This window comes from Vibrio breoganii, assembly GCF_024346795.1.
Lineage (GTDB): Bacteria > Pseudomonadota > Gammaproteobacteria > Enterobacterales > Vibrionaceae > Vibrio > Vibrio breoganii.
In genome coordinates this window covers 576,712-692,054 of the sequence record NZ_AP024864.1, presented here as the reverse complement: position 1 = coordinate 692,054, position 115,343 = coordinate 576,712, and the positions used below count along the sequence as shown (strand labels likewise).

The following is a 115,343-nucleotide window of genomic DNA, read 5'->3' as shown; positions in this document are numbered from 1 at the left end:
ACGCAATTAAGCGGTCAAAACATATTTTAGGATAAAGACAGCAGACATAACCCAAACACTCATGGAAACGTCACGTCCCTTACCGCTCAACAATTTGATTGCAGCGTAAGAGATGAAGCCTAGAGAGATACCCTCTGCGATAGAGAACGTTAGAGGCATTAGCAGGCAAGTTACTACTACAGGAGCAGCTTCTGTAATGTCACTCCAGTCAATGTTCACTAGACCAGAAAGCATCAGGATAGCTACATAAAATAGCGCTCCTGCTGTCGCATAGGGCGGAATCATACCCGCTAATGGAGAAAACAGCAAAGCCAATAGGAAAAGTACACCTACGGTTACTGCAGTCAAACCAGTACGACCACCAGCCGCAACACCAGCGGTTGATTCTACGTATGATGTGGTGTTAGAAGTACCAAGCAAAGCACCCACAGAAGTGGCTGTTGAGTCAGCCAGTAGTGCTTTATTAAGGCGAGGTAGCTTGCCATCTTCTTTGATTAGGTTTGCTTTAGTTGCAACACCCACTAACGTGCCCGCTGTATCAAAAAGGTCAACAAACAAAAATGCGAAGATAACTGAGATCATGCCAACTTCAAATACACCAGCAAAATCCAATTGCATGAATGTTGGTGCAAGGCTCGGTGGAGCTGACATTAGGCCGTTGTATTGCACATCGCCAAAAATTAGACCGAAAACGGTAACGCAAAGGATAGCGATCATAACCGCACCACGAACGCCGCGGTGAACAAGAGCGATAGTAATAAAGAAGCCAACTGCTGCCAGAACCGCATTCAAACTCGTGATATCACCAAGAGAAACGAATGTTGCTGGGTTATCGACTACGATGCCTGCGTTCTTAAGGCCAATAAATGCAAGGAATAAACCAATACCCGCTGAGATACCGGTACGCAGAGACATAGGAATTGAATTAATAATCCACTCGCGAATACGGAACAAGCTAAGCAAGATGAACAAGATGCCCGATACAAATACCGCTGCCAGTGCAACCTGCCACTCATAACCCATGCCAAGAACAACGCCATAGGTAAAGAAGGCGTTAAGACCCATACCTGGGGCTTGAGCAATTGGGTAGTTAGCGTAGAGGCCCATGATGAAACAACCAATAGCCGCAGCTAAACAGGTTGCTACAAATACAGCACCGTGATCCATACCAGTTGCAGATAGCATCGATGGGTTAACAAAGATGATGTACGCCATTGTCAGGAAGGTAGTCATACCTGCAATGATTTCCGTGCGAACCGTAGTGCCGTGTTCACGTAGTTTGAATAGCTTCTCGAGCATAATCAATTCCTAAAAGTTTCTAAAAGTAATCGTTTGCGTATCTAAATTGGCGTGAATTATAGTGAGTAATATCACGAAATACCATACTGTTTTGGCTATAAATTCATTTGGATCACTTAATGCGCAGGTCACCAATGTAAGCGTATACATTAAGTCATTGATATTTATAAATATGAAAGACTTAATTCCCTCTGTAAAATGAGGTTAATATTTCATCTTGTCTTAAAGTTACAACTCAAAAACGACAGATAAGCACTTATGTAGCACATAGAAATAAGCCTCTTACCCAGTAATCATCAGAAGAGCACTCAAACTGACATCATCCCCCACTCTTTCATCACCATTGACTGCCTTCGAATGAGAAATTCAGGCGAAAAAAAAGCCGCTCCAAACTGGGCGGCTTATGAAATCAGTAATAAATTTCCAATATATCAGGGGTGAACCGAAGTTCAATCACATGCTTAAAAACCCTATAAATAGGGTTGAAACTCTATATGAAATACATCTTTAGCTGACAAGCTATTGATGTACCCATCTAAAATCCCAAGACTAATTAGTTTAAAATCAACAAATTAGCACTTTAATTCAGCATAGATACAGACAAAATGATGAGCGGGGTGGCTCACAGAAGGGTAGTCTGTATCGACAGGGTTAATATTACCGATCCTGTAATTTAATTACAAGTATTTTTCTTAAGTGGGGGCATGAAAATCCAAAACGGGCTATTTTACGACCTGATTTGGTAATTTAATTTCACACGTAAAATAAATAACTTAACCTCAATTGCTTCACTATCGCGTCACAAATGATAATAAAACTTACTCAATAGTTACGAGTTTGCCTGTCCAACCCTAGTTCACAGTGATATCCTGCCCACCATTCATCGGCCTACTCTAGGCCGAATTGAGTACTTAGTTGCTATCTGTATGCATGAAGGAGTATTACATGTCCCAATTTCTCAGCGAGATCACTCAACAAACTCAAAATCCAATCTGGCCATTCTTCGATAAGATCTGTTCTATCCCGCACCCATCTAAGCATGAACAAGCATTAGCCGATCACATTGTTGCTTGGGCTAAAGAACAAGGACTAGACGTTAAAGAAGATGCGGTAGGCAACCTTTTCATCAAAAAGCCTGCAACTCCTGGTATGGAAAATAAGAAAGGTGTTGTGCTACAAGCGCACATCGACATGGTTCCTCAGAAGAATGAAGATACCATTCATGACTTTACTACTGACCCTATTCTTCCCTATATCGATGGCGAATGGGTAACGGCGACGGGTACTACCTTAGGTGCTGATAATGGTATTGGTATGGCGTCATGCCTAGCTGTTCTTGCATCAAACGATATTGCCCATGGCCCAATTGAAGTACTGCTAACCATTGATGAAGAAGCGGGCATGACCGGTGCTTTTGGTTTGCAACAAGGCTGGCTTGAGGGGGACATCCTTCTTAATACCGATTCTGAGCAAGAAGGCGAAGTGTATATGGGTTGTGCCGGTGGCATTGACTCTAGCCTTGAATTCGCTATCGAGCGTGAAGATGCCCCGCAAGGCTCTGTGACTAAAAAACTGATCTTGAAAGGCTTGAAAGGCGGCCACTCTGGTTGTGATATTCACACTGGTCGTGGTAACGCGAACAAGTTGCTGGCACGTTTTCTTGCCGGCCACGCCGAAGAGCTAGAACTAAGACTGATTGATTTTACCGGTGGCAGCCTGCGCAATGCTATCCCTCGTGAAGGCTCTGTTACCCTTGCCCTGCCTCAAGCAAATGTAGCTAAGCTTGAAGAGCTGTACGCAGTTTACACTGACCTGCTTAAGGCCGAGCTAGGCGCTATTGAAACCAATCTGGTTACCTTTGTAGAAGATGCACCAGCTCAATTCGGTGTTTTCTCAACTCAAAGCCAGCAATCATTAGTTGCCGCGCTAAACGCATGTCCAAATGGCGTGATTCGCATGAGTGATGCCATTGAAGGCGTAGTGGAGACCTCTCTTAACCTTGGTGTGATCACCACAGAACAAGATAAGGTGACGGCGCTTTGCTTGATTCGCTCTCTTATCGACTCAGGTCGCAGCCAAGTGGAAAGCATGCTGACGTCTGTTGCGACACTGTCTGGTGCTAAGATCGCATTTTCTGGTGCGTATCCTGGTTGGAAGCCGGATGCAGATTCAGAAATCATGGCTATCTTCCGTGACATGTACCAAGAAGTGTATGGTCACAAACCCAACATTATGGTGATTCATGCCGGTCTTGAGTGTGGTCTGTTTAAGAAGCCTTATCCAAACATGGATATGGTGTCATTTGGCCCAACCATTAAATTCCCTCACTCTCCTGATGAGAAAGTGAAAATCGACACTGTTGATTTATTCTGGGAACAGATGGTGAACCTACTTAAGCATATCCCTGAAAAAGCATAAGTTTTCTCTGTTTCAGGCACTAGAAAGCCGAGCGTTTAGCTCGGCTTTCTTATATCTAGAGCAAAGCGTTATGCTTTAGTTGCTGCTAGTTCTTCAAGTTGAGAAAGCGTAGTTTCAGACATTAGCTCACCGTTGTAGTAGTAGCTAACTTTTTCGCCGTCACGTACACCCATGATCAATGCCTTGTCGCCATTGTTGTAGGTTACGTTCATTTGAATCGTATCTGCATCAATTGCTTCGAATGTAGATGATTCAACCTGACGCATAGAAATTGGGTCTAGAGGTGCTTCAGTCAGTGAAGGATCAAGGTCATCGTTCATGTTGTACATAGTCTTCACTTTCGAGTCGAAGATATGTGGCTTGCCATTGATTGGGTTTTTACCTGCCCAGAATTCGATGGAGTTAAAGATCAACGCATCCACCGCTACCGTTAGTGCGTATACAGGTGCAAGAAGCATGTTCACACCACCACGAGCGTAACGGTTATCAACCACTTCAAGGTTAAACTTCATTACGTAGCCAGTCACTGCGTTACTACCGATACAACCACTTAACGAAGCAGCAACAACTGCCAAACCTACTGCCTTTAAGCCAAATTTTTTCATGCTATGAATCCTTCAAATTTTTATAATGAAAAAGGTGATCTGCCTATCTAAAATAGCTGATTTTCAATTGTTTACAATAAAATAATTGAACTTGCTTGTAAGTTTAGTGTCAATTCCGTCTTCCCGACCTAGGAATCATATGTGAACCTAATAAATACACTCAACATCAAAAGGTTAGGTTAATAAATGCAAAGATTCAACAACTAAAGCTACAAATACCAAACACCAGCAACAAACCAGAAACTATTCGTAACTTATTAAATTTAGACACAAAAAAAAGCGACCTTTGCAGGTCGCTCTTGTATATAAATAAGACTATTAACGCTGTTTAGCCGATATTCTTACGAACGTTGCGGAACATGCGCATCCAAGCCGAATCTTCACCCCAAGACTCTGGAGCCCATGAGTTGGCTACGGTTCTAAATACACGCTCTGGGTGCGGCATCATAATAGTCACACGGCCATCTGCTGTAGTTAGACCTGTAATTGCGTTTGGTGAACCATTCGGGTTGTTCGGGTACTGCTGAGTCGCATTACCGTTATTGTCTACGTAACGCAGTGCAACCGTACCTGAGTTCTCAATCGCATTCAGATGAGCTGAATCTTTCACTTCAACTCGACCTTCACCATGAGATACAGCGATAGGCATACGAGAGCCCGCCATACCATCAAAGAACACAGAATCAGACTTCTGAACCTCAACCAAGCTAAAGCGAGCCTCAAAGCGCTCAGATTCATTACGTACGAATCGAGGCCAAAGGTCAGCACCAGGGATCAGCTCTTTAAGGTTAGACAGCATCTGACAGCCATTACATACACCTAGAGAGAAGGTATCTTCGCGGTTGAAGAAGCCTTCAAACTGGTCGCGAGCCGCTGAGTTAAACAGTACAGACTTAGCCCAGCCTTCACCAGCGCCTAGAACATCACCGTAAGAGAAGCCACCACAAGCCACAAGGCCTTGGTATTCTTCAAGTACCGCTTGGCCTGTTAGGATATCGCTCATATGGATATCAACAGAATCAAAGCCAGCACGGTCAAAGGCAGCAGCCATTTCTACATGAGAGTTGACACCTTGCTCACGCAAGATTGCCATCTTAGGCTTAACGCCTGTTGCAATGTATGGTGCCGCTACATCTTCACGGACATCGAAGGTTAGGTCTACGTTTAGGCCTGGGTCAGAATTATCTTTCTTCGCTGCAAACTCTTGGTCTGCACAAGCAGGGTTATCACGCAGTGCTTGCATCTTATGCGTCGTTTCAGCCCAGATAGTACGTAGTTCGATACGAGAGCGCTCTATGATTGCACTGCCGTTAGCAAAGATTTCAAAGCTGTCGCTTGCTTCAACACTGCCGATAACATGTGAACATGCTTCTAGGCCGTTTGCTGCCAATACTGCGCGCACTTGCTCAAGGTCTTCGTTCTTAACCTGAACAACCGCACCTAATTCTTCATTGAAGAGTGTCGCTAGCGTGTCTTCGCCTAGATCAGAGATGTCAGCTTTCATGCCACAGTGACCAGCAAACGCCATCTCAGCAAGGGTAACAAATAGACCGCCATCACCTTTATCGTGGTAAGCAACCAGCTTGTCGTCACGCACTAGGGTTTGCATCGCGTCAAAGAAGCCTTTTAGCTGCTCTGCATTATCCACATCAGCAGGCTTATCACCCAACTGCTTGTAAACCTGTGCCAGTGCTGTAGCACCCATGCGGTTCTTGCCATTGCCAAGGTCAACAAGGACTAGGCTAGACTCTCCTTTATCCGTGCGAAGCTGCGGAGTTACCGTCTTGCGCACATCTTCTACGCGACCAAATGCTGTGATAACCAGTGAAAGTGGAGAAGTCACTTCTTTGTCTTCACCATTCTCGTTCCACTTAGTCTTCATCGACATAGAGTCTTTACCCACAGGGATAGTCAGACCGAGTGCTGGACATAGCTCTTCACCCACAGCCTTCACTGCTTCATAAAGACCAGCATCTTCACCGGGGTGACCTGCTGGAGACATCCAGTTTGCTGAAAGCTTAATGCGTTTAATATCGCCAATGTCAGTACCCGCGATGTTAGTGAGAGACTCACCCACCGCTAAACGAGCTGAAGCGCCGAAGTCTAGCAGTGCCACTGGAGTACGCTCACCCATAGACATAGACTCGCCGTGGTAAGTGTCGTAGCTCGCTGCAGTCACAGCACAGTTCGCAACCGGTACCTGCCAAGGGCCAACCATTTGGTCGCGAGCGACTAGGCCCGTTACACTGCGGTCACCAATGGTGATTAGGAAGGTTTTCTCAGCAACGGTTGGTAGGCGAAGTACGCGATCAACCGCTTCGTTTAGCTCAATTCCATCGCGATTGATTGCCGGGCTTTCAACCTTCAGCGTTTGCGCGTCACGGTGCATCTTAGGTGTTTTACCTAACAAGATGTCCATTGGCATATCGATTGGTGTGTTATCGAAATGAGAATCTTCGAGTGTTAGCTGACGCTCTTCAGTTGCGATACCTACAACCGCGTACGGTGCACGTTCACGCTTACAGATAGCGTCAAACGCTGCCATGTTCTCATCCGCAACTGCCATTACATAGCGCTCTTGAGATTCGTTACACCAGATCTCTAGTGGGCTCATGCCCGGCTCATCGTTTGGCACATCACGCAGTTGGAATTTACCACCACGCTCGCCATCATCGACGAGTTCAGGTAGTGCGTTCGAGATACCGCCAGCACCCACATCGTGGATAAAGGCAATTGGGTTGTCATCGCCAAGCTGCCAACAACGGTCGATCACTTCTTGACAGCGACGCTCCATTTCAGGGTTTTCACGCTGAACAGAGGCAAAATCTAGGTCTTCTGCCGACTGACCAGACGCCATTGAAGAAGCAGCACCGCCACCAAGGCCGATGTTCATCGCAGGGCCGCCAAGTACGATTAGCTTAGCGCCTACAGGGATTTCTTTCTTCTGAACGTGCTCGTCACGAATATTACCCATACCACCAGCAATCATAATAGGCTTGTGGTAACCACGGATTTCTTCACCCGCGTGAGAGGTGACTTTTTCTTCGTAAGTACGGAAGTAACCCAATAGGTTTGGACGACCAAATTCGTTGTTGAATGCTGCGCCACCTAGGGGGCCTTCAGTCATGATGTCTAAAGCCGTAACGATACGGCCTGGCTTACCAAAGTCCGTTTCCCATGGCTGCTCAAAACCTGGAATACGTAGGTTTGATGTGGTGAAACCCACTAGACCCGCTTTTGGCTTACCACCAATACCGGTCGCGCCTTCATCACGAATCTCACCACCAGAACCGGTTGAAGCACCTGGCCAAGGAGAGATTGCTGTTGGGTGGTTATGGGTTTCAACCTTCATCAAGATGTGTGCATCTTCATGATTGTAAGAGTATTGACGAGTCTCTGGGTTCGGGAAGAAACGACCCACTTTAGAGCCTTCCATAACCGCTGCGTTGTCTTTGTATGCAGACAGAACGTGGTCAGGGGTAACTTCCATGGTGTTTTTGATCATCTTGAACAGTGACTTGTCTTGAACTACGCCGTCAATTGTCCAATCTGCGTTGAAGATCTTATGACGACAGTGCTCAGAGTTTGCTTGAGCAAACATCATCAATTCAATATCGTTAGGGTTACGACCTAGTGTATTAAAGCTATCAACTAGGTAATCAATTTCATCTTCCGCTAGCGCAAGACCCAAGTTTACATTGGCGTCTTCTAGGGCTTTGCGGCCACCGGCTAGTACATCGACAACAGTATGCGGCGCTGGCTCTGCAACAGTGAATAGTGCAGCAGCTTGTTCCATCTCACCAAAGACCACTTCCATCATGCGGTCATGTACCAATGCTTTTACAGCCTTGGTTTGTGCTTCATCCAAAGCAACAGATGTTTCAACATAGTATGCCGTACCACGCTCTAGACGCTTAACCTTGTCCAAGCCACAGTTATGAGCAATATCTGTAGACTTAGAAGACCAAGGAGAGATAGTGCCTGGGCGAGGAGTCACAAGCACTAAAGTGCCTTGTGGTTCATGCTCTTCGATCGTTGGACCATAAGTAAGCAGCTTTTCAAGCTTCTCTGCCTCTGACGCGTCAAGTTCTGCACTCACGTCTGCAAAATGCATAAACTCAGCATAAATACCTGTTACTGGCAGGTCTTGTTCACGGCAAAGTTCTAGTAGTTTTTGTACACGAAACTCAGAAAGAGCTGGGGAGCCACGCAAAATTCTCATGTGCTTAGGTCTCTTTGATGATGGATTAAAGATAATATTCAAATAAAAACAATAACTTAATTAAATTATCCATCTTTATTTCAATATTACCTGGGTTGTTTCGGGCGTATTATAAAGCAAATCTTTTTGTGAAGTAACACAAAAAGCAACCGTTTGCGCAAATTTTTGCGTCAAGGTATCTCTGATGGATACATCGTGAGGTCAAACCCTCAGATGCGAATACAGTTTGCTCATGATTCTAGTTTCACTTCCCCGGTGATAAGGGGTTTGATATAAAGGGCGAAGCGTTAAAAAAAATCCCCCTTATTATTCGGAGTTGTCCCGCACAATGCGCACGTCAGTGTTAACTAAATTCTCCCTGCTAATGGCCTCGTTCATAGCCTTACTTTCTGTCACTGGCTGTCAGTACGAAACCGACACTAAGAACGAATTGCAACAGATCAAAGACCGAGGTGTGCTGCGCGTTGGAACGCTAAACAATCAACTCTCCTATTATATCGGCCCTGATGGCCCCACCGGCTTAGAGTATGAGCTAGCGTCAGAGTTTGCGAAGCAACTTGGCGTTCGTTTGGAGATCAAACCTGCCTATCGCCTCTCTGAGCTATTCCCTGCATTAAGAAATGGCGAGGTCGACATTGTTGCGGCAGGCCTTACTCAGGCACCTAACCGAGTTAAAGCGTTTAGAGCGGGACCGGCTTATTACTACGTCAGCCAGCAAGTGGTCTACAAAAAAGGCACTTGGCGCCCTCGCAACCTAGACCAGCTCATTGAAAGCGGTGAATCCATTACTGTGGTTAAAGGATCGCATTTTGAGCAGACCCTCTTGGATCTTGCGAAGGAGCATCCTGATCTTAAATACGAGATCACCGATAGCTATGATATTAATGATTTGCTAAAACAAGTCTCGCAAGGCGAGCGTCTATTTACAGTCGCCGATTCTATTGAGCTTTCCATTACTCAACGTATCTACCCTAATATCGCACTCGCGTTTGAATTGACAGAAGACCAACCTACGTCTTGGTTCTTGCGCAGAGGCGCAGACGAGAGCCTTTATGCTCTGGTTTTAGAGTTCTTTGGCGACATTCAACAAAATGGTCAATTACAGCTAATAGAAGAGAAGTACTTTGGGCATATCGAAGACTTTGATTATGTCGATACTCGCGCGTTTGTGCGCGCCTTAGACAGCAAGCTGCCTAAATGGGAACCTCTCTTTCAAAAGTATGCCGGTGAGTTTGACTGGCGCTTAATCGCAGCCCTTGCGTATCAAGAGTCGCATTGGAACCCAGATGCAAAATCGCCGACAGGCGTGCGTGGCATGATGATGTTGACCCTACCCACTGCTAAAAGTGTGGGTGTCACCGATCGCCTTGACCCTGAACAGTCGATTCGAGGCGGTGCTGATTACTTGAGAAAGATCGTTAATCGCATTCCCGATAGTATCAATCAGCATGAAAAGATCTGGTTTGCTTTAGCCTCTTACAACGTTGGCTATGGGCACGTAATGGATGCAAGACGCATAACCAAAGCACAAGGTGCCGACCCTGATCTGTGGAGTGATGTGAAAACGCGCCTACCTTTGCTTCGTAAAAAGGGGTACTACGAGTACACACGCTACGGCTATGCCCGTGGTGATGAGGCTCTCAATTATGTGGAAAATATTCGTCGTTACTATCAAAGCATCATTGGACATATTGATCAGCGTGACAATGCCAATGTAGAAACCAACACCGATGGCCTGATGGTGATAGAAGCCCTAGAGTCTGCAAGGTCTGAGGCTTCTGAAACACTCAGCGATGAAAGTGAATCCGCCACCGAGGAATAGAGAGAGATAGCTCACAAATTAAATTCAACTGAACAATCGTTTGCGTTTATTTGCGATCTAGATCCTATGTTTAGATTCATATTATAGTAACAATCATGTTCTATATATGTGTAGTGCAAACATCGAAACGTCAGTGATTGTTTGCTTACATGAAGTTCATAGGAGATTGTTCGTTGAAACTAAAAAGAAAGCTATCTAAGAAATTATCAAATAGCACTGTTTCAGCTAACCGTCGTAAGCGTATGCTAGCCAATAACAAGAAGAAGCTTCTTTGGCGAAACCGTTCTTACGTAACGTTAGCGTTGTAGTAAAACTGAAAGCAAACATTTGGCGCAAAGAAGTTGAATGTTTGCCTAATCCCCCTTCTGCTCTGCCTCTCTTTTCAAACGCTTTAACTCTTTCTGCTCTTTCCTGCGCCTTTTAAAAAACGCCTGCAATTGTTCTCTGCATTCTACTTCCATCAAACCCGATTCAACCGTGGCATAGTGATAAGCCGCTTGGCTTTCAAATAGATCAAGCACCGTTCCTGCCGCCCCAGCCTTAAGATCCTGCGCACCAAACACAATACGTTTTACTCGGCTGTGTAATAAGGCACCTGCACACATAGGGCAAGGCTCAAGAGTGACGTATAAGGTGGTATCAAGCAGTCGATAATTTTGCAAAGCCTCACCGGCCTTTCGCAGTACCTGGATCTCAGCATGAGCGGTCGCATCGTGAGCGCCAATACAACGGTTCCAGCCTTCAGCAATGATTTCATTATCTCTTACCAGAACCGCGCCTACCGGCACCTCGCCTTCATCTTCTGCATTTTGCGCAAGCTCTATAGCACGCTGCATATAATGATGGTCTTGTTCAGAAAAGGATGGAGTGTTTATTTCGCTCATATCAAGGCCTACGAATTAATTTGAGGGCAATGTACCCTGAGCCAGTTTCGCGCTCAAGAATTCAATTGCCATTTTGACTTTAGGTGAAAGATGACGGTTTTGCGGATACAGCGCCCAGATAGGCTCTCGCTCACAGCGATAATCAGGGAGCAGCTCTACTAGGTTGTTCTTTTCTATATGCGACGCCACATAGAAGTCAGGAAGCTGAACTACACCTCGCCCTTGCAAGGCAGCTGCAGTAAGGACATTTCCGCTATTGCATCGAAAGCTCCCTCTCATCGTAAGGTTGAGCTTTTTGTTATTTTCCAGAAAACGCCAGGTAGAAGAGGAGCTCAACAGGCAATCATAGTCAGCCAACTGAGAAGGATGTGGTACTTCTCCATGCTCAGCAATATAGTCAGGGCTTGCGCACACATATTGCTGACGCTCTGAGAGCTTCTTTGCAATGAGAGTGGAGTCTGGAAGCTCGCCGATACGAATCGCAATATCGAATTTATCAGCGATGAGGTCTAGCCTATCGTTACTCAATTGCAAATCCAGCTCGAGCTGAGGGTAAAGTGCAACAAACTCCATTAGCAAGGGCGCTATCACCGATTCTCCATAGGTAGTGGGCGCCGTGATCCGTAAACGGCCGATAGGCAAAGAGTGCGATTCGGTAACCTCTCTTTCTGCTTCTGCCAGTCCATCAAGTAGCATACGGCAATGTTCAGCATACCCTAAGCCAATATCAGTCACCGACACTCTGCGCGTCGTTCTATGTACCAACTTGACGCCTAGTCGAGCTTCTAAAGCGGATAATCTACGACTGATCTGAGCAACAGAGGTATCGAGTGCGAGAGCAGCCTTAGTGAAACTTTCACTATCCGCCACAGCAACGAACTCTTCAATGCCTTCCCACTGACTCATTATTACACCTGCGTAAAAGTGATTTTCAAAAAGGCTAGTTTATCATCATAAAAGAAACAATATAATCGTTCTCATAGTCTAAAGTTTTAACTAACTCTTTCGCCAATAGGAAATCACTATGACCGACCAATTTATCAAATCACGCGCAGCTGTTGCTTGGGGACCAAACCAACCACTGAAGATGGAAGAAGTGGATGTTATGTTGCCAAGAAAAGGCGAGGTTCTGGTTAAGATCATCGCAACCGGCGTGTGTCATACCGATGCATTTACTCTATCGGGCGAAGATCCAGAGGGTATCTTCCCATCAATTCTGGGCCATGAAGGTGGCGGTGTTGTAGAGATGGTCGGCGAAGGCGTCACCAGTGTGTCTGTAGGTGATCATGTAATACCTCTTTACACCGCAGAGTGTGGCGAGTGTAAATTCTGTAAATCAGGTAAAACCAACCTATGCCAAGCGGTACGCGAAACCCAAGGTAAGGGCTTGATGCCAGATGGCACAACGCGCTTCTATAAAGATGGTCAGCCTATTTATCACTATATGGGCTGCTCTACCTTCTCTGAGTACACAGTACTACCAGAGATCTCTTTGGCAAAAGTGAACAAAGATGCCCCTCTTGAAGAGGTGTGTTTACTCGGTTGTGGTGTTACCACAGGTATGGGTGCGGTATTAAATACAGCCAAGGTAGAAAAAGGCGATAACGTGGCTATCTTTGGTCTTGGCGGTATCGGTCTGTCGGCGATCATCGGCGCAAAAATGGCAGGAGCTAATCGCATCATCGGCGTTGATATCAACGAGAGTAAGTTTGAACTTGCAAAACAGTTAGGCGCGACAGACTGCATCAACCCGAAAAATTACGACAAACCAATCCAAGAAGTGATCGTCGATATGACTGATGGCGGTGTTGAGTACTCATTTGAATGTATCGGGAATGTCGATGTGATGCGTTCGGCTCTTGAGTGTTGTCACAAGGGTTGGGGCGAATCCGTTATCATTGGTGTTGCCGGTGCAGGGCAAGAGATCTCTACTCGTCCATTTCAGTTAGTCACTGGGCGCGTATGGCGCGGCAGTGCATTTGGCGGGGTGAAAGGCCGCTCTGAACTGCCTGAGATTGTAAATCGCTATATGGCTGGCGAGTTTGGCCTGCAAGAGTTCATCACCCACACTATGGGCCTTGAAGACATCAACGAAGCCTTTGACCTAATGCACCGAGGTGAAAGTATTCGAACAGTAATCCATTTCGATAAATAACCGCAGTAATAGCGGCGCTATATCTAGGATGTAGCGCCGCTTTTTTATTTTGGGAACCCTTTATGAGCATCAACAAAATCAATGAAACAAAAGTCTTTGGTGGGTTACATCAACGATTTACTCATCAATCCAGCGCTACACAATGTGAGATGACCTTTGCCATCTTCTTACCCCCGCAGGCCGAGCAACACCCTGTTCCTGTGCTCTACTGGCTATCAGGACTCACCTGCACCGATGAAAACTTCATGCAAAAAGCCGGGGCATTTCGTAAGGCCGCTGAGCTGGGTATTGCTATCGTCGCTCCCGACACTAGCCCTAGAGGTGACTCAGTGCCCGATGATAGCGACAAAGCCTATGACTTCGGACTAGGAGCTGGGTTTTACTTAAACGCCACCGAGGCGCCTTGGAAAGCACACTATCAGATGTACTCCTATGTGGTCGATGAACTGCCAGCCTTAATTGAGTCGCAGTTTCCAGTCACCCACAAAAAAGCGATCTCGGGACACAGCATGGGCGGTCATGGCGCCTTGACCATAGGGCTGAAGAATCAAGACAAATACCAATCAATCTCAGCGTTTAGTCCTATTACCAACCCGACTGAGTGCCCTTGGGGCATCAAGGCGTTCTCTAACTACCTAGGTAATGATCAAGCGCAATGGCAAGACTATGACGCGTGTAAGCTGCTGGCAAAGCACGGCTGTCAATTGCCGATTCTTGTTGACCAAGGTGATGCTGATGGCTTCTTAGAAGAGCAGCTGAAGCCTAACCACCTTATTGATGTGGCCGCACAGCAGCAACTGGACTTTGAGCTTCGTATGCAGGCTGGCTATGACCATAGCTATTTCTTTATCTCAAGCTTTATCGACGATCATCTAGCCTTCCACGCTAAACACCTGTAATACCAACCCGTAGAAACAACAAAGCCCGCCTAAATAGGCGGGCTTTTCTTTTATCTATAAGTCACTTACATGGTGTAAGTGTAAGGTGCTTGGATACCTAGTGGAATACCAAGAGCCCAGTAAGCTAGCAAGAAGATAGTCCAACCAATCAGCATTGCGATTGAGAATGGCATCATTAGAGAAGCTAGGGTACCGATACCTGTGTTCTTAACGTAGCGTTGGCAATAAACCACAACTAGAGGGAAGAACACCATTAGTGGAGAGATGATGTTAGATACAGAATCACCCACACGGTATGCAGCCTGTGATAGCTCAGGAGAGATACCTACCGCCATCAGCATTGGAACTAGGATAGGACCAATCAGTGCCCACTTAGCCGATGCAGAACCTACAAGAAGGTTAACCATCGCTGTCAGTAGAATCATGCCAACAACCGTTGCTTCACCTGGAAGGTTCATCGCTTTTAGGCCTTCAGCGCCGTATAGCGCTAGCATAGTACCGATGTTTGATTGACCAAACGCCACTAGGAACTGAGCACAGAAGAATGACATTACCATGTACGCACCCATAGTGTTCATGGTGTCAGACATAGATTTGATGACGTCGTTGCTGCTAGAGAACTTACCTACCACTCGGCCATATACGATGCCAGGAATGATGAATAGGATGAAGATCAATGGAACAATTGACTGCATGATCGGCGCAGAGAATGCGGTGATCTCACCTTCAGGAGAACGCAGTGCAGAGTTCTCAGGCATGATTGCAAATACAAGTAGTGCAATACCCGCGATCATTGACCAACCAGCGTATTTGAATGCTTTCGCTTCTAGCTCAGTCATAGAGCCAAGATCAGGTGCTTCTTCAGCGTCTTCATCTACTTTAGTGGTCGCGTTTAGGCGAGGTTCGATGATGCGCTCAGTAACAAACCAACCGATAGCAACAATCAATACTGAAGATAGGCCAGTGAAGTAGATGTTTGCTAGTGGGTTAACAATGTATTCAGGGTCTAGAACGTTTGCCGCCGTCTGAGTAAAGCCAGCTAGAAGCGGGTCGATACCAGAAGGAATAAAGTTCGCAGAGAAACCACCAGATACACCTGCAAATGCAGCTGCAATACCCGCTAGAGGGTGACGACCCGCAGCGTGGAAGATGATACCACCTAGTGGGATAACCAATACGTAGCCAGCATCTGCTGCTGTGTGAGACACGATAGCAACAAGGATAAGCATTGGAGTAAGAAGTTTAGCTGGCGTGAAGCTCAACATCTTCTTTAGACCCGTAGTGATGAAGCCAGAAGAATCTGCTACACCAACACCCAACATTGCAACCAGAACGATACCTAAAGGAGCAAAGCCAGTGAAGGTCGTTACCATGTTCGCAAGGAAGTGAGCCAACGCATCACCGGTTAATAGGTTTGTAATCTCAAGAGGATCACCGGTGCGCGGGTTGATTAGGTCAAACGAGACATTAGAAAGTAGGGCTGAAAAAACCCAAACTATGATTAATGCCCAAAAGAATAAGATAGCTGGATCTGGGATCTTATTACCTGCTTTTTCTATCAGGTTTAAGAAGCGATCCATGCCACCTTGTTTAGGTGCTGTGTTTGCTGCTTGGTTGCTCATTAGATTACCGCTCTGTGACTTTTACAAAAATGTAAAATGCTAAAAAATTGGTATTATTTTTATTAGGGCGCACATTTTACCCAAACTAATGCGAAAAAACAGAATCTAAGTTTGCAAAATGAGGTGTCTGGCGCTTATTTTGCACCCAGTTAACAAGTGCAAAATAATCCCATTACAGGTAAATCTACAATTAATCCACAAACGCAACCGAGCGGTTACCTAAACGATACTTTATGTATTAATATCGTTGATTATTACTCTCTGCAACATTTGATGGCTGGCAGTTAATATAGAGTTAATGAAATGCTACCCAAGTGGATATCGCAACAGATTCAGGCTGACCCCATGGATTGACCCAACTAGCAGCAACCTCTAGCTTGGTCCCCAATACGCCCACAGATGATGTTTGATTACTGCTAGAGAGCGTCATATCAACACTGAGCTCTTCTAGCCCTGGCCACTGCGAGTCGATGGCAGTGCCTGCAATCGTCATAATGCGGGCGTACTCCAAATAGTTTTCCATATGATGCAGTACAAGTAAGGATTGCTCTGCGTGCTTCGACTCTCTTTGCAAAAACACACCACCTTGAATCAAACTCAGCGACAGCAGTGACACCAAAGCGACGGATACCAATACCTCAAGCATGGAAGCCCCCAACTCCCTGAAAGAACAATTAGAAGTCACGCCAACTGCCTTTGAGCCATTCTCGCTTAGCAAACCTAAATCTAGACGTCATAAGATGCGCTTCATTTTCCACAACCTCTAGGACGCCTTGCTCAAGCAAAATCGGCGCTGAAAGCTCTAAAAACAATCCCCCCTCAATCTTTGGATTTTCGACAATACTAACCTCAAAGCTTTCCTCAAGAGAGTGCCAGATTACGATGACTCCCTGTAGCGTTTGACTGCCAGAAAGAGCCAAGTCGCCGCCAACAAACAATAGAAAAAATGGCTCACTTGAGGATAAAGCGGTTAATTGGTCCCAATGATAAGTGCTAATAGAGCAATGGCCAATAATGACGAAACTGCGAGCACCATTCGCACTTTTCAGTAAAAGATCATCACCGCAGGCCTGCTTTGACGTCACTTCAATTTCTTCCCCCCAACGCGGTTTTAAGAGGTTGAGATCCGTATATCCAAAGAAATGCGAAACCACCGATGGTCCAACGAATATCGAAGATCCCAATATGCCCTGAGGTAAAGCCTGATTTGAGGCAATGGCCGCATCATATTCCATCTCCCCAAGCGTCATTACAGCGCTACTGGCTATACTCCCTTGGTCTGCTTGAAGCTTAAATTGGTTCTTCGTCTCTTGGGCTTCAACCGACAAGTTTGTGTTGCCATCTTGCGCGCATTGCACTGTTGGGAGTGTTTGTAGCGAGATGGTATATATAGCCAAGCAATTGATGGCCGACTCAAGTTGCCAATCGAGGTTCAGCCGCTTGTGATGCAGGTGAGCTTGCCACTTCATTGAATCGGTCAAATAGCGAGAGTTATCTAAAGCGATAAACCCCATCACAAATAGAGTAACTAGCACCATAAAGAGTGCATACCCTCTACTGTGATGCATCGCCATCTACTTGCATATTACGTGATGCCACATAGATAATATTGGCTCTAGGAGACTCTCCTTTTAGCGCTATGGCATAGTCAATGCGCAGCAAACTTCCGTCATCAGTAGCCTTGGTAACCTCAAAGTCTCTCATAGATAAAAGCTTGTCGTTCAACATCGAAAAGTTGATGGCGTTAGAACAGGTATCGAGCAAGGGTAGTTCGGACCCGTGAGAGCCAGCGCAATACTTGAGTTTGTCTGCAGCGCATCTCGCCAAATTGATACTCGACGATACTCTCCTGCTTCATCTTTGTAACCCAGAGAGATTTTTGCTCCTTGTATCTCGATGCCAGAAGATTGTGCGTACCCAGCCCTTCTTACTTCACCTCTTAGGTAAGTAGCTAGATGATGGCTGGCAATGAGCAGTTGCGTGCGCTTGATTTGCTGTGACAACAACTGTTGTTGGTGCACAAATAAGGTAGAAGAAGAGAGCAACAGCAAACTGGACAGGCTAAGCCCGAGAACCAACTCAAGCAGTGATAGACCGCTTTGTGCCCTTAGCATGTGCTATAGCCATAAGTACGTTCACCGGCAGCGCAAATCCTGATTCTTCCAGTAATGTCATGGTAGATCACTTTGATTTTGCTCTCTGAATCTAGCCAAACACTGATATTGCCGTTGCCCGATGGTCTGCCGGTTAGGCCTGAAAATCGCAGCGCTGTTGCGGTCGAGCTTAGAGAAACATCGGAGAGGATTTGCGGGTTAATCGCCTTATTGAATATGGAAGATGCAGTACGTGCATCGGCGTCTGCATGAAGGGCGATATAACTATTACTTGGTGTTGATTGAATATGAAGCCATAGGTCCTTTTTCATCCCATAGGCGGCATCTCGCCCCGCAATAAAAGCGGTATGAACTTGAGCTACCGCGCGCTTCATTTTGAAATTATCAAGTTGCTGTTTAACTGGGCTAACTACCCACTGGCCTGTTATCCCCAGTAACAAACAACACACCAATACCTCGATAAGAGAGTAACCCTTAATGCTCTTGATTGTCGTGTTCATAACCGAACACTAGTTGCTTCTATAACGGTGGTAAATCTGACAAAAGAATCTTAGGGGATAAGACGCAAAAACTCATACTTCTACTGGTACAAAAAAGGCCAACACTAGGTTGGCCTTTACAAATCAAACGCTAATCAATACTTAGCTGGTTAGGTCATCAAAGAATTTTTTAACTCCGTCGAAGAAGCCTTCAGACTTTGGCTTATGCTTGTTAGCCGCTTCTCCGCCGCAAGACTCTTCAAACTCTTTAAGCAGTTCTTTCTGACGAGCGTTCAGCTTAACTGGCGTCTCAACAACTAGCTTCACGATCAAGTCACCTTGTGGACCGCCACGAACGCCTTTCACACCCTTACTGCGCATACGGAACATACGGCCCGTTTGCGTTTCAGCAGGAACCTTCAGGCTTACACGTCCGTCTAGAGTAGGAACTTCTACTTCGCCACCCAGAGCGGCCATAGTGAAGCTAACTGGAACTTCGCAATACAAGTTGCTGCCGTCACGCTCAAAGATATGGTGCTCTTTAACGTGTACTTGAACATACAGATCGCCCGCAGGAGCGCCGTGTTCACCCGCTTCACCCTCGCCTGATAGGCGGATACGATCGCCCGTATCTACGCCAGCCGGGATCTTAACGTTAAGTGATTTAGTTTTGTGCTTACGACCTTCACCATGACACGAGTCACACGGGTCTTTAATGATTTTGCCTTTACCGTGACAGGTAGGACAGGCTTGCTGTACAGCAAAGAAGCCTTGACGCATTTGAACCTGACCATGACCATGACAGGTGCCACACGTCTGAGCAGAAGAACCTTTCTTCGCGCCCGAACCATCACACACTTCACAGCCTACTAGCGTAGGAACTTCGATCTCTTTTGAGCAACCACGAACCGCTTCTTCAAGGGTCAGTTCCATGTTGTATCGTAGGTCAGCGCCACGTTGTGCGCGCTGTTGACCGCCGCCACGACGGCCGCCACCAAAGATATCACCAAACACATCACCGAAGATGTCGCCAAAATCAGCACCGCCGCCGCCACCAAAGCCGCCGCCGCCCATGCCACCTTGTTCAAAGGCTGCATGACCATACTGGTCGTAGGCTGCGCGTTTTTGAGAGTCAGTAAGGACCTCGTACGCCTCTTTAACCTCTTTAAACTTCTCAGACGCGCCATCGTCACCTTGGTTGCGATCCGGGTGGAACTTCATTGCAAGGCGTTTGTATGCTTTCTTGATATCACGCTCAGAAGCGTCTCGGCTTACGCCCAGTACTTCGTAAAGATCACGTTTAGACATGTGTTTCGTCACCAAATTGTTTACTGCAAGCGGCTTGGCCGCCTAGTGTTTATATCGATATAGATGGAGGTTCTAGGTTCTAGGTTCTAGGTTCTAGGTTCTAGGTTCTAGGTTCTAGGTTCTAGGTTCTAAAAATATCATCTATAGCGACAGCTATTATTACAAACAGAAGGGCGTTAAGGTTTCCCTAAACGCCCATAAGCTACTGTTAGAATAGAAAAAGTTATTTTCTAAACTAGAGCGAGTTATCCATAGAAGGCAGTACCTTCATCGTGAATTCACTCGCTATAGTGTCGAGAATTATTTTTTCTCGTCTTTCACTTCTTCAAACTCAGCATCAACAACATCGTCGTCTTGAGACTGTTGTTGGCCAGCGTCAGCACCTTGTGCTTGCTGTGCTTGAGCTTGCTGTTGAGCAATTTCCATTAGCTTTTGAGCCGCAGTCATTAGCGCTTGAACTTTAGCGTCGATTGCTTCTTTGTCATCACTAGACTTAACTTCTTCTAGCTCAGTGATAGCTGCTTCGATCTTAGTCTTCTCTTCAGCAGGAAGTGCGTCGCCCGCTTCTTCAATTTGCTTGCGAGTACCGTGGATCATTTGGTCAGCTTGGTTGCGTACAGTCACTAACTCTTCGAACTTCTTATCCGCTTCTTTGTTAGCTTCTGCTTCTTGTACCATTTTCTCGATATCGTCGTCGCTTAGACCGCCAGACGCTTGGATAGTGATCTTCTGCTCTTTGTTAGTCTGCTTGTCTTTCGCAGAAACGTGCAGGATACCATCCGCATCAAGGTCGAAGGTTACTTCGATTTGAGGCATACCACGTGGTGCAGGCTGAATGCCTTCTAGGTTAAATTGACCTAGAGATTTGTTGTAAGACGCTTGCTTACGCTCACCTTGAAGAACGTGGATAGTTACCGCGTTCTGGTTGTCTTCTGCTGTAGAGAAAACTTGGTTCGCTTTCGTTGGGATAGTCGTGTTCTTCTCAACTAGCTTAGTCATTACGCCACCCATAGTCTCGATACCTAGAGACAGTGGAGTTACGTCAAGTAGAAGTACGTCAGTTACGTCGCCCGCAAGTACACCACCTTGAACTGCAGCACCCATTGCTACTGCTTCGTCAGGGTTAACGTCTTTACGTGGCTCTTTGCCGAAGAACTCAGTTACCTTAGCTTGAACCATAGGCATACGAGTCTGACCACCTACTAGGATTACGTCAGTGATTTCGCCTACAGATAGGTCAGCATCCGCTAGAGCAACTTTAAGTGGCTCAAGAGAACGTTGAACTAGGTCTTCAACTAGAGCTTCTAGTTTCGCACGCGTTACTTTAACGTTCATGTGCTTAGGACCAGTCGCGTCAGCAGTAACGTAAGGTAGGTTTACGTCAGTTTGAGTAGTAGAAGAAAGCTCAATTTTCGCTTTTTCTGCTGCCTCTTTAACACGCTGCATCGCTAGAGGATCAGCTTTAAGGTCGATACCTTGCTCTTTTTTGAACTCGTCAACCAAGTAGTTGATCATGCGGTTATCGAAGTCTTCACCACCAAGGTGAGTGTCACCGTTAGTTGCTAGAACTTCAAACGTCTTCTCGCCTTCAACTTCGTCGATTTCGATGATAGAGATATCGAATGTACCACCACCAAGGTCGTAAACTGCGATAGTGCGATCGCCACCAGACTTGTCTAGGCCGTATGCTAGAGCAGCAGCTGTTGGTTCGTTGATGATACGCTTAACTTCAAGACCTGCGATACGACCAGCATCTTTAGTTGCTTGACGCTGTGCATCATTAAAGTAAGCAGGAACTGTGATTACAGCGCCAGTTACTTCTTCACCAAGGAAGTCTTCTGCAGTCTTCTTCATTTTCTTAAGAACTTCAGCAGATACTTGAGGAGCAGCCATTTTTTGGCCTTTCGCTTCTACCCATGCATCACCGTTGTCAGCCTTAACAATTTTGTAAGGCATGATTTCGATGTCACGCTGAACTTCTTCGTCTTCAAAACGACGACCGATTAGACGCTTGATTGCAAATAGCGTGTTTTCTGGGTTGGTTACTGCTTGACGTTTAGCAGGTTGGCCAACCAAAGTCTCGCCGTCTGTGTATGCGATTACAGATGCGGTTGTGCGCTCACCTTCCGCGTTTTCGATTACGCGTGGCTTTTCACCGTCTAGAACTGAAACGCATGAGTTAGTTGTACCTAAGTCAATACCAATGATTTTACCCATCAGGCTATCTCCAAAAATTTGATTATTTGTTTCTTTACTACCCCATAAGTGGGGATGCTTAGCTTGGATTCAACCCCAAGCTACAAATTAGTTAGTAGCAGTTAGCTTATGTTTAATTGCTCTGCACCATAGATAGGGTCTGGATTCTTTGTTTCAAGACTTGGGCAGAAAAAAAAACAAAAAAAGAGGCTGAAAACAGCCTCTTTTTAAAACTTGATGCTTTGGACGCTTATTTAGCAACCATTACCATCGCAGGGCGAACCACGCGGCCGTTAAGCTCATAACCCTTCTGCAATACGATAGTTACGGTATTGCTTTCATGATCTGGGCTTTCAACCATAGATACTGCATTGTGCAGTTCAGGGTTAAATGCTTCGCCAACTGGGTTAATTTCCACTAGACCGTTTTTAGAAACAACATCAGTAAATGATTTATGTGTCATTTCGATGCCTTCAAGGAATGGCTTAACCACTTCGTTCTCAGAGTCTGCCGCTTCCATTGCACGCTCTAGGTTATCAATAACCGGTAGCAACTCTTCAGCAAACTTGTTGATCGCAAATTTACGAGCTTTAGATACCTCTTGCTCTGTGCGGCGACGCATGTTCTCAACTTCTGCTTTAGCGCGAATAACGCTGTCTTGCTGTTCTTTAAGGCGCATCTCTGTTTGAAGCAATGCGGCTTCTAGTTGAGCAACCTTAGATTCTTCCACTTCTGCGTCAGTTTCTTCGTTCCACTCGATGTCACCTTCACCACCGATCACTTCAGCTTCTTCAGTCACTTCTTCTGCAACTTGTTCAGCTTCATTGGCCGCTTGTGCTAGTTCTTCTTCATTAATCTTGTTTTCTTTATCGCTCATGATCTCTCCGACGCGGATACGCATATTCCTGAAAGTGCTATTATTTTGACAGAAATGCATCCACAAAAAATTAGCATCTGAATTCAACTTGCCTTTATTATGGGGATCATCGTTTCTGAATCAAGCCTAACCATTTATTTTGGGACTAAAATGAGCAAGCATTTCTCTACAATCGCTATTTTGGGTAAACCTCGCGACATCAGTGCCATCCAGACTCACCATGAGATCTATCATTGGCTTGCTGAAAAAGACTATCGCATTCTTATTGATGACCGACTACAAGAGTTGTTGCCCGAATTAGACGACAAGGTCTTTAGCAACCTAATGCAAATAGGCAAAGAGGCCGACTTAGCTATTGTAGTCGGAGGTGACGGAAACATGCTAGGCGCTGCTCGTGTTCTGTCTAGATTTGATATTTCGGTCATTGGTGTCAACAAGGGCAATCTTGGATTCCTGACCGATTTAGACCCCGATAACTTCAAAGCACCCTTAGAAGAAGTCCTAGACGGCCATTACCTCACAGAACAGCGCTTTCTTTTAGAAACTGAGATACATCGTCACGGTCTGGTAAAAAGCCAAAATGCGGCGCTCAACGAAGCAGTGCTTCACCCTGGTAAAGTGGCTAATATGATTGAGTTCGAGGTGTATATCGACAACTCTTTTGCCTTCTCACAGCGTTCTGACGGCTTGATACTCTCAACGCCAACCGGTTCTACTGCCTACTCTCTCTCTGGCGGTGGTCCAATCCTATCCCCAAGCCTAAACACCATCTCCTTGGTGCCTATGTTTCCTCATACGTTATCAAGCCGTCCGCTAGTAGTGGATGGGAATCGTCGTATTAAGTTGGTATTAGCTCCGGATAACCGTGGCACCCAAGAGGTGAGCTGTGACGGGCAGATTTCATTGCCTGTAGAGCCTGGTGATGAGATACACATTTATCGTAGTGATAATGTACTGCAACTTATCCATCCAAAAGACTACAGCTACTACCATGTACTGCGAGAGAAATTGGGCTGGTCGAGCAAACTTTTTTAAGCCAGCACACAAAAAACAACAAAAATCTATTTGAGTGACTTTACTGTATGTAAAACCAGTATATACTGTTTCCATATACAGTGTTTCATTCTATGGATTTTTGTATGTTAGCTCATCTTAGTGTTAATAATTTCGCCATTGTAAAATCGCTACAAATTGAACTTCAGCCAGGCATGACCACCATTACGGGTGAGACAGGTGCTGGTAAATCTATTGCTATCGACGCCTTAGGTCTGTGCTTGGGAAGCCGCTCTGATTCGGGCATGGTACGCCAAGGTGAAGACAAGGTAGACCTGTGCGCCAGCTTCATGATTGAGAGCAACCTCAGTGCACAACGTTGGCTAGAAGACAACGAACTTACCGATGGTGAGGAATGCATTTTACGTCGAGTTATTGGCAAAGATGGTCGCTCTCGCGCCTTCATTAATGGCAATCCTGTGCCTGTTTCTCAGCTTAAGAGCTTAGGCCAGACACTGGTGAGCATCCATGGGCAACACGCCCACCACCAATTGCTTAAAAAAGAGTATCAACTCACCTTACTCGATCAGTATGCTGGGCATCAAAGCTTACTGAATAATGTTCAAAAGCATTACCAAGCCTGGCGCCAAGCCGATAACACGCTCAAGCAAACCATTCAAAATGGTCAACAAAATCTTGCCCAAAAGCAGCTACTTGAATACCAAATTAAAGAGCTAGATGAATTAGCCCTTCTAGAAAATGAGTTCAGCGAGCTGGAAGACGAACACAAAAAACTATCCAACAGCGGTGAGCTTCTGTCATTAACTCAACAAAGCCTTGATGTGATTAACGACAATGACGATGTTAATGCCATTGCCCTACTGCACAATGTGATACATCAAACCCAGCAATTAGGTGAACTAGACAGCTCCCTTTCAGGCATCAGCGAAATGCTCAACGAAGCCTTGATCCAGATGGAAGAGGCGAGTAGTGAACTGCGTAATTATCTTGATTCCATCGATATGGACCCAATGCGTATGCAGATGGTAGAAGAGCGCTACTCTCGCGTAATGTCCTTGGCTAAAAAGCACTTAGTTTTGCCTGAAGACCTGTATCAGCACCATCAAGATCTGGCAAAGCAAATTGAAGCCCTTGATTGCTCCGATGAACGCATTGAGCAACTTAAAGCTGAAGTAGAACAAGCCCTAGAGAAGTACCTAAAAAGCTCAGAAAAACTGAGCAAGTCGCGCAAGCGCTATGCAAAGGAGCTCAATAAGCTGATCTCTGAAAGCATGCACCAGCTAAGTATGGAAAAGGCACGCTTTGATATCAGTATTAATAACGACCCTAAATATGCATCGCCACTGGGCACTGATGATGTCGAGTACTTAGTCTCGGCTAACCCTGGGCAACCTTTACAGCCATTAGGCAAGGTCGCCTCTGGTGGTGAGCTGTCACGAATCTCTTTGGCGATTCAAGTAATCACTGCACAAAAAGTAGAAACCCCTAGCCTAATCTTCGATGAAGTGGATGTGGGGATCAGCGGTCCAACTGCGGCTGTGGTTGGACAAATGCTGCGCAAACTGGGTGAAAGTACGCAAATCCTGTGTGTGACTCACTTACCGCAAGTCGCCGGTAGTGGCCATCAGCAAATGTTTGTCGCCAAGAAAGCCAAGGGCGGCACCACAGAAACAAGAATGTTTACCCTAAATACAGAGCAACGTGTAGAGGAACTGGCAAGGCTATTAGGAGGAAGTGAGATCACCTCCTCAACATTGGCCAACGCCAAAGAGTTAATGGCAGCCTAAAGGAACTCAAGCTAAATCCGACTGTCTACAGCCATGAAAACACGGGAAATGTCATATTTTGCACAGTCAATAACAGGCAATCCCCACTCTCATGGCTGTTTCTCTATACAAGCTGGCTCAGCTTGTTTATTATCTGCCGAGTTTTATTTAGAAGTTAAAGACCTGATCATATGCAGCTTACAAAATGGTTAATCGCAGTTCCACTGGCACTAACAATGCTATCTGGCTGTGCTTTCTTAGAAAAATTGGTTTATCGAATTGATATTAGCCAAGGCAATTTTGTCGAACAATCTGCAGTAGATCAGCTTCGTATTGGCATGTCGAAAGAACAGGTACGCTATGTTCTAGGCTCACCTATGCTGGTAGAAAACGGTAAGCCAAACAAATGGTATTACATCTATCATTTCACAAAAGGTCATAACGACCCTGAGCAAAAGAACCTTTTCGTGTTCTTTGGCAGTGACGAGCGCCTAGAACGCATCGAAGGTGACTTCAGCGCAGGCCCAGCTTTCAATCAAGCTATTCAGTAACGGCGTCGCAACACCAAACACAAAAAAAGGGGAGCAACATGTGCTCCCCTTTTTATTTCTCTCAATTTATTGCTGCGCGGCTTTTTTCGCTGCTTGTTCGGCTCGTTTACGTCGAATCTCTTTTGGATCGGCCAATAGTGGTCGATATATCTCAATGCGGTCGTTGTCTCTAACCGTTGCATCAAGTTTAACGTTACGGCTAAACACGCCGACCTTATTCTGTTTCAAGTCTATCTCAGGAAACAAGGCTAACAGCCCCGACTGCTCTATGATCTGCTCAACAGTCAGTTCTTTATTTACGACCAGTGCCACTACTCGTTGATCATGCGGCAGTGCATACACCACTTCCACATGAATCATATCGGAATCAATACTCATAACACGGGTACACCTGTTTTGCTCGCTGGGTAAAGGCATTAATCATGTTAGAAGTCAGCTCGTTGAATACCTTACCAAAGGCCATTTCTATCATTCGGCTAGAGAATTCAAATTCAAGCTTCAACTCCACTTTACACGCTCCCTCATCAAGAGGCGTAAAGAACCAACCGCCCTTAAGGTGCTTAAATGGGCCATCAACCAGATTCATTTCAATCGCACGACCAATATGCAATACATTCTTAGTGGTAAAAGTTTTACTGATACCCGCCTTTGAAACATCCACAGAGGCTGTCATCTTTGTATCATCAAAATCATGCACCTGAGAGCCAGAGCATCCAGGTAAAAATTCAGGATATCGCGCGACATCGTTGACCAAATGGAACATTTGTTCAGCGCTAAACGATACCAATGCTGAACGGGTCACCTGCGGCATAACTACTCCTCAACTACTAAATCGCTAATTTTATTGAGCTTTACCCTAAACCGAGTAAAAAGAATTTCCCTATAATAAGGCAATCCGTATAATGGCGCCATTATGGCAAAGAAAAAATCAAAAACCAAAGCGTCTAGTAATACTATCGCGCTGAATAAAAAAGCCCGTCACGAGTACTTTATCGAGGACGAGCTTGAAGCTGGCTTAGAGCTCCAAGGTTGGGAGGTAAAATCTTTACGTCAGGGTAAAGCGAATATCGCTGAAAGCTACGTTTATCTTAAAGATGGCGAGGCCTTCATTAGTGGTATGAGCATTATACCACTTAACCAAGCGTCTACTCATATTGTAGCTAACCCTACTCGTATCCGTAAGCTTCTGCTTTCGCGTCGTGAGCTAGACAACCTTTTCGGTAGCATTAACCGTGATGGCATGACCCTTACAGCATTATCCCTGTACTGGTCGCGTTCATGGGTTAAAATTAAGATAGGTGTCGCTAAGGGTAAGAAATTACACGATAAACGTACCGATCTGAGAGATAAAGACTGGGCGCGCGATAAAGCACGTGTTATGAAGAGTAAACTGCGCTAATATTGAGCATCCAGTAGGCATGGTGCTAGACAGGCTAGTCTTTTCTGGTACTATGCAAGAACACTAGGGGCTGATCTAGGATTCGACGGGAATTCTGAAGTCTGAGGTGCATGTCGTGGGGCGGTTGGCCACGTAAAAAGCCGCAAAAAAATAGTCGCAAACGACGAAAACTACGCACTAGCAGCTTAATAACCTGCTGAGAGCCTCTTTGCCCTAGCTTCCGCTTGTAAGACGGGGAATAACAAAGAGTCAAACCCAAACTAGCTAGATCGGATTCTCCCGCCTGAGAGATGAAGTTCGAAATATAATTCAGGATAGTCATTTACTAGCGTGTCGGTTCGCAGGTACTTGGTGAATTTAAAGATCGACTAAGCATGTAGTACCAATGATGAACGGTTTTCGGACGCGGGTTCAACTCCCGCCAGCTCCACCAATCGATTGGAAAGGGACACCTCAGGGTGTCCCTTTTTTTGCCTATAACACCATAAATAAACCACTTACATTCTTAAGAGTTCTCAAGAGATGTCACTGCATCTTAGGCATTTTGTCCCCCAAAACCTACTGTTGGGGAGCAGAAAATAGTACTAGGCACTTCAAGTGCAGTCGCATACCAAAATCCTCAAACCAAGACCTATAGAAAAAGAATGCTGTTTTTGGATAGGATCGCCTTCCCTTTAAGCGTCCTAAGTAACCTGAAAAATTTCTATTCTCATCCTTGAACAAAGAAGCCCAACAAATTTCAAGATCGTATCTTTCCGCGTTTTGCATCAAAACAAACTCACAAAGCTGTAATTCTTTGAATTTACGCATTATGCATCGGACGTGATTGTTCAGATTACGAGCACATTCTTTCCTTTAATGTTTACTTTTATGTGTTAGGTACCCACGGAAAGCTAAAGATTTCAAATACAATAGTGACAAAGATCACACTAACCATCTAAATTGTACATTTTGAACCGTTGTTTCGATTTTAATCACAGTAATAAATACAATATGAAACTAGAATTTCATTAAATTAAAACAGCGTTTCGAGGTCTATATGGAATACGATTATCTCGTCATCGCAGGCTACTTTGGCCTGATGGTGGCAATCAGTTTGCTTTTCAAAAAAATGGCAAGCAACAGTACTAGTGATTATTTTCGCGGTGGCGGTAAGATGCTTTGGTGGATGGTTGGCGCGACTGCCTTTATGACGCAGTTTAGCGCTTGGACATTTACCGGAGCCGCAGGTAAAGCGTTCAACGATGGTTTCGCTGTATTGGGCGTTTTCATCGGTAATATCCTAGCTTACGTTGTGGCTTATCTATATTTTGCGAAGCGTTATCGTCAAATGCGAGTAGATACCCCTACAGAAGGCATTCGACGTCGATTCGATAATACCAATGAGCAGTTCTTTACCTGGATGATTATTCCACTAAGCATTATTAACGGGGGTGTTTGGCTTAATGGTTTAGGGATATTTGCTTCTGCGGTATTCAATGCAGATATCATGACAACCATTTGGGTCACGGGTCTCGCAGTACTGGCTATCTCTTTATTAAGTGGCGCATGGGGGGTGGTTGCTTCTGACTTTATCCAAACTTTAGTTATCGCAATTATTTCTATTGCCTGTGCGATTGTGGCATTAGTTTATATTGGTGGTCCCGGCGAGATCGTTCGTGAGTTCCCAGAGAACTTTTGGGTTGGTCCGGATATGAACTATCCATTAATGATGGTGTGTGTATTCTTATTCTTTGTAGTGAAACAACTACAAAGTATCAACAACATGCAGGATTCTTACCGCTTCCTGAATGCAAAAGATTCAAAGAATGCTAGTAAAGCGGCACTGATGGCGGGTGTGATGATGCTTACTGGTGCCGTGATCTGGTTTATTCCACCTTGGGTGACAGCTATTGCCTTCCCTGATGCTGCAGCGCAATACCCTGAGTTAGGCGCAAAAGCAAGTGATGCAGTTTATTTGGTTTTTGCTCGTGAAATGATGCCAGTTGGCACTGTTGGTCTATTAATGGCTGGCCTATTTGCTGCAACGATGTCTTCGATGGACTCAGCTCTGAACCGTAACTCTGGCATCTTTGTTCGTAGTTTCTATTCAAATATTGTTCGTAAGGGTAAAGCTTCGGATCGCGAGCTACTTCGCACTGGTCAAGTGGTTTGTTTGGCCAATGGCCTGATGGTTATTTTTATGGCTCAATTCTTCACGTCATTGAAGGAGCTAAGTCTATTTGACTTGATGATGCAAGTGTCAACTCTTCTACAAGGCCCAATTCTAGTTCCTCTATTCTTTGGCATGATTATTCGTAAGACGCCGAAGTGGGCGCCGTGGGCAACAGTTGTCGTCGGTGGTTTTGTTTCATTGTCGGTGGTGAATATTTTTACTCCACAAGTCGTTGGTGGCTGGTTCGGGCTCAATGAGTTAACAGGCCGTGAAGTATCAGAGATGCGTACGATGATCACAATTGCGGCGCACCTATTCATAACTGCAGGCTTCTTCTGGGCAACAACTCTATTTTATAAAGAAGAAGCAGATGTAAACAAAGAGTCTACTGATGCTTTCTTCAGAGATGTTGAAACTGAAGTTATTGAATCTGAAGGTCAAGATATCGTTGACCGTATGCAACGTAACAAGCTTGGCACCCTAGTAATTTACATGGCAGCGGGTCTAACATTGATGGTGTTAATACCAAACCCACTCTGGGGCCGCGTTGTGTTCTTGTGTTGTGCAGCCGCTGTATTTGCTGTGGGCTATGCTCTTAAACGCAGTGCTCGCGTCGATGAAGTACAAGAACTGACTCAACAAACAAACTAATTAAACCCTATTTTTTATAGCAATACTGAGCCACCCTATTAATAGGTGGCTCCAATCGGAGATATATAATGGCCAAAGGTAATGTGATTCAGCTAGGTTTTGAAACCTTTGTTGACAGCGATACACAAGTGAAAGTAACACGTCTAACTCCAGCAGATGTCGTTTGTCATCGCAATTACTTCTACCAGAAATGCTTTACTAAGGATGGCTCAAAGCTTCTATTTGCCGGTGATTTTGATGGTCATCGCAATTACTACTTGCTTGATATGGAATCACAAAAAGCGATCCAACTTACCGAAGGGACAGGGGACAACACATTTGGTGGTTTCATTTCAGATGACGATAAGTCTTTCTTCTATGTGAAAAACGAACTTAGTCTAATGAAAGTTGACCTCGTTACATTAGATGAAAGTATTATTTACACCGTTGAAGAAGACTGGAAAGGTTACGGCACTTGGGTAGCTAACTCTGATTGTACAAAATTGGTGGGTATCGAGATTCTCAAACAAGATTGGCAACCACTAACCTCTTGGGAAAAGTTTGCTCAGTTCTATCATACCAATCCAACATGTCGTCTCATCAAGGTAGATATTGAAACTGGTGAACTTGAAGTGGTGCACCAAGAAAATGCATGGTTAGGACACCCAATTTATCGTCCATTTGATGATTCTACCGTGGGCTTCTGTCATGAAGGGCCTCATGACTTAGTTGATGCACGTATGTGGTTAGTCAATGAAGATGGTTCTAAGGTGCGTAAAATCAAGTCACATGAGCCTGGAGAGTCTTGTACTCACGAGTTTTGGATTCCTGATGGCAGTGCTATGGCATATGTTTCTTACTTTAAAGGACAAACAGACCGCGTAATCTATAAAGCAAACCCAGAGACACTTGAAAATGAAGAAGTAATGGTTATGCCACCCTGCTCTCACTTAATGAGTAACTTTGATGGCTCTTTGATGGTGGGTGATGGTTGTGATGCTCCTGTAGATGTTGCTGATGCGGAAAGTTACAACATTGAAAATGACCCTTTCTTGTACATCATGAACACTAAAAAGAAGACATTTGCGAAGCTTGCGAAGCATAGTACGTCTTGGGATGTGTTAGACGGTGATCGTCAGATTACACATCCGCACCCATCTTTTACTCCAAATGATGAAGGTGTTTTGTTTACGAGTGATTTTGAAGGTGCTCCTGCCCTTTACATATCTGAAGTTCCCGCGGAATATAAAGCGTAATCAATTAAAACACTGATAGTATTCAAGCCGGCGACTCTCTCATCGCTGGCTTTTTTGTTTTCTTTAATACTGTTAGCTAAATTAAAACATCAAACCTAATAGGTTAGTAAAAAGTGCCACAATCTGAGTTATGATAATCATTGTCACTCAAACCTCTCGGTACCACCATGAACTCTGACTCAAACAAACCAAGAAAAGCCGCACGCATCGAGAGCGTGATGAATTCTGCTATGTGGCACCTTACTCAGAGAGATATGACCGAGAGTGAACTGCAGACTAAGCTCAAAGCAAAAACAGATAATCAAGAGTGGATCGATCAGACTTTAGAGAGCCTTCGAGGTTACGGTTATCTCAAGTCTGACTCTGTGTTTGCCGAGCAGTTTGCTGAGCGCTCTTTTAGTAGTGAGTATGGTTCAAACTACATTGTCGAAAAATTGAAGCATAAAGGGATTGGCGAGCACACTATTGTCAGCGCTATCGATACCGTTAAAAAGCGACTTGAAATTGACGAGTTGGCTATTTTGCTAGAGCGACTCAATAACCAATATCAGGAGTTTATGATCAGCCGTGAGAAGCTGGTTAATTCTCTCTTAAAGCGTGGGTTTACGTTTCAGCAAGTGCAAACGGCTATCTCTCAGCATCCCCATGTGGGCACTCTACGCTCTAATTTAGAGATAAAGGCTGAAAAAGCAGACCTAGAAAAAGAAGTGCTCAAGTATGTGAGAAAAGGCAAAGGTCTTACTGTCATTCGACAGGAACTCAAGCAGCGTAAAATTGATATTTCCGACCTCGATTCTTTCATCGAGCAAGCGATTAACAGCGGAGAGATAGACTTTTTTACTTCTTGCCTCGAGCAGCTACATAAAAAGTCTTACGACCTGAATGACTTCAAAGAAAGAAGTAAAGCCTACGCTATGCTTTCTCGAAAAGGCTTCTCTTCTGAGGAAATCAAATTTGCGTTGAGCGATGGAGAAGAGTAACCCAGATTCTTGATTGGCTTACTTTTTGTTAAGTCAGTGAAAAGTATCTTTGCTCAAAGACAGCCAACACTCGCCAATGCAATCCTTTCAGAAGCCCAGAACTTAAAGTATGTGTGAGATGTTGCTCATTGGAACACCACTCTGTTTATAGTTTCCATCCTTTACACAGCTATGACGTGTGGAAATCATTCATCGCTAAGATCTATTTGAAACACACTATTCCAACCCTTAATAGATACTATAAATGAAAAAACTACTGATCATTATTCCTATTCTTTTAGCTCTTATTCTTTCTGGATGTTCATCGGCTTCTAGCGGTGCTTCGGCAAAAACAAAACAATACGCATCAAAGCATGACCTGAATGGCCAAGCCTCATGGTACGGCAATGCCTTTCATGGAAAACTTACGGCGAGCGGTGAAACCTACAACATGCGAGCTTACACCGCCGCACACAAGACCTTACCTTTCGGCACTATCGTGCGAGTAACAAACACCCAAAACAACAAGAGTGTCGACGTGAAGATCAACGATAGAGGGCCCTACGTTAAGGGGCGAGTGATTGATTTGTCATTGGTTGCCTTCAACAAAATTGGAGACAGTAGCAAGGGCTTGGCGCCAATCAAGATCGACATTCTCGATGACAGCAATACGTTTAGATATAAGCATTAATTTTCTGACTCTCGATATTTGATGTCACCATTCTGAACCAAAATCAGCATCGCTACGTAAACAGTCTCGATAATAGCCAAAATCGTCGAGGCAAATATGAAAAGCGCAGCAATACTTGCTCTACTGTTCTCTGGTTCAGTACTAGCAAACCCTGACATTTGTATGGAAATTGGTAAGGCTCAAGCCGTTAACGATCATGAAAGAGTGATTGAACTGGCTGCAGGGTTGAACCCAGCAGACACAGAACAGTGCAAAGCAATTGCAGACGATGCACGCGCTGACGCCAATCACGACCTTTACTCTTTGATGGATGATTAGACCTAACACCGACGTCTTTTCCAATCTGAACAGCACGCAACCTGCGTGCTGTTTTTATTTGGCCAGCATCAGATAAAACATTATTTTTCAAAGCCTTAAATAGAGTCAGTTATTTGAAAACCTCAATACACATCCTCTCCAAACTGAGAACAGTGACTCTTTTCCAAGATATAGCAAAGTACCACCCTCAAATACAACTCGCCTATCCATCCAATTAATTGGTTACTCATCGCAATCATCAGCTCAATTTTTTGAGCTGGATCTAATGATTGTGTTTCAAAATGTGATCAATCATGCACATCGTAGCTTATGTTCTTTTCTTCGTAATTAGCACATCTATTATGTACGACAATAATACATACAAGGAATTACATAATGAAACAAATTCTTGTTCTTGCGGGTTCACTCTTACTTGCTCTACCGGCTGCTGCTGATGTAGCCAACAACGGAGTTTCGTACCCTGTTCCTGCAGACAAATTCGATATGCGTAACTGGAAGATCACTATCCCTTCAGACATCAATGAAGATGGCAAAGTGGATGAGATTGAAGGCGTTGCAATGCTAAGTTACTCTCACGAAGATTTCTTCCACTTAGATAAAGATGGCAATCTTGTATTTGAAGTACAAAACAAAGCTATCACTACAAAGAACTCTAAGAATGCCCGCTCCGAGCTGCGTCAAATGCCTCGCGGTGCAAACTTCGACAACATTCTTACCGACTCTAAGATGAACCAGTGGGCGCTATCAAGCCACCCAGAAGCGGATCAATACAGCGCAGTTGGCGGTACTTTAGAAGCAACACTGAAGGTTAACCACGTTTCTCTTCACGCTAAATTCCCTGAAAAATACCCTGCACACTCAGTTGTGGTTGGTCAGATCCACGCGAAGAAACACAACGCTCTGATTGAAGCTAAAACCGGTTACGGTCACGGCAACGAACCACTGAAAATCTTCTACAAGAAATTCCCAGGTCACGAATACGGTTCAGTTTTCTGGAACTACGAGCGTAACCTAGAGAAAAAAGATCCAAACCGTGCAGATATCGCTTACCCAGTATGGGGTAACACTTGGGAAAACCAAGCGGAGCCGGGTAAAGCGGGCATCGCTTTAGGTGAAGAGTTTAGCTACAAAGTTGAAGTTAAGGGCACCATGATGCACCTGACTTTCGAAACAGCAAGACACGACAAGGTGACTTATGACATCGACCTAAGCAAGGGCATCGATGCGAAAGACCACCCAACTGGCTATGCAGAAGATGACTTCTACTTCAAAGCAGGCGCTTACGGTCAGTGTAGTGTTCAAGAATCTCACCCTGTATGGGGTCCAGGCTGTCAAGGTACTGGCGATTTCGCTATCGATAAAAAGAATGGCGACTACAACAGCGTGACATTCTCAGCGCTAAAACTAAACGGTAAATAGTTCACCTTTTAACTCCTAGATTATTTGTCTCCACGCTTGGCCTTTCACGAACTCTTTGTGAAAGGCCTTTTTTATTCCCTACACTTTCCTACTTTCTAACTTTCTAGCTTCCGCCCTCCTCTCGCTCAACCATCCAAGAACTAGCACCTCAACAGTACGTGCTAAGTCGGATAATTCAACGTAGGTCTCAAAAATCACACTTTCACACTTTATTTTTAAAACGCAATTTCATTTTACTTGATTGATCGATTTATTTTGTTTAATGTAACCACATAAACAACACAATGTTGTACCCAACACGTGATTACACATAGGACTTAATAATGATTCTCAACTCATTCGATCTAAAAAATAAAGTAGCCATTGTGACTGGCTGTGATACTGGTCTTGGACAAGGCATGGCGCTAGGTCTTGCAAGCGCTGGTTGTGACATCGTTGGCGTAAACATCGTAGAGCCAACAGAAACCATTGAAAAAATGAAAGAAACAGGCCGTAAGTTCATCGATATTCGTGCAAATCTGATGAAAATTGACGACATTCCTTCAATCGTTGATCAAGCCGTTACTGAGCTGGGTCGTATCGATATCCTAGTAAACAATGCCGGAATCATTCGTCGTAATGATGCGATTGATTTCACAGAGCAAGACTGGGATGACGTAATGGACATCAACGTTAAGTCTGTGTTCTTCATGTCTCAAGCCGTTGCTAAGCAGTTCATCTCTCAAGGTGAAGGCGGCAAGATCATCAATATCGCTTCTATGCTTTCTTTCCAAGGCGGTATCCGTGTGCCTTCTTACACTGCGTCAAAGAGTGGTGTAATGGGTGTGACTCGCCTTATGGCAAACGAGTGGGCAAGCCACAATATCAATGTGAATGCCATTGCACCGGGCTACATGGCGACTAACAACACGGCAGCTCTGCGTGCTGACGAAGCGCGTAACGCTGAAATTGTTGGCCGTATCCCTGCAGCTCGCTGGGGTACACCTGAAGATCTTGCTGGTCCATGTGTGTTCCTCGCTTCAAGTGCATCTGATTACATCAATGGCTACACCATCGCAGTTGATGGTGGCTGGCTGTCTCGCTAATAGGATCAGTAATGTTTATTTATAACCAAAACATAGAGTTAGAAGATCTGGGTGAAGGTGTAAAACGCAAAATCTTAGCTCATTCAGAAAACATGATGACTGTTGAAGTGCATTTCGATGACGGGGCTATTGGTGCTTTACATAGCCACCCACACGAGCAAATCACTTACGTTCTATCCGGTGAGTTTGAGTTCACTATTGGTGGCGAAAGCAAGATTGTGAAAGCCGGTGACACTATGTACAAAAAGCCTGACATTGTTCATGGCTGTACATGCCTAAAAGCAGGTGTGTTGCTGGATAACTTCACACCTATGAGAAAAGATTTTTTGTAATTAATACAACACTATAACTGTCGTAATCAGCGTCTATCTGACGACTGAATTGTAGTGAAAGTTTAAACATTGACCCAACCTCAAAGTAATCTCTTTACCGAACATAGAGGGGGAATGTCTTAGCATTCCCCCTCTATGTATAAGGCTAACCATGTACCAAGAATACATCCATGACAATGTGCTGTTAACCTCATCTCTTGCTCAGCATCTGTATCGCAACTATGCCGCAACTATGCCGATTATTGATTATCACAATCATCTTGATGCAAAAGATATCTGGTTCAATACCAAGCATAAAAACCTCGCTGAGGCATGGCTGCACAGTGATCATTATGTATGGCGAGCAATGAGAAGCAACGGTATCGCTGAGCGCTACATTACGGGCGACGCCACTGATAGTGAAAAATTCGACAAGTGGTGTGAGGCTATGCCCTACCTCTTGGGTAACCCTTTGTACCAATGGTCGCATCTAGAGCTAAAACGTTTTTTTGACTGTGATTTGCTGCTTAACCCAAGCAATTCAAAAGCCATTTGGAATCATTGCAATAGCGCACTAAGAGCCTCAAACATGAGCACTCGTTCGGTATTGGAGAGGCTCAATGTTGATACGCTTTGTACCACCGATTCTCCTCTGTCAGATCTTGAATACCATCAAAAGCTTAAGCATTCAGACTTTGCAGTTAAGGTTTTACCGACCTTCAGAGCCGATGAACTCATCGCATTTAGCAACACTCAAGGCTTTTTGAGTACCCTATCTCAACTAAGCCAGATCACCAGTATCAATATTGGCTCACTGGGTAACTACATTGAGGCTATTGCCAGTCGCATTGAATTCTTTCATGAAATGGGATGCAGACTTTCTGATATCGGCCTGCCAACGGTTTGTTATGCCAAAGGAAGCACAGGGCAATGCGAAAGTATTTTCCTCAAACTACTGACTGAACAACAACTGTCAGCGCAAGAAAAAGCCCAATTAACCACTTACGCATTAAACCAACTTGGCAAGCTCTATCACAAATATCATTGGAGCCAACAGTTGCATATTGGAGTCCTTGCCAATGTGAATGAAAGACGCAAACAAGAGCTTGGTGCAGGTACTGGCTTTACCGTGATTGACCATGATTTAGATATAGAGGCGCTAGCAAAGCACCTTAGCGATCTTGATAGAGAACACAAACTGCCAAAGACGGTGCTCTACAACCTCAATGCCAATCACAACCAACTGCTTAGCTGTTTAGCGGGTGCATTTCAGAGTGATGATGCTCCGGGCAAAATTCAATTTGGCGCAGCATGGTGGTTTAACGACCACAAAGACGGCATGGAGGCTCAGCTCACTAGCCTAAAAAACCTAGGTGCTCTAGGTCGGTTTGTGGGCATGTTAACGGACTCCCGCAATCTATTTTCATTTAGCAGACACGAATATTTTAGGCGTGTGCTGTGCAACTTACTTGCAAGCTGGGTTGAGAGCGGAGAGATCCCTTACGACCTAGATCTACTTAGGCAGACCGTAGAAAACATCTGCTACCACAATGCAAATAATTATTTTAAATTCGACAACATAGCATAGCTATTAAGGTATTTTGTCATGCTACAGTTTTCTGAATCAGAGATACAGGCAATCATCGAGCGCGCGAGTGTCTCTATGATTGAAACGCTCAAAAACAACAATGATGTGGTGCTCAATCACGACACTTTAGTACCAGAGACAGGTATCGCGACATGGAATCTCTACTATTTCTGTCCTGAGCACGGTGTTCGTCTCACTTGGGATCGCTACAAGCCTAAATCTCATTGTTGTCCTGTTGATGGAAAAGAATTCACTGGCCAGCCGTATGACGGAGCTTGGTGGCGCTGGCTCAATGGCTTAAATGCAAAGGCCTGTTACGACCTTGGCCTACTATGGCAGTTGACTGGCGATAATCTATACCTAGATAAAGTGACGGGGATTCTTTTAGAGTACGCGAAATACTACCCAGATTATGAAGAACATGGCGGCATCCCTTACAACGGCCCTGGCAAAGCCAACGCACAAACCCTGTGTGAGGCTAACTGCCATCTAGATTTTGCACGCGGATATGACTTCGTCAAAGACCAACTCTCTGCAGAGCAACAGCAGTATGTCGAAGATAGATTACTGCGTGAGGGCGCTGAATTCTTAATGAAGCATCGCACGGCGCAACTGCATAATCATGAGATGAAGATCAACGCTACGGTTGGGGTTATCGGCCTTATCTTGGATGAGCAAAGCTACATCGACTTTGCTCTCAATACTGAGTATGGCATTCACTACCAATTGGATCATGGCTGCACAAATGAAGGCATGTGGTTTGAAGGCTCAATTCACTACCATTACTACGCACTGCAGGCGCTACTCAATTTTGAGAAAATGGCCTGTAATACGCCTTATTCAGTCAGCAGTAACGCTAACTTCTTAAAAATGCTGAAGTTCCCGTTAAGCCTAGTCCTGAATAATGGTGAGTTCCCACGCCTCAATGACAGCATTAATGGACAGCAAAAACTGACTCATGCTCACTTGTTTGAGTTTGCGCAAAGACAGTACCCTTGTGAGTTGTTTGCGAGAACGCTAGCGAGCATCTACCAAAACATCAGTCGCGATAACATAGAGGCATTACTTTACGGTGTGGATGAACTGCCACTCGCAAAACCTTTGGTTTGCCAGCCTATTCATGCCGAAGAGGCAGGGATTACCCTAGAATTTGATGCCAAGAATGACAATGCATTGCTATATAAACACGCGCCTTATGGCGGTGAGCATGATCACTATGATCGTCTTGGTATCATTGTGACTCGTCAAGGCAAAGAAATCCTGCCTGATCTTGGCACTACTGGCTACGGCGCTGAGCTTCACTACGGCTATTACAAGAATACAGCTACCCACAACACGCTTGCGGTAAACCAGAAAAACCAGTCCCCAATCAACCCTGTGTTGAATCACTATCTACAAGGCGATACGGCTACGGTAATCGATGCTGAGGTGGATTGGTCACAAGAAGAAGCTAGCGTTGATAGTCATACTATCGTGCAGTGGGATTCTTCAAGCTATCAAAATGTGAAGTACCGTAGAGTATTGATTTGGCTGGATAACCTGTTGGTCGAATTACACAAGATTGATAACCCGAATCAGCAGCAGCTGGATCTTACCTATCATGTACGTGGCACTCATAAGCACGCTCAGACAATGTCAACGATTGAGAATCCGTTGCAGGGTCCGCTAGCGCGCATGACAGAGGCTCGTTTATCAGCGCAAGCTCAATCTCATGCACTGACTTATGGAATAGAGGATCAAGCCGATTACACTCAGCACATTTGGAGTAATGAGGCATGCCAAGTTCTTACTGGGTATGCACCTGACAACCCAGCTGTGAGTGATCTAGCTTATTCTCTTGTTCGAAGCACTGCCGCGAAATTTAACGCTGTGGTATTGCACGATTTGTCTGATGAACAAGCGGTATCTGTTGAACTTATTGAGTGGAAACAAGACAGTGTCAGCTGCACTTTTGTTAAAGATGGTAAGCAACAAACGCTGAGTTATGACCTAGCATCACATGCTTTAGACCACCTATAGTAAAAGTACTACAGTAGGCCAAAAGGCTAGCAGATGCACTGCTAGCCTTTTCAACTTAATCCAGTTTCAAGAACTGCCTAACCCTTGGAGAGTCTGGGTTAGTAAAGAATTTTTCGGGTGGGTTCTTTTCTATCAAGATGCCCTTTTCAAGAAACACCACTTGGCTTGATACATTTCTGGCAAACTCCATTTCGTGGGTCACCACCACCATGGTATAGCCCTCCTTAGACAGCTTTTGCATCACCAACAGAACCTCATCCACCAGCTCAGGGTCAAGGGCAGACGTTGGTTCATCAAACAATAACACCTCAGGCTCCATCGCAAGAGCACGGGCAATAGCAACACGCTGTTTCTGACCACCGGAGAGCATACTTGGGTAGCTGTCGAGCTTGTGTGACATCCCTACTTTTTCTAGCTGCACTTTAGCAATGTCTTCGGCCTCTGCTTTCGACATTTTCTTAACGTGCAATAAGGCTTCCACCACGTTCTTCAGCACAGTGAGATGTGGCCAAAGGTTAAACCCTTGAAAGACCATACCAATTCGCTCACGCATCTTTGCTAAATCGCGATACTTAAGAGGCTTATCCGTTTGTGGGTTAATGCCGATGCGTTCATCCCCAAGATGAATGGTGCCGCGTTCAGGTTGCTCAAGCCAGTTCATACAGCGAAGCAGCGTTGATTTACCCGAACCTGAAGAACCTAGGATACTCACCACCTCCCCTTTTTTGATGGTCAGATTGATATCTCTCAATACCTCAATGCCATCAAATTGCTTGGATAGATTCACTACCTTCACAATATCTTCCGCATCACTGGCAATTACTGACTCACAGTGCTTAATAGGCAGTTCAACAATGGGCGCAACCTCTTTATATGATGCAACTGTTTTGGTTTCTAATGTTTGATTAAGCATGGCTTAGCCCTCTTTCTTGAACTTTGTTGAGCGTAATTTTAGTGATCTGCTCTATGACGATACTGATCAGCCAGTACAGTGCGATAGCGACAATAAACGCATTGAGCGGAATGAAATAAGTCGATTGGATACTGTTAGCCGCAGCGGTGATCTCTCCTACCGTGATAATGCACAAGAACGCGGTATCTTTGAGGCAGATGATCAACTGGTTGGCAATCAAAGGCACCGACTTAAACAGCACATTGGGCACAACAACGCGAGTAAAGATCTTAAATTTTGAAAAGCCACAGGCTTGAGCTGCCTCTATAAAACCAGGATCTAGCCCCTTTCTGATACCACGGAAGATTTCACAAAAATAGGTGCCGTGATAGAGGCTCAATGAAACCAACCCTGCGGTAAAGGCATCCATGCGGATACCCACTTGCGGCAGTCCGTAATACAACAAGTACGCCAAGATCAAAAAAGGCAGGGTGCGCATAATGTTGATGGTCAAAACGACACTGCCTTTTAGCCATTTAGTGCCATTTTCCAAGGTATACAAGAGTGCAATACCCAGTAGAAAGCTCACTACAGAGGCAATAATAAACAATAGAAAAGTATTGCCAAATCCCGAGACAAATACGTCTTTTTGCTGCCAGATGATTTCCCATTCAGACATAATTACTCCTTAATGTGATGGTATTAGCTCGCTAGGTAGTCGGCTTTACGTTCTGCGATTTCTTGCAACTTGATCAGTACGCCTATGATGAGCATGTAAAGGACACCGGCGCACAAGATTGGCACTAACGGCTCATAGGTCACAGCTGCAATGCGATTGGTGACGCGAGTAAGGTCAACCACGCCAATCACCGCAATAGCAGGGCTGCCCTTAATCAAAAATGACATCTCATTCACAAGAGCAGGAAGACTCATGATCACCATCTGCGGAAACATGATGCGTCTAAAGTAAGTAAGTCGCTGCATGCCGAGTGCTTCGGCGGCCTCTTTTTGCCCGTTAGAGAAATTAATAAAGGCGTTTCTCCAAATCTCGGCGTTAAATGCTGAGGTATTCAGGGTTAAGCACAAGATGGCAGAGAAGTGTTTGTCGAGATTGATGCCGAAAGAGGGAAATGAGAGAAAGATAAACAAGGCTAAGGTCACTAAAGGAGTGGCTCGCGCCCAACTCACATAGACCCCTAACACTTGGTCAATGACGGGAAGCTTAGCCATTCGAACAAGGGCAATCACCAGCCCAATGACAACCCCGAGGGCAATCGACACCATCGATATCCATGCGGTTGTCCAAGCCCCTTGGAGCAATTGCATCCACGCGTAGTAATCCATATACACCTACTTGTCTGCTTGAATAATTGAAACGATTTTGGAAAGTAGGACCAAGGCAACGGCAGTGTGTGCTCTATTTTGGCCTTGGTCGCTACTGATTTGTGACGTTTTTTCTGCTTTCTTTTTTATTGGACGGCGGTCAATTTGTGGTATTGCTCGACAGATACAATGGCTTCCATTGGTAGGTCTTCAAATGACTCTCCAAACCACTTCTCTTGAAGCTCCGCCAATCGGCCCGTCTCTTTAAGGTGAGCAAAGAACTCGGTTAGGTAAGCAAGAAGCTCAGGGTTGTCCTTAGGTACAGGCCAGCTAACAAAGCCAGGTCCTGATACGGCTTCACCCTTTTTAAACATCTTAGACTTGGCTTTTACTACCTCATTAACGGATACAACGCTGTTGATGACATAATCCACTCGACCATTTGCAAGGTCGGCGTAAGCTTCTGGGTAAGATTGATATTCAACGACTTTACCTAGGTCTTTACCTTGGGCTTCAAGCATTTCTTTAAGCTCTGGAAGTCTTTCTAAAAGCGCACTACCCGCTTGCAAACCGACGGTTTTACCATCGAGATCGCTAATGGTATTGGTACTGTCATCTTTTGCTCTGGCAACAAAGTAGTGCTGCGCTGAGGCAATCGGTGGCGTGAAATCAAAGACTTTGAGGCGGGCATCGGTAACGATTGCACCCGTTAACGCTAAGTCATATTGCCCTGCAGAAACAGAAGCCAATAGGCCAGTCCAAGGCAGAATGTCTTGCTTTACCTCAAACTCAGAATAAGCTCTAAGCTCATCCAACAAGTCCTTGTTAATGCCCGTCGCCTTGCCTTGAGCAATGAAGTTGAATGGAGAGTAGTTATCCTCTGTTGCCACCTTCAAGCCATTACTGGCAAACGATGGCATCTCATCTGCGAGTGCCAAACTAGACATACCTAAGGTCATCGTTGCTGCCGCGACTGCTACCCATTTTTTCAGTTTCATACCCTGTCTCATAATTCATTCCTTGCTGTATTTGTGGACACCTTCACTTTAGAGACAGGACAAGGTTGTGAGTTAGAGCCAATTTTATAGGCCGATTGGGACAGTCTTGGAAAACAGCAAGATAATACTAAATGGGTAGACTGGCTTACTTCTTGCACCACTTAATGAAATGCAGTGAATAATAATCATAAAGAGGTTGGCTCAATGGCAATCAATTACAGCTGTTTCATTGAATTCGATTCGAAGAGAAGCTTACAAGAACAAGTACGTGAGTACTTAGTAAAGGCGATACTCGAAGGGGTGTTCTCTGCGGATGAGGCTTTGCCTTCTTGCCGTAAGCTCTCTACTCAGCTAAAGGTTTCGCGTAATACGGTATCGCTGGTTTATGAAGGGCTGTCTGATGATGGCTACCTGATCAGCAAGCCAAGAAGTGGTTACTATCTGTCTGAAAAATATCGATTAAGACTGCAAGAGGTTGAGGATGAGCTGGATCATTTTGAGGCAGACAATCCCGCCAGCGCACCAAACTGGGCTAGCCGGTTAAAAATCTCTACTGATCGCTTTCCTCGCATCGTTAAACCGTCACATTGGAGCTGCTATCAATATCCATTTATTTATGGCCAACCTAGTATCAATGATTTCCCACTGGCTCAATGGCGTGAATCGGCGCGCAAGGTCATTGCTGATCCACATGATCACGGCTGGCTTTGCGATAAAGTCGATAAAGACGTTGAACTGCTCGTAGAACAGATACGCACACGCGTGCTTCCGCAACGGGGCATACACGCCAAGAGCGATGAAATATTGATAACCATTGGCTCTCAAAACGCCTTGTATCTAGTGTCTCAGTTGCTCATGGATAAGGGGACTCGTGTGGGGGTTGAAAACCCGGGCTACAAAGAGGCAAACAATATCTTTGGTTTGGCTGGCGCACAGCTGCACCCGCATGCTGTGGATGAAGATGGCTTGAAGTTAAACGAGCTCTCTTCCATGTGTGATTACTTCTATGTCACCCCAAGTCATCAAGCCCCAACAGGGGTCACCATGAGCAAAACAAGGCGTGATGAACTGCTGCAACAAGCACGAGCCAATGACGCCATCATTATCGAAGATGATTATGACTCTGACAGTAACTCTGAGTGGGCGCCTCTGCCTGCGCTTAAGGCATTAGATAAAGACAATCGGGTTATCTATGTCAGTAGCTTCTCTAAGATACTGGCTCCTGGATTACGCCTAGGGTATATCGTTGCACCGGAAGAGTTAATCTACGAGCTTCGCACATTGCGCCGCCTCATGTATCGACACCCGCCAAGCCGCGTGCAAATGGAAATGGCCCACTTTATCTCACAAGGGTACTACGACAGCTTCCTTCGCCGATTTAAAGACAATACTCGTCAGCGCTGGCAAACCATCAATGATGCCGTTGAGCACTATCTTCCTGATTGTGCGCGACTAGCAAAAGACAACTACAGCAATGCTTTGTGGCTCGAAACTCCCGACAAAATGAGCAGTCAGCGACTGGCCTCTCGCGCCTCATCTCGCGGTGTGCTTATAGAGACCGGCTACTCACATTTTATGGATAAACAACAATCTCACCCTGAAACTAATACTTACTTTAGGCTTGGTTTTCATGCAATAGATAAGGCGCTCATTACTCCCGGAATCGAACAACTCGCAAGAGTGATACAAGGTTAACCTCGACCAAGTATCCCGTTTTATTCAATGCGCCAACGCCAAGACAATTGTCTTGGCGTTTTTTTATCGGCTGCTTCTAGGCAGATTAATCAAACTCAGCCAGCACTTGACTGATGATCGCCACACCTTGTGCAATCTCGTTAGGTTTAATGATCAAAGGTGGCGTCACATGAATACGATTATTCACAATAAAGGTCAGCAGCCCTTTCTCAGTTAACTTAGATTTCAGTAACGCTATTTTGCTGTTACTCAATGGCTCACGTGTTGCTCTGTCTTCCACTAGTTCTAGCGCCCAAAACATGCCTTTTCCGCGAATATCTCCTATGGTCTTATGCTTCTCCATAAGTTCCAGTAACGCAGGGCCAAGAACGTTGTTTCCCACTTCATCGGCGTATCGAACAATGCCTTCCTCTTCCATTGCATCTAGAGTGGCGACAATGGCTGACATCGCGAGTGGATGACCTGAATAGGTTAGGCCTCCCATAAAGAAATTACTCTTGAAGTACTCTGAGATAGCCTCGCTAACCACAACGCCACCAGCAGGTACATAGCCTGAATTCACGCCCTTAGCAAAGGTAATGAGATCAGGCACGACATTGAAATGCTCAAACGCAAACCAGCGACCGGTGCGTCCAAAACCCACCATCACCTCATCAAAGATAAGCTGTATACCATGCTCTGTAGCCAGCTCACGAACGCCTTGCAGGTAGCCTTCGGGTGGCAACAAGAAGCCCGCGGTTCCTGGAATAGTTTCAAGAAGAATCGCAGCAATGGCCTCTGGTCCTTCACATTCAATAACACGTTTAAGGTGCTGCAGCGCACGCTCGCACTCTTGCTCCTCGGTTTGCGCATTAAACTCGGTGCGATACAGATAAGGATTAAAAAAGTGCACATGCCCACGGCTATATTCATTAGGTACGCGACGAAAATCCCCCGTAGCAGCAATTGCCGAGCCCGTATTGCCATGGTAAGAACGGTAAGCAGAGAGCACCTTATCTCGACCCGTAAACTGTCTCGCCATTCGGATCGCATTTTCGTTAGCATCCGCGCCCGCATTGGTAAAAAACACCTTTTTAAAGCTGTCAGGTGCTCGGTCTAAGATGCGCTTTGCAGCTTCGCCTCGAGTAAGGTTCGCCGTGGCAGGTGCGATAGTCACTAACGACTCAGCCTGTGTCTTGATGGCATCGATCACCTTAGGGTGCTGATAGCCAATATTAGCATTCACCAATTGGCTACTGAAATCGAGATACTGCTTCCCATCAAAATCCCACAAGTTACATCCCTGAGCTCCCGCGATAGCAATTGGCGGAGCCGCTTCCTGCACTGACCAAGAGTGAAAGACATGCTTATCTAGCTCTAGGACGTACTGATTTGATACCTCTGTTCCAAATCCATTCATTTTTATTCTCCTGTGCGATATCTAGGCTGTGTAGATGTACTGTTGTGTGTAGATATCTTGGCGACAAACGCTGATAAGGACGTAGGGTCAGTTTAAAAAAAGCCTTGGGTCAGACAGTGCCCTTTCCCCCTGCCTCACACAATCTTAAAAACTGGCTCTATAGCTTAATCCAATGGCTGATTACATTGATGTCATTGACGATTAAGTGATGGGGTTGAAGATGGGGCTAGCGGCAGTATTTGTGTTCTTTGCCGGAATGGTAAGAGGCTACAGTGGCTTTGGTTTTGCCATTATTGCAGCCTTGTGTCTCAGCTTTATCTACTCTCCTTTTGAGTCGATTGCTATTGCATTGACTTTGGATCTACTGAGTAGCCTTTGCTTACTTAGAGGGATCAAGCGAGAGCTCAACAAGCGACTACTGACTCTGCTCACACTAGGTATGCTAGGGGCAATCCCTGTTTCTCTAATGTTCATCTCTCAGGTTTCAGCTCATCAGCTCAAGATGATGATTGCAGGTACCTCTCTTGTTGCTGGCACTTTGATTATGCTGAATCTAAAAATACGTTGGCTGAATCAGCGCTATGCATTACTCGCGGGCGCCGTATCAGGGTTTAGTATGACGACCGCCTCTGCGGGAGGGCCACCACTGGTTTTGTATCTATTGAATCTGTCCCTTAGTGCTAGTGAAGTAAGAGCCACAGCCATCGTATTTTTTATCTTCAGCTCATTAGCATCGTTAATGGGATTGCTGTCTGTGGATGCCATTTCTACACAGTCTATCCAATTTAGCTTATTGCTCTTTCCCGCCGCAGTCATTGGCAACATAGTGGGCAAAAAGCTATTTAGCAAGTATCCAGATCCGTCACCAAGAAAAACAATAGCGCCCATTCTAGTAATGTTGGCACTACTCATAATCCTATTTTAAGAAGGAACTTAGCATGAAGAAAATCGCATTTATCACTGGCGCTACCTCAGGTTTTGGCAAGGCCGCTGCACACCGATTTGCAAAAGAGGGATGGTCATTAGTGTTGTCTGGCCGTCGTATTGAACGATTACTAGACCTGAAAGAAGAGTTGTCTGTACCTGTTCATGTCATGCAGTTGGACGTTCGTGATGCTGACGCCGTTAAACAGGCTGTAGATGCTCTGCCAGATGAGTTCTCAGCAGTTACTGCATTGGTCAACAATGCTGGCTTAGCCCTTTCACCACAAGGCGCCCCTGAAGTAGAGCTATCCGATTGGCATACCATGATAGATACCAATGTGACCGGCTTAGTCAATGTTACCCATGCTCTTTTGCCTACCCTAATCAAAACCGGTGCAGGCGCGACTATCATCAATGTAGGTTCCATTGCCGGTCAATGGCCCTACCCTGGAAGCCATGTTTATGGTGCGAGTAAAGCCTTCGTTAAACAGTTCAGCTATAACCTAAGATGTGACTTACAAGGCACGGGAGTGCGCGTTACGGATCTTTCCCCAGGTATAGCAGAAACCGAATTTACCCTAGTGCGCACTAAGGGTGACCAAAGCGCTTCAGACAATTTATATCAAGGCACCACACCACTTAGCGCAGAAGATATTGCCGAGCAGATGTTTTACATTGCATCACTGCCAGACCATATCAATATCAACCGCGTAGAAGTCATGCCAACCCGCCAGGCATGGTCACCGTTTGCCATTGAACGTGACTAACCTCGTTACTATCAATGACCATTGCATGCACAGCTTTGGTGTTCGTATTATTAACAACCGTCGTCCCCGAGGGTTTTTATCGGGGACCTTTTATATGACGAGTACCCTAAAGTCCAAGTTGTGATCAAGAGACAGGCTATCAGCTATCAGCTATCAGCTATCAGCTATCAGCTATCAGCTATCAAGAAAACAACCCAAACCATTGATATTCAATAAATAATCAAGATGCCGTCAGCATCTTCTGAATATCTTGAGCATGAGAGACACAATTATTCACCAAATGTCCTAGGGGCTCACTCATACCTTCTTTCTTGTAATAGATATACAGCGGAAGCACCAGGCTGATTTCTTTTATTGGGATACATACACAGTTTTTATCAGCAACGAACTTGATGCATTGTGGCGCGATGGATATTCCGAGTCCTGACGAAACTGAAGTGACCAGGTGTCGCATATTTTCAGGGTGAAAACTCACGTCCAGCGAGAAGCCTCTCTCTTGGCAGAGCAATGAGATGTGCTCAAACATTTCACTCCACTCAGAGCGACGAAACAGTATGAACTTTTCGCTGCGAAGCTCATTTAAACTTACTTCAGTATTATTCGCTAAAGGGTGATTGGCCGGCAAGATTGCCACCAACTTATCGGTATAGATCTTTTCTACATTGAACACGCTGCCATCTAGTTGTGGCTGACGTCTTGAAAAAGCGATATCAATCTTGTTTTCCACCAACCCATCTTGCTGTTCCTGAGCGGTCATCTCAAAAAGGTTCGTGGTTACCTTGGCATTGCTACTGGAAAATTCCCCCAGAATCTTTGGCAGGAAAAATGAGCAAGCAGTAGCCAGGTACCCAATATTAAGCACTGACTCTTTGGACTCCAACGCTTTACCCACCAACGCCTTTACTCGTTTATCATTAGCAATAATGGCCAAGGCTTCTGGTAACAACACCTCTCCGGCTGCGGTCAATTCTACCTGATGGGTGGTACGCAAAAACAGCTTGGTTCCTAGCTCATTTTCCAAATCGGAAATATGACGAGAAACCGTAGGCTGAACGGTGTTTAGCTCTCTAGCGGCCGCTGAAAAGTTTTTCAACTTAGCTACTGAAAGAAAGGTTTTAAGCGTCTTAATGTCCATGGGAGTTGGTCATTCGTTGATTGTATTATTGTTATACAATAATAATATTTCCACTCTATGATAAGCCTCCTTATGATGAAACGTGTGTTAGGTCTCAGACCACAATAAAAATGTGTCTACTCCACAAACAAGAAAAAAAGGATGTAGCTATGCCTCTCTACCCTATTACTACAGGAACCATTAAGCATGGATATTGATATTATTGTTGTACTCGTTTACTTCATTTTTCTCATCGGTCTCGGGTGGGTTTTCCGCTCTGCAGCCTCAAATACCAGTGAGTATTTTAGAGGAGGTGGCCGAATGCTATGGTGGATGGTCGGTTCCAGTGCCTTCATGATGGCATTGAGTGCAATGACCTTTACCGGCCTTATGGGCAAAGCCCTTACCAGCGGTATGTCCGTCGCTGTTGTATTTTTCGCTAACGCTTTAGGTTACTTCTGTAACTACCTTTTCTTTGCAGCCAAAGCGCGTCAAATGCGAGTGATCAGTCCTCTGCAAGGCATCAGACTTCGACTTGGTGCGGTAAATGAACAAGTATTTACTTGGGCAAACGTTCCTCTCAGTGTTTTACAAGCAGCAATCTGGCTTAACGGTCTTGCTGTGTTCACTAGTGCTGTTATCGGCGTACCTCTAGAGCAAACCATTATCGGTGCAGGCTTAGTGGTATTGTTCATGTCATTGGTTGGCGGCAGCTGGGCCGTTATCGCTTCCGACTTTATGCAGATGATCATCATCACGGTAATGACCTTCATTGCTGCAATGGTTGCAATCTGGAAGTCAGGCGGTGTAGGCAACCTACTTGAGGTAGGTCTACCAACACAACAGCTTATTGGTGATGGTTATAGCTACAGTTACCTATTTGTTGGCTGGTTTATCTGTATTTTTGTTAAACAGTTCTTTAGTACCAACAACATGGTCGACTCTTACCGTTTCATCGCGTCTAAAGACACAAAGAATGCTCGTAAAGCAGCCCTACTTGCTTGTTCACTAATGATCCTTGGTCCACTTGTTTGGTTCCTACCGGCTTGGTACGTAGCGGGCAATTACCCTGATGTGACTACATGGGGTCTAGAAGGCTTAGGCGACAAGGTTGCAGATGCGACTTACTACATGTTTGTTAAGAGTGAAATGCCAGTAGGTATGGTTGGTCTAATGCTAGCAGCTATGTTTGCGGCCACTATGTCTTCAATGGACTCAGCGCTGAACCGTAATGCGGGCATCATTCTTAAGAGTGTTTACGAACCATACTTCTGTAAAGACTTCTCTGAGAAAAACCTAATGAGAGCAAGTAAGATTCTTACGGCTGTATTCGGTATCGTGATCATCCTTACCGGGTTGTTCTTAACGTCTCTAAAAGAATTCGGCCTATTCGATCTCATGATGTTAGTCGGCACTCTTGTTGGCTTCCCAGTGCTTATTCCATCAATCATGTGTTTCTTTGTGCGTAAAACGCCAGATTGGGCGGGTTGGGGAACTATCCTTGTCGGTATGTGTGTGTCAGCTGTGATCGCTTTTGTAATTACTCCAAACACGATTGAATCAATCCTTGGCCTTGATACGCAGCTTACCGCTCGCGAATTCTCTGAAATGAAGTCAGTAACACTGGGCGTAATTGGCCATATGTCGATTACTCTTCCGTTCTTTGTTCTATCTCGTTTCTTCTACAAAGAGCCATCGGCTGAGCGTGCGGCTGAAATCAATCAGTTCTTCAACAATGTTGATACTGAAGTGGTTATCGAAGAATCAGAGCAAAGCATTCTTATGGATAACAAGCAGCACATCATGCTTGGCAAGATGCTGCTAACCGCATCCGTATTCTTAGCTATGTTAACGCTGGTTCCTAACCCACTTTGGGGTAAAGCATTGTTTGCCATCATTGCGGGTATCATAGGCTTTATTGGATTCATTCTATTGCGCACGGTAAAGAAACCTGCCGAGCTTCAAGTTAAGCAAAGCTGCGCATAAAAATAATATTAAAACAGTAAGATAGGAGGGTTACCTCCTATCTATTGAGGTAAACATGTCAGTACAACAAAAATTCGGTGGGGAACTTACCGATGAAGAATTTCGCAAGTTCACCCTTTACACCACCCAAAGCAATAACGCGGCCGATGACAACACCCGAGCTCAGATAATGGGCTTCACAAACGAAGGTGTAAGAGTTGCTCCGGGAGCTATCGTTCGAATTGGTGATAAGCAGATTGGCGCAAATTCTTATATTGGACTGTACAGCTACATCAATGGTGATGTCACCATTGGTCAAAACATACTCATTGGCCCCCATGTTTCTATCGTTGCGTCGAATCACTTGTATGACCCAACAACGGATCATTTTAGCGCTCGCAGTAGCCTTGAAGAAGGCAAAGTAGAGATCAAAGACGGCGTTTGGCTTACCACAGGCGTTGTCATCACCCCGGGAGTCACTATTGGTAGGTGCGCTCTAGTATGCGCTAACTCGGTAGTGACTCAATCGGTAGAAGACTACCACATTGTTGCTGGCTCTCCAGCAAAAGCGATTGGTGAAATCAATCCTGAAACGGGCGAATACCTTTGGTTTAAGAAGGAGCAATAGAATGTTGTCATTGCAAAGAAACCATGACTTTCAAGTATTTATGTCTCCAGGACATGAACAAGAGGTGCTTGTAAACCCACCAAGCTTTAACTGGCCTCAACCTAATTTTCATGACAGCTTTAGTATTGAATTAGAGCACACCAATAAACCTCTGCAGTGGTGTTGGGAGAACGTATCCTCTCCTTTCCAGTTGCCTTTCACGCTTCCAAATGGTGAATATCGTTGGCGCTTGGTTAATGCTGAGCATCAAGCGACACCTTGGTTTTCTTTTAACGTTACTGAAAAGTCAGAAGACTACCTAGCGCCTACCGCCAAAGAATTATTTGAGCGTTGCCAACCTCACGAGCAATTTTTGATGTACTTCGATGAGGATATCAACCACGTTCGTATCTCTTCATGGATGGCCTATGACAAGCTTAAGAAAACAGCGGAGCTTGCCGATATTGATGCGATTACCTACCCGACTCATTATCGAAGAGGCGAGGAAGAAGGCAAACGCACAGCTATTGCGAATGTCAGAAAGTGGATAGATAGAGACCTTATCTCTTTAAGCTTGCTGTACAAGATTTGGGGAGATAAGCAAAGCGGTGAAACAGCGGTTTCTTTGTTACTCAAACTGGCAGAGTGGAGCCCAGAAGGTCCGGCATCGCTGCTTCGTCCATGCACTTGGGGAGACGAGGTTGGTCTTTCTCTAGCTCGCAACCTTTACTTGGCATACCACTGGCTTGCGCCTCTTCTAACCGAAAGCGAAAAAAGCTTTGTAAGGCCTATGTTGGTTCGCATTGCTTATCAGATGGAGGAGCGATTAGAGCAAGATCAGTTCAAGCAGTTCCCTGGGCACTCTCATACCTCTCGCCTTCCAGCGTATCTTGGGGTAGCCGCTCTTGCACTGCACAAAGAGTATGATCAAAGCGTCTGTGAACGCTGGCTTAACTACTCGCTAATGATCTACCGGGGTGTATTGCCATTTTATGGTGGCGAAGATGGCAGCTGGGCAGAAGGTCCATTTTATTCCTCATCTTACAGTAAGTGGTTCCATCCGTTCTTCTTATCCGTTGAGCGAATCAGTGGCTTCTCTTTCTACAACCACCCTTTCTACAAGAACTACAGCAATTTTGCGATGGATTTTGTGGCAACCCAAGATGACATACACCCATTTGGTGATGGCTTCTGGTGCAGGCGCGATGGCGCTGAATGGCCGGGCTTCTTTGCTCAAAACCCGCTACGAATCTACGCTGAACGCTTCGGCGATCGCGCAACTCGAGAGATGAGTTTAGAGCTCGAACAACAGATCTCCTCTTATGATTTACACCTGCTCGATGTGGTGCCAACGATCCCACAAATTAAGCACTCTGAACGGCCTTTATTGAACCTAGACGAGAGCCAAGAACGTGAAGGTATCTACAGTCAGTATTATGATTTTGCAGGACTGGGTGCCATCAAGAACAAGCGTAGTTCTGTATTCTTTAGAGCCAGCCAATTCGGCAATAGCTCTCACCGTCACGCCGATCAAGGTAATATCGCCTTAATCGATTCACACACTAGTGTCCTGACGCCAAGTGGAAGTTATGGCTATCGTTTTGGCAGTGCCCATCACAGCGAATGGACCAGAACCACCAAAGCGCATAATCTGCCATTGATTGGTGGAAGAGGACAAATACTGGACGATGAGTCTGCAACCGCATCCGTTATTACCCATAAGACAGGGGCTAACTGGAGTGTTGTACAAATGGACTTAAGCCGAACTTACAGTGATGCAAAACGCTTTGTTCGAACCTTAGTCACCGTCGCAGATAAAGGCGTTCTCATCGTTGATAATATGAGTTTAGCTTCGGCGCAACCGGTGCAATGGCGACTTCACTCTCCGCTGAATGTAGAGAGGGAAGGACAAGACGTTCTTCTTAGTAATGGCGAGTTAGCATACACAGTAAAGCTGTTAGCCAATGGGCTATCAGAGGCCTGTGTAGAAATAGGCTATCAGGAAGAAACCTCTCTTCATGAATCTGTAGTCTCTGATGCAAACCAAGATATCAGACATATAGAATGGCAAGCGGCGCCTGCTGCTCAGCATACCTTTGTGGCGTGTTGTGAAAACAGTCCTATCTATCACGATATGGATAATGCTGGTCTTTTGAAGGTTGATATTGGCGAAGGCATTATTGTCATAGATATTGATGGTGAGCGCGTACAAAAGCAGGCTAAGCAAGTTGAACTAGCCTAGAACTAACCTTCTAATTCTGACTATTGAAAAGCCAAGTGCGAACTGACGCACTTGGCTTTTTTGCCTCTATAGTGACAGTACCTTCCTTAAGGAAAGGTATAACTCAATGGATAAAAAAAGAGCCTGCAAAAGCAGGCTCTAAAAAAACGTGAGGAAACATTGAAGTGAATCATAGGTAAATCGCCATTGAAGACAGTTCAATCCCCGATTCCCTCACCGCTATCGAGACTCTAGCCCCCACCAGAAATCTCGACATGCTCTTTGACATTCGATGAATGTCAGTTAAACCGAATTATTGGTCTAGGCTGAACTTGAAGAAGCTCACTTTAGAGTAATCGCCAGCTTCGATGCCGTTGTTTGCACAACCGCTTGAGCCAGTATTACATTGGTTGTAAGTACCTGCTTTGAAGTACATCCAGTCGTTTGCGTAGCCTTGGTCGTATTTGTCGCCTTGGTATTCACCTTTTGCTAGGTCAATATCATACGTCTTAACTTCTTGGTTTGGTTTGCCTGGGTTCTTAGTGAACGTTAGGTGCATGATATCACCTTCTACATTTACGTCGTACGAGAAGATCTCGCCCAGTTTGATACCCGTTACAGGATCTTCTGAACCTTGGCGCAGACCGCTTTGACCGAACACTTCATGGCGAATATCACGACGCTTGCTGTAATCGTCACCTAGAGCATTAGTTTCGTAGTTCCAGTAAATAGAGCCGTATTCATGCTCTGGCAGTTTACGGTACATGATTTTTAGAGGCTCGTTCTTCGAACCGTGGATTTGACCGATTACGGTAGCAAATGCACCATTTTTCTTGTAATCACCACTAGTACTTACCCAGTCAACAGACATGGTCGCGCTCATGTGCCCGCCAATCGCACCGTATGCTTCAGCATTATCTGTAGAAGCAATAGTGAAGTTGTTCTTTGGAGATGAGTAGTCATCAGAAAGCATTGCACGCAGTTCACTACGAGCATTCTTAGAGTTTGGTGTTGTCATTGCTTTGTTTGGAGAAGCAAACACCATAGCGCCAGTTACAGAATCAGTGTAGAACCACTCTGCATCAGAGAATGGGTTAGCCTTGTCATTCAACATAGGCTTGTAGATTTCCATTACCTTACCCGCACGCTCTGGCTTGTTATCGTCTCTTGGCGTATTTAGCTTGAACTTAGATAGATCGAAGTTTTCAGCTGGAACCTTGTTCACGTCTAAGTTGTACTGCACAGCCAGTTGCGGATCATTATTCGCTGACGGAGCTTGCGTTGCAGACGGAGCTTGTTGTGTCGCAGATGCAGTATCGGGGGAAGAAGCTGTTGAGCAGCCTGCTAGGCCAGCAACGAGTGCTGAAACAACAACAGCAGCAATCTTGTTCTTTGTATGCATATTAACCTCTAGGTATTTATTTTTAGTGCCAAGAGAAACGGGAACAATACCCATCTCTTCTCTTAACGAGCGAGGGTCATAATGCACTAATATAATAATACAAGATATGAACAGGATCACGATCAGTAACATTTGCTGTCGAGATAATCTCAATCTTAATTTTCAATTATTGAGAACGAAAAAAGAGCCAGTGATTGCCTCACTAGCTCTTAGTATTAACACTCTGTTTTCGTTTACCGCTTAGGTATCTAACTGCATCTGCTTTTTCTTCTTCATCTTCATTGTCGAGTACACAGAGAAGACAGCTAACACAATAAAGGCCAAAGCAATCGGTCTTTCATACAGGAATGACCAAGAGTTATCGTACATCAGCAAGGCTTTACGCAGGTTGGTCTCCGCCATTGGACCAAGGATAATAGCGAGAAGTATTGGCGAAGATGGTATATCCATTTTGCCTAACACAAAGCCTAAAATACCAAAGGCAATCGCAATACCCACATCAAACATTGAGTTGTTAATCGCGTATGCGCCGACCACTGACAAGAATATGATGATAGGGATCATCAGCAACTTGGGCACCTCAATGATGCGACAGAAGAAGCGAATACCCACTAGGCCAACGATTAACATCACAATGTTAGCCACCAGCATTGAACTGAATACGCCGTACACCACCTCTGGATTCTGAGCGAACAACAGAGGACCAGGAGTTAGACCTTGAACAATCAGAGCGCCCAATAGTACTGCCGCTACCGCATCACCCGGAACACCTAGTGTAAGTAAAGGAACAAGAGAACCCCCTGTTACGCCGTTGTTACCCGCCTCTGCTGCGGCAAGGCCTCGTACAGAACCTTTACCAAATTCATCTGGATTCTTCGAAGAACGCTTCGCTTCGTTGTAACAAACAAATGCAGAGATGTCCGCGCCAGCGCCAGGAACAGAACCTATGGTTGTCCCCATCAGACCACTTTTAACTGCTGTAGGCATCATATCTTTAAGATCTTGTTTGCTCAGCAACTTGTGATCAAATTTAGCAACTTTAGCTTGCTTCTCTTTTAGGATTTTTTCAATCTGGTTGATCGCTTCAGACAGTGCAAATAGACCAATCAGAACAGGAATTACATTGATCCCGCTATACAGATCCATCACGCCAAAGGTAAAGCGAGGCACACTACTAATTGGGTCTAATCCCACTGTTGAGATCAACAGACCAATAGTACCCGCCAATAGGCCCTTCAAAATATTCTGCGCTGAAACACTGGCAATGATGGTTAGACCAAATAGAGCCAATGCAAAGTATTCTGGTGCATTAAATCGCAATGCGAAGTTTGCTAGCAGTGGAGCAATAGCGATCAAAACGATTGTACTGATCAACCCGCCCACAAACGAAGCGATTGCCGAGATACTCAGCGCTCTCGCCGCTTGGCCTTTGGCAGCCAGAGTATGCCCATCAAGCACCGTTGCGGCTGAGGCCGGAGTGCCTGGTGTTTTCAGCAAGATAGCGGCAATGGAACCACCATAGATACCACCGATGTAGACACCGATTAGCATAACCAGCGCCGCTGTTGGCTCCATGCCAAAGGTAAATGGCAGAAGAATGGCCACACCCATGGTGGCGGTCAGGCCCGGCAACGCACCGAGTACGATTCCGCCCACAACACCAAAGATTAAAATAGGTAAAACAGCTGGACTGAACGCGGTCAGTAAGCCATTCAATAGATGCTCAATCATACCGCCTCCTTAATAAAATAGACCTTCAGGAAGTGCTATGTAGAACACCTCACCGAATAGGTAATAAACGCCAAATACAAAGGTCCATGCCACTACGTAGTAGAGCGGCTTCTTAACCTTGAACAACACAAGATAAACTGTGAATGCAACGAGACTCGCTAACAAGTAGCCAATCACGCTAATCAATAATGCATATCCAATCAGGAATATGACACCGAATACGGCCATTTTTGAGAAAATAACTGACTGTATTTCAGTGTTAGTAGATTTGAGTTTGTGTTGCACTAATAAGGCAATACAAATAATGATTTGAGCAACCGCAATGGCTGTTGGGAAAAATTTCGCATCGACGCTCGCGTCTTGAAAGCGAGGTTCTGCAAACTGTCCAATAAGAACCAAAATAACTGCGCTTAGGGCAATGATTAGGGATGGGAAGACAACATTTCTATTAATCATAATGCTACCCTTTAAAGCTAAACTTCAAAGAAGGAGGGAGCCCTAGCAAGAGCTCCCAGGTGGAAATTAGTTGATTAGAGCACCAAGGTTTTTAGTGTCTTGCTCAACAAAAGTAGTGAACTCTTCTGCATTCATGTTGTGGATAGTCATCGCACCTTTCTCCATGAATTCTTTGAATTCAGCAGATGCCATAGCTTCGTCGAATGCTTTACCTAGAGTTTCGATAACTTCATCTGGAGTGTTTTTCGGAGCACCGATACCACGCCATGTACCCGTTACAACGTCAATGCCTTGCTCTTTTAGAGTAGGTACATCAGGGATGAACGAAATACGCTCTTCAGACATCACACCTAGTGCTTTAAGTTGACCAGAACGCAGCTGAGCAATAGCTTCACCTGGAGTAACCATAGTTACGTCAGTGTGCTTACCTAGTACTGCAGGAATTGCTTCTGATGCACCGTTGTATGGGATAGCGTTTAGCTTGATACCTTGGTCTTTTTCAAGAGCCATTAGGTAGAAGTTTGGCGCTGCTGTAGACGCAAATTTAACCACACCGTCGCCTTTCTTCGCTTCTGCGATAAGGTCGTTGATTGTGTTGTATGGGCTGTCTGCAGAAACTAGGACTACTGCTGGATCAAGGTTAACCATGCGGATAAGTTTAAAGTCGCTAGCATCGTGTTGCATTAGACCCATTTGAGGTAGAGATGCAATCTCACGAGTGACCACTGTTAGTGTGTAACCATCAGCACGTTGCTGAGCACCAAAGCTCATACCCACTGCACCAGCACCACCTGTGCGGTTCATTACCGCAATGTTTTGACCAAGAATGTCTTTTGCAGAGTTAGCCAGTGTACGACCAACCGCATCAGTACCACCACCCGCACCAAAAGGTACAACTAAACGGATATTTTTGCTTGGGTAGTCCGCTGCAACAGCCGTTGCAGATACCATGATGCCTGCGGCAACAAGAAGGGATTTAAGAAGTTTGCTCATGTTAATTCCTTTTGTGTCAGTTTTATTAGTTTCTAGTTGTTTGTGTAGGGTTACTTACTTTGTTGTTCTGGTACTCGGCCATGCACAACTGTTCAATTGCTACTGCAATCCAGCCACTGATTAGCATGTCGTACCATTGTTCAACACCACTGCAGCCAACCACTACGTCTCCATAAACAAATGAGCCATAGAAAAGCAGATCATCTTCGTTTAGTGACGCTGTATGTAGTGTTTGATTGGTGATATTTGCACGTGTATTGCGCCATGCTTGCTTGGCTTTTTTGCGTGCAAATTCATCAAAAGGGATAGTCCACTGCTCTGGATTACCTAGGGAGCTTTCAACCAAAATCGCTTCTTCGAATGATGTTTCCCAAGGCTTAACGCGTGGGTCCATGACAACGATATGAAGCTCTTTGCGATTGGTTCTTTCAAACAATCTTTCAATTGCGGGTGTTACTAATTCGATAGCATCCTTTGCTATTTCTGCATGACTTTTCATTGCCTAACCTCTGCTATAGACATTCACCTCATCGATGTATTTAACTATATTGTATGACATGAAAAACTGGCATGTGCGACGCGGTCAAATGATAACTAGATCACTTGCCCCTCTCTAAAAGGGTCTAGGAGATCGAGTTTTTAAGGGTTTTAGCGGTTTTTTATATGACACTGGTCACACAGGGAATTTTAGAAAAAGTGTGATGGGTAAGACGTTTGTGGGACTGGTGTGAGCAGACGAAAGTGTATTTTTGCCAGTATCAGATCGAAAATGGAGTATTAAATGATTAAAAATGGAAGAATGTGTACTTAAAAGCCAGTCAGTGACTGGCTTAATCTTTACACAATTATGCAGTTTTTACTTTGTACTTGGCCTTCATTCTCAATGCCACATTAACCAAAGCGATCAATACCGGCACTTCAATCAGAGGCCCAATCACACCAGCAAACGCCTGATCTGAGTTAATACCAAATACTGCAATTGAAACCGCAATCGCCAATTCAAAGTTATTGCCTGTAGCTGTGTAGGCAATAGAGGCATTCTTATCATACGGAATCCCCAATCGTTTACCGACAAAGAAGCTTACAAAGAACATCAATACAAAGTAGATAGCCAAAGGTATAGCAACGCGCACTACGTCCATTGGGAGCTCTAGAATCATTTCACCTTTAAGGCTAAACATCAGCACTATCGTAGCCAACAGAGCGATTAGCGTTATCGGCGAGATGCGAGGGATATAAACCTCGTTGTACCACTGCTCTCCCTTTGCTGAAACCAACAGTTTACGGCCTAGAAAACCCGCTAAGAATGGAATACCAAGATAGATGAATACGCTCTGTGCAATATCAGCCATAGAGATATCCACGACCATTCCCGTATAACCAAATATTGGTGGTAACACGGTAATAAATAACCAAGCCATGAAGCTATAAGTCACGATTTGGAAGGCACTGTTTAGGGCGACCAACGCCGCTCCGTATTCTTTGTTACCGCCGCCAATATCATTCCACACTAGAACCATTGCAATACAACGGGCTAAACCGATAAGAATAATACCGACCATGTAGCCAGGGTGATCACCCAAGAATGTCAAAGCCAGTACAAACATCAAGATCGGACCGACAATCCAGTTCATGACCAAAGAAAGCTTAATCGCTTGCTTATCTTGCGCTACTTTTCCAAGCAGGCTGTAGTCTACCTTAGCTAAAGGCGGATACATCATTAAGATCAGACCGATAGCCAAGGGGATGTTGGTGCTGCCCACTGACATCGCTTCATTAAGATCAGCCACCTCTGGATATACGGCGCCAATACCAACCCCAACCGCCATGGCCAAGAATATCCATAGGGTTAGGTATCTATCGAGAAAGCTCATCTTTGGTGAGGCGCTCGCTGCTGCTGTTGTCATCTGTGTATCTCTTTCGTTTATCGTCGAATGACGATTATTATAATTAAAAAATAGTGTCTACTGAATCATTAGCTGCTTCATTTCACTAAAACAAACTATCAAAAAGTTCTTTCACTCTATGCATGGCTTGCGTCTCTATTCGATAGCAAACCTTAGGTGGCTTAGGCTCACTTCGAACCAACCCCGCCTGACGCAGAATTCGCAGATGCTCTGATACTGTAGATTGAGCTAAACCTAATTGCCCAACTAAATCCCCATTCAGGCAGCCGCCCTTTGTTTCGAGCTCGAACAATACCTTTAGGATTCGGACTCGAGCAGGATGAGCAATGGCCTTTGCTAAAGTCGCGAGTTCTTGTTCTCGCTTTGCATCCTCGTCTGAGATAACAGGTGCGATGCACTCTTGAGTCTGGCAACTGGTCATAATTATATTTCGACAATCGTAGAATGACGATTAATATACCGTTCCGGATTACATTCTGCAACTGAATATTTTCGATGCATTTTGAAAGAGAAATCGTCGCTATTAGATGAAAAGATAAGCAAACGTTTACATTTATTAATATTTCCGCAGTGAATACTTATTGAACTAAGTCATTTTAAGGAGCAAAATCAAAGTATCAAAAAAACTGATACTTATTTTTCATTTCTGAGGGTTGCATGTTCAAGTTTTCTCTAAAGCAAATCGCTGTATTCGACGCCGTTGCAAGCCATGAAAGTGTCAGTGCTGCCGCCAAGAAGCTCTCTATGACCCAATCAGCGGTCAGTATGTCTCTGTCTCAACTAGAGTCTGTCTTAGACCGCCCACTGTTCAACCGCCAGGGCAATAGATTAGTGCTAAGTCATTGGGGGCATTGGCTAAGACCAAGAGCCAAGCGCTTACTTCAAGACGCGAGACAGATTGAGTTTGGCCTTCATGAGCAGCACCTTATTAGTGGTAATTTAACTCTTTGCACTAGTCAAACTGCAGCAAAACACTTAGTTCCTGCTCTTATCAGCAAAATTGATAACGACTTCCCTGAAATGCGCATTGATTTGATGGTCGAAAATACAGAAAACGTGATCGATGCACTGCTCAACTATGACTGTGACTTAGGTATTATCGAAGGAAGAAACACGGATAGCCGTCTACAACAAGAACATTGGCTTGACGACGATTTAGTAGTGATTGCCTCACCTAATCATCCGTTTGCTCAATATAAACAAGTGACTCTTGCTCAGTTAGAACAAGCGAAATGGGTATTACGAGAGCCTGGTGCCGGTACTCGCCGCATCTTCGATGGCGCTGTTCATGGCCTTATCGACAATATTAAGGTGTGGAAAGAGTACGAGAGTATTCGAGTGATTAAATCACTGGTTGCTAACGGTAGCTACTTGGGTTGCGTACCTTATCTAGATATATTGCCTGAGCTTGAAAGCAATCAATTGGTAGTACTACCAACACCACAACTTAACATGCAGCGTGAGATATCGTTTATTTGGCGTAATGACAGTGGCGAATCACCACTTAGAGAATGTTTACTGTCTGAGGCGAGAAGATTGACCAGAGGAAGATCTTTCAAGCCACGCAAGGATTAACTCCCTGCGTGACCCAAAAACTTAGTTGTGCTTTTTTAAAAAGGGCTACACCTGCCCTATTTGCTGTCGCTTAGCATTAAGCGACAGACAGGTCCTTCTCTTTTTGCTGCTGTGGCTGATTAAAGTTAGCCACCCACTGTGCAATCGCATCGCGATTCAAAAGACCTACATACTGACCATTAAATACCACAGGGTAAGCACTTGGCATTTTGCTTGCCGCTTTCGCTAGGCGTTCGCTGAATGACAATGCCTCACCACCTATGAAGAAACCGCCTTGATTGACTGGGTATAGAGTGTCTTGGTCAACAATCATTGGCTCAAGCGCTGTCAGAATGCTTTGCTCTGGAGTAAGAGTGCATACTGGAGTCTGCATGAAGTCTTTTACTACCATGACCGCATTCACGTCAAAGTCCTGACCCCACATTGCTCGAAGAAGATCCTGCTGAGAGATAAAGCCTTGAACTTGATGATCTTCGCTTAATACTGCAGCGCCTGCTTGATTGTTATCAATCAATAGCTTAAGTGCTGAATGACAGTTCAAATCTTCTGAGAAAGTGATTTGGTTGTCTGAGGCTAGGTCTGCAACTCGTAAACGTTTCATTTGTTCTAACATGGCATGCTCCAATGAATTTAATGATGAAAATTGAATATCTGAATTTTTGATTGGGTAGATTGATGGTGATGCGCTCTGCTTTGGTTCAATGCTCCAATAAGCAAGCCCCACCAATACCGCGCCGCCAAAAATGTTTCCAAGGGTCACTGGAATAAGGTTCGCAGTGATAAATTGTTTAATATTGAGTAGTTCTAGATGAATACCAGCTTCTGCTGCTGCACTTAGCATATGAGCATCGGCGCTCGCCTTAATGGCGATACCTAGAGGCACCATAAACATGTTTGCAATGCTGTGTTCGAAGCCTGAGCTAACAAACATCGCCACTGGTAGCAGTACTAAAAAAGCCTTACTTGCACTTTCTTTACTGCTAAAACTCATCCAAATACCTAGACAAACCAATAGGTTACACATAACACCTAGAGAGAATGCCTGCCACCATGAGTGCTCTAGCTTATGCGCAGAGATACTCAAGGCGTTTAGCCCCCAATTGCCATGGTCAAGAATGTGCATCTTTGCCATCATAATGAAAGCAAGGGTCAGCATGGCTCCAGCAAAGTTACCTGCATACACACGAGCCCAACATCCAAGTAACTGCTTAGTAGTGACTCGTTTTTGAGCCCAAGCAACCGAGCTAAGCACGGTACTCGTAAACAGTTCCCCTCCACATACAACCACCAGCATTAAGCCAAGGCTAAAAGCGAGACCACCAATAAAGCGGGTCACACCCCAACCGTTTTCGTATGAGCCTGTAGTCACAGTGATATAGAAGACAAAGGCTAGAGCTATAAAAGCACCAGCAAACATCGCCAATACAAATGACTGTTTAAAAGGTTTCAATACTTTCTGGTGCCCATAGTCTGCCGCTTGCATGGTGAGACTTGGCTTCGCCTTTGACGAGCTGCTATCTACCAATTCAGGGCGTGGGCGTTTTAACGGCATGATTTCCTCCTTATCTGAGAATGACCTCAGTAGTCATCCGTTGTTATTAACTGCTTTCCGTTGAAAGCCCATTCAGATTAAGAGAAGTGAGGAAGAAAAAATATCTAGTTGTTTTGAAGCTGATAGTGAGGAATATTGATAATTGCAATAAGGTGCAGATCAACCTCTTGCTCACGGCAATTATGAGCAAGAGATTGAATATGGGTATAAGGGGAAGTGGGGTTCCTAGGAACTAGGAACTAGGAACTAGGAACTAGGAACTAGGAACTAGGAACTAGGAACTAGGAACTAGGAACTAGGAACTAGGAACTAGGAACTATTTTAACGTATGGAAGCCAGAGTAGATGCGGGTTGCGGTAGTGAACCAGCACATGGCGCCAAATATATATGCAAGCTCTGCAAAGTAGTTGGGCAATAGGCACATCAGGATAAAACAGCTTATGGTCTCAGTGCCTTCGGTTAAGCCACTCATATAGTACAAAGACTTATGCTTATACACAGGGTTATCTATGCCTCGCTTTCCTGCCATTACAGCAAACGCCAGAAAGCTACTTCCCGTGCCGATGAATGAGAAGATCAAGAATGCACCTGCGATGGCGTTCGCTTCTGGGTTGGCGAGTACAAAGGCAAACGGCACCATGGAGTAGAATAAAAAGTCGAGACTAATATCCAAAAAGCCACCGGCATCAGTGATCCCCTGCCTTCTGGCAAGTGCGCCATCTAAGCCATCACAAATCCTGTTTAGCAGTATCAATAAGAGTGCTGTTGTATATTGCTCAAATACCAATAACGGCAAAGCAAAACAACCGATAATAAAACCGAATAGGGTCGTTTGATTGGCAGTGATACCCAGGCTGTCTAAAACTCTCGCCCCTTGCGCTAAGGGCCAGCGGATAACCTTGATGCTAAAACTATCAAGCATGGCTCGTCTCCCAAGGCCAATTTAACACGCGACTATTATCAGGGATGTCTTGTTCATCATGAGTCACCATAAGCGCAGGGACATTGGCGACCTTTAACTGCTCGAATACCCAGTCACGAAACTGTGAGCGCAGTTGCTTATCAAGTTTACTGAAGGGTTCATCCAATAACGCTACCTCAGGTTGCGCCAATAGCATTCTGGTTAGGCTCACCCTCGCCCTCTGTCCTCCTGATATCTGCTCAGGGTAGGAATAGGCCAGTTGACTCAAGGATATTTGCTCAAGCGCCTCAATCGCCTGTTGTTTTCTGTGCTCGCCTTTTACTGTGTTAGGGAGCGCAAAGGCTAAGTTCTCCCAGATATTAAGGTGTGGAAACAACAAATCGTCTTGAAACAGTATCCCTACCTTGCGCTGATGTGCAGGCACTGAGTCCAACGGGCGTTCGTTGAGCACCACCTCTCCCTGATAAGAAAACTCTTCTGATAGATGGCCTGCGATAACATCCAATAAGGTCGACTTTCCACATCCGCTAGGTCCCATCAAAGACACGACTTCACCAGAATCGATAGTCATATTCAAACTATCAAACAACACACTGCCATCCAGTTTACGAACTGTGAGATTTTTTAGACACAGACTCATTCGACTGCAACCCCTTGAATTTGCTACGACGATATCGAACTTGCATTCGACTGCCCAATATCGCGATAAAGAAAAAGATTAATGGTAACAGCGCTTGCCACAAGGCATAGATGGCCGTTACTCGGCGGTCAAAGCCACTGGATAAAGCCACCGCTTCAGTCGTCAGTGTTGAGATACGCCCTGCCCCTAAGATTAGGGTGGGTAAGTATTGAGATAGACTGACACTGATGCCAATTGCCCAAGCAAACAAGATAGCAGGAAACACCTGAGGTAATTTCACCTTTAGAAACACCGATAATGGCGTTTTTCCTAGGCTCAGTGCGACGCGAGTCATCGCTTCATTGTAACTGCGCCACGGGCCATCAAGAGAAAGGTAGACAAACGGGAACGCAAAAAACATATGCGCCCAGCACACCCACAACCAATGGGCATTTCCACCGATAAACAAGGTGGTTATCTGCAATCCAAACAAGATAGAGAGTTGCGGGATTAACATAGGAATAGCGATGACATAACCCGGAACCTGCCAGCGATGTCGAATGCGGTATTCGTGAGCTATTAACGCTAGAACAACCGCAACCGTTCCAGAGACCAGCGCCAGGCTTAGACTTTGCTCAATGGTGCTGACTATACCTGACCATTCATACTCCCAAAATCGAGCAGAATAGCGGCTAGGAGCAATATCAGGAAAGCGCCAGCGCTGGGCAAAGCTCCACACTAGCATCAGGGGAAGCATGGCGCCGGTAAGTAGAATCATTCCACTAAATAGCCCTCTCCCCGGAAGCATGACGCCACGTCGCCCAGAGATTTGCCAACCTCGAAAGCCCTTAGTCACTAACCATTCAACTGTTCGAGCAAAGGCAATGATCAACGTCGCTATGATAAATAGCACAATAGCCCCAGCCGATGCTCTTGGCAGTAACGTAAGATCAGGGTCGTTAAACCACTGCCAGACCAGTACGGCAAAGGTCGGCGGATTGGTTGGCCCCACAATCAATGCCACGTCCACCACCGATAAGCTATAAGCCAATACCGCCAGCATAGGAAAGCGCAGTTTTACCAACCATTGTACAAACAAAGACTTCCACCAAGCATGTGCACGGCTGTAGCCCATGGAGGCCGTGATCTTCTCTGTCTTATCAATGTTCAATTGTTTGAGGATGGGAATACTCATCAATAGCAAAAAAGGCACTTCCTTAATGGCTAGCATGATGATTAATCCCAGCGCGTAGGGATCATGAATGAGCAAGGCAAGCTCATGTCCTGTGGACTGATTAAGATCGTAGCCAAACAGAGCATGAATAAGGCGAACACCTAAGCCTGTGGGGTCGAACAAAAAGGCAAAGCCAATGGCAAACGCCACATGAGGAATAGAAAGCAGAGGTGATAGGGAAAGCTCTATCTTCTGCCACCAGCGGGTGTTCCAACAACGTTGCAAAATGGCAAAGGCCAATACGCAGGCTAGGTAACTACTGACAATGGCAGAGAATAGGGTTAAGCCGATAGATTGCCAAACACCATTCCAAGCAAATACTTGCTTAAAGCCAGTGAAAGAGAGTGAGTCCATCCCCAGTGGGGGAATGTAGCTAAGTGAAGACGAAACAACACCTAGCACTCCCGGAACGGTTGGCAATACGCACAAGACTACAACCAGTGCGTAGAGAAGACGAAGCATATACCGTTATTGCCCGTAACGCTTAAGCCATTCTTTCTCAATCAAGACTTGCCAGCTTGGATGAGGCTCATCGATGGCTTCAAACTGCTCAGAGGCTTGCGCGCTTCCCTTCAGGTATTTATGTTCAAGAACAGAAGGGTCTCCCCACACGGCTAAGTCGCCTTTGTGAGATTGTGCTTCAGGGCTAAGTAAAAAGTTGATAGCGACGAGCGCTCCCTCTTTCGCTGTGGCATTCCAAGGAATAGCTAGGAAATGAATATTTGATAGAGCACCGGCATTCATCGCATAGGGCTTAGTACTGTATTCAAGATTTCCAGCCGCTTGCGCGGAATAAACTGCGTTGGGATTAAACGTCACCGCAAGATCCAGTTGCCCGTCATCAAGTAAGCGAATCATCTCAGCAGTGCCGGCAGGGAACTGCTTACCGCTTCTCCAGGCCACACTATGAAACTCGTCGAGATAAGCCCAAAGCAATGAACTGAGTCGAGCAAAATCTTCTTCCGTTGCAGGTTTAGACAGTGCAGGGTCATTATTTGAAAGCTCTATAAGCAGCGCTTTTAGGAAGCTAGTGCCATGAAACTCGGGTGGCTTAGGATAGCTCAAGCGATTTGGATTTTGTTTAGCGTAGCGGAGCATTTCGGCAAATGAAGCAGGAGGCGTTGCAAGCAACTCTTCATCGTAAATAAAGACCAACTGCCCTACTCCCCACGGCGCTTCCAACCCTTCTGTTGGCTCCGAAAAATCCACCGCTACGGGCAAGGTTTTATCAACATATTGCCAATTAGGTAGCGATTCGGTGAAAGGGCCAAACAACAGCTGGTTCTCTTTCATAGATTTGAAGTTTTCGCCATTGATCCACACCAGATCGATGCTTCCACCCTCACTTTTACCAACGGCTTTTTCTGCAATCAGACGAGGGGTACTTTCTGCGATATCAGTGACCTTAACGTGCTGCAGGGTGACATCATATTGCTGCTGCAACTGCTTATTCGCCCATTGGATATAGCGGTTGATTTCTTGACTGCCGCCCCAAGCATGAAAATAGACGGTTTGTCCCTCAGCCTTTTTTTCCACTTCTTTCCAATCAAGTTCTTTCGCACCCACCCCAAACGCGGTACAAAGCGTTAGGACTGCCGTGAGTATTTTCTTCATAATATTGTCCGTTATTTTCCGTGGCTGATGCCTTAAACGAGTGATTCCATGTAACACCTAGTTTTATGCCTAGGGCTTAATAGTAATACGCCAGCGCCGCTAAACGTAAACAATTGTTGCATCCTATAACAAAGGCTGTGAATCTAAACGTTAAAGTAACATTTATCCCCCACAAAGACCTGACATCGACCGAGTTTCTTTCATGGTTTCTCTAAAGACAAATTTGAGCGCTTATTTTTCAGACAGGCATAAAAAAGGGCAGCAAGTGCTGCCCTACCAAACCTTATCAGGACGGATCAAGGTTACCCATTACCACATAAGGTCATCTGGCACGACGAAGTCCTTATAAGGGTCATCTTCATCAGGCGTTTCTTCTTCAGGTTTCTGAGTTTCAACAATCGCCTCTGGTACTCGAGTCGCAATCTTCTCTGCCACAATGGTAGGAATAACCGCATAGCTCTCGCCATCGCGAGCAATACTCAAGATACCTTTGATAAGCTGAGTACGAGAAAGTTCGTCAACATAAACAGACTTCACCAATGTACCATCGGTAAAGTTGTATTTGATCTCGCCCTTGGAGGTGTCGATACGGTTCATCTCGATAAGTTGTTTTACTTGCGCTTTAAGCTCTTTAGCCAATCGCTGCTGTTCACGCTCTTGGTTGATTTGTTTATCACGTTCTTGCTGCGCGGCTCGGTTTTCTTCTGCGGCTGCTTTTGCTTCGCGTGCTTGCACGCGAGATTTCTTAGCGCCTTTCTTTGCTTTCTTTAGCTTCTTTTCGTTTACCAAGCCAGCTTTCAGCATTTGCTCTTGAAGGGTCAGTTTTGCCATCTGTAATTCTTCTATCTATCGATTATTCTGATTAGGACTATTTTCGCATGCCTCGGGCCATTTTTCCTAATTTTTGGGTCACATAAAAAAAGCCCGCTAGCTAGGCTTGCGGGCTCAAGTAACTCTAATTCATGCTAGCGAGGAATTATTCCCACTCGATAGTTGCAGGCGGCTTACCTGAGATATCGTAAACTACGCGAGAAATACCATCGATTTCGTTGATAATACGGTTTGAAACCTTACCTAGGAAGTCGTATGGCAGGTGTGCCCAATGCGCAGTCATGAAGTCAATTGTTTCTACTGCACGCAGAGAAACAACCCAGTCGTATTTACGACCATCGCCCATTACGCCTACAGAGCGAACTGGCAAGAATACCGTAAATGCTTGAGATACCTTGTGGTAAAGGTCTGCGTTGTGTAGCTCTTCAATAAAGATAGCGTCAGCACGGCGTAACAAGTCACAGTACTCTTTCTTCACTTCACCAAGAACACGAACACCTAGGCCAGGTCCTGGGAATGGGTGACGATAAAGCATGTTGTATGGAAGACCAAGCTCTAGGCCTATCTTACGTACTTCATCTTTAAAGAGTTCACGCAATGGCTCAACCAAGCCCATTTCCATGTCATCAGGAAGACCCCCCACATTGTGGTGAGATTTGATGACGTGTGCTTTACCGGTTTTAGAAGCCGCAGATTCGATAACATCAGGGTAGATAGTGCCTTGCGCAAGCCATCTTGCATTCTCAAGTTTCTTAGACTCTTCATCGAATACATCAACAAAAACGTGACCAATGGTCTTACGCTTCTCTTCTGGATCAGACTTGCCCTCAAGTGCACTCAGGAAGCGCTCTTCTGCTTCTACCTTGATAATGTTTAGTCCGAAATGGTCACCAAACATATCCATCACTTGCTCGCCTTCATTGAGACGCAACAGGCCGTTATCTACGAATACACACGTTAGCTTGTCGCCAATTGCGCGGTGAACCAGCATAGCCACAACCGATGAATCAACACCACCAGATAGGCCAAGGATCACTTCGTCATCACCCACCTGCTCTTTAATACGAGCAATAGCGTCGTCAATGATAGACTGAGACGTCCAAAGTTTTTCACAACCACAGATGTTGATAACGAAGTTTTCTAGCATACGTGCGCCTTGGCGAGTGTGCGTTACTTCTGGGTGGAATTGAACACCGTAGTATTTCTTCTCTTCGTTCGCCATAGCCGCGAACGGACAAGTATCTGTTACAGCGATCTTAGTGAAGTCAGATGGGATTTCGACAACCTTGTCACCGTGACTCATCCATACATCTAGAAGGGCATTGCCATCTTCAGCGATTGCATCTTCGATGTTATTAAATAGAGTTGACTCTTCTACCACTTCTACTTGAGCGTAACCAAATTCACGCTCATCAGAACCAGCAACTTTACCACCCAACTGTTCAGCCATAGTCTGCATGCCGTAACACACACCTAGAACTGGAACACCTGAGTCAAAAACGTATTGTGGAGCACGCGGAGAATTTTCTTCTGTCACACTCTCTGGGCCACCAGAAAGAATGATGCCGTCTGGGTTGAATTCACGGATATCCGATTCTTCTACATCCCAACTCCAAAGCTCACAGTAAACACCAATTTCACGAACGCGACGCGCAACAAGTTGAGTGTACTGAGAACCAAAATCAAGGATCAAAATACGCTGGTCATGGATATTCTTAGTCATTTAGAAATCTCAATAGTATTAGATGGATGGAGGCAAATGGCCTCCAAAACTTTAAATAAATTATTACCCTACGATATCGAGGGATTAGGTGATTTTAGCTAAGTTGAGTGAGTTTTTAGCAAGGAGAAAGCGCGCAGTTTACAAAAGTAAATGAGCACTTTCGACGCAGCTAAAATCTCAATCAACGACGCAAAAATTAACCTAAGCGGTAGTTTGGAGCTTCCTTGGTGATCTGAACGTCGTGAACGTGAGATTCATTTAGACCAGCACCAGAAATACGAACAAACTCAGCTTTAGTACGCATGTCTTCAATCGTTGCAGAACCTGTTAGGCCCATGCTCGAGCGTAGACCGCCCATTTGCTGATGAACGATCTCTTTTAGGCGACCTTTATACGCGATACGACCTTCGATGCCTTCAGGAACAAGCTTGTCTGCAGCATTATCAGTTTGGAAGTAACGGTCAGATGAACCTTGCGACATAGCGCCAAGAGAACCCATACCGCGGTACGACTTGTAAGAACGACCTTGGTATAGAATAACCTCACCCGGAGCTTCTTCAGTACCCGCAAACATAGAACCAACCATCACACATGATGCGCCAGCTACGATAGCTTTACAGATATCACCAGAGAAACGAATGCCGCCGTCAGCGATAACAGGGATGTCGAATTCACCTGCCACTTCTGCTGCATCTGCTATAGCCGTAACTTGAGGAACGCCTACACCAGTAACGATACGAGTGGTACAGATAGAACCAGGGCCGATACCTACTTTCACTGCGCTTACGCCAGCTTCGATAAGAGCGCGAGCACCAGCACCCGTAGCAACGTTACCACCAATGATCTCTAGATCTGGGTGTGCTGCGCGAGTTTCACGGATGCGGCTTAGTACGCCTTCAGAGTGACCGTGTGAAGAGTCAATAAGTAGAACATCAACGCCCGCTTCAACAAGAGCGGCAACGCGCTCTTCGTTGCCAGCGCCTGCGCCAACTGCAGCACCAACACGGAGACGACCACGTTCGTCTTTACATGCATTAGGTTTGCGCTCAGCTTTATGGAAATCTTTTGCTGTGATCATGCCGCGCAGTTTGAAGTCGTTATTTACAACAAGAACTTTTTCAACGCGAGCTTCATGCATCTTCTCTTGAACTTCTTCAGGAGATGCACCTTCTTTAACAGCGGCTAGGTTTTCTTTTGGCGTCATTACTGCTGAAACAATTTTGCTCATATCAGTAACAAAACGAATATCACGGCCAGTGATGATACCCACTAACTCTTGATTATCAGCAACAACAGGGAATCCGGCAAAGCCATGCTTTTCAGTTAGCTTGAGCACTTCTTCGATGGTTTGCTCAGGACGAACCGTCACAGGATCAGAAACGATACCAGCTTCGTAGATCTTAACCTGACGAACCATCTCAGCTTGCTGCTCGATAGACATGTTCTTGTGAATAAAACCAATACCGCCTTCTTGAGCTAATGCGATAGCCAAGCGAGCTTCTGTAACTGTATCCATAGATGCAGAAATCATTGGGATATTAAGGTCGATATTCTTCGTCAAGCGGGTGCGAAGATCCGCTGTATTTGGGAGAACGGTGGAGTGTGCTGGAACCAGTAGGACGTCGTCGAAGGTCAGCGCTTCTTTGGCAATACGTAACATTTGCAATATCTCACAACATAGATGTTTAAAGTAAGGACCCAACGATTTACAAGGTTTTGTAAACTGAGTTGGATTGATATTGCGGACGGATTATACGCAGAGCGCAATCGTTTGGCTATACATTTTTTGGAATTAAATTTGCGCTTTACCCCTTGCTGTGTATTATATTGGCGCTATCCTCCATACTCACGTCTGACGAGCGCCATTTTGCCTTCCCCGCAATCTAGCAACATCTTTACTGTTTCACGCCTTAATGCCGAAGTCCGCTTACTCCTTGAGAATGAAATGGGCGTCGTTTGGTTAATTGGCGAAGTCTCAAATTTCTCAGCTCCTGTCTCCGGCCACTGGTACCTGACACTCAAAGATTCACGTGCTCAAGTCAAATGCGCAATGTTCAGAGGCAATAATCGCCGAGTGACCTTCCGTCCTGAAAACGGTAAGCAAGTGCTGGTGAAAGCAAGGCTTTCTCTGTACGAACCTCGTGGCGATTATCAGTTGATCATTGAATCAATGCAGCCTGAAGGCGATGGACGACTACAGCAGCAGTTCGAACAATTAAAGATGCAACTGGCCGCCGAAGGGTTGTTTGCCCAATCAAATAAGCTCACCATACCTGAGCACCCAAAGCACGTTGGTGTAATTACCTCTGCAACGGGCGCTGCCCTACATGACATTCTGCAAGTACTTAAGCGACGCGACCCTAGCCTTCCTGTCATCATCTACCCGACTATGGTGCAAGGTGATGCAGCAGCGATTAGCATTGCTCAAGCGATTGGACTCGCCAACGAGCGTAACGAATGTGATGTATTGATTGTTGGACGCGGTGGCGGTTCACTGGAAGATCTTTGGTGTTTCAATAATGAAATCGTGGCTCGAACCATTGCTTCTAGCCAGATCCCTATTATTAGTGCCGTAGGGCATGAAGTGGATGTCACTATTGCCGATTTCGTGGCTGACCTGCGTGCCGCCACGCCATCCGCTGCAGCCGAATTAGTAAGCCGAGATCAAAGCTTCAAACTGCAAGGCATTCTAGCGAAGCAAAAACAGCTGATGAATGCCATGAATCGCTATATTAGCCAACAGCAGCAGCAAGTCTTGATCCAGCAACATCGGCTTGAGAAGCTTCATCCAAAGCATCAACTGCAAAAGCAAAGCCAGCAGTTAGATGAAAAAGAAGCTCAGTTAAAGCGAGCCATGCTTGATCAAATAAGAACAGCTAAGCAACGCCTTGCTCGCTTGCAGATGCAACTAGAGATGCATGCTCCGGCAAATAAGATAGCGAAAAAGCAACAAACTCTCAGCCATTTACAGCAAAGGCTAAACAAGGCCATCGAAACTCAAGTGCGACAAGAAAGGCATCAGTTCGAGTTACTTACCGAAAAGCTAGATGCGGTTAGCCCACTAGCGACTATGCGCCGAGGTTATTCGATTTCAACTAAGCAAGGTAAGGTGGTCACTCAATCTCAGCAATTGAAAGCAGGTGACACCTTAGTGACACGCTTTGCCGACGGTGAGGTTTCCTCTAGCGTACAATACGTCAAGCCTTCTGAAGATTAATCGACTTTCTTAAACTCAAACCGAGCTCGAGACTTGCTCTTGAGCTCATTGCAGCTTGCATTACAAAAATAACTTTCCGCACCACAGGCTTGTAGCTTTTCCAACTCAGCATCACAATCAGGACAAAAGGCCAGCTTCTTATAGTGTGACTGGCAATCAGCGCAATAATACTGTCCATCCCAATCCAATTCTTTACTACACTCAGGGCAGATATTCTGTGACATAGAGAACCTCTCAACTCTCAAACATTAACTGATGCTAATGTATCATGAGATAGGGAGATGTTTCTATTATGAGCCTGTTTTATCAAAAGCATCTTCTTACAGCGTTTATGTGATCTTTGTTTGATCTTCTACTTTATTGGTCGTGATCAGCGATCTACCTAAAAAAGAACATTTATATAACCACACACCGAAAGCATAAGTTACATATGCTGTTTATGGATTTAAAGCAGGATATATCACCACACACATAAGCTCAAAGCCAAATATTAGAGAATAATAAAAAGATCATCTGAACAGAGAAATCCAAAAACAGCCAGGTTACGGGTATAAAAAAACCGCTTCAGTGACTGAAGCGGTTCTATTCAATGCTTGGCAGGTTACTTCTTGCTACGGCCTCGAAGCATCTCAGAAAGACGTTTCTTCTTACGCTCTTGTGAGATAGTCATCTTGCTAGTCTTACCCTCAAACGGGTTTTCACTGCTTTGGAACTGGATACGAATTGGCGTACCCATAATCTCCAACGAACGACGGTAGTAGTTCATTAGGTAGCGCTTGTAAGAAGCTGGTAGATCATTAACCTGGTTACCGTGAATAACCACGATTGGTGGGTTATAACCCCCTGCGTGCGCGTACTTAAGCTTAACGCGGCGACCACGCACCATAGGTGGTTGGTGATCATCCGTTGCCATCTTCATGATACGGGTAAGAACAGATGTACCTACACGAGTCGTCGCCGACTTATAGGCTTCTTGTACTGATTCAAATAGGTTACCCACGCCAGTGCCATGTAACGCAGAGATGAAGTGAATACGAGCAAAGTCAACAAAGCCTAAGCGACGATCCAGTTCTTTCTTAACGTGTTCTTTAACGTCAGTATCCAGTCCGTCCCACTTGTTAACCGCAATAACAATAGAGCGACCAGCATTGAGCGCAAAGCCTAATAGGCTTAGATCTTGATCTGAGATGTTCTCACGAGCATCAATCACTAATAGTACAACGTTGGCATCTTCTACCGCTTTTAGCGTCTTAACCACTGAGAATTTCTCAACGGTTTCATTGATACGTCTACGACGACGAACACCTGCAGTATCAATCAATACATATTCACGCTCATCACGCTGCATTGGAATATAGATAGAGTCACGAGTCGTTCCTGGCATATCATAAACGACGACGCGTTCTTCGCCCAAGATACGGTTGGTCAGCGTAGATTTACCTACGTTAGGACGACCAATGATCGCCAGTTTAATTGGCTGATCTTGTAGGCGCTTAAATTCTTCTTCCGCTTCTTCTTCTGTGTACTCTAGCTTCTCTTCTTCTTCATCTACGAAGTCAGTAAGGTCTTCAAGCTCAGCTTGTTCCTTCTGCAGTGCTTCAGCAAATGGGTTTAGAGCACGGTCAATCAGTGCGCTTACACCACGACCGTGTGCAGCAGCAATCTGGTACATGTTTTCAACGCCAAGTTTCCAGAAATCCGCACTTGCTGCATCGCCATCAATACCATCGACCTTGTTTACTACCAGCATTGCTGGCTTCTCAATACGACGTAGGTGTTGAGAGATAGCTTCATCAGAAGGCGTTAAACCCGCACGGCCATCAACCATAAACAGTACAACATCAGCTTCATCAATCGCTGCTAGCGACTGCTCGGCCATTTTGGTTTCCACACCCTCTTCCGTACCATCGATACCGCCGGTATCGATAACGATAAATTCATGCTCACCAAGCTTTGCTCGACCGTATTTTCTATCGCGTGTTAGACCTGGAAAGTCTGCAACTAGTGCATCGCGAGTACGAGTTAGGCGGTTGAATAGTGTGGATTTTCCTACGTTAGGACGCCCAACAAGCGCAACAACTGGAACCATAATGACCTCAAAATAAAAAGCGTTATGTAGTTATAGGTAAGAAAAGCGGTTAATCCCTGCTTACCTATAACTACACCAAAATTAATAACAAAACGGCTCTTAACTGTTTCCAGTCAAGAGCCAATTGTGAATTATATCACGTTATTTAAACGTCGGGAGATCTAATTGATCTTCAGCATCTTGACGTCGCCATTACGCGTTGTGATAACAAAGCCGTCTTCAACCTCAATAGGAGCGACAGCAAAGCCACTATCATGCTCTAACTGCTGGGAGATAAATTCACCGGTATTGCGATCTAACCAATATAGGTAACCTTCGCTATCACCCAATACGATCTTACGATCTATGATGCTAGGTGCGGTAAGCAAGCGATATTCAAGCTCACGGTTTTGCCAAAGCTCAGTACCACTTCGTGCATCAACAGCCACTATATAGTCTTTGTCTGTTACCAAGTAGATATTACGACCGTCTGTCGTCATATCTTGCGCAGAAGAGTAATTACGCTTCCATGCAGGAGAACCAGAGCGAAGATCGATGGCAACCAGTTGTCCATTGATACCAATGGTGTACAACATACCGCCGACAATCAGTGGCTTGGCATCAGAATCAACTAGGCGATCAATCTCTGTCGCGCCTTTTGGCGTTCCTACCGGCTGCTGCCAAATCATCTGGCCACGCTCTACGATAGCGGCAGCGAGACGACCGTTAGCGGTACCCCAGAAAACACCACCAGAAACGGCAACAGGAGCACTGGTTCCACGTAGTGTTAAGTTTGGCACTTCGGTGCTCACTGTCCACATTTCATTACCTGTTTCTTCCTCTAGGGCTACAAGAGCACCGCGAGTAGTGTGTACAAGCACTAGGTTGGCATCAGTTTCAGGTACAGATAGCACCTCACCGTCCACCTCCACACGCCACTTCTCTTCACCGGTTTCAGCATCTAGCGAGATCATCTCGCCATTTTCAGTACCGATGAACAGTTGTCCGTATGAAGCCTTAATTCCACCAGATAGACGAGCGGGTACCTCTTTCTCAAGATCCGCAGTCCATATTTTATCGCCAGACTCAGGATCCAATGCCATTACCTTGCCATCACGGCTGGCAACAAACACTTTATTGTAGGCGTAAGTCGGAGTGAGCTTTGAGAAGTACTGCCCTACACCATCACCTACAGAAGTTGACCATACAACGTCCGGTGTAAATTGACTCTCTACTACAGGCACTGGGGCCATGATAATAGTGTCTTCTTCACTGGCACAGCCGACAATAGCAGTTGCAGCAACTGCTATGAGTGTTCGACGAAGCCACTTGTTAGTTAGCATGCAATGCAGTCCTATTTCGCTAGGTCATCAAGTTTGAACTGGATAGTTTGGCTCGCATCTGCCGCTTGTTGTGCTTCAGAGTAAGCCGTTAAAGCGCCTTCGCTATCGCCATTGCGAAGCAGTAGATCGCCTTTTAGTTCAGCAACGCGACCTTCCCAACCTGCAACTTGCATTGCAGAAAGGTCTGCAATTGCGCCGTCAATATCGCCAGTTTCAGCTTTAACACGTGCCACACGTAGTGTAATAACAGGTACAATCGCATCATCTTTGGTATTGGCTTTCGCCCACTCTAGTTGTGCTAATGCTTCTTTATATTCCGCAGCAGCAACTTGAGATTGTGATAACTGCAACGCAGCAAGTACTGCATACTCGCGATCCGCGTTATCATTGATAAAGGTTTGCACTTGCTCAGTCGCATCAAGACCTTGAGCTTGCAACGCTTGAATGGATTTACCATAAGCATCTGATGCCGCTTCTTGCCCCTCGACTACTGAATCTTGGTAGTAACGCCAGCCAAATAGGCCACCAAGACCAATCACAGCACCCAAGATGACTGCTTTACCGTTCTCTTTCCACCAATCCTTGATGGCTTCAACTTGTTGTTCTTCGCTATCGTACAATTCCACGACCGATCCTCTTAAATTAATTCTTTTAGTTTGTTCACAAGATCTGCTTGCGCGATAGTGATTTGCTCGCCGCCGATAAGATCCTTAACCACAACGTTGTCTTCTGATACTTCATTTTCACCCAGAACTAGGGCTACAGCTGCACCGACTTTGTCAGCACGCTTAAATTGTTTCTTGAAATTGCCACCACCAAAGTGGTTCATGACACGAAGCTCAGGCATTTGCTCACGCAGATTTTCTGCCAGCTTCATTCCCGCCATCAACGTACCTTCGCCTGCAGTGACAACATAAGCATCTACAGAGCGACGAACCTCGTTAAGTTCTAGTGTTTCTAGCATAAGTACCAGACGCTCTAGACCCATAGCGAAGCCTACTGCTTTGGTTGGTTTGCCACCTAGCTGTTCAACGAGACCATCGTAGCGACCACCGCCACAAACGGTACCTTGTGAGCCTAGGCTCTCAGTAATCCACTCGAATACCGTGCGGTTGTAGTAGTCCAAGCCACGAACTAGACGTTCATTAACTTGATATTCGATTCCAGCGGCATCAAGAAGTTCACACAAACCCGCAAAGTGTTCTTTTGACTCTGCATCTAGGTAGTCCGAAAGACGTGGAGCATCACCTAAGATCGCCTGAACATCAGGGTTTTTAGTGTCGAGTACACGCAATGGATTGGTGTGCATACGACGCTTACAATCGTCATCCAAAATGTCGATGTGTTGCTCAAGGTAAGCCACAAGTGCAGTGCGGTAGTTTGCACGCGCTTCCAGTGATCCGATGGAGTTCAGCTCTAGGCGAACATGCTTATCGATACCTAATTCACGCCACAAACGTGCGGTCATCATGATTAGCTCTGCATCAACATCAGGGCCTTCAATACCAAATACCTCAACGCCACACTGATGGAATTGACGGTAGCGACCTTTCTGGGGACGCTCATGACGGAACATTGGGCCCATGTACCATAAGCGCTGCTCTTGGTTGTACAGCAGACCATTTTCAATTCCTGCACGTACACAACCAGCAGTACCTTCTGGACGAAGAGTTAGGCTATCGCCATTGCGGTCTTCAAAGGTATACATTTCTTTTTCAACCACGTCGGTGACTTCACCGATAGCGCGACTAAACAGATTGGTCATCTCAACGATTGGCATACGCACTTCGTTGTAGCCGTATGCACTGACTACACGCTGAACGGTTGACTCAAGTTTCTGCCACAAAGGAGATTGAGTGGGTAGGCAGTCATTCATGCCTCGGATTGCTTGGATTGTTTTTGCCACAATTAAATACCGTGTATTGTCAGGGCTACGCCCTGAGCATTTATTCTTGAATATCGTTAACGTCGATGCGGTTTGCTGGGTCAAGTTGACTCGCTTTTGCGCGAATCTTTGCCTCTAGCTGCTCAATGACCTTGTCATTATCGAAGCGCTCTTTTTGGCGTTTACCATCTAGGTAGTAAGCACTCTTTCTATTGCCACCAGCAAGACCCAAGTGTGAGACTTCAGCCTCACCAGGACCATTTACCACACAACCAATGATAGACACATCCATCGGCGTAATAATGTCTTCTAGACGCTGCTCGAGCTCATTGACTGTATTGATGACATCAAACTCTTGACGTGAGCAGGTTGGACAAGCAATAAAGTTGATGCCTCGAGAACGAATGCGCAGTGATTTCAGGATATCAAACCCTACCTTCACCTCTTCAACGGGATCAGCAGCCAAAGAAACACGTAGCGTATCACCGATGCCTTCAGACAATAACATGCCTAGACCTACCGCCGACTTCACTGATCCTGCTCTAGCGCCACCGGCTTCAGTGATGCCTAGGTGCAAGGGTTGATCGATCTGTTTTGCTAGTAGTCGATAAGAGTCCACCGCCAAAAATACGTCTGACGCTTTAACACTTACCTTGAATTGATCAAAGTTGAGACGATCTAGAATATCCACATGACGCATAGCCGATTCTACCAAGGCTGCAGCCGTTGGTTCGCCATACTTTTCTTGGATCTCTTTTTCAAGAGAGCCGCCATTGACGCCAATACGAATTGGAATATTCATATCACGAGCACAATCCACCACAGAGCGAATACGGCTTTCGTTACCAATATTACCAGGGTTAATGCGCAGACAATCAACGCCGTACTCTGCGACTTTTAGCGCAATACGGTAATCGAAATGAATATCAGCAATCAAAGGAACATTGACTTGCTGTTTAATCGCTTTGAATGCTTCAGCCGCATCCATCGTTGGTACAGAAACGCGTACCAAGTCAGCGCCTACTTTTTCAAGGGAGCGAATTTGTGCGACCGTGGCTTCTACATCTGTAGTGCGGGTGTTCGTCATTGACTGAACGGCAATAGGTGCGCCGTCGCCAACAGGTACGTCGCCTACATAGATGCGAGTCGAAGAACGACGCTTAATTGGAGATTCGTGATGCATAGTTACTCTGCAGTGAAACGTGCTACTTTGCCCGCAGTATACCTAGAAAGGTCGACAGGTTCACCCGAAATTGAGAGTGAAACCGCCTCAGGCGCACCAAGAACAAATTTGAATGGACCTTGTCCTTCTAACTCAAGTTGTTGACCCGCATTTTTTACGCCAGTCCACAAGGTTTTACCGTTCACATCTTGAACCTGAATCCAGCAGTCCGCTTTGAAGTTCATTGCAATCGTTGGGATGGGAGTCTCATCGATTTCTGGTAGTTGCACCGGTTTTGGTGCATCTACTGCAGTTGTCTCTTCACCTTCAGCAACCGGTGCAGGCTCTAAGCCTAATTCTGCGTCATCTAACGCAGCTTCGTTATCGGCTACAGCAAGCTCTTCTCTATTTGGAGACTGTGGCTCTGCAAGCAATTGAGCGTCTAATGCAGGGTCGTAGTTTTCGTCGACCACTGACTCATTCACCTCAATCGGCTCGCTCACTACAGTGTCTGAGTTTTGCTCACTCTGCCACCACCAAACTGCTGAAATCCCCACTATGATAGCGAAGATACCCCAAGTCAGTTTCATGATGTTGTTATCGTGTTTGGTTTTCTTGGTTTGCTGAGAGAAGCTTTGCATTTTATCTTCGGTAGGCTTGGCAAACTCTGAGCTATCAAACAGTTCCAGCAGCACTTTCTCATCCGCACCCACAGCGCGAGCGTAAGAGCGAATGTACCCTCGAGTAAAGGTGTGTACTTGGCCTAATTGGAAGTCATTGCTATCAATACTTTGTATGATAGCGACTCTAAGACGCAGACGATCGGCGATCTCTTTTTGACTAATACCCAAAGACTCACGTTTTGCTCTTAGGATGTCACCCACCATAGGTGATGTTGCATGGCCCTCTTTAGGGTCAAGGTGTTGTGTATCTGTAGTGTTTGATTCTTTGCTCATTCTTTATAGTACTTCAATCTTTAAGGAAGCTTGGATGGGGATTCGCCACTATTGCGTTACCGATGATTTATGGTCTAACTCATCTTGTAACTGTTGCGTCTCTACCCTAGGACCAAACCTCGTGTGAATATGTTGTAATCGTTGCTGAGCTTCGCTAAAGGCGCCGAAGTGAACAGATAACTTGACCAGTTCAATACTGCTTCGGAAGCGAGATGGCTCATGCTCTAAAGACTTAAGAAAATAGGTCTCAGCTAGTCGCAGATTACCTTGCATTGTGGCGCACAGGCCGGCATTTTCATAACTTGCGGAGACATAGTCGTAATCGGACTGTTGAATGGCTCGCTCAAACTGTCTTTGAGCCAAGGTATATTCTTGTCGTCGACATAAGAACACACCATAGTCATTCAACACGTCACCGCTTGTTGGTGATTCTGCCAATGCTTTTTTATACCAAATATCAGCAAGTTCAGGCTCTGCTACCTGCTGGTAATAATAGGCTATTGCGGAGGAAGCGCGTACATAATTAGGCGCATAACGGTGTGCCAGTTCAAGATTTTGCTTTGCTCTGACATTATGCCCAAGCGCTAGGTAGTTTATACCGAGCTCTATTCTGGCATCCGCTGCTTTGAAAGGATTGAATTGCGCGTTTCCAGCCTCACTATCAACTGTAACACAACCGACTAATAGACAGAGTAAAAAAAGTGTGACCAATCCTTTAAACATAAGGTTCCCCGATAGTTAAACCGGGGAACCTTAGTCAAATTAGTCAACGAGTTTACTATCCGTTAAAGCGATTTAACTGGAATGGCTTCCCCAGTGTTCTTCTGAGTACGCTTAGTTCGGTCGATAACGTCACCAACCAATTGACCACAAGCGGCATCAATATCGTCACCACGAGTCTTGCGCACCGTTACCGTGTAGTCGTATTGCATCAACGTTTTTTGGAAACGGTCGATACGCGAATTACTCGGTTTCTTATAAGGTGAACCAGGATACGGATTAAAGGGTATTAAATTGATCTTCGCTGGGGTGTCTTTAAGCAATTCTGCGAGCTGTCTCGCATGGTCCATATCATCATTAACATGATCAAGAAGAACATACTCTACCGTCACCTTACCGCGGTTTGCATTTGAAGATGCGATATAACGACGAACAGACTCTAAGAAATCTTGAATGTCCCAACGATCATTGATCGGCATGATCTGACTACGCAATTCATCTGTCGGTGCATGCAATGAAATCGCCAGTGCCACGTCAATGTTGCCCGTCATTTGGTCAAGGCCAGATACCACACCAGAAGTGGATACCGTGACTCTACGCTTAGACAAGCCAAAACCTAAATCATCAAGCATGATGTTTAGAGACGGCATTAGGTTCTTCATGTTAAGCAGAGGCTCGCCCATACCCATCATTACTACGTTAGTAATTGGACGGCGACCTGTTTCTTTTTCTAGACCGATCTCACGAGCTGCACGCCAAATCTGACCGACAATCTCAGAGACACGAAGATTACGGTTGAAGCCTTGCTGCGCCGTTGAACAGAATGTACATGCAAGCGCACAGCCTACTTGTGAAGACACACACAATGTCGCTCTGTCACCATCGGGAATATAGACAGTTTCAACGTCTTGATCACCCACTCGCATTGCCCATTTAATGGTGCCATCGCTAGAGTGCTGAGCTTCTGAAACGTAAGGTGAACGAATCTCAGTAAGACGCTGCAATTTTTCGCGTAGCTTCTTGTTTAGGTTGGTCATTTTTTCAAAGTCATCACAACCAAAGTGGTATATCCACTTCATAATCTGATCTGCGCGGAATGCTTTTTCACCCAGCTCATCAGCAAAGTACTGACGTAGGCCTTGGCGATCAAAATCAAGCAGATTTACTTTTGCTTTAGTCATGGTGCCTCTCAAAGACGAACAACAAATCTAGGGGCGCAGATTGTACAGGGTTTGTGCAACAGCAACAAGAAATATGTGACGTAGATCTTTTTTAGCTTCAAGCTTCAAGCTGTCAGCTGTCAGCTTGAAGCTATCAGCGATTAAGTTCGAGGATGAATCTCTGAAGCTGGGAAGAAGAACTCTATTTCACGGGCAGCAGAGGCTGGGCTATCTGAGCCGTGTACAGAGTTGTAACGCATGCTAAGGGCATAGTCAGCGCGGATAGTGCCGCAGGCAGCCTGCTCAGGGTTGGTCTTACCCATCAGCTCACGGTAGCGAGAGATAGCATCCTCGCCTTCTAGCACTTGGACCATGATAGGGCCAGAGGTCATAAACTCTTTTAGTGCAGGGAAAAATTCTTTGCCTTCATGCTCAGCATAAAAGCCACTTGCTTGTTCTTCTGTAAGGTGCAGCATTTTTGCCGCTACGATGCGTAAACCCGCTTGCTCCATACGCTGGTAAATAGCGCCGATTAGGTTACGTTTTACAGCATCAGGCTTCACGATAGAAAATGTTCTTTCAATGGCCATTTAATTTCCTTATAGCTCTTGGGTCGTTAAAGACGTTTGTTAAAGACGTTTGTTTTCTTATGGTAAAAAAGGCCCCACAGGGCCTTAATTTTATTATTGGTTGTTCAGTAGGTTTGCGAGAGTGCGCACACCCATACCTGTACCACCCGCAGCCCACTTGTCAGTCGCTGACTTACGGTAAGCGCCAGCACAGTCAATGTGCAGCCAGCCCGTTTTATAATCGTCGACAAAGTAAGATAGGAAACCTGCTGCTGTAGATGCACCTGGTGAGAAGTCACCGCTGCTGATGTTGGATAGATCAGCAAAGTTAGACGGCAACATGCCACGGTGGAAGTCCGCTAGAGGCAACGGCCATAGGCCTTCTTTCTCTTCTGCAGCGCATACAAGCGCTTGCTCAGAGAATGCAGAATCAAAGCTAAATAGAGCATGGAAATCATTGCCCAGCGCGTTTTTAGCGGCCCCTGTTAAGGTCGCACAGTCAATGATCACCTCAGGGTTTTGTTCGCTCGCATAGATAAGGCCATCAGCCAGTACCAAACGCCCTTCAGCGTCGGTGTTCATGACTTCTACTGTCTTACCATTTTTATAGGTAATCACATCACCTAACTTGATGGCACGCCCAGAGATCATGTTCTCTGCACAACATAGGATAAGTTTAACGCGCTTGTTCAAGCCACGAAGAATCGCTAATGCTAAACCGCCAGTAATGGTCGCAGCGCCGCCCATGTCCGCTTTCATTGCGGTCATGCCCTGAGACGGTTTGATGCTATAGCCGCCAGAGTCAAAGGTAATGCCCTTACCCACTAGACAAGCCATCACAGGTGCATCAGGGTCGCCTGTTGGGTTGAAGTCTAGCTGCAACATAGCCGAAGTTCGTGCAGAACCGCGACCCACAGCGTAGATGCCTTCCCAGCCTTCCGTTAAAAGATCTTTGTCTTTTACGATACGGTACTTCACTAGACCTGGTGCAACTGATTTGATGAACTCACCCGCCATGGTTGCCAATTGGCGTGGCGCGACTTCTTCTGCACTCTTATTAATGATATCGCGAGTCCAGTTAGCCACCTTAATACGGTCTTGAAGCTCTTTTTCATCCGCTTCAGGCAATGGTTGCCATTCCAGTGTGTTGTCGCGTCTTGGATTACGGAAACCCTGAGCAAAAGACCAGATACCTTCTAGGTCCCACTCACTGCCGATTAAACTAATGCTTTTGATGCCTTGAGCGTCTAACTTACGAGCCGCTTTTTGAATCGCGCCGTAATCATGACCTTGGCCAATGTGCACAGAACAACCTTGCTCTGTGTGAGAAAGAATGGCGTTTTCGCCCCATTGAGGTGCTGCTTTATCTGTAGATAGTGATACTTGCATTGCTGTAGACATGACCTCTCCTTGCCCTCTACTTGTCTTATTATGTTTGTTACTTTTATGTTCTCAAGATACAGGAATCCCGGTTCCTCCGACAGAGGAAACTCAGTTATTAATGGAAAGTAAGATATCCCTTTCCTAACAAGGCGTTTCTAGTAGCTTGTTACTGATTTTATGAGCCTATTATGCCTAGGCTAAGTGTCAAAAACATAAAAATCGGGCTCTAAGGCCCGATTTTTATTAAATAAATGTTAAGTGGACCGTTAATCCGCTTCGTCCATCCAACATAGAATAATAGCTTCTAAGATTTTCTCATTAGAGTGCTTCGGATCGTCATCAAAATCTTCCAACTCTAATATCCATTGATGCAAGTCAGTAAAACGCACTGTCTGCGGATCTACCTCTGGAAACTTTTCCACTAACTCAATGGCGATATCTCTCGTGTCTATCCATTTCATGCAAACCTCCTTGTTAGCTAAATTGATTAATGATCTTCTGATGCGTGGTTCAGCGTGTAGCGAGGGATCTCAACTACAAGGTCTTCATCTGCAACGATCGCTTGGCAACCTAGACGAGACTCAGGCTCTAGGCCCCATGCCTTGTCTAACATATCGTCTTCAAGCTCTTCGCTCTCTTCTAGAGAGTCGAAGCCTTCACGCACAATAACGTGGCAGGTAGTACAAGCACACGACTTCTCACACGCATGTTCAATGCCGATGCCATTTTTTAGAGCCACATCTAAAACGGTTTCACCCGTATTGGCTTCTAATACTGCACCTTCAGGGCAAAGATCATCATGGGGTAAAACTACAATCTTAGGCATAACCGCTTATCTCTATATATCATCTACTGATTGGCCAGACAAAGCCTGACGAATCGATTTATCCATACGACGGGAAGCAAAGTCTTGGCTCGCTTTATCCGTCAGCTTAATTCCGTCTTCAATCGCATCAGCATCGTCGCCGTTGCGCAGAGCAATGAGGTCTTCAATCACTTTAAGTAGCGCAGTACGCTCTTGCTCGCTGAGTAGCTCATCGCCGTCGACTTGCAACGCAGCAATCAAACCTTCAATAACACGGTCAGCTTCTACACGTTGCTCTGCTAATGCCCTTGCTTGCATGTCTTCTTTAGCAAAAGTCATCGAGTCTTTCAGCATATTTGCGACTTCATTATCACTTAGGCCGTATGAAGGCTTAACCTGAATCTCAGCTTGTATACCTGTGCTCTTTTCCATCGCAGTCACTGAAAGCAAGCCATCCGCATCAACCTGATAGGTCACACGAATGTGCGCAGCACCAGCCGCCATTGGTGGGATGCCCTTCAATGCAAACTTGGCTAGGGAGCGACAGTCATCAACCATCTCACGCTCGCCTTGTACCGTGTGCACTGTCATTGCTGTTTGACCGTCTTTAAAGGTCGTGAACTCTTGTGCTCTTGCTACGGGTATCGTGGTGTTGCGAGGAATGATTTTCTCGACCAAGCCACCCATAGTTTCAATGCCTAGAGACAGTGGAATAACGTCCAATAGCAGCATATCTGAATCAGGCTTATTGCCGGCGAGGATATCGGCCTGAATCGCAGCGCCTAGTGCCACCACTTCATCAGGGTTAATGCTGGTTAACGGCTCTTTATCAAAGAAGTCACCCACCATAGAGCGAACCAAAGGTGTGCGCGTAGAACCACCGACCATCACAACCTGAAGCACATCATCATTATCAACCTGTGCGTCTTTCAGAGCACGGCGACATGACATCAGGGTCTTTTTCACTAGAGAGCGAACAAGATCATCAAAGGTTTCACGAGTGATCTCCCCTTGCCAATCCAATACAGAAACTTGAGCTGTCTCGTTGTCAGACAGAGCAATCTTGGTCTTTGCCGCAGCATTGAGCAAGATACGGTTCTGTTCATCCGTTAACGACTCTAGACCCATTTCTTTTTGAATGTGCTCTGCAAGAAGGTGGTCAAAATCATCACCACCCAGCGCCGAATCACCACCCGTTGATAGCACTTCAAATACGCCTTTAGACAGGCGCAAGATTGAGATATCAAAGGTGCCACCACCTAGATCATAAACCGCAATCACGCCTTCTTGACCTGAATCTAGGCCATAAGCAATTGCCGCCGCCGTTGGCTCGTTGAGCAAGCGAAGTACATTCAAACCGGCAAGCTTAGCAGCATCTTTGGTTCCTGCACGCTGTGCATCGTCAAAGTAAGCCGGCACTGTAATAACCACACCAGTAAGCTCCCCGCCTAGTGTAGATTCGGCACGCTGACCTAAGGCTCTTAAGATATCCGCTGAGACTTCAACTGGGTTCTTATTGCCAAGTGTGGTTTGTAAAATCGGCAGGCCATTGTCGCTGTTTAGCAACGTATACGGCAGCTTTGGATAGCGCTGTTTTATATCTTCAACCGAACGGCCAAGAAGTCGCTTCACTGAGATAACGGTATTTTGAGGATCGCTCTCAGCAGCGTCTAGGGCAGAATAACCCACATTAAAGCCATCTGATTTGTAGTGCACCGCTGACGGTAAGATAGCGCGGCCTTCAGAATCAAGGAGTGGGCTTGCTTGCCCACTGCGCACAGAGGCAACCAGTGAGTTTGTGGTACCTAGGTCAATACCTGCTGCTAGCTTATGTTCATGAGGTGCAGAACTTTGGCCTGGTTCTGCTATCTGTAGTAATGGCATGACATTCCTATTGTATATACGACTAGTTAAGTAGCTTATCTTCTAGTCGTTCGATTTCTACTAATAACTTGGCAATAAATTTCAGCTTTCTAACGCTATCGGCCGCTTCAGCCCAACATTGATCATTGATCTGTTGCTCGACTTGTTGCAACTGCTGCTTGTGCATTTTGGCGACTTTAGATTCAAAATCAAACAGTAAATCATCCGCGTCAGTGCTATCACCAATTTCCTCTAGCTCTTCACGAAGTTCCATCTGTTGCATTAAAAATAGAGGATCTTGCAACGTTTGCTGCTCAGAGCGAATATCGTGCTCATTCTCAGCCAACATATATTCGGCACGAGCGATAGGGTTCTTGAGGGTTTGGTATGCATCATTGATGCTTGCGGCTTTTTGCACAGCCATCAAACGGTCGCGCTCAGAGGCAGTCGCGAATTTATCGGGATGAAAACGACGCTGCAATTCTCTGAATTGAGAAGAAAGAAGGCTACCATCCACATTAAATTGTGCTGGTAGCCCGAATAGTTCGAAGTGGTTCATAATGAGACTCTCGATATCTAAAGAGAGAGGGCTCACTCTTATGATGAACCCTAGCCTTAACTCGCTCGTTAAACGTTGAAGCTTTCGCCGCAGCCGCATTCACTCTTAGCGTTAGGGTTGTTGAATTCAAACCCTTCGTTAAGACCTTCTTTAACGTAATCTAGCTCTGTACCATCAAGATAAACAAGGCTCTTGGCATCAATCACCACTCTAACGCCTTTGTGCTCGAAGATGCTGTCTTCTTCATTTACGTCATCTACGAATTCAAGCACATACGCCATACCTGAACAGCCCGTTGTTTTAACACCCAGCCTTAAACCGACGCCTTTGCCTCGAGTGTCTAGGAATGCTCTAACGCGGTCTGCCGCGGTTTCTGTCATTGTGATGGCCATACTACAACCTTTATTGCCGATGAGGGGAAGCCTCCCCTCTAATTATTACTCTTGATGTTTTTTCTTATAGTCTGAAACAGCTGCTTTAATCGCATCTTCCGCTAGGATAGAGCAGTGCACCTTAACCGGTGGTAACTCTAGCTCTTCAGCAATTTCAGAGTTTTTGATTGAAGCGGCTTCATCAACGGTTTTACCCTTCACCCACTCTGTAACCAGTGAGCTTGATGCGATAGCACTACCACAACCGTAAGTTTTAAACTTAGCATCTTCGATGATGCCCTCAGGTGTCACCTTGATCTGCAGCTTCATTACGTCGCCACAAGCCGGTGCGCCTACCATTCCACTACCTACGCTTGGATCTTCTTTATCAAAAGAACCAACGTTGCGTGGGTTCTCGTAGTGGTCAATTACTTTTTCGCTGTAAGCCATAATATAGTCCTCTAATCCTCTACTTCCTTGGAATTAGTGATGTGCCCACTCTACGGTGTCCAGATCAATACCTTCCTTGTACATATCCCAAAGTGGAGACATGTCGCGTAATTTTGTTACCGCAGTGCGAATTTGCTCTACCGCATAGTCGATTTCTTCTTCCGTTGTGTAACGACCGAAAGAGAAGCGAACTGAGCTGTGGGCAAGTTCATCATTGAGGCCTAGTGCTCGCAGTACATAAGAAGGCTCAAGGCTTGCTGATGTACATGCTGAGCCAGATGAAACGGCTAAGTCTTTCAGTGACATAAGCAGAGACTCACCCTCAACGAACGCAAAGCTCACGTTCAGGTTGTGTGGTACACGCTGCTCAAAATCACCATTGACGGTTACTGCTTCCAAATCTTTAACCGCATTAAATAGGCGGTTACGCAGATTCAAAGCATGTTGGTAATCTTTTTCCATATCCAATTTCGCCACACGGAACGCTTCACCCATACCTACGATCTGGTGAGTTGGAAGTGTGCCAGAGCGGAAACCGCGCTCATGACCACCACCGTGCATTTGTGCTTCTAGGCGGATACGTGGTTTACGACGAACGTACAAAGCGCCGATGCCTTTAGGGCCGTATGCTTTGTGTGCTGATAGCGATAGCAAATCAACTTTAGTCTCTTGAACATCAATCGGCAGTTTACCTGCTGATTGAGCGGCATCCACATGGAATACAATCTTGCGTTCGCGACATAGCTCGCCAATTGAAGTGATGTCTTGAATCACGCCAATTTCATTGTTTACGTGCATGATAGAAACCAAAACGGTGTCTTCACGCATTGCGTCTTTAAGCTTGTTCAGGTCAATAATGCCATTGGCTTCAGGCGCTAAATAAGTCACCTCAAAGCCTTCACGCTCAAGCTGACGACATGGGTCTAATACCGCTTTGTGTTCAGTCTTGCAGGTGATGATGTGCTTGCCTTTCTTTGAGTAGAAACGAGCTGCACCCTTGATAGCAAGGTTGTCTGATTCTGTCGCGCCAGAGGTAAATACGATTTCGCGAGGATCCGCATTTAAAAGATCAGCAATCTGTTCACGAGCAGTATCAACAGCTTCTTCAGCTTGCCAACCATAGCGGTGTGAGCGAGACGCAGGGTTGCCGAAGGTACCATCCATAGTCATATACTGGACCATTTTCTCAGCAACGCGTTCATCTACTGGGCAAGTTGCTGAATAGTCTAAATAAATTGGCAGTTTCATTATTTACTCCAAGTAAAACTGTTTGCTCTATGAGCGGACATTGACGCCGATTGCTTCGGCTATCGATTTAGAGCTAAAACCATGATTAGAGGCTAACTCTAAATCTTGGCGTCCTGAAATCTCTAAAACTTCATTGTCCAACATCAACTCACCTAAGGTGATGTTGTTTAAAAAATCACTAATTCGAGAACTCAAATCTCGCCAAAGCGTGTGGGTAAGGCAACGAGCGCCCCCCTGGCAATTGGCTTTTCCATTACAACGCGTCGCTTCAACTGATTCATCAACCGCTGAAATAATGGTACCAATAGCAATAAGTTGCGCGTCTTTTCCTAGGTTATAACCACCACCTGGACCGCGAACACTAGCAACTAATCCCGCTTTGCGTAGCTTTGAAAATAATTGCTCTAGATAAGAAAGAGATATACCCTGACGTTCCGATATGTCAGCCAGTGGTACTGGGCCTGACTGAGAATGCAATGCTACATCAAGCATGGCTGTTACGGCATATCTTCCTTTCGATGTAAGCTTCATATCACACTCTTTCCAATTACTTCGTTGCGGAAAGTCTCCCATACCCGACCAAAACGGTCAAGTATTTATTTGACCAATTTACTCAAGTATTTAACCCTATACGGATTATGGCTATTATTTGTGCGAAATTTTCTTTTGTATCGCCGTAAGGACACCACGCAAGATGTTGATCTCTTGTGCTTCTGGACGAGCGCGACTGAATAGTCTTCTCAGTTTATTCATCACCTGGTTCGGCTTATCCTTCTCAATAAACTGGGTATCAAGAAGTACGTTTTCAAGGTGCTGATAAAACATTTCTAATTCGTTATGACGTGAATAAACCACAGGATCGTCTTGTGGATACTGCGCCTTATCACTTTCTAGAAAGGCCATTCTCACTTCGTAGCTAAGGGTTTGCACCGCCATCGCTAGATTCAGTGAGCTGTATTCTGGGTTAGCGGGTATGGCGACATGATACTGGCACAGTTGCAGTTCATCATTGGTTAGGCCGGTGCGTTCGCGACCAAACACAAGTGCCACAGGGGTATGTCTTCCCTCTTCGACAAACTTAACACCACATTCGCGTGGCTCTAACATTGGCCAGTTGAGCGTACGAGAGCGTGCACTCGATCCAACCACAAGGGCGCAATCGGCGACCGCTTCTTGCATGGTTGAAAACCTGTGTGCGTTATTCACTACATCGTCAGCGCCCGCCGCCAATGCCATGGTTTGCTCATCGATTTCACATTGCGGGTCAACTAAGACTAACTGAGTCAGTCCCATCACCTTCATTGCACGTGCAGCTGAACCAATATTCCCTGGGTGAGAGGTTCCCACCAATACCACTTTGACGTTTTGTAACATCAAGCCTACCTCTATATTTCACAACCGACGCATACTAACACATCCCAAAAGCGGAATAAAAAAAACACTCGTGCAAAAAATAACCACTTCCCTTTTGCCACAATCTTGCTTATACTCCGCCCCGCTTTCCGTTCTTTAACATCCGTTGGGTATAATTATGCATCCTATGCTAAATATCGCTATTCGCGCTGCGCGAAAAGCAGGCAATCATATTGCGAAATCTCTAGAAACTGCTGACAAGATTGAAATCTCGCTGAAAGGCGAAAATGACTTTGTGACTAACATCAACAAAGACGCAGAACATGTGATTATCGATACAATCAAGTCTTCTTACCCTGACCACAGCATCATTGCTGAAGAGTCTGGTTTAACTGTAGGTAAAGATGACGCAGTTCAATGGATCATTGACCCACTGGATGGCACCAATAACTTCGTTAAGGGTATCCCACACTTCGCTGTATCTATCGCTGTTCGTATCAACGGTAAAACAGAAGTAGCGTGTGTTTATGACCCAATGCTTAACGAACTTTTCACTGCACAACGTGGTTCTGGCGCACAGCTAAACAACGCTCGTATCCGTGTTAAGCAATTAAAAGACCTTCAAGGTACTGTTCTTGCAACTAGTTTTCCAACTAAGCAAAAGCAACACTCTGAATCTTACTTCAAAATCATGAGCTCTCTATTTGTAGAAGTTGCTGACTTCCGCAGCACTGGTTCTCCAGCTCTTGACCTATGTTACCTAGCGGCTAACCGTGTTGACGGTTACTTTGAGCTTGGCCTTAAGCCTTGGGACATCGCAGCTGGTGAGCTTATCGCTCGTGAAGCTGGCGCAATCCTAACGGACTTTGCTGGCGGTACTGACTACATCAAGTCTGGTAACCTTGTAGGTTCAAGTGCACGCGGTGTTAAGAATATTCTTCGCCACGTACGTGAGCACGCAAACGAAGGCATGCTGAAGTAATCGCATCCCCTTTGTGAAAATAGTATAAAAAAAACGGCCATCAGATGATGGCCGTTTTTGTATCTAGTGTTTAGCTTTTTAATGACTTTTAGCAGTATTCACGTACAGTATCGGCGATACGGTTAGCCAACTTAAGTACTAACTCTCCATCTTCACCCTCTACCATTACGCGAATTAAAGGTTCAGTACCTGACTTACGCAGAAGCACACGTCCCTTATCACCCAGTTCTTGCTCTGCTTGCACAACAGATTGTTGAACCACATCCAATTGCATTGGGTCTGTTTCGCCTGAGAAGCGAACATTGATCAGCTCTTGCGGGTATAACGTCATTCCTTGAGAAAGGTCGAATAGGCTCATGCCACTATCAACGATCGAGGATAGAACTTGAAGCGCCGCAACAATAGCGTCACCCGTGGTCACCTTATCTAGCAAGATTACGTGGCCTGAGTTTTCTGCGCCAATACTCCAGCCTTTTTCTTTTAGCTGTTCCATAACATAGCGGTCGCCTACTTTAGCGCGCGAGAATGGAATGCCCAATTGCTTAAGACCATTTTCCATACCTAGGTTTGTCATCAGGGTACCAACAACGCCCCCTTTTAGCTCACCACGGCGCAATGCGTCGCGGGCAATGATATAAGCGATTTGGTCGCCATCGACTTTATTGCCTTTATGGTCAACCATGATAATGCGGTCACCATCACCATCAAAGCCAAGACCTAGATCGGCTTTCTCTTCAACCACTTTGGCTTGCAGCGCACGCACATCCGTTGCACCCACTTCAGCGTTAATGTTCAAGCCATCGGGTTCACAGCCCATAAGCACCAATTCTGCGCCTAGCTCTTTAAATACGTTTGGAGCGATGTGGTAAGTAGCGCCATGGGCACAATCCACAACAATCTTTAGTGAGCTCAGGTTTGCGTTGCTTGGGAAGGTACTCTTACAAAATTCAATATAACGACCTGCAGCATCGTTCATACGAGAGGCTTTACCAAGTAGAGCGGACTCGACACATTCAATGTCTTTATCTAGCTCAGCTTCAATGGCTAATTCAATGTCATCAGGAAGCTTTGTGCCTTCAGAAGAGAAGAACTTGATGCCGTTATCGTAGTACGGGTTATGTGATGCCGAAATCACAATACCCGCTTCTGCGCGGAACGTCTGTGTTAGGTAAGCAACTGCCGGTGTTGGCATTGGACCGGTAAAGGTCGCCTTTAGACCAGCAGCAGCAAGACCTGCTTCTAGCGCCGACTCAAGCATGTAGCCAGAGATACGAGTATCTTTACCAATAATGACCTTCTTGGTGCCTTGTTTAGCCAAAACACGGCCCGCAGCCCAGCCTAGCTTGAGTACAAAGTCAGGAGTGATTGGGTATTGGCCTACTTTTCCTCGGATACCGTCGGTACCAAAATAACGTCGTTGAGACATTTCTAATTCCTAATTATTATTTTATTGATTCCATAAAGTTCACCACTCGCACGGCATCAGCCGTTTCAGCAACGTCGTGAACTCGAATAATTTGTGCGCCTTTTTGAGCCGCCACAACCGCACAGGCAACACTACCGGAAATGCAGTCTGCCGGTGCTTTATCTAGCAACTTGAACACCATCGACTTTCGAGACATACCCGCTAATAGAGGCATTTCAAAACGATGAAATTGTTCCAAGTGTTGCAATAGATGGTAGTTATGTTCGAGTGTTTTACCAAATCCAAAGCCAGGATCCAGTATTAACTTATCTTTGTTTATTCCCACAGCTTCGCACGCCTTAATGCGCTCTGCTAAGAACTGCTCCACCTCAGAGATAAGGTCATCATAGTGCGGATTGGCCTGCATTGTTCTCGGTTGCCCTTGCATATGCATAAGGCAGATGGGCACTCCAGAGTCAGCAGCCACTTGCAGTGCTCCAGGCTCTTGCAGTGCTCGCACATCATTGATCAAGTCAGCTCCAGCTTCGGTAGCTTGGCGCATCACCTCAGCTTTACTGGTATCGATGGATATCCACACATCAGACTCAGCGCGAAGTGCTTTGATTACGGGAATGACGCGTTCTAGCTCTTGCTGCAACTCTACCTCTGGTGCACCCGGTCTTGTTGACTCACCACCGATATCAATAATGGTTGCTCCCGCCGCAATCATCTTTCGAGATTGAGCTAAAGCATCATCAATTCGGTTGTATTGGCCACCATCGGAGAAGGAATCAGGGGTTACGTTAAGTATGCCCATGATCTGCGGTGAAGATAGGTCGAGCTGTTTTTTTCCACTGTTTAAGATCATAACACTAACGAGTTTCAAAAAGGTTAAAGCGAAAATTTGGGAAGGGTAGAAACAGAAAAACCCCGAGAGCTCTCGGGGTTTGCTTATTTAGCGATTATTCTGAATCTTTTTCAGCGGGTTCTGTCTTAGTTTCTTCTGCCGTTTCTGGTTCAGCTTTCGCTTCAGCCTTTGGCTCTTCAACAGGTTTTGATTGCTCACCCCAACCGGCTGGTTCACGAATATCACTACGACGTTCCATTAGGTCATCAATCTGACCTGCATCAATGGTTTCGTACTTCATCAGCGCATCTTTCATTGTATGCATGATATCCATGTTCTCTTCAAGAATCTGACGAGCACGAGCATAGTTGCGGTCGATGATTTGACGAATCTCATCATCAATCAGCTTAGCGGTATCATCAGACATGTGTTTAGTCTGAGTTACGCTACGACCCAAGAATACTTCGCCTTCTTCTTCAGCATAAAGAAGAGGACCTAGCTTCTCAGAGAAGCCCCACTGAGTCACCATCTTACGAGCGATATCAGTCGCACGTTCGATATCGTTTGATGCACCAGTAGATACACGCTCTTTACCGTAGATAAGCTCTTCAGCTAGACGACCACCGTAAAGGCTCGAGATCATCGACTCAAGGTGACGACGGTTCATGCTTACGCGATCTTGCTCTGGTAGGTACATAGTCACACCCAGCGCACGGCCACGTGGAATAATCGATACCTTGTACACAGGATCATGCTCAGGAACCAAGCGACCAATGATTGCGTGACCTGCTTCGTGGTATGCCGTTGACTCTTTAATGTCATCAGTCATCACCATAGAGCGGCGTTCTGCACCCATCATGATCTTGTCTTTCGCTTGCTCAAACTCAGCCATAGCAACGTTGCGCTTGTTACCACGAGCCGCGAATAGTGCCGCTTCGTTTACAAGGTTAGCAAGGTCTGCACCAGAGAAACCTGGAGTACCACGAGCAATCAAAGATGGCTCTACATCACTAGCAAGAGGTACCTTGCGCATGTGTACTTTCAGGATCTGCTCACGACCACGTACATCCGGAAGACCAACCACTACCTGACGGTCAAAACGACCAGGACGAAGTAATGCAGGGTCCAATACGTCTGGACGGTTAGTTGCAGCAATAACGATAATACCTTCGTTACCCTCAAAGCCATCCATCTCTACCAACATTTGGTTCAATGTTTGCTCACGCTCATCGTGACCACCACCAACACCTGCGCCACGCTGGCGACCTACGGCATCGATCTCATCGATGAAGATGATACAAGGCGCTGCTTTCTTCGCTTGCTCGAACATGTCACGCACACGAGATGCACCAACACCGACGAACATTTCTACGAAATCAGAACCTGAGATAGTAAAGAACGGAACTTTAGCTTCACCAGCAATCGCCTTCGCAAGTAGAGTTTTACCTGTACCTGGAGGACCGACGAGCAAGACACCCGTTGGGATCTTACCACCCAATTTCTGGAATCGGCTTGGGTCACGCAAGTAATCCACTAGTTCTTTAACGTCTTCTTTTGCTTCATCACAACCAGCAACGTCAGAGAATAGTGTTTTAATTTGTTCTTCGCTCATCATACGAGCTTTTGATTTACCGAAGGACATGGCGCCTTTACCGCCACCGCCTTGCATTTGACGCATGAAGAAAATCCACACACCAATCAGTAGAATCATTGGGAACCATGAGATGAAGATAGTACCTAGAAGGCTTTGCTCTTCTGGTGGTGTACCTGTCACCTTCACGTTTTGATTGATCAAGTCATCAAGAAGCTTTGTGTCGTACACAGGCATATAAGTCACGTTACGTGAGTTATCGCTGCGATAAAAAACGATTTCTTTATCGTTAATCTTGGCTTCGCGAATCTGGCCTTGGCCAACTTCCTGTATAAAAGTGGTGTAATCCACTGATTTTCCGTTACTGTCTCCAGGGCCAAAGCTCTGGAAAACGGACATTAGCACTACAGCTATCACTAGCCACAGAATTAGATTTTTTGCCATGTCACTCAAGGTGTAAGCCTCTCGATAACTAATTGTAATTAAAAGTAGATTACTACAGTTTGGATGCTGTAGCCAGAATGTAAAGCTTTCTCAAGCTTGTTGAGCAGTTAGCCTTTGTAACCTGTTGCTACAATGAAGACTTCACGAGAGCGAGCTCGGGAAGAATCAGGTTTTCGAACTTTAACAGTCTTAAACATTTCACGTACATCTTTGACGAATTGATCAAAACCTTCGCCCTGAAATACCTTAACAACAAAGCTACCATTTGTAGCTAGAACTTGTCGACACATATCAAGGGCTAATTCGACCAAATACATAGCTCTTGGTTGGTCTACAGAGTTATTACCTGCAATATTGGGAGCCATGTCAGACATTACGACGTCCACCATACTCGGTTGAATGCGGTCTAACAGCGCTTCAAGAACGCTCTCTTCACGAAAATCACCTTGTAAAAAGCTTACACCAGCAATAGGGTCCATTGGCAACAAATCACACGCAATAATTTGTCCGTTGTCACCCACTATCTTTGCAGCATATTGCGACCAACCACCAGGAGCCGCCCCTAAATCTACTACGGTCATTCCAGCAGAAAAGAGCTTATCTTTGGTGTGTATTTCTTCCATTTTGAAGTAAGCACGTGAACGGTAGCCTTTTTTTCTGGCTTCGTTGGCGTATTTATCATCAAAATGTTCTTTCAACCATCGACCCGAACTGGCCGAATGCTTTTGTTTACTCATTCAATTTCCAACGTGTTTGGAGAAGGCAATTAGCCTAATATTCCCGTTTCATGGATAAAGTATAGTCTTGAGACCTATATGACGTTAAAATAGGATTTTTCAACCCTTATATAAAAGAAATTGGCCGCGATATGAACTTAAGCACCAAACAAAAGCAGCATCTAAAAGGCTTAGCACACGACCTAAAACCGGTTGTGTTGATGGGCGCAAATGGACTTACTGAGGCTGTTCTAGCGGAGATTGAACTTGCATTGGGTCATCACGAATTGATCAAGGTTAAAGTCGCGTCGGAAGATCGCGAAACAAGAGGCCTAATCATTGACGCTATCGTTCGTGAATCTGGTGCAGAGAAAGTACAAACTATTGGTAAAACACTAGTACTGTACCGCCAATCAGAGCAACGTAAAATCGAACTGCCACGCAAATAGGCCGTAACGATTAATCGTGTTCACTAAAAAAGGCTGCTGATGCAGCCTTTTTGATATCACAAGCCAAATAGCTTAAAGGTATTCTACTCGGTCAATTTCGTAATCTTTTACGCCGCCTGGAGTAGTGATGGTCACTTCATCGCCTTCCATCTTGCCAATAAGGCCACGTGCGATTGGTGAGCTAACAGAAATACGGCCTAGCTTAATTTCGGCTTCATCTTCACCTACGATCTGATACTTGAATTCTTCTTCTGTATCCACATCGATTAGCGTTACTGTCGTGCCAAAGATAACCTTACCTGAGTTATCCATTTTAGTTACGTCAATAACCTGAGCAACAGATAGCTTATATTCGATGTCGCGAATCTGTGCTTCGCAGATGCCCTGTTCTTCACGAGCAGCATGGTATTCAGCATTTTCTTTAAGGTCGCCTAGCTCACGAGCCTCTGCAATAGCGGTAGAGATCAGTGGACGCAGTTTAAGCAGTCTTTCTAATTCTGTTTTTAGTTGCTGTTCGCCACGAACAGTCATTGGTACTTTTTCCATATTTAACCTCATTTGCCCAGCAAATATAGGGCAACAAAAAACCTATTAAGCGAAGGCTCAATAGGTAACTAACTGATAGTGATAGGTCAATTGTACCGAAAAGTCTGCTTTTTTTCATCAAAATTCGACGTGCTAAGTGTTGATAAAAGCGTGATGCAAATCACAGCAAGGCGAGCAAAAAACAAACAAAAACAAGAACCTAAAGATAAATAAATCTAAAATCTGCACATGTCATACCAATTGCAGTGCAACGCTAACATGTTGTTTTTATTGCACTGCAGTTACATTGACATCTTTTTGATACAAAAAGTTCCCCTCCTTTACAACATTTTACTATCGCCTACTTAATCATCTAGGTCAGAATCCTAACCGAGAACAAATCTTATTAAGCGTAAAACACTGCGTATTACAATAACTTAGTGCAGTGCTTAACCAAGATTTGCTTAAAGGGAGTTTGGGTTTATAACACCCACTTTTTATCGGACAAATACATTCTAGGACTTGGAAATGAACAAAAAGATTATTGCTCTAGCAGTAGCGGCTGCGGCTTTCGGTACTCAAGCATCTGCTGTTGAACTATACAACAACGACGGCTCTACTTTCTCTATTGGCGGTCACGTATCTGTAAGTGCTAAAGGCAACTCAGATGTTGGCGGTACAGACATTATCTCTAACTCGCCTCGTATCAACTTCACTGCAACTCAAGACCTAGGCAATGGCTTCACAGCTGACGCTCGCGGTGAGTACGCTATCAACTACCTTGATGGTGGCGCAGATTCATTCACTACTCGTCTTGGTTACATTGGTGTAACTCACGAAGATTTCGGTCGCGCTGTAGCGGGTACTCAGTGGTCTCCTTACTACGACGTTGCTGGTATTGCTGATATGCCTATCGCGTTCGCGAACGACTTCCTATACGACAACCACGGTGCTCTAGGTACTGGTCGTGCGGAAAACATGGTTTCTTACCGCAACGACATCCAGCTAGGTGACAACCTATCTATCTTTGGTGGTCTAGGTTGGCAGGACAACGCTACTACTGGCTTCGATTCTCGTGGTCAAGTAGCACTTGGTGCAAACTTCTCTGACTTCATGGTTGGTTACTCTTACAACGCTGGTGACCGTACCGACGGTGTAGCTAGCAAACAAGAAGCAACGTCTCACGCGCTTTCTGCTAAGTACGGTTCGTACGGCAACGGTGTTTACGTAGCTGCTGTTTACACAATGAACGAGTACATGCACGGTACTTCTAACTACAACGGTGTTGCTAACCCTGGCGCTGGCATTGCTCTTAAAGACACTGACGCTGTAGAATTCATTGCTGCATACGCATTTGCAAACAGCCTAAACCTTTCTATCAACTACGAAGCAGTTGAGAGCAACGGTAACGACATCACTAAAGGCACTGTATACAGCCAAATGGCTTTCCAAGCTGAATACAACATCACTCCGTCATTCGTTACGTTTGCAGGCTACCAGCTTGACCTAGGTTCTGACCTAACTAACGCAGAAAACGACATGTGGAACGTTGGTGTTCGTTACTACCTATAATGGTATAACAGCCTAAAATCCTAATAAAACACCTGCCTCTTGGCGGGTGTTTTTGTTTATACTGATCTCTAAATTGCCTATTGCCTTGATTAGGGACGTTATGCGCACTCTCACCCTTTTGCTGACCTGTGTTTCAACAGTTGCAGTTGCTTCAATCTCAACTCCTTATGAGGTACTGCCTCCAGGGCAGCTATCCAGTGTTATTGTCACCAAAAATGCCACTGTAGAGTCCTCTGTTAATGCTGAGCAGCTTCTTCCTCCTGCAAGTACCCTAAAGTTGGTCACCGCCCTTGCCGCTAAGCTTCACTGGAAAGAGGGCTATCAGTTTTCTACTCAACTCCTTGAACAAGGCGAAGATTATGCCCTTCGTTTCTCCGGCGACCCCAGTTTAAGCCGCCAAGACCTTGAATCTCTTCTAAAGAATCTAAAAGGCAAAACCATCCTAGGCGATTTGTATTTGGATGGCTCGATATTCAGCGGTTATGACCGCGGTGTTGGCTGGCCGTGGGATGTGCTAGGGGTTTGCTATGCTGCGCCAGCGTCCGCTTTAAGCCTAGAGGGTAACTGCGTTCAGGCGTCAATAAAGACGCTGGATAACGGCGCAACTTCGGCATATGTGCCCAAGCACCAGCCGATAAAGGTCATCACCAATGTAAAAGCGGTGAGCTTAGAAGAGAAAAAGAACAGTTACTGTGACCTTAACCTGACCGCCGCGCCCAACAATAACTACACCCTTAGCGGGTGTTTAGTCAATCGAGACAAACCTTTGCCGCTTAAGTTTGCAGTGCAGTCCCCTAGCTTGTTTGTGAAAAAGACTATCGCTGAAATCCTTGAACAAAATAGCATCAAGCTCAATGGCAAGGTGAAACTAGGCAAAGCGAAATACAACGCGACACTTGTGGCGGAGCACAAATCAGACTCTTTGGATGAAATGCTTGAGTTCATGCTGCATAAATCCAACAACCTGTACGCGGATAACATAACCAAGCAACTTGGCGCTGATTTTTATGGAGCGCAAGGGAGTTTCAACAGTGGCACCTCTGCCATTAGAGAGATCCTTCTAAAACAAACGGGAATTGACCTTGGCAACGCGGTTCTGGAGGATGGCTCTGGGCTGTCTCGCAATAACCGAGTGTCACCAGAAGTCATGATGCAGATAATGCAGTACATCAAGAATAACGATGAAAAGGTGCACCTTATTGCTTTGCTACCTACATCGGGCTTAGATGGCACCTTGAAGTATCGCCCTAGTATGCGAAATACACCGGTCAAGGGCAATATCAAGGGAAAGAGTGGCTCACTGTTTGGCAGTCATAACATGGTGGGCTACAGCTATGATGAGCAAGGAAACATCAAGTACACCTTTGTGCAGTTTGTTAGCAACTACCACCCAGAACCTAAGGTCAAAGGTGTTGAGCCAGCCATTACTCAGTTTGAAAAGGCTTTTTACGAATCCTTAGTGACTCAGTAAACTAGAACATAAAAAATGGGCTCAGTAATGCTAAATTACTGAGCCCGTTTTTTATTGTGCTTTTTATTAGGTTAAGCCTAAGAAGTAATTGACCGAGCTAAAGTAAATCCACATCCCGGTAATATCTACGATAGATGCCAATACGGGGCTCACAAGTACCGCAGGGTCTAACTTGAAGGCTCGCGCTATGATAGGAAGCACACCGCCCAAAGTGGTTGAGATCGAGATCTGAATAAACAAGGCTACCGCAATCGCTAAGGCAATGATATTGAGATCATGACCGCCGGTAGAGACGCCATCACTAAACAATAAAATGCGGCCGACGATGACTATGGCGATAACAAAGCCAATACACAGCGCCACTCGACTCTCTTTCCAAAGCACTGACAGCCACTGCCTTTTCTTAAGCTCTCCCGTTGCCAACGCTCTGATCACTAGCGTTGCCGACTGAGTACCTGTGTTACCACCCGCAGCGGCAATAACCGGCATATAGATAGCAAGAAGCACCAGTTGGCTTAAAGTATCCTCATAACTTGCGATGATAAGACCCGAAACGATGCCCATCAAAGCCAAGCCAATGATCCAGCCTATGCGCTGCTGCACATGGGCAAGCACACCCGTTGAAAGATACCCTTTGTGAGGTTCAGCCTCAGAGCGTATAAATCCTAATTGATGAGCAAAATGACGCGCTCTTACATCTTCCCCAACCACTTCTAATTCAGCAATAATATGCTGAACATAAGCCACTGAGCACTGATTAAGAATCGCCACAGCCTCTTCAATAGGCATGACTTGTAGCAGTTTAACCTGCTGTTTTTCATCATATTTCAAAAATGCGCTGGTTGCTGCGCAGATTTCCTCACGAGAAAAGTTCGATACATCGTGAGCTAAAGTTGTGTTCATTACCGTCATGGCGAATCTCCCGATTAGCTGTGTCGACACCAGCAAAAAAGCTGATATAAATGGGGTAACGACCATCGAAATAACACGTAAGCTTCGCATCAGAATAGCGAGGCAATTCCGTGATTATTTATGACTAGAATGTGAGGAGAAAAATCGAGAGAGAATCAGAAAAGATTTGATAAAAATTCTCTACCACTGAGGTAGAGACGAAGAACGTACACACCGACAGAGGGTTATTTTTCTCCCTTCATACTAGGAGGATGGTCGGTAGTGTTCATAGTGTTCTCCAAAGGTTACTGGGATGTCCCAGCGGCGCGTAATATATCAAAAACACGACGCAGTTCACAAGTTCACAGATGTAAAAAAGGCGCCAAACAGGCGCCTATTAATCAACGGTTACAACTTAGCCTATTTAAAGGTAAGTCGAGCAAACTTACGCTTACCTACTTGGAACACATACGTGCCCGCTTGAGGTACAAATTTGCTGTCAGTGATCTTCTCACCGTCAATTTTTGCTGCGCCCTGTTTTACCATGCGCATTGCTTCAGAAGAAGACGAACACAGTCCCGCTTCTTTTAACAGGTTACTTACTGGGCGACCTACCTCAAATTCAAACTCAGGCATTTCGTCTGGGATAGCACCCTTTTGAAAGCGATTAATGAACTCTTGCTCTGCTGCATCAGCATCCGCTTGAGAGTGGAAGCGAGCAATGATCTCTTTAGCCAGTAGGATCTTAACGTCACGAGGGTTCTTGCCGTTCTCTACATCGGCTTTAAACTGCTCAATCTCAGCCAAAGGACGGAAAGAAAGTAACTCGTAGTAGCTCCACATCAATACATCAGAGATAGACATGATCTTACCGAACATCTCGGTTGGCACTTCGCTCACACCAATGTAGTTATGAGCCGATTTTGACATCTTCTTCTCGCCATCAAGGCCAACAAGAAGAGGCATAGTCAATACTGCTTGAGGCTTCTGACCGTGAGACTTTTGCAGTTCACGCCCCATTAGCAGGTTGAATTTCTGGTCAGTACCACCAAGCTCAACGTCTGTTTCCATTGCTACTGAGTCGTAACCTTGTAGCAGTGGGTACATAAACTCATGGATAGCGATTGGCTGGCCGCCAGCATAACGCTTTTTAAAGTCATCACGCTCTAGCATGCGCGCTACAGTTTGGTTAGCAGCAAGACGCAACATACCCTCAGCGCCTAGCTCACCTAGCCATTCAGAGTTGAATGCAATCTTGGTTTTAGCCGGATCTAGGATCTTGAACACCTGCTCTTTATAGGTTTCCGCATTACGCAGAACGTCTTCACGAGTCAGAGGTGGACGAGTTGTGTTTTTACCCGTTGGATCACCCACCATACCGGTGAAGTCACCGATTAAGAAAGTAACGTCATGACCAAGGTCTTGGAATGTACGCAGTTTATTTAGAATAACTGTGTGACCAAGGTGGATATCCGGTGCCGTTGGATCTGCGCCTAGTTTAATGCGTAGAGGACGGTTTTCTTTCAGCTTGGCGATCAGCTCTTCTTCTGGAATCAGCTCTTCAACGCCGCGCTTGATCTCAGCTAAGGCAGCTTCAAAACTTGCCATATTAGTGTGCTCCCACAAAATCAGGAAAAAATATATCCCGACAGTGTACTTGAATAGCGATTAGTTTTGAAAGCAGTTAGACTAATCAAATACCAATTTTTCACTGATTATTTAACGAATCGGGATATGCTGACCATTTTTCAACGTTTACCTCTTTTGCACCGAGCGTTAATTTGCTGTTTTAGTGCACTTATTGTTGTCGCTCTATTCCTTCTTCCCGATCCTAGAAGCCTTCACGAGCAAGAAAACAACTATCAAGTTGGTCGCATTTACCCTCTAGAAATTAACGCTAAAGCCTTATCTCCTACAGATCAAAAGCTGCCTATGGCGGTCATGCGCTGGGATACTCATAAGGTGCGATCCGGTGAAAGTGCCTCTGTATTGTTTGACCGTATTGGTTTGTCTCCTCGCCTATTGCATACCCTAGTCACCAGTGATGATGAAATTAATAAACAGTTGTCTCGCCTGCGTCCTAATGATGAATTGATTTTTGGGTATGACGATCAAAACAACCTCATTCAATTGCAGCGAAAAATCAGCCCTTACGAGACCTTTAAGGCCGTAAAAAGCGGCGATAAGTTTAAGGCTGTGATAGATAAGAAAAAGGTCTACACCCAGCTAAATTATGCGGAAGCGAACATTACCTCCAGCTTTTGGAACGCCGCGATTGGGGCAAAATTAACACCGAATCAGATCATGAGCGTTGCCGGGATCTTTGGTTGGGATATCGACTTTGCCTTGGATATTCGCCCAAATGATAGCTTTAAGGTGTTATTTGAAGAGAACATTGTGGAAGGCGAGTTCGTGGGTAGAGGCAAGATTTTGGCCGCGCAATTCAGCAACCAAGGGGATACCTTCAAAGCCGTTTTAGATGAAGACAGTGGCAACTATTACGACGAAAAAGGGCGAGCAATGAAGAAAGCCTTCTTGCGTTCTCCAGTTGATTTTCGCCGTGTAACCTCTAACTTCAACCCTAACCGTCGCCACCCAGTAACAGGCAAGGTAAGGGCTCACAGAGGTACCGATTATGCAGCGCCTGTTGGCACCCCAATCTACGCCGCGGGTGATGGTGTTGTACTTAAATCCGGCTACAACCAATTCAACGGCAACTATGTGTTTATTAAACACAGCAATATCTACATCACCAAATACCTACACCTTCAAAAGCGCAAGGTAAAAGGTGGCCAAAGGGTTAAGCAGGGACAAACCATTGGTACTCTAGGCGGAACAGGCCGAGTCACTGGCCCTCACCTTCACTACGAATTCTTGGTCAATGGCGTTCACAAGAATGCACGCACGGTTAAGCTGCCAGAAGCTAAATCCCTTACTGGCAACAAGAAGAAAGAGTTTATGAAGGTTGCGAATAAGCGTTTAGGCGAATTAGAACGTTATCAGCATTTGCTAACTGCATCTAAGTAATAACAGAGTGCAAAGCCTACTATGTGCGCACTAAGATCCTGAATCAAGTTCAGGATGACGTCTCTTTTGACTTCCGTAGTTGAAGTTATATTCAGATGAGCAACAAAATCCAATTTCACGTCATGCTGGCGAACGCCAGTATCTTAGGCCGTACCTATTTAGCTCAGCGTCACCGAAGATTCCAGCTCAAGGCTGGAATGACGCCAATGTTATCTAGTGAAACAGTAGCTTTTGCTCTTTCTGAAAGCTGTCAGCTATCAGCTATCAGCTGTCAGCTAACAGAAGCTACTCCTCTGTCGTCACCTTATTCCTTCCAAACATCAACAAGCAAGGCGTCAGTACCAGCGTGAGTACTGTAGCGAAGGCTAGGCCGCCGGCAATGGCGGTGGCGAGCTGAGTCCACCACTGCGTACTTGGTGCGCCAATTTCAATCTTCTGATTGATTAGGTCTACATTGGTTTGCAGAACCATAGGCATTAAACCAAGGATAGTGGTAACCGTAGTCAGCATTACCGGTCGTAGACGCTGTACACCCGTTCGCAGTATCGCTTCTTCCTTTGATAATCCACGTTGGCGCAACTGGTTAAAGGTATCGATCAATACAATATTGTTATTAACGACAATACCTGCCAACGCAATCACCCCAATGCCCGACATTACAATGCCAAATGGGCGCTGGAACAGCAGCAAACCGGCAAACACCCCAACGGTTGAGAACAACACGGCACTCAAGATCAAAAACGCTTGGTAAAAGCTATTAAATTGAGTGATCAGGATCAGCGCCATTACAGCCAATGCTGCCAAAAACGCCGACTGCAGGAAGCTTGAAGAGTTTTGCTGCTCTTCATTTTGTCCCTTAATTCTAAACTCAACGCCTTCTGCTAGATCTAACTCTTGCAATGCTTGCTGAATCGATGGCAACTCAATGGCGAGATTATAGCCCTCGCTCATGTCCGCCACGACATTAACGATGCGCTTGCCATCCAAGCGGTTAATGGTGTCTTGCTTAGGCTCAGGTTTTACCTTCGCAAAATTAGTAATCGGCACTAGTCCTGCGTGCGTTTTTACCCTGAGTTCATCGAAGCGCCCAATATCTCGCTTGTCTTCAGGGTAGCGAACCAATATATCGACCTCATCATCGGTATCATCGGGTAGGTAATCCCCCACCCTTAAGCCATTGGTGACAAACTGAACCGTATTGCCTACCAGCGAGGCATCCGCGCCAAATCGAGACGCATCAGCGCGGTTAACATCGATAGTCCAATCAATGCCTTCCTTGCTTGAGTTATCGCTGACATTGGTCAGTGCAGGATTACCATCAGCCCATAATCGTATTTTCTTGGCGGCCGAATCAATCAAGTTAGGGTCTCGAGAGGTCACCTCTATGACTAAGTCATTCTCTACCGGAGGCCCTGCATCCGGAAACTTATACTCGATCTCGACACCAGCAAACTTATCCGTTCTTTCACGAAGCTCCTCTATGATCTCTTTCACCGAGCGGCGATCCTGCCAATCTACTGGCGTCACCTGTATGGTGCCGATTTCGTCTTGGCCGCCAGTACGAGTGTAAACACTCTCAAGCTCAGGGTGACCTATGATCTCCCGTTCCAACTCGCGCATTATGCTGTCTTTCTCAACAATAGACAGGTCGCCATAGGAGCGAGCCTTAACATTAAAGTATGGCGGATCCACCTCAGGGAAGAATTCGGCGCCAAGCCCTGCCTTGTTGTAGGCAAAGCCCACAGCAAATGCTAACAATACCGCGCTCAGCAGCACTTTGAGAGGGTGTTTAATGGCGATAGCCAGGGTGTGGTAATAAAGCTTGGTAATGCCTGTGGCCTTTTCAAAGTCACCATCATGAAGCTGCTGCATACGTGTCTGCGTCGCTGCATTCATAAACTGTGGCTTACCAATCAAACTGCCCAACACAGGGACAAATACCAGCGCCATCACCAAAGATGCACTCAGCGTTGCTATCAAGGTCAGCGGCAGATACTTCATAAACTCGCCGGTCGTATCAGGCCAGAATAGCAGTGGGGCAAATGCCGCTAAGGTCGTTGCGGTAGAGGCTGTGATAGGCCAAGCCATTCTTTTAGCTGCATCTCGATAGGCTTCTTTCCGAGGCGAGCCCTCTTGCATCTTTCTGTCGGCAAATTCGGTGACCACTATGGCCCCATCCACCAGCATTCCCACCGCCATGATCAGCGAGAACAACACGACGATATTCACCGTCAAACCGAATACAGACAGTACCAATAAACCGGTAAGAAAAGAGCCAGGAATTGAGATGCCGACCAACAGAGCGGTGCGCATTCCCAAGATGGCAATGATAACGATCACCACAAGGATGATGGCTGACAGCACGTTATTTTGAAGGTCCGTCAACATGCGATCAACGTCTTCAGAATCATCATAGGTGTACTTAACCAATAGGTTACTCGGCCAATCAGGCAGCTTTTGAGCCTCAGCAATAACCGCCTTAACGATATCCACCGACTCTATAATGTTTTCTCCTGCGCGCTTCTTAACATCCAGCACAACAGCGCTTTCACCATCTAATCGCGCAAAGCTTTCTGGGTCTCTAAAGGAGCGTCTTACCGAGGCGACATCTCCAAAGGTAATCACTTGTTTGCCATCCACCTTAACCGGCAATTCAAGCACATCTTGTAGCGAGGCAAACACCGAAGGCACCTTCACTGAAAATCGCCCATAGCCCGTATCCACAAAACCTGCTGCGACTACGCGGTTGCTAGCAGCAATCAAGTTGTAGATATCACCTTGATCTAGGCCGTAGCTCTCCATCAATAGGGGATCAACGATCACCTCGACTATATCGTCACGGTCACCGGCTATATCCACTTCCAGGATTTGCTTAAAGCTCTCTAGCTTGTCTTGAATACGACGACCAATCTGAACTATGGTTCGCTCAGGCACGGTGCCATACAAGGCCACCGACAAAATGGGCTGCTCGCTGGCAAGGGTCACTTCGTTTACTGTGGGATCATCGCTGTCATCGGGAAGCTTTGATTTAGCAAGGTCCACCGCCTCACGAACATCCGTCATAGCTTTGTTGAGATCACTGCCTGCGACAAACTCTAAAGTCACGGAGCCGTGACCTTCGGATGCGGTAGAGGTCATTTTCTTAACGCCCTCAATTGAGCGAAGTTCTTGCTCGATTGGGCGTACTAACATGCGCTCGGCATCAAGAGGTGAGATACCTTGATGACCAACAGAAACATAGATAATGGGGATGGTAATGTCTGGACTAGATTCTTTCGGGATCGTGATATACGTGTACACCCCTGCCAGAATCAGCATAAACAGTAGTGTTAATACCGTTCTAGAACGGTTAAGAGCCGCATCAATGATAGAGAGCATAGCTTACCCTCTACTGTCTAATGGCGATGACAGAGTCACCATCACGAACAAAGCCCTGCCCTTTAGTGACAATCTCAACGCTGTCACCTAAGCCACTTAGCCAGACACCATCTTGCTCTGCTTTAACAATCTGAATGCCCACAAAATGAACCTTGTCCTCTTGCAGTGTTTTCACTCCAAGGTTACCGGCCTCATCCAGCGCTAGCATTGCAGGCGTCACCTTAACGGCCATCTTAGTTTCCAACTCCAACTCCACCTCGGCGCTCACACCAGAGGGAAGCATTTGGTCTTTATTGGCTATTTCTATTTCAATCGGAAAGGTATTGGTCGTCACAGAGGAATTGCGCGACACATAGCGCAGGGTGCCCTGAAGTTTTTCGCCCCCTAGTAAGGTGATGTTCGCCGTTTGCCCTTTCTTTACTAACTGGATATGGCGCTCACTAAGATCGGCTTCGATAACCAACTTTTCAAGATCAATAAGATGAGCCACCTCATCACCACGGGAGACATAATCACCCAACTCAACGTGCAAGCGATCGATGATTCCGTCAAATGGTGCTCGAATAATACTGTTCTTTAGGCCTAACTTAACATTAGCGACGGTCGCTTTTGCATTGGCAAGCTCGGCTTCTGCCTTTGTGAAAGCCACTTCATTCTGTAGTCCGCGTTTTTTAAGAGAGGTCGCAGCATCAAACTCTTTTTGCTTAACTCGCAATAAGGCATTGGCACGATCCAACTGGATCTCTAAATCCCCTTTGTCGATCATGGCAATGATTTGCCCACGCTTAACCGTAGCGCCTTTACGAACCCTTAAGGTTTTTATAGTGCCTGCAAGTTCTGCGCTGAGTTCAACATGACGATTTGGCGCTGTTCGTCCATAGAGTTCGATTTTTCGAGCGACGGGCTCGGCATTAAATTGGGTCACAACCACCTTAGCTAAAGGTACGTTGCGTTCTGTTGCTGGGGACTGCTCTGTGGGCTGTTCTGCCCTAAGGGCGCCAGCTGCAAGCCAAGCGCCGAGGGCAACAACAAGAGTAAGCGAGATGATCCAAGGTCGTTGGGCAAAAAATTGCCCTGTCCTTCTTAACGGCATAACTAAATCCTTTTAATTATCAGTAGGCGACCTTGCCTAGCTGTTTATACGGCACAGCCTTTACAACTGACTACTGTACCGATTACTGCCGGGTATTTCTGAGGGTAGGATCACACGCTAAATGAGGCTCCACAACCGCAAGTGGTTGTTGCATTAGGGTTATTAATGAAGAAGCGTGCGCCTTCAAGTCCCTCTGTGTAATCTACTGTACCGCCAATTAAGTACTGCAAAGACATAGGATCTACCACTAGAGTCACCTCGTCTTTCACTATAATCGAGTCGCCTTCATTCACTTTCTCATCGAAGGTAAAACCGTATTGAAAACCACTACAACCACCACCTGTGATGTATACACGTAGTTTAAGCTCAGGATTTTCTTCCTCTGTAATCAATACTTTAACGCGCGCTGCTGCTGCGTCAGAAAAATTCAAAGGGACATTTAATTCGCTCACCGAGACCTCTCTTTATTCGATGTTGCCACTCTAGGTGACTGTGTTGTTGCGGCGATTATCTAATACCTGAGCAAAGTGTTCAAGTATTGTAATCCGACACTCACACGAATAGTGAGACACAAGCGTTAGACTTGTGGCCAATATTTATTACAATGCTGTCATTCCCAAAAATGCTATCCGAAAAGCAAGGATTCTTTAATGAGCAAATCAGAAGCACTCTATCAGCAAGCCCAAACCATTATTCCTGGTGGCGTTAACTCACCAGTACGTGCATTTAATGGCGTTGGCGGTTCTCCACTTTTCATTGAGCGTGCTGATGGCTCTCGTATCTATGATGCAGACGACAAAGCGTACATCGACTACGTCGGATCATGGGGACCGATGATCTTGGGCCACAACAATACTGTTATTCGCGATGCGGTTGTTGAAGCAGCGCAGCGCGGTCTTAGCTTTGGCGCTCCAACCGAGCTTGAGATCAACATGGCGAAGCTTGTGTCCTCTCTTGTGCCATCAATGGAACAACTGCGCATGGTAAGCTCAGGTACAGAAGCGACCATGAGCGCAATCCGTTTGGCACGTGGCTACACGGGTCGCGATAAGATCATGAAATTTGAAGGCTGTTACCACGGCCACGCTGATAGCCTATTGGTTAAAGCAGGTTCTGGCGCATTGACTCTAGGTCAACCGAGCTCTCCGGGCGTACCAGAAGATTTTGCTAAGCACACATTAACAGCAACCTTTAACAACCTTGACTCTGTTCAAGGGCTGTTTGATGCAAACCCAGATCAAATCTCATGCATCATTGTTGAGCCAGTTGCAGGAAACATGAACTGCATCCCGCCTATCAATGGTTTCCTAGAAGGCTTGCGTGAAATCTGTGATCAAAATGGCGCACTGCTTATCTTTGATGAAGTAATGACGGGATTCCGTGTTGCTCTTGGCTGTGCTCAAGCGCACTACAACGTAAAGCCTGATCTCACTACCCTAGGTAAAGTTATTGGCGGCGGTATGCCAGTAGGTGCGTTTGGCGGTCGTAAAGAAGTAATGCAACACATTGCTCCAACGGGCCCTGTATACCAAGCGGGGACTCTATCAGGTAACCCTATCGCTATGGCTGCTGGCTATGCATGTCTAACTCAATTAGCACAAGCAGGTAACGAAGAACGTCTTAATGAAATCACAGCGAAATTAGCTCAAGGTTTCAAAGAGCGTGCTGACAAGCATGGCATCCCGCTACTGGTGAGCCAAGTAGGCGGTATGTTTGGTTTCTTCTTTACTGATCAGCAGCAAGTTAACTGCTACGAAGAAGTGGCGAAGTGCGATGTTGAGCGATTCAAACGCTTCTTCCATCTGATGCTAGAAGAGGGCGTTTACCTTGCGCCATCAGCGTTTGAGGCAAGCTTTACCTCTCTATCTCACTCTGATGACGATATTGAGCAAACCCTCGCTGCTGCTGATCGTTGTTTTGCCGCTTTAGCTGCCTAATAACGAGCTGTACATTGTGAATAAGGAGCCTGCTGGCTCCTTTTTTATTTCTAGCGATTCATGTTGCATAACGCTATGATTTATCATCACAAACACTATAAGTGGGCCGTTCAAAGTGCCAAAAAGATTCCAACTCACGTCTAGCCAATGGCTATTAATTGCTGCGCTACTGGTTTTCGCGTATGCCTGCTTTGTTTTAATCCGACCTTATATCAACTCAATCGTAATGGCGTTTATCATCTCACTGCTGATGTTCCCCATTCACGAATGGCTTGATAAGAAGATGCCGACCATGAGGAACACCACTGCCCTGCTCTCATGCATCATCTTAACCTTTATCATTGTGATACCGCTGTTGTTTGTCTTCACGGCAATAATCCAGCAAGGTTCCTCTTTTTCGCAGGGTGTTTATCACTGGGTAGCCGACGGCGGTGTGCAGGAGCTATTCGCACAGCCTTGGGTGGTTAAGGTCCTCGATATAGTCAATACCTACTTGCCGTTCGACACCCTAAAACCGTCTGAGATTGGGCAAAAGGTCGCAGAACTGGCCAGTACATTTGGGTCTAACTTAGTGGCTATTAGTGCCTCCGTTGTGGGCAGTGCCACCAGCTTTTTGGTGAACTTCGGCTTGATGCTGTTTGTACTGTTTTTCCTACTGCGCGACCATGACAAAATCATCAACAATATGCGTCACATCCTTCCTCTGTCTCGCTCACAAGAAGACAGGCTACTAGACGAAATTGAGAAGGTCTCTAAATCTGCCGTGATGGGCTCTTTCTTAACGGCGATTGCTCAAGGCGCTGCCGGTGGTTTTGCTATGTGGTTGGTGGGATTCCCCGCCCTATTTTGGGGAACAATGATGGGCTTTGCTTCCTTTATCCCCGTTATTGGTACCGCATTAATTTGGGTGCCAGCCTGTCTGTACCTTCTTTTGACTGGAGAAACTGGCTGGGCCATATTCTTGTTGATTTGGTCAGTAGCGGTCGTTGGTTCTATCGATAATATTCTTCGCCCTCTGCTGATGCAGGGAAGTGCAGGGATGAATACCTTAATGATCTTCTTTTCTTTGCTTGGCGGTTTGCATGTCTTCGGCTTAATTGGTTTAATCTACGGCCCGCTGATCTTCGCCATCACTATGGTGCTGTTCAACATGTATGAGGAAGAGTTCAATGACTTCCTCGATCAGCAAGATAACAACTAGTAAGAGTAAATAAATGAGTGCCTACACCGCCCCAAGCCAGATAGCTGAACGTCAACTTGCCTACTTCGCAGGAAAACGCGTCGTCATTGCAGGAGAAGCAGAGGATCATTTCCCAAAACAGCTACAACAGCACGCTGAAGCGGTGACCGTGTTCACGACGCATTATGGCTATCATCAGCAGATGCAACGTATCGGTGTGGATAGCCAATTTGGTGTTGAGTTTGAAAACAGTGTTGATGCTGACATGCTTTTGCTTTACTGGCCAAAGGCAAAAAGTGAAGCTAAGTATCTGCTAGAGATGATGCTCAGCAAACTGCCCCCTGAGACAGAGGTTGCCGTTATCGGCGAGAATCGTTCCGGGGTAAAAAGCATTGAGAAAATGTTCAAAGAGTTTGGTCTTATTAATAAATACGACTCAGCACGCCGCTGCTCTTTTTACTGGGGCTTAAGCCAAACGCCACCAGCCTCCTTTGAGCTCAACGACTACTTTAAGTCTTATCAGGTTGAGCTAGAGGGTGTCTCTATCGAAGTTCAAAGCCTACCTGGCGTATTCAGCCATGGTGAATTTGATTTAGGGTCTAAACTGCTGCTCGCTAATCTCCCAAAACTCAATGGCAAGGTTCTCGATTTTGGCTGTGGTGCAGGCATTATTGGTGCGGCGATGGCACTGAAAAATTCATCAATAGAACTAGAGATGTGTGATGTGAGCGCTTTTGCGGTGGAATCAAGCAAGCGCACCTTGCAAGCGAACGGGCTTAAAGGGCGTGTTTTTGCCACCGACGTCTACTCTGAGGCGAGCAAGGACTACCAATTTATTGTCAGCAACCCTCCTTTTCACTCCGGATTAGATACCAGTTACAGCGCGACAGAAACCCTACTCGCCGAGGCACCAAAGCATCTTTCTCGTAGAGGTGAACTGGTCATTGTGGCGAATAGCTTCTTAAAATACCCTCCGATTATCGAAAAAGCCTTTGGTAATTGCGAAACGACAAGTAAAACCAATAAGTTCGCGATCTACCACGCAACGAAATAAAACTGTGTGAGGCAACACGCTTTTTTAAGCCTTTGCTTGCCTCACTGTATTTGGCGGGTACATTTCAGCAATGATGATCTCTTTATCAGACCCTAGTACCCTATGTCAAAAAATCACACTCGCCCAAAATTTAAACGTCTGCAAAGCACCCTTATGGGCGCCTTTATGTTGGTCAGCCTTATTCCTATGCTGCTGGTTGCTTTCTTCTTTCTTCGTTCCCACACTCAAGACCTCCAAGAGCAAAGCACCACGTATCTAACCTCGATGAGGGATGGCAATGCTAATAAGGTTACCGCTTATATCGGCAATCTCGACTCAGAGGTGATTGGTTTTGTGCATTCGGAACTGGCTTACGCCAGTGGTGGACGATTTTATGGGTTGATTGACTCTTTCAGGCGCTTAGGTAAAGACTTAGACGAGTCTAGAAGCATTGGCCAACAGAGATACATTCCAGGCTCTGGAAATGCCATTCGTACGAAAACCGTCAGAGGCAATGAAAACTACACCAGTGTTGAGCGCTACCGATTACTGCACAAGCGCTATCATTCTACCTTCCAAAGTTTGTTAGAGCGCTCGGACTTCGACGATATCGCCTTGGTTGATCTTGAAGGCAACGTCGCCTATTCCGTGCAAAAATACGATTACTACGCAACGAACCTGAATTCAGAGCGCTACAAGAAAACTGAACTGGGTGGGCTATTCAAACAACTCAAAGACTACGTCGCCTCAAACAAAGACTCCTTAGAACAATACAATGACATCGTTCTGATGAGCGACTTTTCTATTGACGGTAACTCTGACAGCACAGAGGAAGTGGCTTGGTTTGCCGCCCCGATTGTGCAAAGAGGCTACTTACACAGCTACGCATTTTTCCGACTTCCACTGTCTGCGCTCACAGACCTTATCTCAGAGGAGCATCTGGTTAACCTGAATGTATCCTTGTTTGATAAGTCTTTAAAACTACTCGCAGACAGTAGCGAGGGCGTTGATTCAAAGCAAAGCTCCCCGGTCGCCATAAAGGCCCTTGAGGGTTCTGCCGAGGTTGAAACGTACGCCAACTTATCTGGCGACAATACCATCGCAGCCTACGCGCCTATCGATGTGCATGGCCTAACATGGGCAGTGGTGGTTGAGACCCCAGAAG

103 protein-coding genes and 1 other RNA gene (1 of these 104 running past the window's edge) are annotated in these 115,343 nt (G+C 45.6%); 37 read left to right on the top strand and 67 right to left on the bottom strand.

Annotated features, from left to right (window positions below):
- Positions 1 to 6: 6 nt before the first annotated feature.
- Complete coding sequence (locus tag OCU35_RS03280; RefSeq protein WP_017028273.1) at positions 7 to 1,299, bottom strand: NCS2 family permease; 1,293 nt, start codon at positions 1,297 to 1,299, stop codon at positions 7 to 9.
- A 945-nt stretch (positions 1,300 to 2,244) separates the two neighbouring features.
- On the opposite strand from OCU35_RS03280, the gene OCU35_RS03275 reads away from it, so the two are divergent.
- Positions 2,245 to 3,717: an aminoacyl-histidine dipeptidase gene (locus OCU35_RS03275; protein ID WP_261825642.1), complete on the top strand. Its 1,473-nt coding sequence runs from the start codon at positions 2,245 to 2,247 to the stop codon at positions 3,715 to 3,717.
- 68 nt (positions 3,718 to 3,785) lie between these two features.
- On the opposite strand, the gene OCU35_RS03270 is transcribed toward OCU35_RS03275, so the two are convergent.
- Both OCU35_RS03270 and purL read right to left on the bottom strand, forming a co-directional pair.
- On the bottom strand, positions 3,786 to 4,322 hold the full coding sequence (locus tag OCU35_RS03270; protein WP_017028275.1) for a DUF3332 family protein: 537 nt from the start codon (positions 4,320 to 4,322) through the stop codon (positions 3,786 to 3,788).
- 328 nt (positions 4,323 to 4,650) lie between these two features.
- Positions 4,651 to 8,544 (bottom strand): phosphoribosylformylglycinamidine synthase, encoded by a 3,894-nt coding sequence (gene purL / locus OCU35_RS03265; RefSeq protein ID WP_065599007.1) that lies wholly within the window; start codon positions 8,542 to 8,544, stop codon positions 4,651 to 4,653.
- A 328-nt stretch (positions 8,545 to 8,872) separates the two neighbouring features.
- Between purL and mltF the strand changes: the two genes are divergently transcribed.
- Both mltF and OCU35_RS03255 read left to right on the top strand, forming a co-directional pair.
- On the top strand, positions 8,873 to 10,366 hold the full coding sequence (mltF, locus tag OCU35_RS03260; protein WP_261825641.1) for a membrane-bound lytic murein transglycosylase MltF: 1,494 nt from the start codon (positions 8,873 to 8,875) through the stop codon (positions 10,364 to 10,366).
- Between the two features lie 173 nt (positions 10,367 to 10,539).
- On the top strand, positions 10,540 to 10,674 hold the full coding sequence (locus OCU35_RS03255; RefSeq protein ID WP_257744107.1) for a hypothetical protein: 135 nt from the start codon (positions 10,540 to 10,542) through the stop codon (positions 10,672 to 10,674).
- A 45-nt stretch (positions 10,675 to 10,719) separates the two neighbouring features.
- Here OCU35_RS03255 and tadA read toward each other — a convergent pair whose 3' ends face one another.
- Both tadA and OCU35_RS03245 read right to left on the bottom strand, forming a co-directional pair.
- A complete protein-coding gene (gene tadA / locus OCU35_RS03250; RefSeq protein ID WP_017028278.1) occupies positions 10,720 to 11,250 on the bottom strand; it encodes a tRNA adenosine(34) deaminase TadA in 531 nt (176 codons plus the stop codon).
- A 15-nt stretch (positions 11,251 to 11,265) separates the two neighbouring features.
- Complete coding sequence (locus OCU35_RS03245) at positions 11,266 to 12,156, bottom strand: LysR substrate-binding domain-containing protein (RefSeq protein ID WP_261825640.1); 891 nt, start codon at positions 12,154 to 12,156, stop codon at positions 11,266 to 11,268.
- 118 nt (positions 12,157 to 12,274) lie between these two features.
- Here OCU35_RS03245 and OCU35_RS03240 point away from each other — a divergent pair, with 118 nt between their 5' ends.
- Both OCU35_RS03240 and fghA read left to right on the top strand, forming a co-directional pair.
- Complete coding sequence (locus OCU35_RS03240; RefSeq protein WP_261825639.1) at positions 12,275 to 13,405, top strand: S-(hydroxymethyl)glutathione dehydrogenase/class III alcohol dehydrogenase; 1,131 nt, start codon at positions 12,275 to 12,277, stop codon at positions 13,403 to 13,405.
- A gap of 62 nt (positions 13,406 to 13,467) precedes the next feature.
- On the top strand, positions 13,468 to 14,304 hold the full coding sequence (gene fghA, locus OCU35_RS03235) for an S-formylglutathione hydrolase (RefSeq protein WP_102430853.1): 837 nt from the start codon (positions 13,468 to 13,470) through the stop codon (positions 14,302 to 14,304).
- Between the two features lie 65 nt (positions 14,305 to 14,369).
- On the opposite strand, the gene OCU35_RS03230 is transcribed toward fghA, so the two are convergent.
- The 9 genes from OCU35_RS03230 to grpE all read right to left on the bottom strand — a co-directional run bounded on the left by OCU35_RS03230 (position 14,370) and on the right by grpE (position 22,900).
- A complete protein-coding gene (locus OCU35_RS03230; protein WP_017032684.1) occupies positions 14,370 to 15,926 on the bottom strand; it encodes an AbgT family transporter in 1,557 nt (518 codons plus the stop codon).
- Between the two features lie 295 nt (positions 15,927 to 16,221).
- Complete coding sequence (locus tag OCU35_RS03225) at positions 16,222 to 16,572, bottom strand: hypothetical protein (protein WP_017028283.1); 351 nt, start codon at positions 16,570 to 16,572, stop codon at positions 16,222 to 16,224.
- Positions 16,573 to 16,600: 28 nt separating this feature from the next.
- Positions 16,601 to 17,494 (bottom strand): hypothetical protein, encoded by an 894-nt coding sequence (locus OCU35_RS03220; RefSeq protein WP_261825638.1) that lies wholly within the window; start codon positions 17,492 to 17,494, stop codon positions 16,601 to 16,603.
- Complete coding sequence (locus OCU35_RS03215) at positions 17,481 to 17,630, bottom strand: hypothetical protein (protein ID WP_261825637.1); 150 nt, start codon at positions 17,628 to 17,630, stop codon at positions 17,481 to 17,483. Before OCU35_RS03215 ends, OCU35_RS03220 begins: the two co-directional genes overlap by 14 nt.
- A gap of 17 nt (positions 17,631 to 17,647) precedes the next feature.
- Entirely contained in the window at positions 17,648 to 18,040 is a 393-nt protein-coding gene (locus tag OCU35_RS03210; RefSeq protein WP_261825636.1) for a hypothetical protein, read from the bottom strand.
- Positions 18,034 to 18,540 (bottom strand): pilus assembly FimT family protein, encoded by a 507-nt coding sequence (locus OCU35_RS03205; protein WP_102427248.1) that lies wholly within the window; start codon positions 18,538 to 18,540, stop codon positions 18,034 to 18,036. Before OCU35_RS03205 ends, OCU35_RS03210 begins: the two co-directional genes overlap by 7 nt.
- 141 nt (positions 18,541 to 18,681) lie before the next feature.
- Positions 18,682 to 19,827, bottom strand: a complete 1,146-nt coding sequence (gene dnaJ, locus OCU35_RS03200; RefSeq protein WP_017028287.1) for a molecular chaperone DnaJ — start codon at positions 19,825 to 19,827, stop codon at positions 18,682 to 18,684.
- A gap of 300 nt (positions 19,828 to 20,127) precedes the next feature.
- Positions 20,128 to 22,044 (bottom strand): molecular chaperone DnaK, encoded by a 1,917-nt coding sequence (gene dnaK / locus OCU35_RS03195; RefSeq protein WP_017028288.1) that lies wholly within the window; start codon positions 22,042 to 22,044, stop codon positions 20,128 to 20,130.
- 229 nt (positions 22,045 to 22,273) lie between these two features.
- The gene (gene grpE / locus OCU35_RS03190; protein ID WP_102321676.1) at positions 22,274 to 22,900 is read right to left on the bottom strand and encodes a nucleotide exchange factor GrpE; all 627 of its coding nucleotides are present in this window, start codon (positions 22,898 to 22,900) and stop codon (positions 22,274 to 22,276) included.
- A 150-nt stretch (positions 22,901 to 23,050) separates the two neighbouring features.
- Here grpE and nadK point away from each other — a divergent pair, with 150 nt between their 5' ends.
- From nadK to OCU35_RS03175, 3 genes are all read left to right on the top strand, one after another.
- A complete protein-coding gene (gene nadK, locus OCU35_RS03185; RefSeq protein WP_065210158.1) occupies positions 23,051 to 23,935 on the top strand; it encodes an NAD(+) kinase in 885 nt (294 codons plus the stop codon).
- Positions 23,936 to 24,039: 104 nt separating this feature from the next.
- Entirely contained in the window at positions 24,040 to 25,701 is a 1,662-nt protein-coding gene (gene recN / locus OCU35_RS03180; protein WP_102376366.1) for a DNA repair protein RecN, read from the top strand.
- A 170-nt stretch (positions 25,702 to 25,871) separates the two neighbouring features.
- Positions 25,872 to 26,231: an outer membrane protein assembly factor BamE gene (locus OCU35_RS03175; RefSeq protein ID WP_017032689.1), complete on the top strand. Its 360-nt coding sequence runs from the start codon at positions 25,872 to 25,874 to the stop codon at positions 26,229 to 26,231.
- A 66-nt stretch (positions 26,232 to 26,297) separates the two neighbouring features.
- Here the strand turns inward: OCU35_RS03175 and OCU35_RS03170 are convergent, their stop codons facing one another.
- Both OCU35_RS03170 and OCU35_RS03165 read right to left on the bottom strand, forming a co-directional pair.
- Positions 26,298 to 26,609: an RnfH family protein gene (locus OCU35_RS03170; RefSeq protein WP_017028293.1), complete on the bottom strand. Its 312-nt coding sequence runs from the start codon at positions 26,607 to 26,609 to the stop codon at positions 26,298 to 26,300.
- The gene (locus tag OCU35_RS03165; RefSeq protein WP_065210161.1) at positions 26,599 to 27,042 is read right to left on the bottom strand and encodes an SRPBCC family protein; all 444 of its coding nucleotides are present in this window, start codon (positions 27,040 to 27,042) and stop codon (positions 26,599 to 26,601) included. Before OCU35_RS03165 ends, OCU35_RS03170 begins: the two co-directional genes overlap by 11 nt.
- 102 nt (positions 27,043 to 27,144) lie before the next feature.
- Here OCU35_RS03165 and smpB point away from each other — a divergent pair, with 102 nt between their 5' ends.
- The 12 genes from smpB to OCU35_RS03105 all read left to right on the top strand — a co-directional run bounded on the left by smpB (position 27,145) and on the right by OCU35_RS03105 (position 40,061).
- A complete protein-coding gene (gene smpB / locus OCU35_RS03160; RefSeq protein ID WP_017028295.1) occupies positions 27,145 to 27,630 on the top strand; it encodes an SsrA-binding protein SmpB in 486 nt (161 codons plus the stop codon).
- A 66-nt stretch (positions 27,631 to 27,696) separates the two neighbouring features.
- Positions 27,697 to 28,063: a transfer-messenger RNA gene (gene ssrA, locus OCU35_RS03155) on the top strand.
- Positions 28,064 to 28,669: 606 nt separating this feature from the next.
- Positions 28,670 to 30,436 carry a sodium:solute symporter family transporter gene (locus OCU35_RS03150; protein WP_261825635.1) on the top strand — a complete coding sequence of 589 codons (1,767 nt, stop codon included), beginning with the start codon at positions 28,670 to 28,672 and terminating at the stop codon, positions 30,434 to 30,436.
- A 68-nt stretch (positions 30,437 to 30,504) separates the two neighbouring features.
- Positions 30,505 to 31,671: an oligogalacturonate lyase family protein gene (locus OCU35_RS03145; RefSeq protein ID WP_261825634.1), complete on the top strand. Its 1,167-nt coding sequence runs from the start codon at positions 30,505 to 30,507 to the stop codon at positions 31,669 to 31,671.
- Positions 31,672 to 31,838: 167 nt separating this feature from the next.
- Complete coding sequence (locus OCU35_RS03140) at positions 31,839 to 32,651, top strand: RecX family transcriptional regulator (RefSeq protein WP_261825633.1); 813 nt, start codon at positions 31,839 to 31,841, stop codon at positions 32,649 to 32,651.
- 244 nt (positions 32,652 to 32,895) lie between these two features.
- A complete protein-coding gene (locus tag OCU35_RS03135) occupies positions 32,896 to 33,321 on the top strand; it encodes a septal ring lytic transglycosylase RlpA family protein (RefSeq protein ID WP_102376333.1) in 426 nt (141 codons plus the stop codon).
- A 96-nt stretch (positions 33,322 to 33,417) separates the two neighbouring features.
- Positions 33,418 to 33,639 carry a hypothetical protein gene (locus OCU35_RS03130; protein ID WP_102376332.1) on the top strand — a complete coding sequence of 74 codons (222 nt, stop codon included), beginning with the start codon at positions 33,418 to 33,420 and terminating at the stop codon, positions 33,637 to 33,639.
- A 375-nt stretch (positions 33,640 to 34,014) separates the two neighbouring features.
- Positions 34,015 to 35,058: a polysaccharide lyase family 7 protein gene (locus OCU35_RS03125; RefSeq protein ID WP_261825632.1), complete on the top strand. Its 1,044-nt coding sequence runs from the start codon at positions 34,015 to 34,017 to the stop codon at positions 35,056 to 35,058.
- Between the two features lie 323 nt (positions 35,059 to 35,381).
- On the top strand, positions 35,382 to 36,143 hold the full coding sequence (kduD, locus tag OCU35_RS03120; protein ID WP_261825631.1) for a 2-dehydro-3-deoxy-D-gluconate 5-dehydrogenase KduD: 762 nt from the start codon (positions 35,382 to 35,384) through the stop codon (positions 36,141 to 36,143).
- An 11-nt stretch (positions 36,144 to 36,154) separates the two neighbouring features.
- The gene (locus OCU35_RS03115; protein WP_261825630.1) at positions 36,155 to 36,475 is read left to right on the top strand and encodes a cupin domain-containing protein; all 321 of its coding nucleotides are present in this window, start codon (positions 36,155 to 36,157) and stop codon (positions 36,473 to 36,475) included.
- A gap of 151 nt (positions 36,476 to 36,626) precedes the next feature.
- Complete coding sequence (gene uxaC / locus OCU35_RS03110) at positions 36,627 to 38,042, top strand: glucuronate isomerase (RefSeq protein ID WP_261825629.1); 1,416 nt, start codon at positions 36,627 to 36,629, stop codon at positions 38,040 to 38,042.
- Positions 38,043 to 38,060: 18 nt separating this feature from the next.
- Entirely contained in the window at positions 38,061 to 40,061 is a 2,001-nt protein-coding gene (locus OCU35_RS03105) for a heparinase II/III domain-containing protein (protein WP_261825628.1), read from the top strand.
- Positions 40,062 to 40,116: 55 nt separating this feature from the next.
- On the opposite strand, the gene OCU35_RS03100 is transcribed toward OCU35_RS03105, so the two are convergent.
- From OCU35_RS03100 to OCU35_RS03085, 4 genes are all read right to left on the bottom strand, one after another.
- Positions 40,117 to 40,974 carry an amino acid ABC transporter ATP-binding protein gene (locus OCU35_RS03100; protein WP_290241819.1) on the bottom strand — a complete coding sequence of 286 codons (858 nt, stop codon included), beginning with the start codon at positions 40,972 to 40,974 and terminating at the stop codon, positions 40,117 to 40,119.
- The gene (locus tag OCU35_RS03095; RefSeq protein WP_065210164.1) at positions 40,967 to 41,632 is read right to left on the bottom strand and encodes an amino acid ABC transporter permease; all 666 of its coding nucleotides are present in this window, start codon (positions 41,630 to 41,632) and stop codon (positions 40,967 to 40,969) included. Before OCU35_RS03095 ends, OCU35_RS03100 begins: the two co-directional genes overlap by 8 nt.
- 23 nt (positions 41,633 to 41,655) lie before the next feature.
- Positions 41,656 to 42,297, bottom strand: a complete 642-nt coding sequence (locus OCU35_RS03090; protein WP_017032713.1) for an amino acid ABC transporter permease — start codon at positions 42,295 to 42,297, stop codon at positions 41,656 to 41,658.
- Between the two features lie 125 nt (positions 42,298 to 42,422).
- Positions 42,423 to 43,286, bottom strand: coding sequence for a transporter substrate-binding domain-containing protein (locus OCU35_RS03085; protein ID WP_261825627.1), 864 nt, complete (start codon positions 43,284 to 43,286; stop codon positions 42,423 to 42,425).
- 192 nt (positions 43,287 to 43,478) lie between these two features.
- Here OCU35_RS03085 and pdxR point away from each other — a divergent pair, with 192 nt between their 5' ends.
- Entirely contained in the window at positions 43,479 to 44,969 is a 1,491-nt protein-coding gene (pdxR, locus tag OCU35_RS03080) for a MocR-like pyridoxine biosynthesis transcription factor PdxR (RefSeq protein ID WP_017028310.1), read from the top strand.
- A gap of 85 nt (positions 44,970 to 45,054) precedes the next feature.
- On the opposite strand, the gene OCU35_RS03075 is transcribed toward pdxR, so the two are convergent.
- Positions 45,055 to 46,368 carry an aspartate aminotransferase family protein gene (locus OCU35_RS03075; RefSeq protein WP_017032716.1) on the bottom strand — a complete coding sequence of 438 codons (1,314 nt, stop codon included), beginning with the start codon at positions 46,366 to 46,368 and terminating at the stop codon, positions 45,055 to 45,057.
- 220 nt (positions 46,369 to 46,588) lie between these two features.
- Here OCU35_RS03075 and OCU35_RS03070 point away from each other — a divergent pair, with 220 nt between their 5' ends.
- Both OCU35_RS03070 and OCU35_RS03065 read left to right on the top strand, forming a co-directional pair.
- On the top strand, positions 46,589 to 47,293 hold the full coding sequence (locus OCU35_RS03070) for a TSUP family transporter (protein ID WP_017032717.1): 705 nt from the start codon (positions 46,589 to 46,591) through the stop codon (positions 47,291 to 47,293).
- 13 nt (positions 47,294 to 47,306) lie between these two features.
- Positions 47,307 to 48,059 carry an SDR family NAD(P)-dependent oxidoreductase gene (locus OCU35_RS03065; protein WP_261825626.1) on the top strand — a complete coding sequence of 251 codons (753 nt, stop codon included), beginning with the start codon at positions 47,307 to 47,309 and terminating at the stop codon, positions 48,057 to 48,059.
- A 220-nt stretch (positions 48,060 to 48,279) separates the two neighbouring features.
- On the opposite strand, the gene OCU35_RS03060 is transcribed toward OCU35_RS03065, so the two are convergent.
- Positions 48,280 to 49,194 carry a LysR family transcriptional regulator gene (locus OCU35_RS03060; RefSeq protein ID WP_261825625.1) on the bottom strand — a complete coding sequence of 305 codons (915 nt, stop codon included), beginning with the start codon at positions 49,192 to 49,194 and terminating at the stop codon, positions 48,280 to 48,282.
- 186 nt (positions 49,195 to 49,380) lie between these two features.
- Here OCU35_RS03060 and OCU35_RS03055 point away from each other — a divergent pair, with 186 nt between their 5' ends.
- Genes OCU35_RS03055 through OCU35_RS03045 form a run of 3 tightly spaced genes read left to right on the top strand, consistent with a single transcriptional unit; the run spans position 49,381 to position 53,987 of the window.
- Positions 49,381 to 51,159, top strand: coding sequence for a sodium:solute symporter family transporter (locus tag OCU35_RS03055; RefSeq protein ID WP_261825624.1), 1,779 nt, complete (start codon positions 49,381 to 49,383; stop codon positions 51,157 to 51,159).
- Between the two features lie 55 nt (positions 51,160 to 51,214).
- On the top strand, positions 51,215 to 51,766 hold the full coding sequence (locus OCU35_RS03050) for an acyltransferase (protein WP_261825623.1): 552 nt from the start codon (positions 51,215 to 51,217) through the stop codon (positions 51,764 to 51,766).
- A 1-nt stretch (position 51,767) separates the two neighbouring features.
- Complete coding sequence (locus OCU35_RS03045) at positions 51,768 to 53,987, top strand: heparinase II/III domain-containing protein (protein WP_261825622.1); 2,220 nt, start codon at positions 51,768 to 51,770, stop codon at positions 53,985 to 53,987.
- A gap of 292 nt (positions 53,988 to 54,279) precedes the next feature.
- On the opposite strand, the gene OCU35_RS03040 is transcribed toward OCU35_RS03045, so the two are convergent.
- From OCU35_RS03040 to OCU35_RS03010, 7 genes are all read right to left on the bottom strand, one after another.
- On the bottom strand, positions 54,280 to 55,422 hold the full coding sequence (locus OCU35_RS03040) for a polysaccharide lyase family 7 protein (RefSeq protein ID WP_261825621.1): 1,143 nt from the start codon (positions 55,420 to 55,422) through the stop codon (positions 54,280 to 54,282).
- 186 nt (positions 55,423 to 55,608) lie between these two features.
- Positions 55,609 to 57,099, bottom strand: coding sequence for a tripartite tricarboxylate transporter permease (locus OCU35_RS03035; RefSeq protein ID WP_017028319.1), 1,491 nt, complete (start codon positions 57,097 to 57,099; stop codon positions 55,609 to 55,611).
- Positions 57,100 to 57,108: 9 nt separating this feature from the next.
- A complete protein-coding gene (locus tag OCU35_RS03030) occupies positions 57,109 to 57,555 on the bottom strand; it encodes a tripartite tricarboxylate transporter TctB family protein (RefSeq protein WP_261825620.1) in 447 nt (148 codons plus the stop codon).
- A gap of 66 nt (positions 57,556 to 57,621) precedes the next feature.
- Positions 57,622 to 58,548: a tripartite tricarboxylate transporter substrate binding protein gene (locus OCU35_RS03025; RefSeq protein ID WP_017028321.1), complete on the bottom strand. Its 927-nt coding sequence runs from the start codon at positions 58,546 to 58,548 to the stop codon at positions 57,622 to 57,624.
- A gap of 25 nt (positions 58,549 to 58,573) precedes the next feature.
- Entirely contained in the window at positions 58,574 to 59,047 is a 474-nt protein-coding gene (locus OCU35_RS03020) for a hypothetical protein (RefSeq protein ID WP_017028322.1), read from the bottom strand.
- A gap of 346 nt (positions 59,048 to 59,393) precedes the next feature.
- The gene (arsB, locus tag OCU35_RS03015; RefSeq protein ID WP_017028323.1) at positions 59,394 to 60,455 is read right to left on the bottom strand and encodes an ACR3 family arsenite efflux transporter; all 1,062 of its coding nucleotides are present in this window, start codon (positions 60,453 to 60,455) and stop codon (positions 59,394 to 59,396) included.
- An 85-nt stretch (positions 60,456 to 60,540) separates the two neighbouring features.
- Positions 60,541 to 60,876, bottom strand: coding sequence for an ArsR/SmtB family transcription factor (locus OCU35_RS03010; RefSeq protein WP_017028324.1), 336 nt, complete (start codon positions 60,874 to 60,876; stop codon positions 60,541 to 60,543).
- Between the two features lie 236 nt (positions 60,877 to 61,112).
- On the opposite strand from OCU35_RS03010, the gene OCU35_RS03005 reads away from it, so the two are divergent.
- Complete coding sequence (locus OCU35_RS03005) at positions 61,113 to 62,030, top strand: LysR family transcriptional regulator (RefSeq protein ID WP_017032724.1); 918 nt, start codon at positions 61,113 to 61,115, stop codon at positions 62,028 to 62,030.
- Positions 62,031 to 62,106: 76 nt separating this feature from the next.
- Here the strand turns inward: OCU35_RS03005 and focA are convergent, their stop codons facing one another.
- The 8 genes from focA to guaB all read right to left on the bottom strand — a co-directional run bounded on the left by focA (position 62,107) and on the right by guaB (position 72,185).
- Complete coding sequence (focA, locus tag OCU35_RS03000; protein ID WP_261825619.1) at positions 62,107 to 63,582, bottom strand: formate transporter FocA; 1,476 nt, start codon at positions 63,580 to 63,582, stop codon at positions 62,107 to 62,109.
- A gap of 316 nt (positions 63,583 to 63,898) precedes the next feature.
- Positions 63,899 to 64,504: a CDP-alcohol phosphatidyltransferase family protein gene (locus OCU35_RS02995; RefSeq protein ID WP_017028327.1), complete on the bottom strand. Its 606-nt coding sequence runs from the start codon at positions 64,502 to 64,504 to the stop codon at positions 63,899 to 63,901.
- Positions 64,497 to 65,144, bottom strand: a complete 648-nt coding sequence (locus tag OCU35_RS02990) for an ATP-binding cassette domain-containing protein (RefSeq protein ID WP_017028328.1) — start codon at positions 65,142 to 65,144, stop codon at positions 64,497 to 64,499. Before OCU35_RS02990 ends, OCU35_RS02995 begins: the two co-directional genes overlap by 8 nt.
- Positions 65,110 to 66,819, bottom strand: a complete 1,710-nt coding sequence (locus OCU35_RS02985) for an ABC transporter permease (RefSeq protein ID WP_065598567.1) — start codon at positions 66,817 to 66,819, stop codon at positions 65,110 to 65,112. Before OCU35_RS02985 ends, OCU35_RS02990 begins: the two co-directional genes overlap by 35 nt.
- 6 nt (positions 66,820 to 66,825) lie before the next feature.
- Positions 66,826 to 67,971, bottom strand: a complete 1,146-nt coding sequence (locus OCU35_RS02980) for an ABC transporter substrate-binding protein (protein WP_102329939.1) — start codon at positions 67,969 to 67,971, stop codon at positions 66,826 to 66,828.
- A 309-nt stretch (positions 67,972 to 68,280) separates the two neighbouring features.
- Complete coding sequence (locus tag OCU35_RS02975; protein ID WP_017028331.1) at positions 68,281 to 68,802, bottom strand: DUF2058 domain-containing protein; 522 nt, start codon at positions 68,800 to 68,802, stop codon at positions 68,281 to 68,283.
- A 145-nt stretch (positions 68,803 to 68,947) separates the two neighbouring features.
- Positions 68,948 to 70,525 carry a glutamine-hydrolyzing GMP synthase gene (gene guaA / locus OCU35_RS02970; RefSeq protein WP_261825618.1) on the bottom strand — a complete coding sequence of 526 codons (1,578 nt, stop codon included), beginning with the start codon at positions 70,523 to 70,525 and terminating at the stop codon, positions 68,948 to 68,950.
- A 196-nt stretch (positions 70,526 to 70,721) separates the two neighbouring features.
- On the bottom strand, positions 70,722 to 72,185 hold the full coding sequence (gene guaB, locus OCU35_RS02965; RefSeq protein WP_017028333.1) for an IMP dehydrogenase: 1,464 nt from the start codon (positions 72,183 to 72,185) through the stop codon (positions 70,722 to 70,724).
- Between the two features lie 21 nt (positions 72,186 to 72,206).
- Here guaB and xseA point away from each other — a divergent pair, with 21 nt between their 5' ends.
- Positions 72,207 to 73,742: an exodeoxyribonuclease VII large subunit gene (gene xseA, locus OCU35_RS02960; protein ID WP_390625326.1), complete on the top strand. Its 1,536-nt coding sequence runs from the start codon at positions 72,207 to 72,209 to the stop codon at positions 73,740 to 73,742.
- Here xseA and OCU35_RS02955 read toward each other — a convergent pair.
- The 20 genes from OCU35_RS02955 to trmJ all read right to left on the bottom strand — a co-directional run bounded on the left by OCU35_RS02955 (position 73,739) and on the right by trmJ (position 91,658).
- Positions 73,739 to 73,966, bottom strand: a complete 228-nt coding sequence (locus OCU35_RS02955; protein ID WP_017032730.1) for a zinc ribbon domain-containing protein — start codon at positions 73,964 to 73,966, stop codon at positions 73,739 to 73,741. The two genes, xseA and OCU35_RS02955, sit on opposite strands and share 4 nt — an antisense overlap.
- A gap of 377 nt (positions 73,967 to 74,343) precedes the next feature.
- Positions 74,344 to 75,831, bottom strand: coding sequence for a ribosome biogenesis GTPase Der (der, locus tag OCU35_RS02950; protein ID WP_017028336.1), 1,488 nt, complete (start codon positions 75,829 to 75,831; stop codon positions 74,344 to 74,346).
- Positions 75,832 to 75,992: 161 nt separating this feature from the next.
- Positions 75,993 to 77,153, bottom strand: a complete 1,161-nt coding sequence (gene bamB, locus OCU35_RS02945) for an outer membrane protein assembly factor BamB (RefSeq protein WP_017028337.1) — start codon at positions 77,151 to 77,153, stop codon at positions 75,993 to 75,995.
- Positions 77,154 to 77,164: 11 nt separating this feature from the next.
- Positions 77,165 to 77,779, bottom strand: coding sequence for a YfgM family protein (locus OCU35_RS02940; protein WP_017028338.1), 615 nt, complete (start codon positions 77,777 to 77,779; stop codon positions 77,165 to 77,167).
- A gap of 11 nt (positions 77,780 to 77,790) precedes the next feature.
- On the bottom strand, positions 77,791 to 79,059 hold the full coding sequence (gene hisS / locus OCU35_RS02935) for a histidine--tRNA ligase (RefSeq protein ID WP_017028339.1): 1,269 nt from the start codon (positions 79,057 to 79,059) through the stop codon (positions 77,791 to 77,793).
- Between the two features lie 40 nt (positions 79,060 to 79,099).
- Positions 79,100 to 80,221 (bottom strand): flavodoxin-dependent (E)-4-hydroxy-3-methylbut-2-enyl-diphosphate synthase, encoded by a 1,122-nt coding sequence (gene ispG, locus OCU35_RS02930; protein WP_065598566.1) that lies wholly within the window; start codon positions 80,219 to 80,221, stop codon positions 79,100 to 79,102.
- Between the two features lie 2 nt (positions 80,222 to 80,223).
- A complete protein-coding gene (locus tag OCU35_RS02925; protein WP_261825617.1) occupies positions 80,224 to 81,156 on the bottom strand; it encodes a RodZ domain-containing protein in 933 nt (310 codons plus the stop codon).
- A gap of 48 nt (positions 81,157 to 81,204) precedes the next feature.
- Positions 81,205 to 81,879, bottom strand: a complete 675-nt coding sequence (gene pilW, locus OCU35_RS02920; protein ID WP_065598565.1) for a type IV pilus biogenesis/stability protein PilW — start codon at positions 81,877 to 81,879, stop codon at positions 81,205 to 81,207.
- 62 nt (positions 81,880 to 81,941) lie between these two features.
- Entirely contained in the window at positions 81,942 to 83,057 is a 1,116-nt protein-coding gene (locus tag OCU35_RS02915; protein ID WP_017028343.1) for a bifunctional tRNA (adenosine(37)-C2)-methyltransferase TrmG/ribosomal RNA large subunit methyltransferase RlmN, read from the bottom strand.
- Positions 83,058 to 83,197: 140 nt separating this feature from the next.
- A complete protein-coding gene (gene ndk, locus OCU35_RS02910; RefSeq protein ID WP_017028344.1) occupies positions 83,198 to 83,626 on the bottom strand; it encodes a nucleoside-diphosphate kinase in 429 nt (142 codons plus the stop codon).
- 93 nt (positions 83,627 to 83,719) lie between these two features.
- Complete coding sequence (gene pepB, locus OCU35_RS02905; RefSeq protein ID WP_261825616.1) at positions 83,720 to 85,006, bottom strand: aminopeptidase PepB; 1,287 nt, start codon at positions 85,004 to 85,006, stop codon at positions 83,720 to 83,722.
- 248 nt (positions 85,007 to 85,254) lie between these two features.
- Entirely contained in the window at positions 85,255 to 85,449 is a 195-nt protein-coding gene (gene iscX / locus OCU35_RS02900) for a Fe-S cluster assembly protein IscX (RefSeq protein WP_017028346.1), read from the bottom strand.
- Between the two features lie 26 nt (positions 85,450 to 85,475).
- The gene (fdx, locus tag OCU35_RS02895) at positions 85,476 to 85,814 is read right to left on the bottom strand and encodes an ISC system 2Fe-2S type ferredoxin (RefSeq protein ID WP_017032736.1); all 339 of its coding nucleotides are present in this window, start codon (positions 85,812 to 85,814) and stop codon (positions 85,476 to 85,478) included.
- A 12-nt stretch (positions 85,815 to 85,826) separates the two neighbouring features.
- Complete coding sequence (hscA, locus tag OCU35_RS02890; RefSeq protein ID WP_017032737.1) at positions 85,827 to 87,677, bottom strand: Fe-S protein assembly chaperone HscA; 1,851 nt, start codon at positions 87,675 to 87,677, stop codon at positions 85,827 to 85,829.
- Positions 87,678 to 87,699: 22 nt separating this feature from the next.
- The gene (gene hscB, locus OCU35_RS02885; RefSeq protein ID WP_065210176.1) at positions 87,700 to 88,215 is read right to left on the bottom strand and encodes a co-chaperone HscB; all 516 of its coding nucleotides are present in this window, start codon (positions 88,213 to 88,215) and stop codon (positions 87,700 to 87,702) included.
- A gap of 68 nt (positions 88,216 to 88,283) precedes the next feature.
- Positions 88,284 to 88,607 (bottom strand): iron-sulfur cluster assembly protein IscA, encoded by a 324-nt coding sequence (gene iscA, locus OCU35_RS02880; RefSeq protein ID WP_017032739.1) that lies wholly within the window; start codon positions 88,605 to 88,607, stop codon positions 88,284 to 88,286.
- A gap of 45 nt (positions 88,608 to 88,652) precedes the next feature.
- Positions 88,653 to 89,036: a Fe-S cluster assembly scaffold IscU gene (gene iscU / locus OCU35_RS02875; RefSeq protein WP_017028351.1), complete on the bottom strand. Its 384-nt coding sequence runs from the start codon at positions 89,034 to 89,036 to the stop codon at positions 88,653 to 88,655.
- 33 nt (positions 89,037 to 89,069) lie between these two features.
- Positions 89,070 to 90,284: an IscS subfamily cysteine desulfurase gene (locus OCU35_RS02870; protein WP_017242581.1), complete on the bottom strand. Its 1,215-nt coding sequence runs from the start codon at positions 90,282 to 90,284 to the stop codon at positions 89,070 to 89,072.
- 27 nt (positions 90,285 to 90,311) lie between these two features.
- Entirely contained in the window at positions 90,312 to 90,815 is a 504-nt protein-coding gene (gene iscR / locus OCU35_RS02865) for a Fe-S cluster assembly transcriptional regulator IscR (protein WP_017028353.1), read from the bottom strand.
- Between the two features lie 114 nt (positions 90,816 to 90,929).
- Positions 90,930 to 91,658: a tRNA (cytosine(32)/uridine(32)-2'-O)-methyltransferase TrmJ gene (trmJ, locus tag OCU35_RS02860; RefSeq protein ID WP_065210177.1), complete on the bottom strand. Its 729-nt coding sequence runs from the start codon at positions 91,656 to 91,658 to the stop codon at positions 90,930 to 90,932.
- Between the two features lie 157 nt (positions 91,659 to 91,815).
- Here trmJ and suhB point away from each other — a divergent pair, with 157 nt between their 5' ends.
- Positions 91,816 to 92,619: an inositol-1-monophosphatase gene (gene suhB / locus OCU35_RS02855; RefSeq protein WP_065210178.1), complete on the top strand. Its 804-nt coding sequence runs from the start codon at positions 91,816 to 91,818 to the stop codon at positions 92,617 to 92,619.
- Between the two features lie 88 nt (positions 92,620 to 92,707).
- Here suhB and glmM read toward each other — a convergent pair whose 3' ends face one another.
- The 4 genes from glmM to rlmE all read right to left on the bottom strand — a co-directional run bounded on the left by glmM (position 92,708) and on the right by rlmE (position 97,643).
- Entirely contained in the window at positions 92,708 to 94,045 is a 1,338-nt protein-coding gene (gene glmM / locus OCU35_RS02850; protein WP_261825615.1) for a phosphoglucosamine mutase, read from the bottom strand.
- 16 nt (positions 94,046 to 94,061) lie between these two features.
- Positions 94,062 to 94,892 (bottom strand): dihydropteroate synthase, encoded by an 831-nt coding sequence (gene folP / locus OCU35_RS02845; RefSeq protein WP_102322180.1) that lies wholly within the window; start codon positions 94,890 to 94,892, stop codon positions 94,062 to 94,064.
- Between the two features lie 94 nt (positions 94,893 to 94,986).
- A complete protein-coding gene (ftsH, locus tag OCU35_RS02840; RefSeq protein ID WP_017028358.1) occupies positions 94,987 to 96,906 on the bottom strand; it encodes an ATP-dependent zinc metalloprotease FtsH in 1,920 nt (639 codons plus the stop codon).
- Positions 96,907 to 97,013: 107 nt separating this feature from the next.
- A complete protein-coding gene (gene rlmE, locus OCU35_RS02835) occupies positions 97,014 to 97,643 on the bottom strand; it encodes a 23S rRNA (uridine(2552)-2'-O)-methyltransferase RlmE (RefSeq protein WP_017028359.1) in 630 nt (209 codons plus the stop codon).
- A gap of 131 nt (positions 97,644 to 97,774) precedes the next feature.
- On the opposite strand from rlmE, the gene yhbY reads away from it, so the two are divergent.
- Positions 97,775 to 98,071, top strand: a complete 297-nt coding sequence (gene yhbY / locus OCU35_RS02830) for a ribosome assembly RNA-binding protein YhbY (RefSeq protein WP_017028360.1) — start codon at positions 97,775 to 97,777, stop codon at positions 98,069 to 98,071.
- A gap of 72 nt (positions 98,072 to 98,143) precedes the next feature.
- Here yhbY and greA read toward each other — a convergent pair whose 3' ends face one another.
- Complete coding sequence (gene greA / locus OCU35_RS02825) at positions 98,144 to 98,617, bottom strand: transcription elongation factor GreA (RefSeq protein ID WP_017028361.1); 474 nt, start codon at positions 98,615 to 98,617, stop codon at positions 98,144 to 98,146.
- A gap of 507 nt (positions 98,618 to 99,124) precedes the next feature.
- On the opposite strand from greA, the gene OCU35_RS02820 reads away from it, so the two are divergent.
- Both OCU35_RS02820 and dacB read left to right on the top strand, forming a co-directional pair.
- Positions 99,125 to 100,168 (top strand): porin, encoded by a 1,044-nt coding sequence (locus OCU35_RS02820; protein ID WP_065210180.1) that lies wholly within the window; start codon positions 99,125 to 99,127, stop codon positions 100,166 to 100,168.
- 100 nt (positions 100,169 to 100,268) lie between these two features.
- Positions 100,269 to 101,639, top strand: coding sequence for a serine-type D-Ala-D-Ala carboxypeptidase (gene dacB / locus OCU35_RS02815; RefSeq protein ID WP_261825614.1), 1,371 nt, complete (start codon positions 100,269 to 100,271; stop codon positions 101,637 to 101,639).
- Between the two features lie 66 nt (positions 101,640 to 101,705).
- Here dacB and OCU35_RS02810 read toward each other — a convergent pair whose 3' ends face one another.
- Complete coding sequence (locus OCU35_RS02810; RefSeq protein WP_017028364.1) at positions 101,706 to 102,551, bottom strand: magnesium transporter; 846 nt, start codon at positions 102,549 to 102,551, stop codon at positions 101,706 to 101,708.
- A 399-nt stretch (positions 102,552 to 102,950) separates the two neighbouring features.
- On the bottom strand, positions 102,951 to 104,138 hold the full coding sequence (tyrS, locus tag OCU35_RS02805; RefSeq protein WP_017028365.1) for a tyrosine--tRNA ligase: 1,188 nt from the start codon (positions 104,136 to 104,138) through the stop codon (positions 102,951 to 102,953).
- A gap of 126 nt (positions 104,139 to 104,264) precedes the next feature.
- Here tyrS and OCU35_RS02800 point away from each other — a divergent pair, with 126 nt between their 5' ends.
- Positions 104,265 to 105,557, top strand: a complete 1,293-nt coding sequence (locus OCU35_RS02800) for a peptidoglycan DD-metalloendopeptidase family protein (protein WP_261825613.1) — start codon at positions 104,265 to 104,267, stop codon at positions 105,555 to 105,557.
- A gap of 285 nt (positions 105,558 to 105,842) precedes the next feature.
- On the opposite strand, the gene OCU35_RS02795 is transcribed toward OCU35_RS02800, so the two are convergent.
- The 3 genes from OCU35_RS02795 to erpA form a co-directional block, all read right to left on the bottom strand.
- Entirely contained in the window at positions 105,843 to 108,935 is a 3,093-nt protein-coding gene (locus tag OCU35_RS02795) for an efflux RND transporter permease subunit (RefSeq protein ID WP_102328522.1), read from the bottom strand.
- Positions 108,936 to 108,945: 10 nt separating this feature from the next.
- Complete coding sequence (locus tag OCU35_RS02790) at positions 108,946 to 110,028, bottom strand: efflux RND transporter periplasmic adaptor subunit (RefSeq protein WP_065210182.1); 1,083 nt, start codon at positions 110,026 to 110,028, stop codon at positions 108,946 to 108,948.
- 110 nt (positions 110,029 to 110,138) lie between these two features.
- Positions 110,139 to 110,480, bottom strand: a complete 342-nt coding sequence (erpA, locus tag OCU35_RS02785; protein WP_017028370.1) for an iron-sulfur cluster insertion protein ErpA — start codon at positions 110,478 to 110,480, stop codon at positions 110,139 to 110,141.
- Between the two features lie 198 nt (positions 110,481 to 110,678).
- Between erpA and hemL the strand changes: the two genes are divergently transcribed.
- The 4 genes from hemL to OCU35_RS02765 form a co-directional block, all read left to right on the top strand.
- Positions 110,679 to 111,965, top strand: a complete 1,287-nt coding sequence (gene hemL / locus OCU35_RS02780) for a glutamate-1-semialdehyde 2,1-aminomutase (RefSeq protein ID WP_261825612.1) — start codon at positions 110,679 to 110,681, stop codon at positions 111,963 to 111,965.
- A gap of 115 nt (positions 111,966 to 112,080) precedes the next feature.
- Positions 112,081 to 113,166 carry an AI-2E family transporter gene (locus OCU35_RS02775; protein ID WP_102322178.1) on the top strand — a complete coding sequence of 362 codons (1,086 nt, stop codon included), beginning with the start codon at positions 112,081 to 112,083 and terminating at the stop codon, positions 113,164 to 113,166.
- A gap of 13 nt (positions 113,167 to 113,179) precedes the next feature.
- The gene (gene rsmC / locus OCU35_RS02770) at positions 113,180 to 114,199 is read left to right on the top strand and encodes a 16S rRNA (guanine(1207)-N(2))-methyltransferase RsmC (RefSeq protein WP_065210184.1); all 1,020 of its coding nucleotides are present in this window, start codon (positions 113,180 to 113,182) and stop codon (positions 114,197 to 114,199) included.
- A 102-nt stretch (positions 114,200 to 114,301) separates the two neighbouring features.
- Positions 114,302 to 115,343: the start of a hybrid sensor histidine kinase/response regulator gene (locus OCU35_RS02765; RefSeq protein ID WP_261825611.1), read on the top strand. It continues 2,357 nt past the right edge of the window; the window shows 1,042 of its 3,399 coding nt (coding positions 1-1,042); it begins with the start codon at positions 114,302 to 114,304; its stop codon lies off the right edge, out of view.

Excerpts from the sequence above, each read along its gene's own strand:
- OCU35_RS03280 (WP_017028273.1), bottom strand. The coding sequence starts at position 1,299 with ATGCTCGAGAAGCTATTCAAACTACGTGAACACGGCACTACGGTTCGC.
- OCU35_RS03275 (WP_261825642.1), top strand. The coding sequence starts at position 2,245 with ATGTCCCAATTTCTCAGCGAGATCACTCAACAAACTCAAAATCCAATC.
- OCU35_RS03270 (WP_017028275.1), bottom strand. The coding sequence starts at position 4,322 with ATGAAAAAATTTGGCTTAAAGGCAGTAGGTTTGGCAGTTGTTGCTGCT.
- purL (WP_065599007.1), bottom strand. The coding sequence starts at position 8,544 with ATGAGAATTTTGCGTGGCTCCCCAGCTCTTTCTGAGTTTCGTGTACAA.
- mltF (WP_261825641.1), top strand. The coding sequence starts at position 8,873 with ATGCGCACGTCAGTGTTAACTAAATTCTCCCTGCTAATGGCCTCGTTC.
- tadA (WP_017028278.1), bottom strand. The coding sequence starts at position 11,250 with ATGAGCGAAATAAACACTCCATCCTTTTCTGAACAAGACCATCATTAT.
- OCU35_RS03245 (WP_261825640.1), bottom strand. The coding sequence starts at position 12,156 with ATGAGTCAGTGGGAAGGCATTGAAGAGTTCGTTGCTGTGGCGGATAGT.
- OCU35_RS03240 (WP_261825639.1), top strand. The coding sequence starts at position 12,275 with ATGACCGACCAATTTATCAAATCACGCGCAGCTGTTGCTTGGGGACCA.
- fghA (WP_102430853.1), top strand. The coding sequence starts at position 13,468 with ATGAGCATCAACAAAATCAATGAAACAAAAGTCTTTGGTGGGTTACAT.
- OCU35_RS03230 (WP_017032684.1), bottom strand. The coding sequence starts at position 15,926 with ATGAGCAACCAAGCAGCAAACACAGCACCTAAACAAGGTGGCATGGAT.
- OCU35_RS03225 (WP_017028283.1), bottom strand. The coding sequence starts at position 16,572 with ATGCTTGAGGTATTGGTATCCGTCGCTTTGGTGTCACTGCTGTCGCTG.
- OCU35_RS03220 (WP_261825638.1), bottom strand. The coding sequence starts at position 17,494 with ATGCATCACAGTAGAGGGTATGCACTCTTTATGGTGCTAGTTACTCTA.
- OCU35_RS03215 (WP_261825637.1), bottom strand. The coding sequence starts at position 17,630 with ATGAGAGACTTTGAGGTTACCAAGGCTACTGATGACGGAAGTTTGCTG.
- OCU35_RS03210 (WP_261825636.1), bottom strand. The coding sequence starts at position 18,040 with ATGCTAAGGGCACAAAGCGGTCTATCACTGCTTGAGTTGGTTCTCGGG.
- OCU35_RS03205 (WP_102427248.1), bottom strand. The coding sequence starts at position 18,540 with ATGAACACGACAATCAAGAGCATTAAGGGTTACTCTCTTATCGAGGTA.
- dnaJ (WP_017028287.1), bottom strand. The coding sequence starts at position 19,827 with ATGTCTAAACGTGATCTTTACGAAGTACTGGGCGTAAGCCGAGACGCT.
- dnaK (WP_017028288.1), bottom strand. The coding sequence starts at position 22,044 with ATGGGTAAAATCATTGGTATTGACTTAGGTACAACTAACTCATGCGTT.
- grpE (WP_102321676.1), bottom strand. The coding sequence starts at position 22,900 with ATGAGCGATAAAGAAAACAAGATTAATGAAGAAGAACTAGCACAAGCG.
- nadK (WP_065210158.1), top strand. The coding sequence starts at position 23,051 with ATGAGCAAGCATTTCTCTACAATCGCTATTTTGGGTAAACCTCGCGAC.
- recN (WP_102376366.1), top strand. The coding sequence starts at position 24,040 with ATGTTAGCTCATCTTAGTGTTAATAATTTCGCCATTGTAAAATCGCTA.
- OCU35_RS03175 (WP_017032689.1), top strand. The coding sequence starts at position 25,872 with ATGCAGCTTACAAAATGGTTAATCGCAGTTCCACTGGCACTAACAATG.
- OCU35_RS03170 (WP_017028293.1), bottom strand. The coding sequence starts at position 26,609 with ATGAGTATTGATTCCGATATGATTCATGTGGAAGTGGTGTATGCACTG.
- OCU35_RS03165 (WP_065210161.1), bottom strand. The coding sequence starts at position 27,042 with ATGCCGCAGGTGACCCGTTCAGCATTGGTATCGTTTAGCGCTGAACAA.
- smpB (WP_017028295.1), top strand. The coding sequence starts at position 27,145 with ATGGCAAAGAAAAAATCAAAAACCAAAGCGTCTAGTAATACTATCGCG.
- OCU35_RS03150 (WP_261825635.1), top strand. The coding sequence starts at position 28,670 with ATGGAATACGATTATCTCGTCATCGCAGGCTACTTTGGCCTGATGGTG.
- OCU35_RS03145 (WP_261825634.1), top strand. The coding sequence starts at position 30,505 with ATGGCCAAAGGTAATGTGATTCAGCTAGGTTTTGAAACCTTTGTTGAC.
- OCU35_RS03140 (WP_261825633.1), top strand. The coding sequence starts at position 31,839 with ATGAACTCTGACTCAAACAAACCAAGAAAAGCCGCACGCATCGAGAGC.
- OCU35_RS03135 (WP_102376333.1), top strand. The coding sequence starts at position 32,896 with ATGAAAAAACTACTGATCATTATTCCTATTCTTTTAGCTCTTATTCTT.
- OCU35_RS03130 (WP_102376332.1), top strand. The coding sequence starts at position 33,418 with ATGAAAAGCGCAGCAATACTTGCTCTACTGTTCTCTGGTTCAGTACTA.
- OCU35_RS03125 (WP_261825632.1), top strand. The coding sequence starts at position 34,015 with ATGAAACAAATTCTTGTTCTTGCGGGTTCACTCTTACTTGCTCTACCG.
- kduD (WP_261825631.1), top strand. The coding sequence starts at position 35,382 with ATGATTCTCAACTCATTCGATCTAAAAAATAAAGTAGCCATTGTGACT.
- OCU35_RS03115 (WP_261825630.1), top strand. The coding sequence starts at position 36,155 with ATGTTTATTTATAACCAAAACATAGAGTTAGAAGATCTGGGTGAAGGT.
- uxaC (WP_261825629.1), top strand. The coding sequence starts at position 36,627 with ATGTACCAAGAATACATCCATGACAATGTGCTGTTAACCTCATCTCTT.
- OCU35_RS03105 (WP_261825628.1), top strand. The coding sequence starts at position 38,061 with ATGCTACAGTTTTCTGAATCAGAGATACAGGCAATCATCGAGCGCGCG.
- OCU35_RS03100 (WP_290241819.1), bottom strand. The coding sequence starts at position 40,974 with ATGCTTAATCAAACATTAGAAACCAAAACAGTTGCATCATATAAAGAG.
- OCU35_RS03095 (WP_065210164.1), bottom strand. The coding sequence starts at position 41,632 with ATGTCTGAATGGGAAATCATCTGGCAGCAAAAAGACGTATTTGTCTCG.
- OCU35_RS03090 (WP_017032713.1), bottom strand. The coding sequence starts at position 42,297 with ATGGATTACTACGCGTGGATGCAATTGCTCCAAGGGGCTTGGACAACC.
- OCU35_RS03085 (WP_261825627.1), bottom strand. The coding sequence starts at position 43,286 with ATGAGACAGGGTATGAAACTGAAAAAATGGGTAGCAGTCGCGGCAGCA.
- pdxR (WP_017028310.1), top strand. The coding sequence starts at position 43,479 with ATGGCAATCAATTACAGCTGTTTCATTGAATTCGATTCGAAGAGAAGC.
- OCU35_RS03075 (WP_017032716.1), bottom strand. The coding sequence starts at position 46,368 with ATGAATGGATTTGGAACAGAGGTATCAAATCAGTACGTCCTAGAGCTA.
- OCU35_RS03070 (WP_017032717.1), top strand. The coding sequence starts at position 46,589 with ATGGGGCTAGCGGCAGTATTTGTGTTCTTTGCCGGAATGGTAAGAGGC.
- OCU35_RS03065 (WP_261825626.1), top strand. The coding sequence starts at position 47,307 with ATGAAGAAAATCGCATTTATCACTGGCGCTACCTCAGGTTTTGGCAAG.
- OCU35_RS03060 (WP_261825625.1), bottom strand. The coding sequence starts at position 49,194 with ATGGACATTAAGACGCTTAAAACCTTTCTTTCAGTAGCTAAGTTGAAA.
- OCU35_RS03055 (WP_261825624.1), top strand. The coding sequence starts at position 49,381 with ATGGATATTGATATTATTGTTGTACTCGTTTACTTCATTTTTCTCATC.
- OCU35_RS03050 (WP_261825623.1), top strand. The coding sequence starts at position 51,215 with ATGTCAGTACAACAAAAATTCGGTGGGGAACTTACCGATGAAGAATTT.
- OCU35_RS03045 (WP_261825622.1), top strand. The coding sequence starts at position 51,768 with ATGTTGTCATTGCAAAGAAACCATGACTTTCAAGTATTTATGTCTCCA.
- OCU35_RS03040 (WP_261825621.1), bottom strand. The coding sequence starts at position 55,422 with ATGGGTATTGTTCCCGTTTCTCTTGGCACTAAAAATAAATACCTAGAG.
- OCU35_RS03035 (WP_017028319.1), bottom strand. The coding sequence starts at position 57,099 with ATGATTGAGCATCTATTGAATGGCTTACTGACCGCGTTCAGTCCAGCT.
- OCU35_RS03030 (WP_261825620.1), bottom strand. The coding sequence starts at position 57,555 with ATGATTAATAGAAATGTTGTCTTCCCATCCCTAATCATTGCCCTAAGC.
- OCU35_RS03025 (WP_017028321.1), bottom strand. The coding sequence starts at position 58,548 with ATGAGCAAACTTCTTAAATCCCTTCTTGTTGCCGCAGGCATCATGGTA.
- OCU35_RS03020 (WP_017028322.1), bottom strand. The coding sequence starts at position 59,047 with ATGAAAAGTCATGCAGAAATAGCAAAGGATGCTATCGAATTAGTAACA.
- arsB (WP_017028323.1), bottom strand. The coding sequence starts at position 60,455 with ATGACAACAGCAGCAGCGAGCGCCTCACCAAAGATGAGCTTTCTCGAT.
- OCU35_RS03010 (WP_017028324.1), bottom strand. The coding sequence starts at position 60,876 with ATGACCAGTTGCCAGACTCAAGAGTGCATCGCACCTGTTATCTCAGAC.
- OCU35_RS03005 (WP_017032724.1), top strand. The coding sequence starts at position 61,113 with ATGTTCAAGTTTTCTCTAAAGCAAATCGCTGTATTCGACGCCGTTGCA.
- focA (WP_261825619.1), bottom strand. The coding sequence starts at position 63,582 with ATGCCGTTAAAACGCCCACGCCCTGAATTGGTAGATAGCAGCTCGTCA.
- OCU35_RS02995 (WP_017028327.1), bottom strand. The coding sequence starts at position 64,504 with ATGCTTGATAGTTTTAGCATCAAGGTTATCCGCTGGCCCTTAGCGCAA.
- OCU35_RS02990 (WP_017028328.1), bottom strand. The coding sequence starts at position 65,144 with ATGAGTCTGTGTCTAAAAAATCTCACAGTTCGTAAACTGGATGGCAGT.
- OCU35_RS02985 (WP_065598567.1), bottom strand. The coding sequence starts at position 66,819 with ATGCTTCGTCTTCTCTACGCACTGGTTGTAGTCTTGTGCGTATTGCCA.
- OCU35_RS02980 (WP_102329939.1), bottom strand. The coding sequence starts at position 67,971 with ATGAAGAAAATACTCACGGCAGTCCTAACGCTTTGTACCGCGTTTGGG.
- OCU35_RS02975 (WP_017028331.1), bottom strand. The coding sequence starts at position 68,802 with ATGGCAAAACTGACCCTTCAAGAGCAAATGCTGAAAGCTGGCTTGGTA.
- guaA (WP_261825618.1), bottom strand. The coding sequence starts at position 70,525 with ATGACTAAGAATATCCATGACCAGCGTATTTTGATCCTTGATTTTGGT.
- guaB (WP_017028333.1), bottom strand. The coding sequence starts at position 72,185 with ATGTTACGTATTGCCAAAGAAGCGCTGACCTTCGACGACGTCCTACTG.
- xseA (WP_390625326.1), top strand. The coding sequence starts at position 72,207 with ATGTTTAAAGTAAGGACCCAACGATTTACAAGGTTTTGTAAACTGAGT.
- OCU35_RS02955 (WP_017032730.1), bottom strand. The coding sequence starts at position 73,966 with ATGTCACAGAATATCTGCCCTGAGTGTAGTAAAGAATTGGATTGGGAT.
- der (WP_017028336.1), bottom strand. The coding sequence starts at position 75,831 with ATGGTTCCAGTTGTTGCGCTTGTTGGGCGTCCTAACGTAGGAAAATCC.
- bamB (WP_017028337.1), bottom strand. The coding sequence starts at position 77,153 with ATGCTAACTAACAAGTGGCTTCGTCGAACACTCATAGCAGTTGCTGCA.
- ispG (WP_065598566.1), bottom strand. The coding sequence starts at position 80,221 with ATGCATCACGAATCTCCAATTAAGCGTCGTTCTTCGACTCGCATCTAT.
- OCU35_RS02925 (WP_261825617.1), bottom strand. The coding sequence starts at position 81,156 with ATGAGCAAAGAATCAAACACTACAGATACACAACACCTTGACCCTAAA.
- pilW (WP_065598565.1), bottom strand. The coding sequence starts at position 81,879 with ATGTTTAAAGGATTGGTCACACTTTTTTTACTCTGTCTATTAGTCGGT.
- OCU35_RS02915 (WP_017028343.1), bottom strand. The coding sequence starts at position 83,057 with ATGACTAAAGCAAAAGTAAATCTGCTTGATTTTGATCGCCAAGGCCTA.
- ndk (WP_017028344.1), bottom strand. The coding sequence starts at position 83,626 with ATGGCCATTGAAAGAACATTTTCTATCGTGAAGCCTGATGCTGTAAAA.
- pepB (WP_261825616.1), bottom strand. The coding sequence starts at position 85,006 with ATGTCTACAGCAATGCAAGTATCACTATCTACAGATAAAGCAGCACCT.
- iscX (WP_017028346.1), bottom strand. The coding sequence starts at position 85,449 with ATGAAATGGATAGACACGAGAGATATCGCCATTGAGTTAGTGGAAAAG.
- fdx (WP_017032736.1), bottom strand. The coding sequence starts at position 85,814 with ATGCCTAAGATTGTAGTTTTACCCCATGATGATCTTTGCCCTGAAGGT.
- hscA (WP_017032737.1), bottom strand. The coding sequence starts at position 87,677 with ATGCCATTACTACAGATAGCAGAACCAGGCCAAAGTTCTGCACCTCAT.
- hscB (WP_065210176.1), bottom strand. The coding sequence starts at position 88,215 with ATGAACCACTTCGAACTATTCGGGCTACCAGCACAATTTAATGTGGAT.
- iscA (WP_017032739.1), bottom strand. The coding sequence starts at position 88,607 with ATGGCCATCACAATGACAGAAACCGCGGCAGACCGCGTTAGAGCATTC.
- iscU (WP_017028351.1), bottom strand. The coding sequence starts at position 89,036 with ATGGCTTACAGCGAAAAAGTAATTGACCACTACGAGAACCCACGCAAC.
- OCU35_RS02870 (WP_017242581.1), bottom strand. The coding sequence starts at position 90,284 with ATGAAACTGCCAATTTATTTAGACTATTCAGCAACTTGCCCAGTAGAT.
- iscR (WP_017028353.1), bottom strand. The coding sequence starts at position 90,815 with ATGAAGCTTACATCGAAAGGAAGATATGCCGTAACAGCCATGCTTGAT.
- trmJ (WP_065210177.1), bottom strand. The coding sequence starts at position 91,658 with ATGTTACAAAACGTCAAAGTGGTATTGGTGGGAACCTCTCACCCAGGG.
- suhB (WP_065210178.1), top strand. The coding sequence starts at position 91,816 with ATGCATCCTATGCTAAATATCGCTATTCGCGCTGCGCGAAAAGCAGGC.
- glmM (WP_261825615.1), bottom strand. The coding sequence starts at position 94,045 with ATGTCTCAACGACGTTATTTTGGTACCGACGGTATCCGAGGAAAAGTA.
- folP (WP_102322180.1), bottom strand. The coding sequence starts at position 94,892 with ATGATCTTAAACAGTGGAAAAAAACAGCTCGACCTATCTTCACCGCAG.
- ftsH (WP_017028358.1), bottom strand. The coding sequence starts at position 96,906 with ATGGCAAAAAATCTAATTCTGTGGCTAGTGATAGCTGTAGTGCTAATG.
- rlmE (WP_017028359.1), bottom strand. The coding sequence starts at position 97,643 with ATGAGTAAACAAAAGCATTCGGCCAGTTCGGGTCGATGGTTGAAAGAA.
- yhbY (WP_017028360.1), top strand. The coding sequence starts at position 97,775 with ATGAACTTAAGCACCAAACAAAAGCAGCATCTAAAAGGCTTAGCACAC.
- greA (WP_017028361.1), bottom strand. The coding sequence starts at position 98,617 with ATGGAAAAAGTACCAATGACTGTTCGTGGCGAACAGCAACTAAAAACA.
- OCU35_RS02820 (WP_065210180.1), top strand. The coding sequence starts at position 99,125 with ATGAACAAAAAGATTATTGCTCTAGCAGTAGCGGCTGCGGCTTTCGGT.
- dacB (WP_261825614.1), top strand. The coding sequence starts at position 100,269 with ATGCGCACTCTCACCCTTTTGCTGACCTGTGTTTCAACAGTTGCAGTT.
- OCU35_RS02810 (WP_017028364.1), bottom strand. The coding sequence starts at position 102,551 with ATGACGGTAATGAACACAACTTTAGCTCACGATGTATCGAACTTTTCT.
- tyrS (WP_017028365.1), bottom strand. The coding sequence starts at position 104,138 with ATGGCAAGTTTTGAAGCTGCCTTAGCTGAGATCAAGCGCGGCGTTGAA.
- OCU35_RS02800 (WP_261825613.1), top strand. The coding sequence starts at position 104,265 with ATGCTGACCATTTTTCAACGTTTACCTCTTTTGCACCGAGCGTTAATT.
- OCU35_RS02795 (WP_102328522.1), bottom strand. The coding sequence starts at position 108,935 with ATGCTCTCTATCATTGATGCGGCTCTTAACCGTTCTAGAACGGTATTA.
- OCU35_RS02790 (WP_065210182.1), bottom strand. The coding sequence starts at position 110,028 with ATGCCGTTAAGAAGGACAGGGCAATTTTTTGCCCAACGACCTTGGATC.
- hemL (WP_261825612.1), top strand. The coding sequence starts at position 110,679 with ATGAGCAAATCAGAAGCACTCTATCAGCAAGCCCAAACCATTATTCCT.
- rsmC (WP_065210184.1), top strand. The coding sequence starts at position 113,180 with ATGAGTGCCTACACCGCCCCAAGCCAGATAGCTGAACGTCAACTTGCC.